This window comes from Salinivibrio sp. IB868 (genome assembly GCF_001995655.1).
Classification (GTDB): domain Bacteria; phylum Pseudomonadota; class Gammaproteobacteria; order Enterobacterales; family Vibrionaceae; genus Salinivibrio; species Salinivibrio siamensis.
Genome location: NZ_MUEW01000013.1, coordinates 1 through 83,657 on the forward strand (window position 1 = coordinate 1; position 83,657 = coordinate 83,657).

Sequence of the window (83,657 nt, forward strand, 5' to 3'; positions counted from 1 at the left end):
ATGCGGTATTAGCCGTCGTTTCCAACGGTTATCCCCCTCGTCAGGGCAGGTTCCCAGCCTTTACTCACCCGTCCGCCGCTCGACGTCCAGTAAATCCACCGAAGCTTCAATACTGCCGTTTCCGCTCGACTTGCATGTGTTAGGCCTGCCGCCAGCGTTCAATCTGAGCCATGATCAAACTCTTCAATTAAAGTTTTTCGAAACCGAAGTTTCAGCTCAATGAATACTGATTACTGTTTCTCTCCGAAGAGAAAAACGAATTGACTGTGCCGAACAACTATAAAAGTTGTCGTTTGGTCACTCAGTTCATCGAATAAATCTTTTTGTCTATTCTCAACGAGTGCCCACACAGATTGCATAGGTCAAATTGTTAAAGAGCGTTGACTTGCGAAGCGTTGCTTCGCTCGGTCAGGGCTGCGTATATTACGCGCCTTGCCGATGAAGTCAAGAAGAAATTTTATCTTTTTGTTGATGCCAACCGACGAAAACAAAACCTCTTTTTGACTCCCCTAACGCGTTGTCGGCGTTAAGTAGGTGGGCTATCTTAATCATTCAAAAACTGACGTCAAGCGTTTATTTTTATTTGATTTTTTGCCCCGACATGGCCGCTGAGCGCTTGCCCTGTGTGCCGTGTCGATGGAGGCGCATTATAGGGAAGCTGATCAGATTGGCAACCCCTTTTTAGGTGTTTTTTAGAAAAAAACTGTCACTCGCTGTTTTTTTGCTCGCTAGGGTGTAAAACTGGTACCAAAGTCAGCGTTATCTGACATTGTATAGCGATATAAAGAGGGATTTGTGATGGCAAAACAGCTGCGCGCTTATAAAGGCATGACGCCTCAGCTGGGCGAACGCGTCTATATTGATGAATCCAGTGTATTGGCTGGCGATATTACGCTAGGCGATGATGTGAGTATTTGGCCGCTGGTGGCGGCACGTGGTGACGTGAACCATATCCAGATTGGCGCACGGACCAATGTGCAAGATGGCTCAGTCCTTCATGTCACCCATAAAAATGCCGAAAACCCACAAGGTTACCCGCTGATCATCGGTGAAGAAGTGACAATCGGCCACAAAGTCATGTTACACGGCTGCCGGATTGGCAACCGAGTTCTAGTGGGAATGGGGACGATTATTCTTGATGACGCTGTGATTGAAGATGAAGTGCTAATTGGCGCTGGCAGTTTAGTCCCGCCCGGAAAACGCTTAGAGAGCGGCTACCTGTATGTTGGCTCACCGGTCAAACAGGTTCGCCCCCTCACTGACAAAGAGCGTGCCTATTTTGCACGCTCAGCGCAAAACTATGTCGACACTAAAGACATCTACCGCTGCGAGCACTAGATCACCAAGCTGCCATCGGGTTCAAACGCTTCTGATTCGATGGCTGCTTCCATTTGCTCTTCTATATCAAACCAGACTTGTTCGACGATCGCCTGCGCATTATCCGAGTCTACCGCACAACCGGCGAGCGCAGATAAGGTGGTAAAGCGGACAGCGCATGTTAACAACGCACCATTAAGTTGGCCGTAGAAACAAACACGCGCCTTTGCCGTGTCGACCTGCGCTTCGTCCGCAGCCAGAATAAGGGATTGATTCATCGACTGAGTGCCTCTCTTAACTGCTCGCGCACACGTTCGGTTTGTGGCCGACAGCCACGCCATATAGCAAAGCTTTCCGCCGCTTGTTCCACCAGCATGCCCAAGCCGTCTAAACATCGCCCTGCTCCTTGGCGTTGCGCCCATTGGTTGCTGGTTGTACAGCCAGCTTGATACACCATGTCATAGACAGTGGTCGCTGGACCAATCGCTCCTTGCGGGAGAGGGGGATGGCTTTGATGTAAGCTTGCCGAGGTCGCATTAATGATCACATCCACGGGCGCCGCCATGGGTTCATCCACGGCATGACTGGCGATCGGTCCGGCCTCACCAAATGCAGCGGCTAATTGCTGGGCTTTTTGCTCGGTGCGATTCACTATCATCAGCAATGCTGGCTCTTGCTCCAGTAAAGGAAGCAACACACCCCTTGCTGCACCGCCTGCTCCCACAACCATAATGCGCTTATCGCGCAGTGCCACATGGTGGTAGTGTAAGTCAGTTACCAAACCTGCCCCGTCCGTATTATCACCCAGTAGGGAACCATCGCTTTGCTTAACCAGCGTATTCACGGCACCGGCGCGGCGGGCACGCTCTGTCAGTGTATCAGCCCATTCATACGCTTGCTGTTTAAAAGGCACGGTCACATTGGCGCCGCGCCCTCCTTGCGCAAAAAACGCCTGCATACTGGACACAAAGCCTTCGAGCGGCGCCTCAATGGCTTGATAGTCGATGTATTGTTGGGTTTGCGTCGCAAATGCGGCGTGGATCTGCGGCGACTTACTGTGGCCAATCGGGTGGCCGACCACACAATAACGATCGGTCATCTGTTACCACTCCCTCGGTTTAAGGTAGTCGCGATAAAGTCTCGCTTCCGGTGCATCTTCATCAGGTGACCAATTATATTCCCAACGTGCCATCGGCGGCATCGACATCAGGATAGATTCGGTACGCCCACCACTTTGTAAGCCAAATAGCGTTCCTCTGTCATACACCAAGTTAAACTCGACATAGCGTCCGCGGCGATAAAGCTGAAAATCGCGTTCTCGCTCACCATAAGGCGTGGCTTTGCGGCGCTGTACTATCGGCAGGTAGGCATCGATAAAGCCTTTTCCAACCGCTTGGGTATAGGCAAAGCACTGTTCGAATGGCCATTGGTTCAAATCATCAAAGAAAAGCCCACCGACGCCACGGGTTTCATCGCGATGGGGCAGATAAAAATAGCGATCGCACCACGCCTTGTGATCAGCGTACACGCTATCACCAAAAGGCGCGCATAAGGCTTTGGCGGTCTGATGCCAATGCTGGCAGTCTTCCTCGAACGGATAGAAAGGTGTGAGGTCAAAGCCTCCGCCAAACCACCATACAGGATCTGTACCTTCTTTTTCGGCAATGAAAAACCGCACGTTTGCGTGCGAGGTCGGCACGTACGGGTTATTAGGATGGATCACTAACGACACCCCCATGGCCTCAAAACAGCGCCCGGCAAGCTCTGGACGGTGCGCGGTCGCCGAGGCAGGCATTTGATCGCCAAATACGTGCGAGAAGTTCACTCCCGCTTGCTCAAACACTTGGCCCTGACGCAGGACGCGACTGCGGCCACCGCCCCCTTTCTCACGCTCCCACGCATCTTCAATAAAATGCGCTTGACCATCTTCTTGCGCAAGCTGTTGGCAAATATCATCTTGAAGCTGGAGGAAAAAAGCCTTCACGGCTTGCTTATCAATTGTCGATTGACCGTGTGCCACGCTCACATCCTTTGTTACTGAGACTATATGCGTACTTTACCTGATCCACGCAGTGGGATCTTGACGGAATTTCATCCCCCACCGCCGACGCAAACGTTTTCCTTGCGGTGAAATCTGGGTATAATTCGCGCCACGCTCAGCTTATCTTATTCACGCTTGTCATCAAGAAGGACGTATTATGACTGTCGGTATCATCATGGGCTCGCAATCCGATTGGCCTACCATGACACATGCAGCGGCTATGTTGGATCATTTTGCCATCCCTTACGAAACCCGTATTGTCTCCGCCCATCGCACACCACAGTTACTTGCCGACTACGCCCAACAAGCGGCCGAGCGCGGGATTAAAGTGATTATTGCCGGCGCTGGGGGGGCCGCCCATTTGCCTGGGATGACCGCCGCACACACCAGCCTGCCGGTGCTCGGCGTGCCGGTCCAGTCAAAAGCGTTAAAGGGCATGGACTCATTGCTTTCTATTGCTCAAATGCCCAAAGGCGTGGCAGTGGGCACACTCGCCATTGGAGACGCAGGCGCCGCGAATGCAGGCCTCCTTGCCGCACAAATTCTCGCAACGGCCGACCCTGATTTGATGGCAAAAGTGGATGCGTTTCGCCAAGCGCAAACTGAAGCCGTTCTCGCTCAACCCAACCCACAAGGGTAAGGCCATGAATATTCTGGTGTTAGGCGCGGGACAACTGGCCCGGATGATGGCCTTGGCCGGCGCGCCGCTCAACCTTATCGTCAGCGCCTATGATGTGCGTAGTGGCGACATTGTTCACCCACTGACGCTGCAACCACTGGGGCACGGCCTCAATACGGCCATCGCCGGCGCAGATATTATTACCGCGGAATTTGAGCATATCCCCGCTGATATCTTGCACCAATGCGAGCAAAGCGGGAAGTTACGCCCCAGTGCTCAGGCGATTCTAACCGGTGGCGACCGCCAAATTGAAAAAGCCCTGCTGATGCAAGCAGGCGTCGCCAATGCGCCATACCGAGTGGTGTATACACAGGCTGATTTAGAAAAGGCGGTCGACGCACTGGGAGCACCCTTGGTCCTCAAAAGCACCTTGGATGGTTATGACGGCAAAGGACAGTGGCGCTATCGTGACGGCGATGATCTTCACGCATTATGGGCCGAGCTCGACGCCTTTCTTAGCGCGCCAGAGCAACGCGATGGCCAAGCCATCATTGCCGAAACCATGATCCCTTTTGACCGAGAAGTGTCACTGATTGGTGTGCGTGGCGCGAATGGTGAATTTGCCAGCTATAGCCTGACCCAAAACCACCACCATGATGGGATACTAACCTTGTCTGTGGTGCGCCCGGATGAACATGCCTTGCAAACACAGGCGGCGGACATGTTGGAAAAGATTGCCAGCGCGCTTAACTATGTGGGGGTACTCGCGGTGGAATTCTTTGATGTGGACGGCAGCTTGCTAGTTAACGAGATAGCGCCTCGGGTGCACAACTCCGGTCACTGGACACAGCAAGGTAGCGCGTGTTGCCAATTTGAAAACCACCTGCGCGCGGTCAGCGGCTTACCCCTCGGCCCAACCGATTTAATCCAGCCAACGGCGATGATTAATATCTTAGGCCAAGGCAGTGTCCCGCTTGCGACCTATCGTGATGCCCATGTGCATTGGTACAACAAAACGCCTCGTCCGGGGCGTAAAGTGGGTCATATTAATGTCACGGCCACATCGAACGCGGCGCTTGCCACCAAGTTAGCCAGCCTCGCCAGCTACCTCCCCGACGATGCTTTTCACGGTTTAAAATCGGCTGCCTTGGCTCTCGCCGCGCAAACCGATTAGCCTTCGCTCTCCGATTCTGCAGCCGATTCACCTTGAATCGCGCTGCAGGACTTATCGGCACATTGGTGCACCGTCTTGCCGCCTTTCTTACGCTCCACCAGCAGCGCAAAGCCACATTGCTCGCAGGTGCCGGCTATCGGTTGTGCGTTTACCGCAAAATGACACTTAGGGTATTGGTCACAGGCAAAAAAGCGCTTGCCGTAACGCGAGGTGCGCTCCACCAGCTCACCTTTGTGGCAGGCAGGGCAAGTGAGGGTAGTATGATCCGGTTCATCCGGTTTTTCGATATGCGTACATTGCGGGAACTGATCACAGCCAATAAACATACCGAATCGACCTTGGCGTAACACCAATTCTCCCTGATGACACGCCGGGCAAGCCACGCCAAGCGCTTTTACTACATGGCCATCACCATGATGTAACGCTTTGGTATAGTGGCAGTCTGGATAGGCGGTACAGGCCAGAAACGGGCCTCGTTTGCCCGATTTAAACGCAAGAGCGCTGCCACATTCCGGGCAGCGCTCATGGGTATTCGGGGTGTTATCTTTACTCATTCACACCTTTTACTGTCATTGATAAGCGTTAGTGCACGTATCCCTCTTGTGCGTCGTACAGCATTTCTTCCATCTGTGTATACGCACGTTCGTTACCGGGCACGTTAAACAGCACCATCAAAATAACCCATTTTAGATCATCAAGACCAAATTCTTGGGTCTCGAGCTCCATCACCCGATCGATGACCATTTCACGCGTTTCCGGTGAAAGCACCCCAGCCTGCTCTAAGAATAAAAGGAAGCCTCGGCTTTCTTGGTCGATAAAGCGCGTTTCTTGCTCGGTATAGATTCGGATCGAGCTTTGGGCACTGCCTGATAGGTAAGGCTGTTTATCCGCATTTTGCAACTGTGCCAGCTTTTCAAGCCAGTTCAGGGCTTTATATATATCGTCTTGATGAAAACCCGCGCGGGACAATTCATCTGCTAACTCGTCCTGATCGATCATCACTTCCACATCGCTGTGGATGTAGGTTTCGAACAGGTACATAAGAATGTCCATCATGGCTAGCCCCTCCTCGTTCTGACATAGCCACCGGGTACTGCTGCTACAAGCCCCTGGAGTTCTAAGTCTAACAACTGCATCATGATTTCGTGAACCGGTTGGTTGCAGCGCTCAGCCAGTACGTCGACACACGTCGCGTTAGCCCCTACGTTAGCCAACAGCGCAGAAAATGGCAATCCTTCGTGCGTATCTAACTTGGGTGCATCACTAAATAATTCGTTTTGCTGACTCACAGCAAACTGAACCAAGCTATCCACATCACTTATAATATCATCAACACAATCGACTAACACGGCGCCTTGTTTTATCAATTGGTGGCAACCTCGCGATTGGACTTGGTCTATGGGACCGGGAATCGCAAACACACTCCGGTTTTGCTCTAGCGCATAACGTGCCGTGATCAGTGACCCACTTTGCGGTGCGGCCTCTACCACTAATACGCCTGCCGACAACCCACTGATCAACCGGTTGCGGCGCGGAAAGTGTTCGGCTCTTGGCGGGGCGTCCGGCCAAAACTCTGAAACAAGCGCCCCCTGCGCTTCAATCCGCTTGGCCAATGCGCGATGCCGGGCGGGATACACATTGGCCAGTCCGCTTCCCAGCACCGCCAAGGTTTTTCCGCCACCCTCGAGTGCGCCTTTGTGTGCCCGGCCATCGATACCTAGCGCAAGCCCACTGGTGATCGCAACGCCATGCTCAACCAGTTGTTTGGCAAATTGAAACGCCGTTTCTAGCCCTTGCGGTGTCGCGTGTCGACTGCCCACCATCGCCAATTGAGGCATCGCCAAGCAAGTCAGATCGCCTTGCACATACAAGACCAAAGGCGGCCGTGCGATTTCTCGGAGTAGTGCAGGATAAGCTGGATGGTCAAAGCCAATCAGGTGGCAATTCTCTTGCCTCGCCCACTCAAGGCTACGCTCAATCATGGCATGATTGGGGTGCATGATGGCCTGACATTGCTCAGCGGTTAAGCCAACCGCGGCAAGCTCATGATGGGTTTGGTCACACAATGCGTCGATGGGCATTTTAGCTAACAGCGCGCGCCGCTGCGGGACGCGCAACCGCGGCACTTGAGTCAGCGTCAACCATCCTCGCAGCGATTTATCGTGCATAGGCCGGTTGAGAAGATGGCGGTACCGCATGCATGCCGGCTTTGATCGGCTGACGCGCTTGGGTGATCACCGCCAAGCTAACCCAAGGGTAAGCCCGAACGACCATGGTTTGTCCCACCGTCACATCAGGCATGGGTGTGATGGATTGTGTCGTGCTTTCGTTCGCGTTTTGATAGCGATACTCACCAGGGCCATTTAATACGTTGGCACCAGCTTCAGTGACAGTAAACATTTGTCCGGTCGTCACGCCATCATTGGCACCTTTATCGAGCACCACCAGCTGACCATTCGCGACATACTCACTGCCATAAAGATGCCCTAATAACCTCGCGTCGGTTTGAGCCGCTTGGGGCCAAAAGCGCGCATGCGTGTTCTCGGGCAAAGGTAACAAGACATCATTGGGCCGTACTTCCTGCACCACGCGTGTCAGTGTCATCACACTGCGCCCTTCACTTCGCGCACGGATACGTCCGTCAGCCACATGTTTTAAGCTCACCATAGCGATCGGTTCGGCGCTAGCCTCTGACGTCGCAGGGCGTAAAAAGGTTTTCTCAACCCGAAAAACCTGCCAATTTTTGGCACCCAACGACGCATCCACATACAGGGTATCGTGCACTGACAGATATTGACGCCCATCTGTAGAGCCAAGAACACGAGGCAGCGCCACCAAACGCGCCTTTTCGACCAGCATATCCTGTTGTAAATAGGGCAGCAGCATAGGATCGACACTGCTAAGCGCTGACGTCTTGGGTGCATCTCCCTTTGCTGCAATCGCGCGCCTAGGCTTGTAGCTGACGGCCGGTTTCCCCGCTTGCCATGTGAGGGTGAGCACATCGCCAGGATAAATAAGATTGGGATCCTTTATAGCCGGATTTGCGTACCATACGTCACGCCATTGCCAAGGATTATCGAAAAAGGTGGCGGCGATATCCCACAGGGTATCCCCCCGCTCAACCACGTATCGCTGACTCTCGGCAGGGCCGGCTGCCAGCACTGGTAGCGCGATAGCCAATAGCCCAGCGGCGGCGAGATTGAATAGCTTTCTTGTCATCAATGTCTTCCTCACCCGACGAATGATGCTGATGCTGTCAATTGGCTGGCAAAATGTCTAGAATTAACCCAATTACCCCGTGCCGCTTTCGGCACAGTTCAATTTTTATGAGACGTTATGGCTTTACTGAACGTATTAACATTCCCAGATGAGCGCCTTCGCACCGTGGCCAAGCCGGTGGACGCTGTCACACCTGAGATCCAGAAAATGGCTGATGACATGATTGAAACCATGTACGCCCAAGATGGTATTGGTCTCGCGGCCACTCAGGTTGATTTTCACCAACGCATGGTGGTGATTGATGTCTCCGAAACCCGCGATCAGCCCATGGTGCTTATCAATCCAGAAATCATCGAAAAGCGCGGTGAAGATGGCATTGAAGAAGGATGCTTATCTGTGCCCAGTGCACGCGCATTGGTTCCCCGTGCGGCAGAAGTGACCGTAAAAGCGCTGGATCGCGACGGCAACGCTATCCAGTTTGATGCCGACGACCTGCTAGCGATTTGTATTCAGCATGAGCTTGACCATTTAGAAGGTAAGCTGTTTGTGGACTACCTATCGCCGCTGAAACGTCAGCGCATCAAGCAAAAGATGGAAAAAATCAAACGCGCTAACCAGAAAGCAAGCTGAGGTCACTTTGAGCACACCGCTGCGTATAGTATTTGCGGGCACGCCGGATTTTGCCGCGCGCCATTTACAAGCCCTGCTCGATAGTGAGCATGAGGTGATTGCGGTTTATAGCCGTGAAGATAAACCCGCTGGCCGAGGCAAGAAGCTCACGGCAAGCCCCGTTAAACAGCTTGCGCTTGAGCACGACTTACCCGTGTACCAGCCTCGCACGTTGCGTGATGAACAAGCACAAGCGGAGCTGGCTGCCTTGAACGCCGACGTGATGGTCGTGGTCGCTTACGGGCTGATTCTGCCCAAGCCCGTATTGGACACCCCCAAGTTAGGGTGTATTAATGTGCATGGCTCCATTCTGCCACGTTGGCGTGGCGCCGCTCCTATCGAACGAGCAGTATGGGCTGGTGACAATGAGACGGGAGTCACCATCATGCAGATGGATGAAGGGCTCGACACAGGCGATATGCTTAAAATTGCGACCTTGCCCATTGATGAGAAAGAAACCAGTGGTAGCCTATATTTGCGCCTTGCGGAGCTGGGTCCGCAGGCATTGATTGATTGTCTTAATGACATGGCTAACGGCATTATTCTTGCGGAGCCACAAAACGATGCCAAAGCCAACTATGCCGAAAAGCTCAGTAAGCAAGAAGCGCAGATCGATTGGCATCAAGACGCCGCGTTTATCGAACGTTGTGTACGGGCATTTAACCCGCGCCCGGTCAGCTACTTCACCTTAGGTGAGCAAAACATCAAGGTGTGGGGCGCTAACGCACTAGATATCGACGTGGACGCGGCGCCAGGCACAGTGATCAACACTGACAAACATGGCATTCAGGTCGCGACCGGAAAAGGCGTGATCCAGCTGACCCAACTACAACCCCCGGGCAAAAAAGCCATGCAAGCGCATGAACTACTGAATGCACGTCGTGAATGGTTTGAAACAGGCACCCAACTGTAGCGTGCCACCGATACGTGAGAAGAAGGCCAGTACGCTGGCCTTTTTTAATCTGACCCACACTATCGTCTGATGCCAATTTGGCCTTTGAATAGGTAAACATATGAATGTAAGAGCCGCGGCCGCCCGCGTTCTGTATCAAGTAGTTGATCAGGGCCAGTCATTGTCCCAGCAGCTCCCCCTCGCTCAACAGAAGGTCGCCCCGCGTGATGCTGCTTTGTTGCAAGAGATTTGCTATGGCACCTTGCGCTGGTTACCGCGATTAGAGCATATCGTGCAAGCCCTGATGGATAAGCCACTGAAAGGCAAACAACGAGTCTTTCATCACCTCATTCTGGTCGGGTTGTATCAATTAGGCTATATGCGCATCCCGGCCCATGCCGCCGTGGCTGAAACCGTGAATGCCACCAAGCCATTGAAGCGCCCACAATTACGTGGATTGATTAACGCCATTTTGCGCAATTATCAACGCGATCAAGATGCGCTAGACCAAGCCAGCCAAGCGAATGATGCTGGTCATTACTGCCATCCCGGCTGGTTGCTCAAACGCCTTCAGGCCGCCTATCCATCAAATTGGCAAGACATTGTGGCGGCAAATCATCAAAAGGCGCCGATGTGGCTGCGCGTCAACCGCCAGCACCATTCTCGAGACAGTTATCAAACGCAGCTGCAACAGGCCGGTATTGGTGCCAGTGTCCATCCAGATGCCATGGACGCTCTGAAACTCGACGCGCCGTGTGATGTGTCTCGCCTCCCCGGCTTTGACCAGGGCTGGGTGTCGGTACAAGATGCCGCCGCGCAGCTGGCTGTCGATTACCTCCAACCCGCGTCTGCAGAACATATTCTCGACTGCTGTGCCGCGCCAGGAGGGAAAACGTGTCATATCCTTGAGCACCAGCCTGGTGCCATCGTGACGGCCATTGATGCCGATGAAAACCGCTTATCCCGGATCAAAGAGAACCTGTCACGGTTAGGGCTGAATGCTGATGTGAAACACGCGGATGCCCGTGAGCCGAGCGCTTGGCATCAAGGGCCCGCGTTTGATCGTATATTATTGGATGCCCCTTGTTCAGCCACAGGCGTGATCCGGCGTCATCCCGACATTAAGTGGCTACGCCGTGATAGTGACATTCACGCTCTGGTCACGTTACAGGCAGAGATTTTAGACACAATGTGGCAGCAATTGGCGCCAGGCGGTACGCTGGTTTACGCCACCTGCTCAGTGTTACCGGATGAGAACCGCGAGCAAATCCGTGCCTTTTTAGCCCGTGAACCTTCCGCGATACTGCGCACCGGCTCGCAAGCGCAGCCTGGTCGCCAGATTTTGCCAGGCGAAGACGACATGGACGGTTTCTATTATGCATGCCTAGAGAAGCCTTTGTGCGACTAGGCAGGGAGTGACAGTAGCATGAAAATCATCATCTTGGGTGCAGGACAAGTCGGCGGCACCCTAGCAGAAAACCTGGTAGGGGAAAACAATGATATCACCATTGTTGACCGCGCCCCCGAACGACTGCGTGAGCTACAAGATAAGTATGACTTACGCGTGGTACAGGGGTTTGCCAGTCACCCAACCACGCTGCAAGAAGCCGGCGCTCAAGATGCAGATATGCTGGTCGCGGTGACCAACTCAGACGAAACCAATATGATCGCCTGTCAGGTCGCGTATACACGTTTTAATACACCAAACCGCGTCGCTCGGATCCGCAGCCCTGAATACTTGGCGGTGAAAGAGCAACTGTTTAACAGCGACGCCTGTCCGGTTGACCATCTTATCGCCCCTGAAGAGCTGGTCACTCGTTATATTCGTCGTCTAATTGAATACCCAGGCGCCTTACAGGTGGTCAGCTTTGCCGATAAAAAGGTCGGTCTGGTTGCGGTTAAGGCGTATTACGGCGGTCCTTTGGTCGGTAAAGCCTTGTCCGCCTTGCGTGAGCATATGCCGCATGTCGATACCCGTGTCGCCGCTATTTTCCGTCGTGACCGGCCCATTCGTCCACAAGGTACCACCATCATCGAAGCCGATGATGAAGTCTTTTTCGTCGCCGCGAGTAACCATATTCGCTCGGTGATGAGTGAATTACAGCGCCTTGAAAAGCCCTACAAACGCATCATGATTGTTGGTGGTGGCAACATTGGTGCCGGCCTCGCGATGGCGTTGGAGCGTCAATACAGCGTGAAGTTGATTGAGCGTAACCCCTCCCGTGCGGAACACCTTTCTGAGTTACTTGAAGAAACCACGGTGTTTTGTGGCGATGCCTCTGATCAAGAACTGCTCAGTGAAGAGCACATTGATCAGATTGATGTGTTTATCGCGGTCACCAACGAAGACGAAGCCAATATTATGTCGGCCATGTTGGCGAAACGCCTTGGCGCGAAAAAAGTCATGGTGCTTATCCAGCGCGGCGCCTATGTGGACTTAGTGCAAGGCGGGGTGATTGATATTGCCATCTCCCCTCAACAGGCGACGATATCTGCGCTACTCACCCATGTGCGCCGCGCAGACATTGTTAATGTCTCGTCACTACGACGCGGCGCCGCTGAGGCGATTGAAGCCATCGCCCATGGGGATGCGTCGACATCCAAAGTGGTCGGGCGCGCCATCGGCGAGATAAAACTGCCCCCCGGTACCACCATCGGTGCCGTGGTGCGCGGCGATGAAGTGTTAATTGCGCACGATAAAACCGTGATCCAGCAAGATGACCATGTGGTCTTGTTCTTGGTGAACAAAAAATATATTCCTGACGTTGAACGCCTGTTCCAGCCCAGTCCCTTCTTCCTATGATCCTCGCCTGCAGGCGTTGTTGCCTGCAGGCTCACGCTTTTTCGCTGTCTACTGCCGTTCCAATCACTTTGGGTATACACTAATAAAAGTTCTCTCGGTATCGATGACACACAAAGGAACGCCATGTCGGACGATAAGTTTCAGCAATCTACCAGCTTCCTCAAAAAAGCTGTGCCTTTGATGATGAAATACAAGGTGCCCACCACGCCCACCAACTATGCCCTGTGGTACACCTATGTCGCCAATACCGACGCCAAACTCAATGCGGATGTCGATGCCACCGTCGATGAGCACGGTACCTGTAGTCCGCTGCAAAGCGACATGCTTTACCAAAAACACATGGCCGATAAGCATAGCCGAGACATCAATGCGTTAAAGCAAAGCTTAGAATCGATGATGACCGAGATGAGCCACTCAATGTCAGATACTATCCAGGATACTGACGCTTTCCATTCGGTTCTCGATAACACCTTTGAACAGCTGTCACGGGTCGAAAATGAAGGGTTATCCATTGATGAGACCATTGCCGTGGTTCGCAACGTGGTCAAAGATTCGCAAGCGCTTACTCAGTCGACCCGCTACTTTAAACACCAGCTGAATGACGCGCAGCAAGAGATTGCGCAATTAAAGCAAAATTTGGCTGAGATGACCGAACAAGCCACTCATGATGGCCTAACCGGTTTGCTTAACCGGGCTGCCTTCGAGCGCGAACTCGCCGCCTACATTGATAGCCCACAAACCTGGCCGTTCTGCTTGGTACTCATCGATCTCGACCACTTCAAACACCTCAATGATACCTACGGCCATGTGCTCGGTGACATTGCCTTAAAGCAAGTTTCTAAACGGATCCTCGACTACTGTCGCGATGGCGTACAAGCCTTTCGCTACGGGGGCGAAGAATTTGCCTTGCTGGTGCCGCAAAAACGCCTCAGCACGGCCAAGCGCACCGCTGAAACATTGCGGGCGGCGATTGACCGCATGGTGATCAAAGACCGGCGTCGTGGCCGCACTCTAGACAGCATTACTGTATCGATAGGCGTCGCCGAGTATGACGAATATAAAGGTGAGAGCGGCGCAGATCTGATTTACCGTGCCGATCAGCACCTGTATCAAGCTAAAAACCTAGGCCGTAATCGCGTGATGCCGATTAATTAATCACCACCTGAGCGGAAATTGATCCTGGCTAAGTTTCATCTCAGTGTGGTCGGGCACAATGGCATTTTTTACGTGCCACACTGAGGACGCCCATATGCAATGCCACCGTATCAATGAGCTGCTCGACCTACTCAATCAATCTTGGCAAAAAACCCCTGACTGTTCTCTGATGCAAATGCTCATCCAGATCGCTGATGAAGCCGGTCATGGTCAGGATATCACCACACTGTCAGACGATACCTTGATCTATCAGCTTAAGATGCGACTAGAAGATACTGATGCCCCCATTCCTGGGCTAGCCAAAGATTGTGAAGACGATTTTAAAGCCGCGATTTTGCGCGCACGCGGGATCCCGCCTCAGCAATCGTCGTGAAAGCAGTCTGGCTAATCGTCTGTTATAGCTAGATTTCATTGAGTTTGTGGCTATGTTGCAAACTATGACTCTGGTAGCGTATTCAAGGAGTTCGCTGCGCTACAATCACAGGCAACAATGATAATCAGGGCCTGGCAACGCACCATGGACCCGTACCCCAAGGAAAGCCAATGTCATGAGCGATAAAAAAATCAACGTCAAAGACGTGACTGCAAAAGAGTACAACCCCAAAACTCACAAAGGGGCTGACGACCGTTTCAACCCAAGCAATCGTATTTATGTGCGTGCGGTAAAAGGCTATTACCAGCGTATGCGACGCTATATGGGCTGGTTTTTCATGCTGGTGTTCCTCGCCATTCCATGGCTCCCATACCAAGGACGCCAAGCCATCTTACTCGACATCGGTAATCAGAAATTTACCTTTTTTGGCACCACACTCTGGCCACAAGACCTTACCTTGCTGGCTGCACTATTGATGCTCGCGGCATTTGGCCTTTTCTTTATCACCACCTTTCTTGGCCGCGTGTGGTGTGGGTATTTATGCCCGCAAACCGTGTGGACCTTCTTATTTATTTGGTTTGAAGAAAAACTCGAAGGCGCCGCCAACAAGCGCCGCAAGCAAGACTCGTTAAAACTGACGCCTGAGCTAGCCGCGCGCAAAACCGCTAAACACGCGGCATGGTGGGCGATCTCCTTGATTACCGGGATGACCTTCGTTGGCTACTTTGTGCCAATGCGCGAGTTAGCTATCGATTTAGTCACCTTTGATACCAGCTTCTGGGTCGGTTTTTGGGTGATCTTCTTTGCCGCTTGTACTTATGGCAATGCAGGCTGGATGCGCTCGATTATGTGTATTCATATGTGCCCTTACGCACGCTTCCAGTCGGCGATGTTCGACAAAGACACCTTTATTGTCGGATATGATGCTAAGCGCGGCGAAAAACGCGGCCCTCGTCCTCGCAAAAAAGATCCGAAAGAGTTGGGACTCGGTGACTGCATTGACTGTAATTTGTGTGTGCAGGTCTGCCCAACAGGCATCGATATCCGTGACGGCTTGCAATACGAATGTATCAACTGTGGTGCCTGTATCGATGCTTGCGATGAAACCATGGATAGGATGGGCTATGAGCGTGGACTGATTAGCTACACCACCGAGCACAAACTAGAAGGCAAGAAAACCGCCGTGATGCGACCTAAGCTCCTTGGCTACGGGGTCGTCATGACCATCGTCACCGCGATGTTCATCTACTTAGCGATGTCAGTGATGCCCATGGAGCTGGATGTGATTCGAGACCGAAACCAGCTTTATCGCATCAATAACCAAGGGTTGGTGGAAAACACTTATACCTTAAAAATCCTCAATAAAACCCAATCGGATGAGACGTACCAACTGTCGGTGAATGGGCTGAACGATGTGGAATGGCATGGCCCGCAAACGGTCAATGTCCAAGCAGGGGAAGTGTTCTCATTACCCATCAGCCTCGCCGTTGATACCTATGAGATGGAACAGCGTATCGCTGATATCACTTTTGTGATGGAACGTGAGTCGGGTGAGGAGCAAAAAGTGGTCACGGCAGAGAGTCGGTTTATCACGGATCTCTAATCGTCATTTTAATCCACAATGAAAGGGCGCAGGCAGCGCCCTTTTTATTTGTTACCATGGCGTTTTGCCACACAAACGGAATGCTCATGACTGACCATGGCTTTGACTTTCATACACTAACGCCAGATGTTCAGTTAAATGCGATTGAGTCGGTGGGGATCTATCCTCAATCAGGCTTGCTTGCGCTGAACAGCTATGAAAACCGTGTTGCCCAATTTGTCGCTGATGATGGCCAGCGCTATGTGGTGAAGTTTTACCGTCCTGGGCGATGGTCTAACGCGCAAATTATCGAAGAGCACGCATTCTGTCATGAGCTCGCCCAGGCCGATATTCCCGTGGTAGCCCCAATCTACCGCGACGGTACAAGCCTTTTTACCGCCGAGGGGTTTCGCTTTGCGTTATTTCCCAGTGTCGGCGGCCGGGGTTTTGAAGTGGATAATTGGGATCAACTTGAGGCGGTCGGCCGTTACCTCGGCCGCCTACACCAAGTGGGCGCGGCGACCCCCTTCCAACAACGGGCAAAGTTTGATCTCGACAGTCATCTTTATCAACCTCGTCAGGTGTTAAATGAGGCAAATCTGATCCCAGAAGGCATTCAGGCAACCTTTTTCTCTGATCTTGACCGCTTAATTGACGCCATTGCCGCTCGCTGGCATACAAATTGGCCGGCGATCCGCTTGCACGGCGACTGCCACCCCAGCAACATTCTGTGGCGCGACGGTCCACTGTTTGTGGATTTTGACGACACGCGTAACGGCCCTGCGATTCAAGACTTGTGGCTGTTTTTAAACGGCAGTCGTGCCGATCAGCTCGCCCAACTCGATACCTTGGCAGAAGGTTATCGCGAATTTCGTGAATTTCCCGCCGATCAATTGCAACTGATCGAGCCGTTGCGTGGTCTGAGAATGGTGCACTATATGGCGTGGCTAGCAAAACGCTGGCAAGACCCGGCATTTCCACGTGCATTCCCTTGGTTTGCTGATGCAAAATACTGGGAAGGTCAGGTACTTGCATTTAAAGAACAACTTGCCACCTTAGAAGCGCCACCGCTTACGCTGTACCCGTAAGCGCTCAATCGATAACGGAGAGTCATTCAATCATGTTAAAGAAACTGTTTCCTGTGCTACTCATACTCGGCTTAACCGCCTGCTCTGAGCCTGAGAGCGTGACACAAACGTCATCACAAACCACGCAAACGGCAGAGTCTACCCAAACGCAGTCTGAATCCACCGCGCCTATGGAAGTGGCTGACGCTAAGCCGGGACGCTTTAAGGCAGGGGAAGACTACCAAGTGCTGGACACGCCAGCGACGGATACGCCCACAGTCACTGAGTTTTTCTCCTTCTACTGTCCTCACTGCTATCAATTTGAGCCACTGGTTCAACAGCTCAAACAGCAGGTGCCTGACAACGCCAAAGTGGTGAAAAATCACGTCTCCTTTATGGGCGGGGATATGGGCAGTGTCCTAACCCGTGCATACGCAACCGCCGTGGTACTGAATGCACAAGACACCATTATTCCAGTGATGTTCGATCGCATTCACGTGGCGCAAAACCCACCCAAATCATTGGCCGAGGTGCGCCAACTGTTCGTTGATAACGGCATTGATGGCCAAGAGTTTGATGGTGCTTACAACAGCTTTGCGGCCAACTCAATGGCGAAGCGCTTTGACCAATCGTTCGAAAAAGCGGGCCTGCGCGGCGTGCCTGCCGTGGTCGTGAACGGCAAGTATCATGTCACACCGAAAACCGTGGAAACCCCCGAAGAATACTTTCAGTTGATCAACTTCTTGCTTACCCAAAAGTAATTAGCTGACTTGGGCGTTGAGGTGGCGTAATAAGCCATCCATCGCCCGATACCCCAGCGCCTCAGCAAGGTGAGGACGCTGGATGGTGTCAACATCGGCCAAATCGGCAATGGTTCTCGCCACTTTAATGATCCTATGGTATGCCCGCACAGACAGTCCCAAACGATGCAGGGCTTGTTCTAAAAAAGCGGCATCGGTTTGAGCCAGTTGGCAATGTTGTTCCATTTCTCGATTGCTCAGCAACGCATTAACCTTACCTTGACGCGCCAACATCCTGGCTCGCGCCGCTTCAACTCGGGCTTTTACCACGACCGTTGACTCACCGCGCTCACCACCACTGGAGAGGCTCCCTCTTGGCAGTGCCGGAATATCAATCGACATATCAAACCTGTCCAATAATGGCCCAGACAAACGGGCTAGATAGCGCAAGATTTGCTGTGGGTTTGAGCGCGCGAGCTCTCCTTCATGATGGCCTGTGGGGCTGGGGTTTAATGCGCCTATCAGCTGAAAGCGTGCGGGAAAGCGGGTTTTGCCATTGGCGCGGGAGATAATAATCTCCCCCGACTCTAGCGGCTCACGCAGGGCATCAAGCACCCGGCGCTCGAACTCTGGCATCTCATCGAGAAACAGCACCCCATGGTGAGACAAAGAGATCTCTCCCGGGCGCGGAACGGTGCCACCCCCAACCAATGCCGCCATCGAGCTTGAGTGGTGTGGACTACGAAACGGGCGCCGACGCCAGTTTCCTTCATGCAAAGGTTGCTGGGTCAACGACGTGACCGCGGCTGACGCTAATGCCTCTTCATCATTCATAGGCGGGAGCAAATCACACAACCGCGAGGCTAGCATGGTTTTTCCGGTTCCGGGCGGGCCAACAAAAAGCAGATTATGTGAACCACTGGCGGCGATCTCTAGCGCGCGTTTTCCTTGTTGTTGGCCAATAATGTCACGCAAACACCGTGTTGAGGGAGGTTCGGGGGCTTCTACCTGTGTCGCATTCAAACCGAGATTTTGTTGACCAATGAGGTGCTGCGCCACCGCAATCAGATCAGGCGCTGACACATGGCGCTCATTATCCACCAATGCCACCTGGCTGGCGTTATCATCTGGCACCACCAGTGCGCGCTGCGCTTTTTGACAGGCAAGCGCGGCGGGCAAGGCCCCTTTAACCGGCCGTAGCTGTCCGGACAAAGCCAACTCCCCCAAAAACTCGAATTCGTTGAGCCGCTTTTCCGGCAGCTGCCCAGATGCAACCAAGATCCCGAGCGCTATCGGCAAATCAAACCGTCCACCTTCTTTGGGTAAGTCAGCCGGTGCAAGGTTAACGGTGATCCGGCGTGATGGGAACTCAAAGTTCGACGTCACAATTGCACTTCTCACCCTGTCCCGCGCTTCTTTCACCGTGGTTTCAGGCAGCCCCACCAGCGCAAACCCAGGTAAACCGTTAGATATGTGTACTTCTACAGTCACATTCGGTGCTTGCACGCCCACACAGGCTCGACTGTGCACTATCGCTAATGCCATTTTCTCTCCGCGTTACCCTTGTTAACCACTATGAAACCCGACTCTTATAGTGCAGAGCCAATTTATGATTAAGAGTATTTTTTTCTTGTCATGCGAGTGAGGTCTGTGATACCACTACAAATGCACAACAATTAAACACGAGACTCGGCGACAGATCGGGTTCGTGACTGACCTGTAACAAGCAGGCGTAAACAAAAACACAATTAACAAAAAGCCCATAAAATGGGCTAACGACAAGAAAAGACAGACAAATGCTTAACTTCGCTATCGTCCTAATTATTCGCCTCATCGTGGTCATTATTCCGCGAGGGGTTTAGGTACGCGAAATACAGCAGCAACATCGCAACCAAGCCCCCGCAACCAACAGGTTCGGGGGCTTTTTTCATTCATGTGGCGACGCCACGCGACAACGGAAGCAACAATGATGGAGAGCGCAGAGACAGATCATTCGCCCGCCTGCCCTCCCCGTTCATACGGGGAGGGACAAGGATGACAGGTGCACAATGGGTTGTGGAAGCCTTACGTAAGCAAGGCGTTGAAACCGTATTTGGGTATCCAGGCGGCGCCATCATGCCTGTGTATGATGCCCTCTATGATGGTGGGGTTGAACATATTTTATGTCGCCACGAACAAGGGGCAGCGATGGCCGCCATCGGGTATGCCCGCGCCAGTGGCCGTCCTGGCGTCTGCCTGGCGACATCGGGACCGGGCGCCACTAACTTAGTCACCGGACTTGCCGATGCGATGATGGACTCGGTGCCCGTAGTCGCGATCACCGGCCAGGTCGCCAGCCCACTAATAGGGACGGATGCGTTCCAAGAGATTGATGTCCTCGGCTTATCTCTCGCCTGCACCAAACACAGTTTTCTGGTCACCGATCCGGCCGAGCTTACGACGACTTTAGCGCAGGCATTCGAAATAGCACAATCAGGCCGTCCTGGCCCGGTATTGGTGGATATCGCTAAAGATGTGCAACAAGCACTGATCCCAAACACTGAGGCTCAGGTTCATGTTTCACATACTGCCCCTGTCGATAGCCAAGCACTCGAAAAGGCCAATGCGCTTATTCGTACCAGTGAGCGCCCTATGGTTTACCTCGGTGGCGGTGTGGTATTGGGTAAAGCCACCGAGGCGTTACGCGATTACTTGGCACGCAGTCAGCTCCCAGTGGTCAGCACACTAAAAGGCTTGGGCACGGTTGAATCAAACTATCCGCATTACCTTGGGATGCTCGGTATGCATGGCACCAAAGCGGCGAACCTCGCGGTGCAGGCGTCCGACTTACTGATTGTGGTTGGCGCACGTTTCGATGACCGGGTGACCGGCAAGCTCGATACCTTCGCCCCTCATGCCAACGTGGTGCACCTTGATATTGATGCGGCCGAAATCAACAAACTGCGCCGCGCGCAAGCACCGGTTTGCGCCCCACTCAATCAAGTACTCCCTGCACTCGCATGCCCTGACACGTCACCGGCATGGCGGGAACAAATTACCGAATGGCAGACCTCGCACGCGTGGCGCTACGACCACCCTGGCGAGGCCATCTATGCACCCGCCTTGCTCAAAAGCTTGTCCGATAGCATGCCCGCAAGCACAGTCGTTGCCACCGATGTGGGCCAACATCAAATGTGGGTCGCGCAACATGTTCGTCCCTCTCAACCCGAGAATCTGCTGACCTCGGCGGGGCTAGGCACCATGGGATTTGGCTTGCCTGCCGCAATGGGCGCCAAAGTAGCTCGTCCCGAGGATGAAGTGGTACTGGTGTCCGGAGATGGCTCATTCATGATGAACGTCCAAGAGCTCGGTACGCTCAAGCGTCGCGGCATCGGGGTAAAGATCATCCTGCTGGATAACCAGCGTTTGGGCATGGTGCGTCAATGGCAACAATTGTTTTTCGAGCAACGTTACAGTGAAACCGACCTGTCTGATAACCCGGATTTTCTCACCCTGGCGCGCGCCTTTGATATTCCTGGGCACAGTATCCAGCGTAAAGATGAGGTCGAGGACGCACTCAACACCTTGATGACACATCAAGGTCCTTATTTGCTGCATGTTGCCATTGATGAAATGGAAAATGTATGGCCGCTGGTACCACCCGGCGCGGCAAACCAACAAATGATGGAGCAAGACTTATGATGCAACACCAGTTTTCTATTCATGCGACCCACAGCCCTGAACTGCTCGAGCGTGTTTTGCGTGTGATCCGTCATCGCGGTTTTACGGTTTGCCAGTTCAACATGTCTTTGCCCGCGGACAACGGCCACGTCATTTTTGATGTCACCGTCGAAAGCCAAAGAGCGATCGAGACCTTGCGACCACAACTGACTAAGCTATGGGATGTGGCTGAGGTCATGATGTCCTCATCCCAGCAACAATCCCTACGCGCATAACCAAAAAGGAAGAAAAGAATGTCGACAAATACCGCTGATTACATTTGGTCTAACGGTGAAATGATCGCTTGGCAGGATGCCACCGTGCACGTACTCACGCACGCCATGCACTACGGCACCTCAGTGTTTGAAGGGATCCGCTGCTATGACACACCGAACGGCCCAGTGGTGTTTCGCCATCGCGAGCACATGCAGCGCTTAAAAGATTCTGCCAAAATTTACCGTTTTCCGATCCCCTACAGCGTCGATGCACTCATGGAAGCGTGCCGTGAAACTTTGCGCGTCAATCAGCTACGCTCTGCCTACATTCGCCCGCTTGGCTTTGTGGGCAATGTAGGCTTAGGGGTCTGCCCGCCACCTGATACACAAATGGATATCATCATCGCCGCCTTTAGCTGGGGGAGCTACTTAGGGGAAGAAGCGCTCGCCCAAGGGGTGGATGCCATGGTGTCGAGCTGGAACCGAGCGGCACCCAATACCATTCCGACTGCGGCCAAAGCCGGCGGGAACTACTTATCTTCTCTGTTGGTAGGTGGTGAAGCCCGTCGTCATGGCTATGCCGAAGGCATTGCCTTGGATGTCCGCGGCTACCTGTCCGAAGGGGCCGGTGAAAACCTCTTTATTATTAAAAACGGCGTGATTAGCACCCCCCCGGCTACCAGCGCCATTTTACCGGGGCTCACGCGTGACGCCATCATCACGCTGGCGAAAGAGAAAGGACTCACCATTTGCGAAGAGCCGATTGCGCGTGAAGCACTGTACCTGGCCGATGAAGTCTTTATGACCGGTACCGCGGCAGAAATTGTGCCTGTGCGTAGCGTCGATCAGATCACCGTCGGTGAAGGTCAACGTGGCCCGATCACCGCCTCACTACAGCAAGCCTTCTTTGGCTTGTTTGATGGTACCACCGAAGACAAATGGGGCTGGCTTGACCCGGTTTACCCAGACCAGAGCGCATAAGGCAAAGGAGTCGTAATATGCCAACCTATCGTTCCAAAACTACTACCCACGGTCGCAACATGGCTGGCGCGCGTGCATTGTGGCGCGCTACCGGCGTAAAAGATGATGATTTCGGCAAACCGATTATCGCCGTCGTCAACTCATTTACCCAGTTTGTGCCAGGCCATGTCCATCTCAAAGACATGGGTCAGCTGGTCGCCAAGGAAATCGAAAAAGCAGGCGGCATCGCCAAAGAGTTCAATACCATCGCTGTCGATGATGGTATCGCCATGGGTCATGGCGGCATGCTGTACTCACTGCCTTCCCGTGAGATTATCGCAGACTCGGTCGAGTATATGGTCAATGCCCATTGTGCCGATGCCATGGTCTGTATTTCTAACTGTGACAAAATCACCCCGGGCATGTTGATGGCCTCGATGCGCCTCAATGTCCCGGTGATTTTTGTCTCCGGTGGCCCAATGGAGGCCGGCAAAACCAAGCTGTCCGATCAGATCCTAAAACTCGATCTGGTCGATGCCATGATGCAAGGTGCCAACCCAGATGTGTCCGATGAACAAAGCGAGCAAATTGAGCGCTCCGCGTGTCCCACTTGTGGTTCGTGCTCTGGCATGTTTACCGCCAACTCGATGAACTGTCTCACCGAAGCGCTGGGGCTGAGTCAGCCAGGTAATGGGTCGATGCTCGCCACCCATGCTGACCGTGAGCAGCTATTCATCAACGCCGGCAAACGGATTGTCGGGCTGACCAAGCGCTATTATGAGCAAGACGATGACAGCATCCTGCCGCGTAATATCGCCAACCGCGCCTCGTTTGAAAACGCGATGGCGCTGGATATTGCCATGGGTGGTTCTACCAATACAGTCTTGCACCTACTGGCGGCTGCGCAAGAAGGCGACGTCCATTTCGATATGGATGATATTGATCGGATGTCACGCCAAGTGCCTCACCTTTGCAAAGTGGCGCCATCGACGCAGCAATATCACATGGAAGATGTGCACCGTGCTGGCGGGGTGATGGGGATCCTCGGTGAGCTTCAGCGCGCTAACCTGCTCAACGTCGAGCAACAAACCGTACTGGGCGTGAGCCTCAAAGAGCAACTGGCGCAATATGACATTGTACAAACCGATGATGAAGCGATTAAAGCCTTCTATCGCGCCGGGCCAGCGGGCATTCGTACCACCCAAGCCTTCTCGCAAAACTGTCGCTGGGACACCCTGGATGATGATCGCCAATCAGGCTGTATCCGCGCCCATGAACATGCCTTTAGCCAAGATGGTGGCTTAGCCGTGCTACAAGGCAACATCGCGCTCAATGGCTGTATCGTCAAAACCGCTGGGGTCGATGAGAGTATTCTGACCTTCGAGGGGCCCGCTGTGGTGTTTGAAAGTCAAGACCACGCGGTGGAAGCCATCCTCGGTGGTGAAGTCAAAGCCGGTGATGTGGTGGTGATCCGTTACGAAGGGCCGAAAGGGGGACCAGGCATGCAAGAAATGCTCTATCCCACCACCTACTTAAAATCGATGGGATTGGGCAAATCCTGCGCGCTGCTCACCGATGGGCGCTTCTCTGGCGGTACCTCTGGGCTATCCATTGGTCATGTGTCTCCCGAGGCAGCGAACGGCGGCACCATCGCGTTAGTGGAAAACGGCGATCGTATTCGTATTGATATCCCCACCCGCGAAATCAGTCTGCTGGTGGACGAAGCGACACTGGCCACCCGCCGCGCAGAAGTGAACGCTCGCGGTTGGAAACCCAAAGACCGTCAACGTCAGGTGTCTTACGCGTTAAAAGCCTATGCCAGCCTCGCCACCAGCGCCGATAAAGGTGCGGTGCGCGATCGCAGTAAATTGGAGGAATAAGCATGCAACAGGCGCAACCCTCAACTGCACAACCGATGGACGGTGCTGATTACCTTAGGGATATCTTGCGCGCGCCTGTTTATGAAGTGGCGATTACCTCGCCTCTTCAAACCATGAAGCGCTTATCTGAGCGCTTCAATAATCAGGTACAGCTCAAGCGTGAAGATCGCCAACCCGTCCACTCGTTTAAATTACGCGGCGCGCATAACATGATGGCACAGCTCACCGAGGCGCAAAAAAAAGCCGGTGTGATTGCGGCATCGGCGGGTAACCATGCACAAGGCGTTGCCTTATCAGGTAGCCGTCTTGGGGTGAAGGCGACCATCGTCATGCCCCGTACAACGCCAGCCATCAAGGTCGACGCGGTACGCGGCTTTGGCGGCCATGTGGTACTGCACGGCAATAATTTCGATGAAGCCAAAGGCATGGCACAACAGCTCGCCGACGAACATGGCTACACCTTTGTGCCACCTTTTGATCATCCCCAAGTGATTGCCGGACAAGGCACTATTGGCTTGGAGCTTGTGCAACAAAATGGTCACCTCGATTATATTTTTCTGCCCGTTGGAGGCGGGGGCATCGCTGCGGGTGTGGCCGTCCTTATCAAACAACTGATGCCCAACATTAAAGTTATCGGGGTAGAAGCGGAGGACTCCGCCTGTTTGCGTGCGGCGTTAGATGCTGGCTTCCCCGTGACCCTTGATCGCGTGGGCACCTTTGCCGACGGTGTAGCAGTGAAACGTATCGGCGATGAGTCTTTCCGGCTTTGTCAGCAGTACTTAGATGACAGCATCACCGTATCGAGTGATGCTATCTGTGCCGCGGTGCAAGACATCTTTGAGGACACGCGGGCTATCTCCGAGCCCTCCGGCGCCTTGGCATTAGCCGGCCTGAAGCAATACGTGGAAAAACACCAACTCAAAGATAAACAGCTTGCGACCGTGTTGTCTGGTGCCAATACCAATTTCCATTCGCTGCGCTACGTCTCTGAGCGCGCGGAACTGGGTGAGAAACGTGAAGGCTTACTGGCTGTCACCATCCCAGAGCAAACCGGCGCCTTTTTCAATTTTTGTCAGATATTGGGCGATCGCGCCGTCACCGAATTCAATTATCGGTATGGCGATGATCATCTCGCCAATATCTTCGTCGGTGTCAGGTTACTTGGCGGGCAAGAAGAGTTGGACAATATCTTGCGCGATTTGCGCCAAGCCGGCTATCCGGTCGAAGATTTGTCCGATGATGAAATGGCTAAGGTGCATGTGCGCTATATGATTGGTGGTCGACCATTGGCCAACCTCAGTGAACGGCTTTACAGTTTTGAGTTTCCTGAATACCCGGGAGCATTGCTGCACTTTTTACAAACCTTGGGCACCCATTGGAACATTAGCCTGTTCAATTATCGTAACCATGGGTCTGACTACGGTCGCGTACTGTGCGGCTTTGAAATTGGCGACAAAGACTTGCTCGCCTTTACTGCCCATTTGCGTGAGCTCGGGTATGGCTGGAAAGATGAGACATCGAACCCGGCTTACCGTTTTTTCCTGTCAAAAACCACCGATTAACCCATAACAAAAAGCCCGACATTAATGTCGGGCTTGGTTTATTCGTCTGGCGGCTCTGGGGCCAATGTGACCACATATTCGGCGATCGATAGGGCGTTATCCATCACCGTCTGTCGTGCCATTTGCGGGAGCTGACTCAGCAAGCTCGTCAATGCGGCTAAATCATCACGGTGAGAGAACGCAATGTCTCGCTCGTCCGTTTCGCCATGTACGAACCAATTAAAGGGACGGCCGGTAATATCGGCAATCATGACCAGCGCGAGGATTTTCGGATCCGTCTTCCCCGACTCCATATCCAAATAGGTCTGGCGCGCGACATTCAAACGCTTCGCCATGTCTACTTGGGTTATTTTACTAAATTCCCGTGCTTCACGGATCCGTTGCGCCATGCGCGCGGTCGAAATCACCATGGTTCATGCCTCATTTCTGCTACCCGAGCTGTATTAAACACAGCCCGTCACAACACCAACCCTGCATTATGCATGGCTCGGCAGGCGTATCATGGTGGCGCACACCGATAGTGTGACACTACGCTTTTGATGCCTACCTCAGTAAGCAAGCACTTACCCGCATATCTAGTCGAGCAGGCAGTACTTTTATGCGCGCTGGGCCGCTTTAGAATAGTTCACCAAGAACGAAGCCATGTTCACGCTTTGGTTTAAGATCGCAGTACGGGCTTCGTGCGGTAAGCGAGAGAAATGCTCAAGCAGGCGATTCACGTCTTGCTTATACTGAACATCGTGCATTTCGACATCTTCATCACCGTAGACAAACCATACCAATGGGCGCTCAGTCAGCTCAGCAATGTTAGACAGCATACGAACACGCGGCTCTGTCTTGCCATTTTCGATATCCAAGTAGGTTTGGCGGGCCACATTAAGCAACTTAGCCATTTTTACTTGGGTGATGCCTTTCCACTCACGCGCTTCTTTGATGCGTTTTGCTACTTGGGTTTTAGAGTCAATCATTGCTTCCTCTCTATAACTGGTCGATGTTAGTCGTTATACCCTGAGTATGCACAATGTAGGCCAAGTTATTAGGCACTTATAAAGATCAAAAATATCAATCAGTTAAAACACAGAATGACGTTCTGTTTAATTTTCCAGACGCCATGCCTGAGATTAAATGCAAAATGATTTGCATTTTGCAACAAAACCTATGCAGATCGCATTTTTGTAGAAAGAGGACAGTAATTGATAAAAGATCAACCACGCTCCTGGTCAGAGCTGTTGGTGAACAATAAAGTTGTTAACAAAACCTCGAAGTTCCAACTCAATAGCAAATCTATGCCTAGCTGCGAAGGAATGCTGCGTCGTATTCCTTTACAAACCGGTTAGTGACCTATATTACTTCTACGCTAGATAACCACCCATATCAAAGCCGAACTCACTGTTTATAGCCCTTGGGATATCTTGTTCATTCAATTGCTTTTCCGAATAGCCATCGGAGGAATATCTTTCTAAACGATTGCCTCTTAGGAATCGAAACTCGTTGCCGACGATCATCGAGAATCGAAGGCTTTTTGAAAATGGATACTCAATACCTGATGTGTACCGAGATTTAATTTGATCCCGAATCGCAGCCTCACACTTTTGGGTCACATCGATTTCCATCTGCAAACATTCCTTGCCTTGTTTTTGATGGTATATACGAACCCAATTATCTGATACTTCAGAGCGATATCTCATTCCAAAACTTTCAAAGGAGATACTCCTCTCTGCTGGAATCAGTTTCAATGCTGGCCAACCGTTGCCGACATCTGCAAAGAATACTCGCTGATCAACAATAACCCGGACCAAGCGATGAATCTCTTTTCCACCTATGTATGCGCTGTGTAGATAAGCGTCAGCTCCAAGTTCATGGACATCATGCAGAAATGCAAGAGTTTTATCTGAACAGGTTCCTCCAGGAACTGGAGCGCGAGAAGGCTGACCATAAAGCAGATTTAGATTATGGAATGGTATTTTCTCGAAATGCTCAAGCATCAATCCTTCAATCTCACCAATCATCGATGTACTTCGCCTCTTACATCGATTGCTTTATCGAAGACCGGATAAGAGTGGAAATAACTATTTGCTGGGTCGAACTTAAAATGTTGCTTCCAGATGTCCTGTAGTTCATCTCTTTCACTTCGACCATTACGTTTAAGATATTTAACCACCATCCCTCTTATGCCCGAACCCACATCGCAAGACTTCTTTTTTCGAAGTAGGATTTCCGATGGTAAAAACCCTTCAAATGCTTCCCGGAGGGCAACTTTGTTCATCCCGTTACTGTACAAATCTTCATAGTGCAAGCGGTCACTTTGAGCCTTAACGTCTCTGTCTAAGAACGGGCAGCGGGGTTCAACACTATTGGCCATGCACGCCATATCGAGCCTCCGTAACTCTGTGAATGTCATATCACTTATTAACTGGTCACGAGTTTCTTTCCATGGTTCATTTTCTGAGAAGCTATGGTATCCCCCAAAAAGTTCATCTGCCCCTTCGCCAGTCAGAACAACTTTTACACCGACTTCGTTTGCAGCTCTTGCCAAAAGATAGGTCGCAAGTCCATTACTAATCACTGATGGGTTGTAGCTTTCAGTGAAGTAAACAATCTTGCTGATCAATTCAGGTAGCTCACCACGTTCTGGGAGAGGCACCTCGATAACATTCTTCAACTCTAAGAATTTAGACACGGCGTGGGCCGCGACTGAATCCGGAGTGCCGCTGCCTCCTAGCGTAAAATATAAAGTATCTTCCCTAAGCTTCGATGCAATGCTGGCGACTAATGAGCTATCCAGTCCACCACTCAAAAATACGGCAACTGGTTGATCATCCTTAGGCAGACGCTTACGTACGCTCTCTATCAGAGACTGCTTGATGCCTACGGAATTACATACAGAACCAAAGCTTTTAACTTGAATTACTTCACCAGTGATCAAATCAACTCTAGAAACACCCTTGGGCAATAGCTCAAACCAATCAATTGAATCGAAAGCCTTCAATTCACTGGATATAAAGACTTCACCCTCGGACTTTCCTACAAATAACGGCTTTTTACCCATCGAATCGCGAAGGCAAATAGCATGACGCCTATCGGGCTCAACTAACACCGCTGAATAGAAGCCATCCAGCTCTTCAATCACGTTCTCTTTAAGACGCATATAGAGCGGTAAAATAACGCTCGTATCACATTCATAACTACCGAGTTGGTATCGTCTTGCTAACTCACAAAAGTTGTATATTTCGCCATTTACCGCACTTAGCCAACCGTTAATTTCAGTGGGTTGATGCCCCTCTTCTGCCCTTCCGTTAATGGCTAATCGCTGAAAGCCAATTGCCAACTCTTTTTCTGAATAAATAACTTTTTCATCAGGTCCACGGTGCTGAACTCGCGCTAAGTATGTGGGAATCAAATGCTCGGCTTGCGAGCCTGCTAAAACGACTAGTCCGCACATCTATTTTTCTTCAGTTTGGACTGATGATTTACTGCATTGGCTCTCTATTACAGCTCTTTCTGCTCTAACTTGCATCAAAAGCTGCCCTAACCGATTTTGACCAGAACCATCACCTGGATCACCCCAGTATTCATCATTCTTAGTCAACTCAACTAACAAACGCGCACCTGTATTTCGCAACTTGTCTGCCAAATCAGGATGCTGTGAGAATTTCGTCCGTAAAGCGGTGAGCATAAAGCTGTCTCGCACCTTTACCCAATCGGTACGACCGAACTGTTCCAATAACTGATGGGCAATTGATTTCGCCAACATTGGGCTAGCCGCACAGCGAATCTGCTCTCTGTGTTTTTTCGACTGGAATTTCTGCGCTTGATAATAATGTTCTGTTGTCGGCCAAATCACACCGTCGATGAAGACAGGGTGTCTAGAAAAGTTAGAGAACTCTCCCCATGGCTGGTCAGAATGATAAAAGTGAATTGGCTTCTTGCTATCCCGCTCGGAAGCGAGTGGTAAATTGTGACCTAGCTTTTTATTCTTTGTATGCAAATACTCTCTGTTTTCTGGACGGATATTTGGGTGGGTATTTACAACTTGTGTTTTGATATCATGATCATTCAAGAATTTTCGCTTTCTTGGATTGTTAGAGACTAAACGTACTTCTTTGATATTGAGCTGTTTTAAAACAGACACTGCTTCAGCGTATGTACGTATGTCTTGCTCAAGCCCAAGATGCTCAAAAGCTTCCGCCGTATCAACTTGCTCTTCTTCCATCATACGAACAGCATTTATTTTTAGCGACAAGCCGTGCCCTCTGCCTTCCTGCTGCTGGTAAACGATCAAACCTCGACCTTCTGAGGCTATGTTTTTCATTGTTTCAATCAATTGATCTGCGCAGTCACAATCTAATGCGCCAAACACTTCCGACGCACGGCAAGATGAGTGCACTCTAAACAGTGGCTGGTCCCCTTGATGTGCTATATCTCCCATACAAATCACACTGTAATTATCACTGCTGGTATCGTACATACGAAACTCGCCCATCGGAGTAGGCAAGTTGCACCAATTATCAGTCTGTAATTTCACTTTGTATCTCCACTACTGCAACCTCTTCACAGGTGTTGGGTATTCGACTTTCACTTGCCCCACTGGAATAAGCATCGCTAGACTTGGTCATCCGCTCTAAAAAGCGGGTTACTTCATTCTTACTCAAATTACGAATTTCAGACTTAATGCCCTCAAAGGCTTTGAGAGAAAATTCTTGCTCGAGACAATCCGACAACACTTTCAACTCTTTATAAAAAGGGCCTTTTTCGATCGCTTGAGTCAACCCTGAAATGCGATAAAAATTTTGTTCTAAGAGCCGAATTCTGTTGTCCATGTGAAACATTGACGCTTTATAGATGCTCTCAATTTCATCGTTCGAGAAATTCAATCGATGCTCAGATTTATCACTTAAAAATTCGGTCAATCCTGCATAAAGGGCAGAGCCGACAATTTCACCTTGAACCTTTACTGGATTTACCGTCGGTTTCGCATAACTTCTTCCGACATGGTGGACAGGGAAAGCAACCGATTTTAGTGTCATCCTTTGATAATGCTTATTGATGATGGCCCAAATCATGTCAGAACGACGAGCCTCTTTCCCATTGAGCTTTGGTATCACGTTAGGGGTTCGCAACAAAGCCTCAGGATTGAGAATAAACGTGCAACCCCCTCGGTTCACAGAGTCTTTGGCTTCGTTTAATGGATTTCGGCATTGAGGTGCAGTTATTGAACGGGTTAATGGCGCACCATTCAAAATACCCAACGCACCTGCGAATAAACGAGCACGTGCTTCCTTAACAGTTTCAAATGGATAGCTAGGCTCAAGCCATAGTGGTGTTTCTAAATGAGCGGTGTGCTTGCGAGATAGATCATAGTAGTAGTCTGGGTACTTACTTCGTATAGCATCATTGTCTCTAGTTCGGTCTGGTAATACAGAATATTCCGGCAACTCTGCTAACCAAGCCGCATTGTGAACTAAGTCCATGAGTTGAACACGTAGACCGTTTAATGGCGGGTTGGGGGATGAACCTTCATATGCACCGAAAAGCACATCGACATTCTGCTCTCGAAACGCAGGCAACCAACCAATATAGTCTCGAGCCCGTTCATCAATACGCATATCATCATCAAGTAACCAGCCAATTGAATTTGGCGATTTAGCAAGTTCACTACCTAGGTAGCGTTGCAGCATGGTTCGCGCTAGCGCAATGCCTACTTGGCCTGCAGGCCGGTTTTGGATTTCTAATCCAAAGTACCTAGATTTAGCATCTGCGATCTGAGCCTCTTCTGAAATTAAGCGGACTTCTAGCCAACTTCCTATTGCATCAGTCTTCAGTTTCACAAACTGTGCTACATCACAACCGTTACATAGAACAATTACGGAAAGCGATGTAAGACTTGGGTGGTCACGCAAAACACTAAGACTATTCAACAGGGGCATGAGCATAATTGGGTCGGCAGAAATGATACCTACAACGAGCTTAAAGGGGTGGTGCTGAGGCCCCGCTTCGAGCGCAAATTCAGCGTGCTTAAGTATGTTGACGGGGTAGTCTAGCTTCGCACGAAAAACCTCGAAACCAACTAACTCTGGCATGTTGGGTTCAGTAAGCGATCTGCGCATCAGATTTTTTAAATCTTCACGATGGCTATAGTGACAAGATAAGTACGCACGCCTTGCCATATGCTCAAACCCCAGAGCATTCCAAGGGCGAATATCCGAGCCATAATCAATTAGCTTAGCTTCTGATTCTGTGACAATCAGGTTTTTGGGGTGAACATTGTTGCAGACAATCCCTGCTCGGGTACATCCATTGACGAGATCAATAATGCGCTGTTCATGTCCACCGTCATAAATTGAGCTCTTTTCATATGGGTAGGTAATAAGAACCCATGCGCCATCTCTGATGACCTGCTTCAGAGGGTATATCCCTGGTATACTTACCCAGTTTGGTCCGTGATCTTGTAAGAATTCGAACTGCGCTTTTGGTGTTCGTGTTTTCCAGTAGTCGATGCACTTATAAACAGTCGTACCATCTGTAAATACAATGGCTTCGGAACCCGAACCTAACAGCCTCAAACCTTTTGTCTGGAAAAGAAGGTTCACTCGATGTTCGGCAGAAACCACACGCTGATGGTATACATCATCTTTGATCGCGGATGAATTGCCTTGCAGCAGACCTACTTTTTGAAAGTCTGTGTTCTCAGAAACTTTTGCCCCGCAATGAACTAAGTATGATTCTGTATCATTGAATGTGTCTAAGTGTACTTCAGAAAATTTGTCTATTAACCATATGGTGCTTCCTGGCCGAAATGCTGACACTTGGCAAGCGTAGTCATCCAAAACTTCGACCTGCCTTATTGGAAAGCAGCCAACCCCTAGGTTTCTCAGAGCATCTACAAACATTTCATGTACTGAACTTTCTGGCTCAGACTGAAAAACAACATCTAAGCCAACAAGATCAATCTTTCGAAAATTCTGAAAAAACGCGACCAGCCTGTTCAACAGATTCAGGCTTAACTCGGCGTAAATTCCGAGGACAATAGCTTTATTAGTCGCCTGAGGCTCAGCCGTAACACCCTCAATCAAAGGCGCTTTCCAACCAAACAATTCGTAAGCACGCTGCTTGAATCTTTGGGCCTCTAAAGTATTCATCCGAGTGTGGTATTTGTTCCAGAAAGCAGACAGGCCACTTAGCTTTGCATCACTCCCGAAAGTGCTTAATCGGGGTCTATTGGATTCGGCATAGTGATTAACTAAAAACTGTGAAAGAGATTGGTAACGTACGGATCCCATTTCAGCTAAGCGAATACACAGGTCGCGATCTGTCGAGCTGGTCAGGGATTCATCAAAGCCGCCTGCTTTTAGAAACGTGCTTAACCGCAGAAACAGATTTGAACCTTGAATACCTGGGTTACCCGTTAGGAACAATGAGCATTTTAGAACATCAGGTGCTGGGTTCTGAAAAGCAACATTCGACTGGCTTTCAATGCGATTGATTCCACAAGCTACCATATCTAAAGAATGCGCTCGCAACGAGCCCATGCATTGTTCAAGGTAACTTGGCTGCCAAGAGTCGTCATCGTCCAAAAACGCCAACACCACATCTTCTACATGTTCGACTTGTGAAGCTAAGTAATGCACTGCGCTATTCCAACAACCACTGGCTCCAAGGGTGTGGTTGCTTTCTATGTAGGAAATACTGCAGTTCGGGATCTCAATATTGTGAGTGACGTTTCGGTTTAACCCGCGAATCGAACAGTCTGAATCGTCACAGATAACTAAAAAGTCGGGGTTCTTAGATTGTTCTTGAATCGAAGGTAACGATCGTTCAGCCAATAGCTGATAACGATTTTTTGTGGCCACGATTACTGCTAACTTCAAAAGTGATGCCAACTTGCCCTGTTCCTATATTATTGCTTATGCTGGTATTGCGGCACTCAGGTTAAGCATCTATTTAACATTGCTAACTGCCAACCAAATAAATTCCTATAGATCCACTGAAAATTAAGTGTTGTAAAAGGGCGAAGGCAATTCTGGATAAGCCCGATATATGTGAAGAAACACTTTTTCTGTGATATCTGAAATCTCATCCTCTTGATATTGCTCAACAGGTAACCCTGTTCTTTCATCGTAAAGAAAATCAAATATCTGCTGCTTCACCGCGTCGCGCGTCGATTCTTTCTGCTGCCAGTTCGCAACTTTCAGCCGCTCTGCCGAGGGTGTTCAATATTCTGTGTCAGCCAATTTTCATAGGTCTATGTGATCATCCAGTCGGCCATTCGAAATGAATGGTCAGCTGCGATAGCGTCAGGTTCCAGTTCTGCACTGGGTGAGACCAACGGTCAGACGCCTTTAACATACCTGCGTAGAGTAGCTTGAGCAAGCTGTTCTCATTGGCAAAACCGCCTTTGGTTTTAGTCAATTTGCGGAACTGGCGGTGCACGGCCTCAACGGCGTTCGTCGTATAGATGGCGGTACGCACGTATTCCGGGTATTTGAAGTAAGCAAAGAGCGTGGGCCATTTATTGCGCCAGGACTTAATCACGATGGGGTATTTGTCACCCCACTTGGCTTCTAAGTCATCTAGCGCACTCTCTGCGGCAGATAACGTCACGGCTTTGTACACGCACTTCAAGTCGGCCATAAAGGCTTTTTGGTGCTTACTAGCCACGTATTTCATTGAGTGGCGAATTTGATGAATAATGCAGTGTTGTACTTCCGTCTTCGGATAGATACTTTCAATCGCTTCAGGGAAGCCCTTAAGGCCATCAACGCATGCAATAAGGATATCTTGTACACCACGGTTGTGCAGGTCGGTCAGCACGCTGAGCCAGTGATGGTCACCTTCAGACTCTGACAGGTAAAGGCCCAGCAGCTCTTTTTTCCCCTCAACGTTGAGGCCGAGAATGGTGTACACCGCCTTAGTGATAAAGCGGCCGTTCTCTTTGATTTTATAGTGAATGGCATCGAGCCAGACAATCGGATAGACCGCGTCTAATCGCCGCTCACGCCAAGCCTGAAGCTCAGGCAATAGCTTATCCGTTACGGCATTGATGGTACCGTTAGAGACATGAATACCGTACAAGTCTTCGATGTGCATACGGATATCTTGGTAACTGGTACCCAGCGAAAACAGCGCAAGGATTTTACGCTCCAACTCATCGGTTAAATGCGTTTGATGCTTTTTCACTAATTGCGGCTCGAACGAGCCTGCTCGGTCGCGTGGTGTACTGAGTTCAAAGCTGCCAGCCGGGCTCTTAACGGACTTTGATTTAGAGCCGTTCTTACGGTTAGGCTGCTTTTCATCAGCGAGATGTTCATCAAGCTCAGCTTGCATGGCTGTTTCAGTGAGCTGCTTGATGAGGGGTGTCAAATACCATCTTTGCCGGTGAGGTCTTTACCTTCACGCAAAGCTTGCAAGGCGGCATCCATATCGAATGTTGGTTTAGTCATGTGTCATCTCTTTTTGATACAGTCTAACGAAATGACACAGAATTCTGAACACTACCGTCAGGCCAGCACCTTGGCCGCGGCCTTCTTTAATCCAGCGCTTATTCTTTGCTTCGGAATTCCAGTATTGCTTCCTGCTCATACTAGATTGCCACCTGAACTGACTTACAATGTAAGGTAGCTCAGATGGCAAAAGTTAACAACTTTATTGTTCACTGACAAGAGCGTGGTGATTATTGGGCAGGATTACTCAACCGTCACCGCTTTGGCGAGGTTTCGGGGCTGGTCAACGTCAGTGCCCTTAATTAAGGCTACATGATAAGACAATTGCTGCATCGGCACCGTGTAGAACACGGGGGCGATAATCTCATCAGCATGCGGCATCGCGATAATATTCATTCCCTCCTCGGGTGTGAACCCCGCATCTTGGTCGGCAAACACATAGAGCTGGCCACCGCGGGCACGCACTTCTTCAATGTTTGATTTCAGCTTTTCCAGCAGCTCGTTATTGGGGGCAATCACAATCACTGGCATATCCGCATCAATCAGCGCCAATGGGCCATGTTTAAGCTCACCCGCCGCATAGGCTTCCGCATGAATATACGAGATCTCTTTTAGCTTGAGCGCGGCTTCAACGGCAATCGGGTAATATTCACCACGCCCAAGGAAGAGCGCATGATGTTTGTCCGCGAAATCCTGAGCAAGCTGTTCGATTGCTTTATCAAACGTCAGGGCTTGCTCAATGCTAGAAGGCAGATGGTGTAAGGCATCAACAATCTCACGTTCTTTATCACGATGAATCGACCCTTGCATTTTGCCCAGCGCGGTGACCAGCATCAGCAGCGCAGACAGCTGGGTGGTAAAGGCCTTGGTCGATGCCACGCCTATTTCTGTCCCTGCTCGGGTCATAAAGGCGAGATCCGACTCTCGTACCAATGAGGAGCCCGCAACGTTACAAATCGCCATAGTCGCCATATAACCACGCTCCTTGGCTAAGCGCAGCGCCGCCAGCGTATCGGCCGTTTCGCCAGACTGTGACAAGGTGATCAGCACGCTATTTGGGCGAGTGACGAACTGGCGATAGCGAAACTCCGAGGCAATCTCCACATCACAACTGACCCCTGCCAGCGACTCAAACCAATAACGCGCCACCATGCCCGCATTATACGAGGTGCCACAAGCGATAATTTGAATGTGCTGCGCTTTGGCGAGGATATCACTAGCCCCATTGCCAATTGCCTCGACAATCACATGATCGCTGCCCAAGCGGCCTTCCATGGTATTGGTGAGTGCCGTTGGCTGCTCATAAATCTCTTTTTGCATATAGTGGCGATATTGGCCTTTGTCCGCCGCATCGTATTGAGCACTGGCTTCATGCACCTCACGTTCCACCGGTGTGCCTTCTTGATTATAAATGGTCACTTCGCGGCGAGAGATATCGGCCACATCGCCTTCTTCGAGATAGATGAAACGACGCGTGACATTGAGCAGCGCCAACTGATCAGAGGCGAGAAAGTTTTCGCCAATCCCCAAACCAATCACTAGTGGGCTTCCCGAACGCGCAGCAATCAAGCGCTCAGGCTGAGTTTTATCCATCACCACAGTACCGTAAGCGCCCTCGAGCTGGGTGACTGTACGTTGGAATGCTTCGAGCAAATCAGAGGTTTGCTTAAGCTCCCAATCAACCAAATGCGCAATCACTTCAGTATCGGTTTGTGAGTGGAATTGATAGCCTCGCGCTTGCAGCTGTTCACGCAGCATTTGGTGGTTTTCAATAATGCCATTGTGTACCACTGCAATCGTCTCGCCAGACATATGTGGGTGGGCATTCACTTCACTGGGCTCGCCATGGGTGGCCCAACGTGTGTGTGCGATACCGGTACCACCGGTAGGATTCGTCTCGGTCACCGCATCTGACAACGCGGCCACTTTACCAAGACGACGCACACGTGTGAGCTGCCCGGTTGCCGAATCAGTGATCGCGACCCCGGCCGAGTCATAACCGCGATACTCAAGGCGACGCAGCCCCTCTACTAAAATCTCGGCGACATCACGCTGCGCGACCGCCCCTACAATTCCACACATAGTCTTTCCTTACTGGTCTTATTACTGGTCAGCACAGATCACATCTGTGCCGGTTTGTTCTATGGCGTGTTTAAGATCATCGTCAAGCGAACTGTCGGTGATCAGGGTATCGATGCTTGACCACGCAAGCTCTAGATTGGGGATCCGACGGCCAATTTTTTCCGACTCAATCATCACCACCACTTCTCGTGCGACCTCCGCCATCACCCGCGTCAGGCCCGTCATTTCGTTAAAGGTCGTGGTACCCCGTGCCACATCAATGCCATCGGCACCGACAAAAAGCTGATCAAAGTCGTACGCTCGCAAGGTTTGTTCGGCCACTTGGCCTTGAAACGATTCAGAATGGGTGTCCCAGGTACCCCCAGTCATCAATAGCGTTGGCTCATGTTCCAGTTCACGTATCGCGTTGGCGACCTGTAGCGAGTTGGTCATTACCACAAGACCACGCTTCTTATTCAGTAAAGGGATCAAAGCGGCCGTGGTGGTACCACTGTCGACCACAATCCGGTTATGGTCACGAATGCGCGCAGCGGCCGCATCGGCAATACTTTGCTTTTGTTTCGATACCTTGACCGCCTGCTCCGACACCATTTCTTGTGGCACGGGGACTGCACCGCCATAACGGCGCAGTAACAAGCCATTCTTCTCAAGCTCCGCCAAGTCTTTACGGATCGTCACTTCTGAGGTTTCAAAGCGTTGCGAGAGTGCATCAACACTCACTTGGCCTTGCTCGGTCAATAAACTGACGATGGTATGGCGACGTTGTTGGGTATTTCGTTTCGACATATAACAACCAAAGTTTCGATTCGAAACTTATGGTAGAGCAAACAAAACAAAGATCAAGATAACGCGGCTAAAAGTGTGGCAAAACAAAGAAGAGGAGGGTTCAGCGTAGGGCAATAACGAAAAAAGCCCACCAGCAAATGCTGATGGGCTTGATATGGTGCGGAAGGAGAGACTTGAACTCTCACACCTTGCGGCGCCAGAACCTAAATCTGGTGCGTCTACCAATTCCGCCACTTCCGCAAATTTGTATGATAGATCGGCGGGCGGGCGGGCCGAGTATCAATTGTCTTGGTGCGGGGGGAGGGACTTGAACCCTCACGTCCTTTCGGACACTAGCACCTGAAGCTAGCGCGTCTACCAATTCCGCCACCGCCGCAAATCGGTGCGATTTACTGCGTTAGCAACAAATCGGAATAATGGTGGCTACGACGGGATTCGAACCTGTGACCCCATCATTATGAGTGATGTGCTCTAACCAACTGAGCTACGTAGCCAACCTAAAGTGGCTGGGGTACCAGGATTCGAACCTGGGAATGACGAGATCAAAACCCGTTGCCTTACCGCTTGGCGATACCCCAATTTTCATGCCGCTAAATGCCACATGTTTAAATAATGGTGCGGAAGGAGAGACTTGAACTCTCACACCTTGCGGCGCCAGAACCTAAATCTGGTGCGTCTACCAATTCCGCCACTTCCGCATTCCAAGTTGTTCATCTGACTTCATGGTAGCTGAAGAAAGATGGCGCGTCCGGGAGGATTCGAACCTCCGACCGCCTGGTTCGTAGCCAGGTACTCTATCCAGCTGAGCTACGGACGCGTTGGCTGGGGTACCAGGATTCGAACCTGGGAATGACGAGATCAAAACCCGTTGCCTTACCGCTTGGCGATACCCCAACTGAGGCGCGCATAATAGGCTGGTTTTTATCGGGAGTCAATACCTGATTTTACCAACCGCACAACTTTTCGCCTTTCAAGCTAAAAAGCCGCCTGTGCGCGCTCAACCATAAGTATTCTACTTTTTTTTCGGCCGTTGCCAAGCCTCAATTGTCCTTGGTTTAGCACGAGTGATGATAAGTTGACCATCGGCGACATCTTTGCTGATGGTGCTGCCAGCCCCAACGGTCACCCCTTCGCCGATCACCACAGGTGCCACCAGCTGAGAGTCCGAACCAATAAAGGCGTTATCTTTAATCACGGTTTTATGTTTATTGGCACCATCGTAATTACAGGTGATCACGCCGGCACCAATGTTCACGCCGCGGCCAACCTCGGTATCACCCAGGTAAGTCAGATGATTGGCTTTCGAGCCTTCGCCTAAGCGAGACTTTTTCATCTCGACAAAGTTGCCCACGTGGGCATCGCGCGCCATCTCGGCGCCCGGACGCAGCCGTGTGAACGGACCAACGGTACAATCCTCACCGACGCTAGCCCCTTCTATCACGCTATACGGACGTACCAATGTATTATCATCAACCTCACAATCAATCAGTACGCTCCCGGCCCCGATGGTCACGTTATCCCCTAAGGTGACATTGCCTTCTATGATCACGTTAGCGTCGATGGTGACATCCTGCCCGCATTGCAGCTGGCCACGCAAGTCAAAACGCGCAGGGTCTATGAGCATCACACCACTGAGTAATAGCTGTTCAGCCTGCATTTTTTGGTATTCGCGCTCAAGGCGTGAAAGCTGCAGGCGGTTATTCACCCCTTCCACTTCCACCGCACTCACAGGATGGACGGCTTGAATCGAGCGGCCTTGTTGATGTGCCAGCGCAATCACATCGGTGAGATAAAACTCGCCTTGCGCGTTGTGGTTATCAAGTTGCGATAACCAATGCCGCAAGTCACGTCCGGTGGCCACCAGCACACCGGTATTAATTTCAGTGATGGCAAGCTGGCTGTCAGTCGCGTCTTTTTGCTCAACAATCGCCACCACTTCCCCGTTTTCACGGACAATACGGCCGTAGCCAGTCGGATCGTCCTGATGCACAGTTAATAGACCAATCCCACCTTCAGGCTGCCCTTCGAGCAAACGCGAGAGGGTTTGCTCTGAAATCAAAGGGACATCGCCGTAGAGCACCAATACTTGCTCATCATCCGCGAAGTGCGGCGCCGCTTGTTGCACGGCATGGCCGGTGCCCAATTGATCCGCTTGCAAGCACCAGTTCACCGGTGAGTGCGCTAAAACGCGCTGCATAGTGTCGCCACCATGGCCATAAACCAAATGGATTTGCGAAGCGCCGAGGCCGTGGCAAGTGTCAATAACGTGCTCAACCATAGGCTTACCCGCCAAGGTATGAAGCACCTTAGGGGTTTGTGAATACATGCGCGTGCCCTTACCGGCCGCGAGAATAACTGCACTGTATTGCATAGTTTTTCCGTGATAAAAGAGAAGTTTGTCTATTAAGTTGCCCTTAGTGTAACGCGTTTTAGGTGTCGCGCGAATCGCAGACTACAAGGTGGTCTTTGCAGGCAATAAAAAAGCGACGCCGAAGCGTCGCTTTTATTCTCACCGTAAGTGCCTGATTAACGCTTGTGCTTGGTCAGCTCGATCACTCGAAGCTTCGCAATCGCCTTAGCCAGGTCACTGGCCGCTTGAGCAAAGTCGACGTCTTTATGCTGATTGTGGATTTTATCCTCAGCGCGGCGCTTCGCTTCTTCCGCCTTAGCTTGGTCCAGTTCTTCACCACGAATTGCGGTGTCAGCCAGCACAGTCACTGTGCCAGGCTGCACTTCAAGCGTGCCACCAGAAAGATAAATAATCTCTTCGCTACCGCCTTGTTTGACGATGCGAACCATGCCAGGCGTGATAGCGGTCAGCAGCGGTGTGTGTCCTGCGTGAATACCCAGTTCACCTTCGCTACCGGTCACCTGAATATGCTCAGCACGACCAGAGAACAATTGTCGCTCTGCACTGACCACATCCAGATGGAAGGTTATCGCTGCCATATCGCCTCCTACTCAAGCCTTACAGGTTTTTCGCTTTTTCGAGCACTTCTTCGATGCTACCGCAGTACAGGAATGCCTGCTCTGGGATGTCATCGTACTCACCACTGAGCAGGCCTTTGAAGCTTGCAATGGTATCTTTTAGCGAAACATAAACACCTGGCTGGCCGGTGAAGACTTCGGCGACGTGGTAAGGCTGCGTCAAGAAACGCTCAATCTTACGTGCACGTGCAACCGTCAGCTTATCTTCTTCAGACAGCTCATCCATACCTAGGATAGCAATGATGTCTTTCAGCTCTTTATAGCGCTGAAGGACAGACTGCACGCCACGAGCCACGTCATAATGGTCTTGACCAACCACCAATGGGTCCAACATACGTGAGGTTGAATCCAGTGGGTCAATCGCCGGGTACATACCCATCGACGCGATGTTACGCGACAATACAACCGTTGCATCCAAGTGGGCAAAGGTGGTGGCGGGTGACGGGTCAGTCAAGTCATCCGCAGGAACGTAAACCGCCTGTACCGAGGTGATAGAACCGGTACGGGTTGAGGTAATACGCTCTTGCAGCACACCCATCTCTTCAGCCAGTGTTGGCTGGTAACCTACTGCCGATGGCATACGACCCAACAGGGCAGATACTTCGGTACCGGCAAGGGTGTAACGATAGATGTTATCGATGAACAGCAGTACATCACGGCCATCATCACGGAATTTTTCCGCCATGGTTAGGCCAGTCAGTGCGACACGCAGGCGGTTACCTGGTGGCTCGTTCATCTGACCATAGACCATGGCCACTTTTGACTCTTCGGGATTCTCAATGTTTACAACACCGGCTTCCTGCATTTCGTAGTAGAAGTCGTTACCCTCACGAGTACGCTCACCGACACCAGCGAATACAGACAGACCTGAGTGTTGCAGTGCGATGTTGTTGATAAGCTCCATCATGTTAACGGTCTTACCGACACCCGCACCGCCAAACAGACCGATTTTACCGCCTTTGGCAAACGGACAGATAAGGTCGATAACCTTAACGCCGGTTTCCAAAAGCTCGGTCGCGCTCGACTGATCTTCATAGCTTGGCGCTTCACGGTGGATAGAGTAACGCTCTTTCTCACCGAGATCGCCACGCTCATCAATCGCGTCACCCAAGACGTTGACGATACGCCCCAGCGTGGCTTCACCCACAGGGACTTCGATTGCTTTACCTGTATTTTCTACTTCGATTCCACGACGCAGACCATCAGATGAGCCCATTGCGATGGCACGGATAACGCCACCACCAAGCTGCTGCTGAACTTCCAGCACCAGACGCTCGCCTTCACGTTTCACATTCAACGCATCGTATACCTTAGGTACGGCGTCTTGTGGAAACTCTACGTCGACTACCGCACCGATGATCTGAACGATCTTACCTGTAGCCATCGTTATTCCTCTAAACTAGTTCGTTAACCCTTGCCTTTACACCGCGCTTGCGCCAGAAACAATTTCTGACAACTCTTGGGTGATTGCAGCCTGACGGGCTTTGTTGTAAACCAATTGCAGATCATCAATCAGATTCCCCGCATTATCGGTCGCAGCTTTCATTGCCACCATACGTGCCGCTTGCTCACTGGCGAGGTTCTCTACCACACCTTGATACACTTGCGATTCGGCATAGCGAACCAACAAGGTATCGAGCAACGGCTTCGGCTCAGGTTCATAGATATAATCCCAAGCGTGGCTGCGCTGCATCTCCTCGTCGTCTGACTTTGGCAAAGGCAGCAATTGATCGATCACTGGGGTCTGCACCATGGTGTTTTCAAACTTATTGAAAACCAGGTACAAGCGGTCCAGCTCACCTTCATCATATTTTTTCAGCATCACCCCAACAGTACCGATGAGGTCTTCCAGTACTGGGGTGTCACCCAGGCCAGAAGTTTGTGCCACTACATTGCCGCCGTAGCTGTTAAAGAAAGCGGTGGCTTTCGCCCCAACCAGTGCCATGTCGATTTCGGCACCTTTTTGGCTCCAGCTTTCCATATCGTTGATGACACTTTTGAACAAGTTAATGTTCAGGCCACCACACAGTCCGCGGTCAGTAGAAATGATGATGTAACCAACGCGCTTGGCTTCCCGCTCTTCCAAATAGGGATGGCGGTACTCCAAGTTACCCAGTGCAAGATGACCGATCACTTTGCGCATAGTGACAGCGTATGGACGTGACGACTCCATGGCTTCTTGCGTTTTACGCATTTTGGAGGCTGCCACCATTTCCATCGCTTTAGTGATCTTCTGTGTGTTTTTCACACTTCCGATCTTATTACGAATCTCTTTTGCGCCGGCCATAGTTACTCTCCATTAGTGGGCGACCACCGAAGTGGTCACCTACGTGTTACCAAGTCTGGGTCGCTTTGAAGTCATCCAACAGCTTTTTCAGCTGTGCTTCAACGTCATCGTTGTAAGCACCAGACTCTTCAATTTGAGCAGCCAGGTCAGCGTACTGGCTCTTCGCAAAGGCCAGTAGGGAACGTTCAAAGTCACCGATCTTGTTCAGCTCAACATCTTCCAAGTAGCCTTTCTCAGCCGCAAAGATCACCAACGCCTGCTCAAACACAGACATAGGAGCATATTGCATCTGCTTCATCAGCTCGGTCACTTTCTGACCGTGATCCAATTGCTTCTTGGTCGCGTCATCCAGATCAGAAGAGAATTGCGCAAAGGCCGCCAGTTCACGATATTGTGCAAGGGCTGTACGAATACCGCCTGACAATTTCTTCATGATCTTGGTTTGTGCAGAACCACCCACACGCGACACCGAAATGCCTGGGTCAACCGCTGGGCGAATACCCGCGTTAAACAGCTCGGTTTGTAGGAAGATCTGACCGTCGGTGATCGAGATAACGTTAGTCGGTACGAACGCCGATACGTCACCGGCTTGGGTTTCAATGATAGGCAGCGCCGTCAATGAACCGGTTTTGCCTTTCACTTCACCTTTAGTGAACTCTTCCACATAGTGGGCGTTAACACGTGCCGCACGCTCAAGAAGACGTGAGTGCAAGTAGAAAACATCACCCGGGAAAGCTTCACGACCCGGTGGACGGCGTAGCAATAGTGAGATCTGACGGTATGCAACAGCCTGTTTAGACAGGTCATCGTAGACAATCAGCGCATCTTCACCGCGGTCACGGAAGTACTCACCCATTGCACAACCCGCGTAAGGCGCGAGGTACTGCAATGCTGCGGCTTCAGACGCTGATGCCACCACCACAATGGTGTTTTTCAGTGCATCATGTTCTTCCAGCTTGCGCACCACGTTAGCAATGGTCGAGGCTTTCTGACCAATCGCCACATAGATGGAGTAGATACCCGAGTTTTTCTGGTTAATGATCGCATCGATCGCCAACGCCGTTTTACCGGTTTGGCGGTCACCGATGATCAGCTCACGCTGGCCTCGGCCGATAGGGATCATCGAGTCAACCGCTTTGTAGCCGGTTTGCACTGGCTGATCAACGGATTGACGTGCGATAACACCTGGGGCGATCACTTCGACTGGCGACGTGGTTTTTGCCTCAATAGGGCCTTTACCATCAATCGGCTCACCCAGGGTGTTTACCACGCGGCCCAATAGTTCAGGACCTGTTGGTACTTCAAGGATACGGCCTGTGCCGGTCACCTTCATGCCTTCTTGGAGGTCCGAGTAAGGACCCATCACAACCGCACCCACTGAGTCACGCTCAAGGTTCAATGCAAGTGCATAGCGGTTGCCAGGCAGTTCAATCATTTCACCTTGCATCGCATCAGCAAGGCCGTGAATGCGAATGATACCGTCGCTGACTGACACGATGGTACCTTCGTTGCGCGCTTCACTCACAACGTCGAATTTCTCGATGCGTTGTTTGATCAAATCGCTAATTTCCGTGGAATTAAGTTGCATGCTCCAATTCCCCAAATCAAGACTGCAATGCATCGCTCAGGCGGCGCATACGGCCACTTACTGAGTTATCGATGACCAAGTCTCCAGCTCGAATAATAACCCCGGCAACCAGGGTTTCGTCTACACTACAGTTCAGCTTTACTTTGCGCTCAAGACGCGCGGCGAGCTTGTCACTGATGGCTTGTTGTTGCTCTTCGGAAAGAGCCGTCGCTGAAATCACTTGAACTTCAACTTCTTTTTCCAGTTCCAGACGCATCGCTAGGAACTGCTCACAAACCTCAGGAAGAGCTTTTAAGCGCTTGTTTTCGGCCATCACCTTAATCAGGTTTTGACCAAAATCATTGAGCTGATCACCGCCAACTGTGATGAACATCTCTGCCAATGTGTCAGCAGAGAAAGAGGCATCCAACATATGTTGAACACGTTCATCACGGGCAATCTCAGCAGTAAAGGCGAGCATTTCAGCCCATTGAGCTAACTCGCCTTTTTCTACCGCAAAATCAAAGGCTGCTTTCGCGTAGGGGCGAGCGAGTGTTGTCAGTTCAGACATTGCTGCCCCTCCTTGTTACAGTTCTGCAGTGATTTTATCGAGAAGATCTTTATGAGCATTCTCGTCAATAGAGCGCTCAATAATTTTCTCGGCACCAATAACAGCGAGCGATGCAACTTGCTTACGCAGCTCATCGCGAGCACGGTTACGCTCGGCTTCTAGCTCGGCTTTACCCTGATTGAGGATATTGTCGCGCTCAGCAGCCGCTTCTGCACGTGCCTCATCGAGGATTTGTGCTTTGCGCTTATTGGCCTGCTCGATAATGTCAGTTGCGTTGCGCTTCGCTTCTTTCAATTGATCAGAAGCATTCGCCTGGGCCAAATCCAGGTCTTTGGCGGCGCGATCAGCCGCCGCGAGACCGTCAGCGATTTTTTTCTGACGTTCCTCAATCGCTTGCATCAATGGTGGCCATACATATTTCATGCAGAACCACACAAAGATAGTGAACGCGATTGCCTGGCCTAGCAGAGTTGCGTTGATATTCACAACGGCGCCTCCTTAATCATAAGCTAAAGGGTCTGTTCAGCTATTAGCCAGTTTACAGTTGACCTACGAATGGGTTCGCGAACGTGAACAGCAGTGCGATTACGATACCGATCATTGGAACCGCATCAAGAAGACCCGCGATGATGAACATCTTAACTTGCAGCATAGGAGCCATCTCAGGTTGACGTGCTGCACCTTCAAGGAATTTACCACCCAGCAGGGCGAAACCAATCGCAGTACCAAGGGAAGCAAGACCTACAATGATGCCCACGGCAATTGCAGAAAAGCTCAATAAAGTTTCCATCACTATCTCCAGTTTTCGTTGTCGGCTTTGAGCCAATAATGACTAACAAATTGCTTTCTAAAAAATGTCATCAATGATCTGAGTCTTCGTGTGCCTGCGAGAGATACACGATGGTCAACATCATAAAGACAAAGGCTTGAATCGTAATGACTAGAATGTGGAATATTGCCCACGGCACAGAGCCCAGCCATTGCGCCCACCACGGCAACAACGCCGCGATAAGAATAAATACCACCTCACCGGCAAACATGTTACCGAACAGACGCATCCCGAGTGAAATAGGCTTCGCCAGCAGCGAAACTATCTCCAACAGGAGGTTGAACGGAATCATGATAGGGTGATTGAACGGGTGTAGCGCCAGCTCTTTGGCAAAGCCACTCACACCTTTAATCTTGATGCTGTAGAAAATCATCAAGAAGAACACGCCCAGCGCCATCGCAAGGGTGATATTTACGTCTGCAGTTGGCACCACTTTCAAGTAAGGAATGCCTAACCAGTGTTCCGCCGGATACGGTAGAAAATCGATAGGGATTAAGTCCATCGTATTCATCAAGAATATCCAGACGAAGATAGTCAGGGCCAAAGGTGCGATCAGTGGATTTCGTCCATGGAAGGTTTCGCGGACGTTGTCATCAACGAACTCAACCAAGATCTCAACGAAGCACTGAAACTTACCCGGGACACCTGTCGATGCTTTCTTTGCCACCGATCGGAAAAGGCCTAGGAAGACAATACCGATGAGGACAGAGAAAAACAGGCTATCAATGTGAACCGCCCAAAACCCCTCACCGCTTGACAAGTGTGTCAGGTGGTGAGTGATATAGCCAGACGGTGTAAGCGCATCACCTGACGCAGCCATAACTCATCCTATTTGTTGTTGTTAATGAATAAAACTGGCGCGAGGATATTAACCCCTAATGCCAGCAAATAGGCCAGTTTGAGGGGAAGCAATTCCACCTCGACATACAGGTAAGCAAGGACAAACAAGACGACAGTCAGTGAAATTTTCAACACTTCACCGCTAAAGAAGGACGCAACTACGAATTTCGCAGCTCTTGCCCCACTAAAAAGGAAAGCACACGCCGCAAAGGCAGCATTGGCAACCACAAAGATGCCCCCACCGATCAGCGCGGATTTTCCCCAGTCGACATTGATAGCAAGCGCCATCACGATTGCCGTTGCTAATACGACGCCAGCTTGCAAAAGCACCAATTTTGTCGCGATTTCACGACCCGGCCGCGCGAGCGTCGATACCATGTATTTGTTCCTCGATTCCGTTCCACTTAGCACTGTTGCCGTGCTGGGAAAACAGCAAAAATTATACGTTTCGCCCCAACTAATGCAATCGCATCGATGTAAAAAAGCGGGGAAAATTTTACAACAGAGTAACCTGATCACAGTAAGCGCTTTTATGTAACAAAAAGCGAATGGCATAGGTCACATTTCTTCGTCGAAAATTGCAAGAATTTGCGCTAATTTTTCAGATTCTTCAAAATTAATCACCAATTTCCCACTACCGTTTTTCTGTTGTGTTAACGCGACACTGGCTCCTAGCTTATCGCCAAGTCGTTGCTGGAGCGCTTCGACTTCAGGTGATAATTTAGGCTTTTCCGTTTCAACAGGAGGCGAAAGCATCTTTTTTACTAGTTTTTCTATCTGGCGAACCGTCATCTTTTTATTGACGGCGGTCAGCGCCGCATCGATTTGTGCGTCGCCTTCGAGCGCCAGCAGGGCACGTGCGTGACCCATCTCGAGTTGTTTGTTAAGCAGCAATTGCCGCACACCGGACTCCAATCCATTTAACCTAAGTAGATTACTAATGGTGGCCCGAGATTTACCGAGTGACTCCGCCAACTGTTGGTGAGTCAGTTCAAATTCGTCAACTAAGCGCGCGAGTGCCTGGGCTTCTTCCATCGCATTCAGGTTCTCGCGCTGGATATTCTCAATCAAGGCGACCGCACTGGCGACCTTATCGCTCATCTCGCGCACCAAGCAGGGGACATTGTTAAGCCCTGCTTGCTTAGCGGCACGCCAGCGACGCTCACCGGCAATGATTTCATAGCGCCCGGCTGCCACTTGACGGACAACCAAAGGCTGAATAATACCTTGCGCGCGGATGGACTCGGTTAACTCTTCCAGTGCCTCCTCAGCCATATCTTGACGTGGCTGATACTGACCTGGCTCCAACGCAGTAACGGGCAACTGCTGTAATTCGCTGTTACTCGTATTGGTGGACTCAGGGGAAGCTTGGGTGGATGACTGTGCATGTGCACTGGTCGCCAACAAGGCATCCAGGCCCTTTCCAAGACCGCGTTTCGCTGAATTCATTGTTTTCCTCAGGCATTGACAGCGTCTGGCGAGGAGCGTGCTTGCTCTTCGCGACGCAGGATTTCACCCGCAAGGGCGAGGTAGGCTTTGGCACCGCTCGATAATTTGTCGTAGTACATGGCGGGTCGGCCATGACTTGGCGCTTCCGCAAGCCGCACGTTGCGAGGAATCACGGTACGATACACCTTATCACCGAAGTGTTTTTTGATCTGATCCGATACTTCGGTCGCTAATCGGTTACGCGGATCGTACATGGTGCGCAGCACCCCTTCCACGTGAAGCTCAGCATTGACCACACTGGCAAGCTTGCTGATGGTATCCATCAATGCCGTTAATCCCTCCAGGGCAAAGTACTCACACTGCATGGGAACCAACACAGAGTTGGCAGCGGTCATTGCGTTAATAGTCAGCAAGTTGAGCGAAGGTGGGCAATCAATAAAAATATAATCATAGCGATCCACCACCGGCTCAAGCATGGTGCGCAGGCGAACTTCGCGAGCGAATACTTCCATCAGCTTAATTTCAGCGGCGGTCACGTCGCCATTGGCGGCAATCAGGTGATAGCTGCCTGCCGTGTCTTCCACCACGACTTGCTCAAACGGTGTGTCTTCAATTAAGAGGTCGTAGGCAGTGGCATGCACATCGTATTTATCCACCCCACTGGCCATGGTCGCGTTGCCCTGTGGGTCTAAATCAATCAGTAGCACTTTGCGATTGGTGGCAGCCAGTGACGCTGCAAGGTTGACACTGGTGGTGGTTTTCCCCACGCCGCCTTTCTGGTTTGCTACCGCGATAACTTTACCCACGTGCTCTCGACCTCTATTCGTTACTCTTTGCTCTCAAGATTACTAGATGACGCGCCCCTTCCAATCCCGGTACCTTCAAAGCTTTGATATCGGTCACAGAACAAGCAGCAGGCAAGGCATCCAGCTCCTGCTGGTCCACTTGCCCTTTCAGCGCGTAAAATTGTCCCTCAGCATGAGGAAGATGTTGGCACCAGCTCACCATGTCGTTCATGGAAGCAAACGCCCGGCTCAAGACGCCATCAAAGCCATTATCGGGGATAAAGTCCTCGACGCGGCTTTGTACCGGCGTGACATTGTCTATTTCTAGTTCGTGCAACACTTGGCGAATGAAGCGGATCCGTTTCCCTAAACTGTCTAGTAAGGTGAAGTGTTTATCCGGATTCGCAATAGCCAGAGGAATACCTGGTAATCCTGGACCTGTCCCCACATCGATAAAATGATCGCCGTCAAGATGGGGGGAAACAACCAAACTATCAAGAATATGTTTCACCACCATGTCTTCGGGACGACGGACAGATGTCAGGTTGTACGCCTTGTTCCATTTATCCAACAGGCGCACATAGGCAAGGAGCTGAGCCTGTTGTTGTGCAGACAAAACCAGGCCTGCTTTGGCAAGCCCTTGTTGTAGTTGTGATTCCATTTATGCCCCTTTCTTCAACATGCCTTGTTTTTTCAAGTGCACAAGCAAAATGGAGATGGCAGCGGGTGTCACACCAGAAATGCGAGACGCTTTGCCCACGGTTTCCGGGCGTGCATCGGCAAGCTTCCCTTTCACCTCATTGGACAAGCCTTTGATTTGCTCATAATCGAGGTCTGTTGGCAGTGTCGTATGTTCATGACGCTGCGACTTGGCGATTTCATCCTGCTGACGGTCGATGTAACCGGCATATTTCACTTGGATCTCCACTTGCTCACTGGCTTGCGTGTCTTGATGGGCCGGCCCAAAGGTCGGTAACGCCACAATATCTTGATAACGCAGCTCGGGACGACGCAGCAAATCTTCGCCATTGGCTTCACGTGCTAAGGGGGTTTTCAGCATAGCGTTAAGCGCAGTAACATCGTCCGAATGTGGATGGATCCAAGTCCCACGCAGGCGCTGACGCTCTTGCTCCATGTTTTCCATTTTCTGATTAAAACGCGCCCAGCGAGCATCGTCGACCAAACCAAGCTCGCGCCCTTTTTCGGTTAAGCGCATATCAGCATTGTCTTCGCGCAATAGTAATCGATACTCGGCACGAGAGGTAAACATGCGGTAAGGCTCTTGGGTGCCCATGGTGGAGAGATCGTCGATCAACACGCCCATATAGGCTTGATCGCGACGTGGGCTCCAGCCTTCTTTGCCTTGAGCTTGTAATGCCGCGTTACACCCAGCGAGCAAACCTTGCGCCCCGGCTTCTTCATAACCGGTGGTACCGTTAATTTGTCCCGCAAAAAATAACCCGTCGATAAATTTGGTCTCTAGCGTTTGTTTGAGATCGCGAGGATCAAAGAAATCATACTCGATCGCATAGCCAGGGCGGATCACTTTGGCGTTTTCAAACCCTTTGATCGACTGGATAATGCCCATTTGCACATCAAACGGCAAGCTGGTGGAGATGCCATTCGGATACAACTCATTGCTGGTCAATCCTTCTGGTTCCACAAAGATTTGATGTTTGTCTTTGTCGGCAAACCGCATCACCTTGTCTTCAATCGACGGACAATAACGCGGCCCAATACCTTCAATCACGCCAGAATACATCGGACTACGAGAAAGGTTTTCGCGGATGACGTCGTGCGTTCTTTCATTGGTGTAGGTGATATAGCACGGGATTTGTTGCGGATGCTGCTGGACATTTCCCATGAATGAAAATACCGGGCAAGGGGTATCACCATGTTGGGTTTGCATCACTGAAAAATCGACCGAGCGTGCGTCAATGCGCGGAGGTGTGCCGGTTTTCAGTCGATCAACGCGAAACGGTAATGCACGTAAGCGATCCGCAAGTTTGTTTGACGGCGGATCACCGGCACGTCCACCGGCGTAATTATCCATACCGATATGGATTTTCCCACCCAAAAAGGTTCCGACCGTTAGCACAACCGTGGTCGCGCTGAACTTCAGCCCCATTTCTGTTTCTACGCCTGTAACACGATCCTGCTCGACGATCAGGTCGACCACCGCTTGTTGAAACAAAGAAAGGTTTGGCGTGTTCTCCAAGGTATGACGGATCGCCGCTTTGTAAAGTGCGCGATCAGCTTGAGCTCGTGTCGCGCGTACCGCCGGTCCTTTAGATGCATTCAGCGTTCTAAATTGGATCCCGCCTTTGTCGGTGGCTTGCGCCATGGCACCACCCAGGGCATCAATTTCTTTTACCAGGTGTCCTTTCCCGATCCCACCAATCGCGGGGTTACACGACATCTGTCCCAAGGTGTCGATATTATGGGTCAACAACAGTGTTCTTTGATTCATCCGGGCAGCAGCCAGTGCCGCTTCGGTACCAGCATGGCCACCACCCACAACGATGACGTCAAAGTGATCCTGGTAAAACATGATTAAAGCCTCAACCTGGTTAAGTGTTTGCGCATGAACTAAGCAAAAGGGGCGACATTCTAGCGCTTTTTCTGCCAACAGGGAACCAAACCTTGATCCGGATCGTTAGAGCGCATTGGCTTTATATATATAAGATCTTTATATAGATCCTTTGTTAGATCTACTATTAGGGAAAGGGATCTTAGTGGATAACTAAAAAAAGATCATAGAGATCAAGGATCTTGAAACGATCACTTTCTGTGGGTGGCCTTGGATCCGATCCTGTATCACCTGGGATCAAAATGGGTGGTTATCCACATAGGGGGCAGGGGATGAAAAGTATTAAATGGATAACTAAAGGAAGATCACTGGGTTATTCCTTAGTTATCCACAGTTAGGTTGGTTGTTTTTTGTTCACTTGAGCGCGTGAAGTTGTGGTTCCCAGTCTGTTAACCAGCGTTCGGCTTCATCTTCAGGGACCGGATGCGCTTGAATATCGATATCAATGCGCTCACCGACTTTGATTGCGCCCAAGTCTTGTAATAACGCATCTGCTTTCATGCCTGCTTCGCAAAACGTGTCGTAGCTCGAGTCCCCAATCCCGACCACGCCATAGTGAACGTCGCGTAGCATCGGGCGCTCGGTGATCAGTTGTTCCATTAAGGGAGCGATGCTGTCTGGAAAGTCCCCTGCGCCATGGGTTGACGTGACGATCAATAGGGTAGAGGCACCGAGCACATCATCAATGAGCCCCTCGTTGACCACTTGAGGGTGATGGCCTTTTGCTTGCAAGAGATCTGCGAGATGATCGCCGACATACTCAGCGCCACCTAGGGTACTGCCGGTAATAATAGTGATAGTTGCCATGCTTTCCTCATCGTTAAGGTATTCATCCCTAGTATTTCGACCTTACCTCAAGGAGTCAATCTCCGCTTAAACCGCTTGGCTAGCCGTCATCTGGCTAAGTTGACAGACACATTGGTTGCCGCCCGCTTGTTTCGCCTCCGTCATGGCTTGGCAGGCTTGGTCAATTAACTCGATCGCTTGACCGTTTCCGGAAAAGTGCTGAACGATGCCTATCGAGGCGGTGAATGCATGGGCGCCGCCATGAAAGGTAAAGGGGGTCTCTGCGATGGCGTGATAACATTTAACCGCCCATTTTGGGGCATCGGCGCAATCATTTTCTTTGAGCATGACTAAAAACTGATCGGCGTGAGTGCGGCTAAGTAGGGCATCGCGTGGTAGATGACGATGAAGTAAGCCGGCTAGGAACTGTAAGCTTTGATCACCAATAGAGTGGCCATGTTGCGTATTAAAATGCTGAAAATGATCAATATTAATGCAAAGGATTGCGATCGGCTTGTCGGTCGATGATTGGCACTCCGTGCTCAGTCGGCGATAAAACTGGGTTGCATTCCATGTTTGCGCTAGGGGCTCGCGCTGAATGTACTGCCGTGCCTGCCGGTTGAGGGTGTAGAGATCATGGAGATAGAAGTCCATTAAAATCACTGATAAGGCAATAAATATCAGGACAACGCTAAGGTAAATGGTTTTGCTGTTTAGGGTGGAAAGGTTTACCAAGGGGTCGGGCGTGGGTAATACCTGGATGGAAAACATTAAGCCGATGGCTGTCAGTGATAGCCCGTAACGCGCCAGACGCTCATTGGGGTCAAACAGCAATAAGACGATAGTGGGCGAGACCAGTAACAAGAGTTCGTTCTGGCTTTGTGCCGCAAACACCCAGTAAGACATGATGAACTGCTGGGCAAAAAACATGAAAAAAAGGTAGTACCGAGCGATATACCAGCGTCCTGACCACATCAACAGCCAGGTTGCCGCGTACAAAAAGGCGTAACTGACGTTGTGCCAAGCCGCGATCGGGGTTTGGAAAGCAAGCCAGTACATGGTGGAGAAAATGATCGTGCCAACCACGCAGATCACCGTGAGTAGATTGGTCATGCGGATCTGATGCCGCATCAGTTGATTATGTTCACTCAGGCCTATTGATAAGATCGGGTTAAAACTTGCCAGCATAGTACCTCCATCCACACCTCGTTAAAGCGTAGCTGATCATGGTGAAAACTACGTGGATAACTTACGATCGAATAATGAGGATAAAGGGGATCAGGCGAGGTATTACAAGGGATCCTTAGTAGAAGGATCCCGTGATCAGGTTGGGGATAATTACTTCCCGATGCAGAATGAAGAGAAAATTTTCCCCAGCAAATCATCGGCACTGAACTCACCGGTGATGGTATTGAGGTGTTGCTGAGTGAGGCGTAATTCTTCTGCTAAAATCTCGCCGGCCATATAACCTTCTAGCTGCGCCTGACCGATGTCCAAGTGATGTGCGGCATTAGCAAGCGCGTCGAGGTGACGGCGACGCGCCATAAATCCGCCTTCACTGCCGCCGGCGTAGCCCATACAGGCTTTGAGGTGCTGACGTAATGCGTCCATGCCTTCGCCCGTTTTGGCACTTAAGCGGATGAGTGCGGGATCATGGTTACTATCGTGTCCCATTGGCTCGCCGGTCATATCGACTTTGTTGCGGATGACTGTCATGCCCATCGCTTTAGGTAAACGTGAAACAAAGTCTGGCCAAATTTCCGCAGGATGAGTGGCGTCGGTAGTGGTGCCATCGACCATAAATAAAACGCGATCGGCTTGCTCAATTTCATCCCATGCCCGCTCGACACCAATACGTTCGACCTCATCAGCGGTATCGCGTAGCCCTGCCGTATCAATAATGTGCAAAGGCATACCGTCAATATGAATGTGCTCACGCAAGACATCCCGAGTCGTACCGGCGATATCCGTGACAATCGCGCTATCTTTCCCTGATAAGGCATTCAATAAGCTTGATTTTCCGGCGTTGGGGCGGCCTGCGATCACCACTTTCATTCCCTCACGCATAATCGCCCCTTGGTTGGCTTCTTTGCGCAATGTGGCGAGGTGCTCGATAATCTGCGAGAGATCGCTGGCGACTTTGCCATCAGAGAGAAAGTCGATTTCTTCATCGGGAAAGTCAATTGCGGCTTCAACGTAAATACGCAGGTGAATCACTTTTTCCACCAGCGCATTCACCTGACTAGAGAAGGCCCCTTGCAGCGATTGCAAGGCCGAGCGGGCGGCCTGCTCGGAGCTGGCATCAATCAAGTCGGCAATGGCTTCAGCTTGGGCTAAATCCAGTTTGTCGTTTAAAAACGCGCGTTCGGAGAACTCTCCGGGTCGTGCGGCACGCACCCCAGAAAACGCACTGATACGCTGAATAAGCATGTCCATGATCACTGGGCCACCATGGCCTTGCAGTTCAAGTACATCCTCGCCTGTGAACGAATGAGGGCCTTTAAAGAATAAAGCAATGCCCTGATCGATAGGTTGACCCTCTTGGTCGAGAAAGGGCAAATAATCTGCACGACGAGGCGCCAGATCACGTCCCGTCATTTTTGTACCAATCTCATGGGCGAGCGGGCCAGACACGCGGACAATCCCTACGCCGCCGCGGCCAGTTGCAGTGGCTTGTGCCACGATAGTGTCGGTTTGAGCCATAGTGCACACTCTTTATTTGAATTACAGGCCTTTAGGCCATAAACGACAAAAAAAGGCGACCGCCGGGTCGCCTTTTTATTATTACGTGACGCGGCCTGAGTTACGAGCGTGAATGCAGGCCTTTTTTCTCCAACGACTTGTAAATCAGTGTCTGTTGGATAAGCGTGACCACGTTCGATACCAGCCAGTATAGAACCAGACCGGATGGGAAGAACAAGAAGAAGAACGTAAAGACCACAGGCATAAAGGTCATGATCTTCTGCTGCATCGGATCGGTGACCGTGGTGGGGCTCATCTTCTGAATCAAGAACATGGATGCACCCATCAACAGCGGCAGCACATAGTATGGGTCTTGTGCCGACAAGTCTTGAATCCAGCCAAAGAATGGCGCATGGCGCAATTCTACCGACTCCATCAGTGCCCAGTACAAGGCAATAAAGATCGGCATTTGCAGAACCAATGGCAGGCAGCCGCCAAGCGGATTGACCTTCTCACGCTTATAGAGTTCCATCATCTCTTGGCTCATGCGCTGACGATCGTCACCGATACGCTCTTTCATTTCTTGCAGTTTAGGCTGCAGCATGCGCATTTTCGCCATCGAGGTGTACTGCGCTTTAGTGAGCGGGTACATGGCGCCACGCACGATGAAGGTTAGCATGATGATGGCCAGACCCCAGTTCCCCACAAAGGTTTGAATGGTGGAGAGCAACCAGTGCAGCGGTTTAGCGATAAACCATAGCCAGCCGTAGTCGACCACCAAATCCAGGCTTGGTGCCACCGCGGCCATTTGCTCTTGCAGTTTCGGACCAACCCACAAAGTTGCGGTGAGCGTCTTGCTGGTGCCAGCGGCAATGGTATCGCGGGTCTTGGTTTGGATATAACCGTATTGAGCCGTGGTACGGGTGCTCAGCACATTATTGTCCGCCCGTGGGATCCACGCGGTAGCAAAGTAGTGCTGGATCATCGCGGCCCAACCTTGGTCAAACGTCACGTTCAGGTTTTTGCTTTGCATATCATCAAAGCTGTACTTTTCGTAACGCTTGTCGTCGGTGGAGTAGGCGCCACCGCGATAAGTCGGCATGGTCAAACTGCCGCCATCGTCCAGCAAGTTTTGCTTAAGCTGGGTGTACATGGTCACACTGGCATTGTTGTCAGTTTGGTTGTTGATAGTGTGTTCAACATCCACCGCATAGCTACCACGCTCAAACACGAAGGTTTTGGTGTAGGTAATGCCATCTTTCTCAACCGTCATTGGCACCCGTAGGGTGTCTTGATCGTCCGAGAGCGAGAAGTTGTTTTGCGTCACCTGGTATTGTGCGCGTCCCTCTGCCGTATCGATGCCGTTGGCACCAATTAAGCCGCTTTGTGCCACAAAGGTATGATCAGGTTTGCTGTGCAACAGCGTGAAGGCGTTGTCAGAATCCAACTCCGCATCATATTGCGGGAGCTCGGCATGGACAACATCACCGCCTTGCGTATCAATTTTCAGTGTTAAAACGTCAGTGTTGATGGTGACAAGCTTGTCAGAGACAGGCTGTGCATCAAGAGACGTGGTATCACCGTCATTGCTGCTTGGCACGTCACTGTGAGTGGTTTGCTGCTGCTCAACGCCCTGTCCCTGCGGTTGCGGGGAGTCTGGTTTGTTCCATTCCATGTAAAGCATGAAAGAAACGAACAATAGGGCAATCAACAGGATATTGCGTTGGGAATCCATTGTTAATTGTCTCTGTTATGGTGGTCGCAAGGCGGCACAGGATCGTAACCGCCATCATTCAAAGGGTGGCATTTTAATAGACGTTTGCCTGCCAACCAACACCCTTTTATCACACCATGGGATTGAATCGCCATGATGGCGTAGTGAGAGCAGGTTGGTGTAAACCGGCATCGTGGTCCAATAAGTGGACTTATAACCAGTTGGTATCCCCGAATCAGCGCGATGAGCGCTTTTTGCGCGGCGGTCGCGACAAACGTTGCCATAACTTGTCCAATTCGTCTCGCAGCGCTTGATTGCTTAGGTTGTTAGCACTTTTTTTCGCGATCACCACAAAGTCTTTCGCCGGCAGTTGATGTTGACGTAAACGAAAGCTTTCGCGGACCACACGTTTAAAGCGGTTGCGATCAACAGCAAGTTTGATTTGCTTTTTCGGTACAGCTTGACCGAGACGTGGATGGCCGAGTGGGTTGTTTCTGGCGAGTATAGTTAAGTGCGGCGAACCGGCGCGATGCGGTTGCTGGAAGACGGCACTGAAATGTTCGGGAGTTAGCAGACGTAACTCCCGAGGATAAGCGAGCTTATTCACAAATCACTGCGGATTATTTAGAAAGCTGCTTGCGGCCTTTCGCACGGCGAGCGGCAATGACCTTACGGCCGTTCTTAGTCGCCATGCGCGCACGGAAACCGTGAGTGCGCTTACGCTTTAGAACTGAAGGTTGAAAAGTGCGTTTCATGGTTTCTACCTTTATTACTGATCAGTGTTAGGTTTGTTAACCCGACGTGGGAGGGTAGCACTAGGCTTGACTCCGACGCCTCTCAACAAAGAGGGCGGATTGTAGCCATTGACTAACGATTAGTCAATCACTAACCGACGCCACTCCGGGCGGTGAATTATAAGCACTTGGGCACAGATCGCAAGGATCGATCCCCAAGCGATCGTTGACTAGGGGATGATCCCGACTTGATTCAAAAACTTATGCAAACGGGGATCGTCGCATTGGTTAAATAACCAATCCGGTGTCCCTTGGGCAATAATATGGCCGTCGTTCATAAATACCACCCGATCCGCCACATCGCGAGCGAACTGCATTTCATGGGTGACCACCAGCATGGTTTGGTGGCGAGTGGCGAGCTTTTTCATCAACGCCAACACTTCGCCAACCCACTCTGGATCGAGGGCTGACGTGGGCTCATCAAACAGCAGCAGCTCAGCCTCCAGCGCCATCGCCCGGCCGATGCCAACCCGTTGCTGTTGTCCACCCGATAAAGAGGCCGGGTAATGATCCCCTTTATCGCCAAGCCCAATATCATCGAGAATTTGCTGGGCACGCTCATGGGCTTTGTCTTTCGCCCATCCCTTAACGGTGCGCAGCCCTTCGGCAATGTTGTCACGGGCATTGAGGTGAGCAAATAACGCATAATTTTGGAAAACAAAGCCAGTTTGACGCCGCAACGCCAGAATATCCTGCTTACGGGTGGCCATATTGCCGCTATCAACGCGTTGCTCCCCGATTTCGATGATCCCTTGCTCGGCACGCTCGAGAAAATTAATGCAACGCAATAAGGTCGATTTACCGGTGCCGCTAGGACCAATAATGCAAACTATTTCGCCTCGGTCGATAGTGAGGTCGATGCCGTCGAGCACCGCAACGCCTTGATAGATTTTTTTTAGCTTTTCTATCTTTATCATCGTTGATACGCCTTATTAAGGTGTGCCTCTGCCCAATACTGAACACGCGTTAATGCCACAACCACGGCCCAATAGATGAGTGCCACCGCTAAGTAGGCTTCAAAGAACTTGAAGCTGGATGACGCTTCCATTTGCGCTTGTGCCATGATTTCCGCGACCCCGAGCGTAAAGGCGAGTGACGTGGCTTTAATCATATCAATGAAGTAGTTCATCAACGATGGCAGGGCAATACGCACCGCTTGCGGCAAGATGATGCGTTGCATCGCTTGGCGGGTGGTCATGCCCACCGCCAGACTGGCTTCCATCTGGCTGCGATCCACCCCGGTAATGGCGGCGCGGATTGACTCGGCCATGTACGCAGAAAAATGCAGACTAATTCCGATCACTGCGGCGGTAAAAGCTTCCATTCCCACTAAGGCGGGGATGACCTGAGGGAGACCGTAATAAAGTAGAAACAGTTGCACCAATAGCGGGGTGCCACGGAAGAAGCTAATAAAGATCTGTGCAATACCATTGAGCCCAGGGATGCGAAACACGCGAATCAAGGCTATCGCCACTGCCAAGGCGAGGGCGAAGATGAGGCCCAGTACAGCCATCTCCATGGTGATCCCCAAATAACGCAGCAGCAGGGGAAACAAGGAGGCCATGTAATCAAAATCGAACGCCATGATTGACCTTTAAACAAAAAAGCCCGCCTGCGCGGGCTTATTAAATGAAAGTAAACACTTACTTTTTAGTGATATCGCCACCGAACCATTTGGTTGAGATATCCGCCAAGGTGCCGTCCTCACGCATCGCGTTTAGCGCAGCATTGACTTCATCACGTAAGCGTTGACCACGCTCTGAGTCGACAAACGGCCATGCATTAGCAATGGTTTCAAAAGGTTGTCCAGCTAATTGTAGGGGCAGACCGGACTCTTTGATCAATTGTAGCGCGGAGAGGCGATCCATAATAAAGGCATCAGCACGACCCAAGGCCACATCGTGTTCAATCCCGGTTTCGTAGGTTTTGATGTTGATATCATCAGCGGCTGGGTGTTCACGCAACAGTTGTTCAAAGTTCGAGCCTAAGTTAACGGCCACGGTTTTACCCTTCAGATCGGCGACCGAGTTAATGGCATCATTGCCTTTACGAACCGTGATTTGTGCGCCGTCCACCACATACGGGTCAGTGAATAGATATTTCGCTTGGCGCTCATCGGTGATGGTGATTTGGTTTGAAATGGTGTCGATACGGCCGGTTTGTAACAGACCAAACAGTCCTGAGAAGTTAGCGGTGACATACTCCACATCGTAGTCGTTGCGCTCGCCAATCTCATCCCACAAATCGACTTCGAAACCTTGTAGCTGGTCTTGTTTAACAAACGTAAACGGAAAGTAGCGGCCAGACATGCCCACTTTTACTGTTTCAGAAGCAAAGGCGGGGGCAGTGAGAATCATGCTCACGCTGAGCAGGGCGTTGATGAACCATTTAGTCATGAAAAGCTCCGTAGTAACCACATCGATATTGATAAGGTGCGTAATATAGAGGGTGGCAGTGGCAGGCGAGAAATACCTTCTTGTTATGAGTAATAACTTATTCACCGAAGTTGTCGTGTAATTCCTGGGATAAACCCCACATTGATCAAAATTATGCACAAGGAAAGAACAGGATCATTGGCCAATCTGATCCTATTCTTGTGAGTAAAACATGGGTTTGCTGTGGCGATCTCACGTATTTCTGTGGGATCTATGTGAATAACTCGGATCTTATTCACTGATTTCGGGATCTTGTGGGTAGCGATCTGGGCGCGACAGGAGTACCATTGTGGCCTTTCTCTTTTCGGTACAACTGCGTGGAGTCAAACGTGTCATCATCGCTTTGGTTGCAGTGTCTTGAACGTCTTCAAGATGATTTACCTGCGACAGAATTCAGTATGTGGGTACGGCCACTTCAAGCCGAGCTCAATGACAATACGTTGACCCTCTTTGCCCCAAACCGTTTTGTGCTTGATTGGGTGCGAGATAAGTATCTGCATCAAATTAATCAATTACTGAACGAGTTTTGTGGTGTCGACGTACCCATGCTGCGCTTTGAGGTGGGGAGCAAACCGGTTGCCGCAACGCCACAAGCTGCCCCTGCCGGGCCTGCTGCTGCGCCCGCTCCGCAACAAGCGGCGCCAGCGCCGCCGCAAGGACGAGTGTGGGAGCCTGCTCCCTCACCGGTGCAATCGGATGTTAATCATCGCTCCAACGTCAACCCCAAACACAAGTTCAATAACTTTGTTGAGGGTAAATCGAACCAGTTAGCCTTGGCAGCCGCGCGTCAGGTGTCGGATAACCCGGGGGCGGCCTATAATCCCCTTTTTCTTTATGGCGGAACGGGCTTAGGTAAAACGCACTTGTTGCATGCGGTGGGTAATGCCATTTCTGATCGCAAAGCGGATGCGCGCGTGGTGTACATGCACTCAGAGCGCTTTGTGCAAGATATGGTGAAAGCGCTGCAAAATAATGCTATCGAAGAGTTTAAGCGTTATTACCGCAGTGTCGATGCGCTATTGATTGATGATATCCAATTCTTTGCCAACAAAGAGCGCTCGCAAGAAGAATTCTTCCATACCTTTAATGCGTTGCTTGAGGGTAACCAGCAAATCATTCTCACCTCCGACCGCTATCCCAAAGAGATAAACGGGGTCGAGGACCGCTTAAAATCGCGGTTTGGTTGGGGGCTGACAGTCGCGATTGAGCCGCCAGAGCTGGAAACCCGGGTGGCGATTTTAATGAAAAAAGCGGAAGACCATGCCATTCGTTTACCTGATGAAGTGGCCTTTTTTATTGCGAAAAGACTGCGTTCTAACGTGCGTGAACTTGAAGGGGCGCTTAACCGCGTGATCGCCAATGCCAACTTTACCGGCCGTGCGATCACCATAGATTTCGTCCGAGAAGCGTTGCGGGATTTGCTCGCCTTGCAAGAAAAGTTGGTCACCATTGATAATATCCAGAAAACCGTGGCTGAATATTATAAAATCAAGATGGCAGACTTGTTGTCTAAGCGTCGGTCTCGCTCAGTGGCGCGACCCCGCCAGATGGCGATGGCGCTAGCAAAAGAGCTGACCAACCACAGCTTACCGGAAATTGGTGATGCATTTGGCGGTCGTGACCATACCACCGTATTGCATGCTTGTCGTAAGATTGAGCAGCTGCGTGAAGAAAGTCACGATATTAAAGAAGACTACTCTAACCTGATTCGAACGTTGTCGTCCTAATTATGAAATTTACTCTTACGCGTGAGCAATTACTTCAACCGCTTCAGCAAGTTTCTGGGGCACTAGGCGGGCGTAGTACCTTGCCGATTTTAAGTAACCTATTGATTGAAGTGGCGGAGCAGCAACTCAAGCTGACGGCGACCGATATGGAGGTCGAGCTCAATGCCACCGCACCGCTGGACGGTGAGCATCTTGATGGGGCGATCACTGTGCCTTCGCGTAAGTTTATGGATATCATCAAAGGTTTACATAGCGAAGCTCGTATCACTGTGGCGCAAGAAGGTGACCGCGTGGTGGTGCGAGCGGGACGAAGCCGCTTTACATTATCGACCTTACCGGCTTCAGATTATCCCAACATCGAAGACTGGCATGCCGAAGTGAGCTTACAAGTACCGCAAAGCAAGCTGGGTCATCTGATTGACGCCACGCAGTTTTCGATGGCGAACCAAGATGTACGCTATTATCTCAATGGACTCTTATTCGAAACCGATGGGCATACGCTGCGCACCGTTGGGACGGACGGCCACCGGATGGCGGTGTGTCATTTATCCATGGAAGAGGCGTTGCCCGCACAACAAGTGATTGTGCCACGTAAAGGCGTCAGTGAGTTGGCGCGTTTGCTCGATGATAGCGAGCACCCGGTGAATATCCAAATTGGCGCGTCTAATATTCGTGCGGTGGTGGGCAATGTGACCTTTACCTCTAAATTGGTTGATGGACGCTTTCCTGATTATCGGCGTGTGTTGCCACAATCCACTTCCCGAACGCTTGAGGTCGACTGTGCTGAGCTCAAGCAAGCATTGTCATTAGCCGCGGTATTATCGAACGAGAAATTTCGCGGCGTGCGAATGAATATTGAAGGTAGCGAGCTGCGTATCTCCGCCAACAACCCTGAGCAAGAAGAAGCGGAAGAGTTTTTGGAAGTCGACTATCAAGGTGAGCCAATCGAAATCGGTTTTAATGTCAGTTACGTGCTCGATGTGCTCAATGTTTTACGTTGTGACAAGGTGCGTTTTTCGATGACAGACGCGGTGGGCAGTACCTTGATTGAGGACTGCGATCGCGAAGACGCCATGTATGTTGTGATGCCAATTCGCCTCTAGGTTATGGCGCTATCACGACTGGTCGTCCACGACTTTCGAAATATTGAAGCCTGCGATATTGAGTTGTCGTCAGGCTTTAACTTTTTAATTGGCCCCAATGGCAGTGGTAAAACCAGTGTATTGGAAGCCATCCACTTTCTCGGTCATGGGCGCTCCTTTCGTAGCGCGCTTAACAGCCGAGTGATTCGTCATCAGCAACCCAATCTTACGGTACATGGTCGTGTAAAAACGCAAGATGGGATCTTGCTTCCGGTCGGCATTCAAAAGCGCCGAGACGGCAGTGCAGATGTTAAAATTGGTCAAGAAAAAGGGCAAAAGCTGGTGGCCCTGGCCAAAGTGCTGCCATTGCAATTGATCACCCCTGAAGGTTTTGAGTTATTAACCGATGGGCCCAAGTTTCGTCGTGCGTTTATCGATTGGGGGGTGTTTCATTCTGAGCCAGGGTTTTTTGAAGCTTGGACACGAGTGAAGCGCCTAACGAAGCAACGCAACGCCGCGTTGAAAACAGCGCGCCACTATGGCGATATTCAAGTATGGGATACGGAACTAGCACGCCTTGCCGAACAAATCAGCGCATGGCGTCAGGCTTACGTTGATGCGGTTTCCGCGCGAGCGACGGCATTATGCCAAGCATTTCTTCCCGAGTTTTCCATCCAGTTTCGTTTTTACCAAGGATGGGAGCGAGGCGCAGACTATCAGGCATTGTTGGCGGCGAACTTTGAGCGCGACCAGCAAATGGGATACACGGTATCAGGGCCGCATAAAGCCGATTTGCGCATCAAGGTGGCAGGTACGCCAGTCGATGATGTGCTATCGCGCGGACAGTTAAAGTTAATGGTGTGTGCACTTCGGCTTGCACAAGGCCAGTTGTATAGCGAGGAGCAAGGTATCGCTTGTATCTACTTAATCGATGACTTTGCCTCCGAATTAGACAGTCGCCGGCGAGCACTATTGGCCAGTGAGTTGACCCGCATTGGGGCTCAGGTTTTTGTTAGCGCCATTAGTGCCGATCAAGTCGCGGAAATTTGCGACGAAAATAGTAAGATGTTTCATGTGGAACATGGCAAAATTAACGCAGGATAAATAAGCGAGAGTAACTCAATGTCCAACGAATACGATTCATCGAGTATCAAGGTACTGAAGGGCTTGGATGCCGTGCGTAAGCGTCCGGGAATGTATATCGGCGATACCGACGATGGTACCGGCCTGCACCACATGGTGTTTGAGGTGGTCGATAACTCGATCGATGAAGCACTGGCCGGACATTGTAATGATATCGTGGCGACCATCCACGAGGATGGCTCGGTATCGGTTCGCGACGATGGTCGTGGTATCCCGGTCGATATTCATGAGGAAGAAGGTGTATCGGCCGCACAAGTGATCATGACCGTCCTCCACGCCGGCGGTAAGTTTGATGACAACTCTTATAAAGTCTCTGGCGGCCTTCACGGGGTGGGGGTGTCGGTGGTCAACGCCTTGTCAGAAAAACTCGAGTTGACTATTTGGCGTAATGGCCATGTTCACCAGCTTAATTTTGCGCACGGTGAGCCTCTAGGACCGCTGGCTGAAATGGGTGAGACCGACCAAACCGGTACCCGTATTCGTTTCTGGCCAAGTGAAGAGACTTTCTCTGATATCAACTTCAACTATGACGTGCTTGCCAAGCGCTTGCGTGAGTTGTCTTTCCTTAATTCGGGTGTCTCCATCAAGTTGATTGACGAGCGCGAAGAAGACAAAGCGGACCACTTTAAATACGAAGGGGGCATCCGCGCGTTTGTCGAACACCTCAACAACAAGAAGACCTCCATCCACCCATCCGTTTTCCACTTTGAGCATACTCGGGAAGACGGGGTTAGCGTTGAAGTGGCGATGCAGTGGAACGATGGCTATCAAGAAAACATCTACTGCTTTACCAACAATATTCCGCAGCGCGATGGTGGTACTCACCTTGCGGGTTTTCGTGGCGCATTGACACGTACGCTCAATAGCTTCATGGACAAAGAAGGTTATTCCAAAAAAGCCAAAGCCGCGACGTCTGGCGATGATGCCCGTGAAGGCTTGACCGCGGTGGTCTCGGTGAAAGTACCGGATCCCAAGTTCTCCAGCCAGACCAAAGACAAACTGGTGTCATCGGAAGTGAAATCGGCGGTTGAATCCGCCATGAGCAGCCACTTATCAGACTTTCTTATTGAGCACCCTGCCGATGCGAAAGTAGTGTGTACCAAGATCATTGACGCTGCCCGTGCGCGTGATGCGGCACGTAAAGCACGTGAAATGACGCGTCGTAAAGGCGCGTTGGATTTAGCTGGCCTTCCCGGCAAGCTTGCCGATTGCCAGGAAAAAGATCCGGCGCTATCTGAACTCTACATTGTGGAGGGTGACTCTGCAGGCGGCTCAGCCAAGCAGGGGCGCAACCGTAAGAACCAAGCGATTTTGCCGCTCAAAGGTAAGATCCTCAACGTCGAGAAAGCCCGTTTTGATAAGATGTTGTCCTCGCAAGAAGTGGCGACACTGATCACTGCAATGGGGTGCGGGATTGGCCGGGAAGAGTACGATCCGGACAAGCTACGTTATCACAGCATCATCATCATGACCGATGCGGATGTCGACGGCTCGCATATTCGTACCTTGCTGCTGACCTTCTTCTATCGCCAAATGCCAGAGCTAATTGAGCGAGGCTATATTTATATTGCTCAACCACCGCTTTATAAAGTGAAAAAGGGCAAGCAAGAGCAATACATCAAAGATGACGAGGCGATGGAGCAGTATCAGGTGGCATTGGCGTTGGAGAATGCGTCATTGTTCGTGAACCCAGATGCGCCAGCGATGCACGGCGAGTCACTTGAGAAGTTGGTGAAAGAGTACAATGGTGTGCTCAAGCTGATTCAGCGTATGAAGCGTCGCTATCCCGCCGCGCTACTCAATGAGCTACTTTATCAACCGCGTTTGTCAGTCGATGATCTGCGCGACGAGTGGGCGGCTAAGCAATGGGTAGAAAACATTGTTGGGATTTTGAATCGTAAGTCGACGGGTGAAAGCCAGTATCAGGCATCATGCCGACTCGATGAAGAGCATCAGGTATGGGTGCCAGAGCTGGTGGTGCGCACCCATGGTGTCGATTATAAATACTTAGTGAGCTATGACTTCCTGAACTCGAAAGAGTACGGTCGAATCGCAAGCCTATCGGAAACCTTAAATGATCTCCTGGATGAAGGGGCGTATGTTAAGCGCGGTGAACGTACGCAATCGGTAGAGAGCTTTGAGCAAGCTCTCAACTGGTTAATCAAAGAGTCAACCCGTGGTGTGTCTCGTCAGCGCTATAAAGGTTTGGGAGAGATGAACCCAGAGCAGCTTTGGGAAACCACTATGGATCCTGAAGGTCGTCGTATGATGCAGGTGACGATTCAGGATGCGGTTGCCGCGGATGAGTTGTTTACCACCTTGATGGGTGATCAAGTTGAGCCACGTCGTGCGTTTATCGAAAATAATGCGCTGAAAGTAGAAAACCTCGATGTATAAGTGATAAATCAACTGTTTATCAACAATTAAGGCCAGCATTGCTGGCCTTTTTCATGCCTGTTTGGGAGGCAAATCGCAACATGTAACTGTTTTTATATACAGTATTTTTGGCGTGAGTACACTTATCATTCCCTTAACGACAAAATGATAGGAATCCTGATGTCTATAAAAACGCGCGCTAATCTCCAATTGGTTTATGTTTCTGATATTGACCGTTCTGTGGGTTTCTATCAGCAACTGTTTCAATGTGATCCTGTCTTTACCAGTCCCAGGTATGTGGCGTTTTCTGCCTCTGAGCAGGGAGATGCCTTATTCGCGTTGTGGACAGGCGGCGAGCAGCCCTCACCCTCGATGACACGACTGAGTGAAATTGGCATTATGGTGCCTACCAATGATGACGTTGATGCCGTTTTTGACCAATGGTCGAACAACCTAACCATCAATGTTGTGCAAGCTCCTTACGATGATGTGTTTGGTCGAACATTCGTGATTCAAGACCCTGATGGGCATCTCGTGCGCGTTGCGCCGCTTGATTAAGCATATCGCTATTCCAATAAGGAGCAATTATGATTGACCATCTAAGTACCTACGCAACGAACTTCTCGGCAACTAAAGAGTTCTATCGTTCGGTGTTTGAACCGCTTGGCTATGCGATCCAAATGGAGTTTGTTGCAGAATGGAATACTGATTTTCCGACCCAGCGAATGTGTGCTTTTGGACCAAGCGATCGGCCCATCTTTTGGGTGATAGAAACCCAGACTCCCTATACCCCTCGTCATATAGCATTTTCATCACCAACAAGAGGGACAGTGGAGGCGTTTTACGATGCTGGAATGGAGGCTGGGGGAATCGATAATGGTAAGCCAGGTCTGAGGCCTATGTATCACAACCATTACTTTGGGGCATTTCTTATTGACCCAGACGGCAATAACATTGAAGCGGTATGTCATCATCCAGAGCCGTAGTTTATTAAAGCGGTCAGAGGTATTTGAACGTACCCGTATGGGTAGATAAAACGGTAACACGTCTGGCGATGATAAAAATCGTTCGATGAGGCTTGAAATCAAATTACCCAACCCTATATACAGTAATGAGGCGATGCCATTGGGTCGCCGGGGGCTTGTCCAGGTTGGAAAGCCGTAGATAACATTTTATTGCTTCATAGGAAGGATAAGATTATGCGTAACTTTGATTTCTCTCCACTCTATCGTACCGCGATTGGCTTTGACCGTTTGTTTGATTTGGTTGAAAACACGAATGCGTCAAATGCAGGTGGTTTTCCTCCTTACAATATTGAGCAAGGCAAAGAGAACCAATACCGAATCACAATGGCGGTAGCAGGCTTTAGCCAAGACGAAGTAGACATTACCCAACAAAAGAACAGCCTAACGGTTGCGGGTAAAAAAGCCAGCCGTAATCAAGATACGAAGTTCTTGTATCAGGGCATTGCTGAGCGTGACTTCGAACGCAAGTTCCACCTCGACGATCATATTAAAGTGACGGGGGCGGAAATGGAAAACGGTATGCTTCATATTGATTTGGTGCGTGAGGTGCCTGAAGAGGAGAAACCTCGTCGTATCGAAATCGGTAGCCGTTTACTCGAAAACGTTGAGTAAGTGTCGGCCATAACGATACGAAAAAGGAGAGGGCAGCACCGCTGCCCTTTTTTGTGGCTAGCGAATCGTGGTGTTCAGATTCACTAGCTGGCTTCAATTCTTCGTATTAAAGACACGTTCTTTCACTCGCCGCTGTTGGTGAATAGCCCTTGCGAATGAAGGTGAACGTTGAACCCACGATTGTAGCCTGGCCGAAAAGATTCTCCGTAGATTCGTGGACTTGAATAAGATTCGCACAGATTGGAGTCGATAGGTTTCACGTGAAACATTTGGATTGTCTTAATAGAACGATCTAATACTATTTGCCAAGCCAAGCCAAGCCAAGCCAAGCCAAGCCAAGCCAAGCCAAGCCAAGCCAAGCCAAGCCAAGCCAAGCCAAGCCAAGCCAAGCCAAACCAAATGATTGTTCACACTGCGCCGTATTACCCCTTTTGGAAATATGGGGTGCAGAATGGTTCGATAGTTAGATCAAGCGACCGGTGATTAAGGCTTAAGCTGACGAAAGGAGAAAGTAGTCCGTCAGCAGAAGAAGGTAGGTTAGGAAGGTAGGTTAGATAGAGGCCAATTAGGAAAATGTTATGGCGCATTTTCTCGTTGCCAGAGGTCTAATGAAAGGTTTCACGTGGAACATGTATGTATCTGTGTTCCACGTGAAACCAAAACTTATCCTTCGTCGTAGGCGCGCGCGACTTCTTCAGCAATCACTTTTATACCTTGTTGCATAGCATCATCCTCTTGGACATAGTTCATGCGTATGCATTGCTTAGCATGATCCCAGCCTTCGTGATCGACACCAATAAAGAAATACTCTCCGGGGACAACCAGTACACCGCGGGCTTTTAAGCGTTTATATAACTCTTGGGTAGAGATTGGGAGCTCGTTAAACCAGAGCCACAGGAAGATAGCTCCTTCTGGCTTATGAACACGAACTCGCTCATCATTAATGGTCTCAAGCACCATCTTTAATGTGCGCTGTGACTTTTGCTGGTAGAAAGGACGAACGACGTCTTTGCTTAAGCGTAAAAGATCACCGCGTTCTATCATTGCTAGTGCCATTGCTGGCCCCACACTGTTTGGCGACAGGCTGACGATACCATTGATGTTGGACATCGCATTGATCACCGTTTCATTGGCAATCACAATCCCGCAACGCACACCAGGCAAACCTAGCTTACTGAGGCTCGAGCAGAGTATGGTGTTGTCATTCCAGAACGGTGCAACGTCTTCAAAAATAATATCCGGGAAGGGCGTGCCATAAGCGTTATCGATGATCAGAGGAATATTGTTGTCGCGTGCGAGTTGGTCCAGTTGTTGGATTTCGCTATCGGTTAGCACATTCCCGGTCGGGTTAGTCGGGCGGGAAGCACAGATGGCGCCAATGCTTTCATCAATCGTTAGGCGGCTAAAGTCGACGTGGTATTTGAATTGGCGGTTATCCAATAATTCAATGTCAGGTTGGTAGCTAACAAAGATATCGTCGTTGATACCGGCGTCACCATAGCCGATATACTCGGGGGCGAGGGGCAACAAGATTTTTTTGTGGCTGCCATCGGCGTAGCGTCCCGCTAATAGGTTAAACAGATAAAAGAATGCACTTTGGCTGCCATTGGTCAGCATGATGTTTTTGCTTGACAGCTGCCAGCCATAAGTCTTATTCAGCAGCTCGGCGAGGGCATTGAGTAATGCCGATTTTCCTTGTGGACCATCGTAGTTTGCCATGGCGTGAACGAGACTACCGTCGTCGAGCATTGATTGGCTTAGCGTCTTAAAGTAGTCGAGCATTTCCGGGATCGCCGCGGGGTTGCCGCCCCCCAACATAATGGCGTCTGGATTACGTAAGCCGTCATTAAGATCGTCCATTAATTGTGTGATGCCCGAGTGATTGGCGAACTTCTCGCCAAAGTGAGTGACTTCCATGATTACTGCCTTTAAATATCTGTATCGATGTTGTGGTTAAGCTGCAATCAACATACAACAATCTATTGTGTAAAAGAAAGCATGGTAAGTTTGTTATCGTCTCGTCATTAAAGGGTATGGTTGACGGGGTTGTTACGTTATCGGTACACACTAGGGCGAAAGTCGCTTAGAGGGGTAGAAATCCAAGTGTTCCACGTGAAACCAACTCGGCTTGGCTCGACAAACAGGGTGATTAGCGTCATTAAATTGGGTAGCCAACGAGGCTGAGAGCTGGTAGCAAGGTAGATGAGAATTGGTAGCGAAGAGGGGCGTCCGCGTATCAACACCCAAAAAAAGCCCCGCGTCATAGCGGGGCTGAATCGTGTGTTGCTGATAATTACTTCTGTAGAACAGAAATATCTGCCACGTTGAGGAACTGCTCACGGATAAGGTGAAGCATCGCCAAACGGTTGGCTTTCAGTGCAGGATCATCTGCCATAACCATCACGTTATCAAAGAAGGTATCAACCGGTGTACGCAATTGCGCCAGCTCCGTCAACGCGCCTTGATAATCGCTGTCAGCAAATAAAGGTTTAACCGCAGCGACTTTCTCAGCGACCACGTCCGCCAATGCTTTTTCAGCGTCTTCTTGTAGCAAGCTAGTATCGACGCTGCTAGGGAGCTCGCCGTCATACTTGGCCAAGATATTGCCTACACGCTTGTTGGCCGCGGCAAGTGCTTCGGCTTCTTCAAGACTGCGGAAGTGCGACACCGCTTTAACGCGGCTGTCAAAATCAGCAGGCTTGGTTGGACGACGTGCCAACACGGCTTGGATGATATCAACGCTATAGCCCATATCTTGGTACCAAGCGCGGAAACGACCTAGCATAAAGTCGAGGACATCCGCCTCTACCTCTTTGTGAGTCAGACGGTCATCGTACTGAGCTTTGGCATCACGGATGAGGTCGACAAGCTCAAGCTGATAGCCGTTCTCGACGATAATACGTAGAACGCCTAACGCGGCCCGACGCAGGGCGAAGGGGTCGCTCCCTTTCGGTGCTTGACCAATACCAAAGATGCCCACGATGGTATCCATTTTGTCAGCCATCGCGAGTGCTGAAGAGACCGGCGTGGTAGGTAGCTTATCACCGGCAAAGCGCGGCCAGTATTGCTCATTCAGTGCCAGCGCTACGGCTTCGGGCTCGCCATCATGACGCGCATAGTGCATGCCCATCACGCCTTGGGTTTCGGTGAACTCAAACACCATCGAGGTCATGAGATCGCACTTAGCCAGTTGGCCCGCGCGCTCAGTGTGTGACTTGTCGGCGCCGATACGCTCTGCAATCTGTCCTGCGAGTGCAGTAATGCGATCGGTTTTATCTTTGATGGTACCTAATTGCTTTTGGAATACCGCGCTATCAAGCTCTGGCAGGCGATCAATCAATGGGCGCTTGCGGTCAGTATCAAAGAAGAACTCCGCATCCGCGAGGCGAGGACGCACGACTTTTTCATTCCCTGAGATAACCTGCGCCGGATCTTTCGATTCAATGTTCGACACGAAGATGAACTTGGGCAGTAGCTCGCCGTTAGCGTCATAAACCGGGAAGTACTTTTGGTCGCCTTTCATGGTGTACACCAGCGCTTCTGATGGCACCTTAAGGAACTTGTCCTCGAAAGAGGCCGTCAGTACCACTGGCCATTCTACCAGTGAGGTGACTTCTTCAACCAAGTCTTCATCAAGCTCAGCAATCCCGCCAACTGCGTCAGCCGCTGCTTTGGCATCTTTAATAATCAACGCCTTACGCTTTTCATAATCGGCCATGACTTTACCTTCACGCTCAAGACGCTCTGGGTATTGGTCAGCATGATCCAGCGTTAGGCTCGATACACCCATAAAGCGGTGACCTCGAATCACGCGATCAGACGCCACGCCTAGGATAGTGCCTTCAATCAAGGTGTCCCCATACAGCATCACCAAGGTTTTCACTGGGCGGATAAACTGGGTGTCTTTGTCACCCCAGCGCATGGGTTTAGGAATAGGCAGCTTGCCTAGGGCGTTATCGGCCAGTACCGGCAATAAGGTGTCGATGGCTTGACCGGGTACGTGTTGACGATACAGCAACCATTCACCTTTATCGGTTTTTAGGCGCTCGGCCTCGCTCACGTCAATCCCGTTACCGCGCGCCCAACCCATGGCCGCTTTGGTGGGGTTGCCATCTGCGTCAAAGGCGGCACTGACCGCAGGACCGCGCTTCTCAACCACTTTATCTGGCTGGCGATCGCTCAACGCCGCCACTTTAAGTGCTAAGCGACGTGGGGAGGCGTACCAAGTAATGCCTTGGTGGCTCAGATCAGCGTCTTTCAATTGTGCGTCGAATTGGCTGGCAAAAGCTTCAGCCAAGGTGCGCAAGGCTGTGGGTGGTAGCTCTTCAGTGCCGAGCTCAATCAGGAAATTTTGCGTTGCCATGATGCTCCCTTATTTGGTGTGTCGGCACATCGGGAAGCCCAGCGCTTCGCGAGATGCGTAGTAGGCTTCGGCGACACGTTTAGTCAGTGTGCGAATGCGCAGAATATAGCGTTGACGTTCAGTCACTGAGATGGCTTTACGCGCATCCAGCAGGTTGAACGCATGACCGGCTTTTAGGATCTGTTCGTAAGCAGGCAAAGGGAGCGGCTGCTCGAGATCCAGAAGCTTGGTACTTTCGGCTTCGCACTGATCAAAGTAGCGGAACAGAAAATCAACATCAGCGTGTTCAAAGTTATAGGTCGATTGCTCCACTTCGTTTTGGTGGAAAATATCGCCGTAGGTGACTTTGCCAAATGGGCCATCGGTCCAAACCAGATCATACACAGAATCGACTTCTTGAATGTACATCGCCAGACGTTCGATACCGTAGGTAATCTCACCGGTGACCGGTTTACATTCCAATCCGCCGACTTGCTGGAAGTAGGTAAACTGGGTGATCTCCATCCCGTTCAGCCAGACTTCCCAGCCGAGGCCCCAAGCGCCAAGCGTTGGGTTTTCCCAGTTATCTTCCACAAAGCGAATGTCGTGGACTTCTGGGTCAATTCCCAGCACTCGCAGCGAGCCTAAATACAGCTCTTGAATGTTATCGGGTGACGGCTTCAGGATGGTTTGAAACTGGTAGTAGTGCTGCAGACGGTTCGGGTTCTCGCCATAACGCCCATCGGTAGGACGACGAGAAGGTTGAACGTAAGCCGCTGCAATGGGCTCTGGACCAAGTGCACGCAAGCATGTCATTGGGTGGGAGGTACCTGCACCCACTTCCATGTCTAGCGGCTGAACAATAGTACAGCCTTGCTGGGCCCAATAATCCTGCAGCGCGAGGATCATACCCTGAAAGGTTTTGATATCGAATTTATGCATTGTCAGGTTCGCGCGAGTTGATGAATGGAGAAAATAGCTGGCAATTATAACTCGCAGCGCGCTCAAGCAGTAGGGGGCTGGCGGATTTTTGTGCGCCTTTGAGGCGCTTATTTTCTCCGTGCAGGGGCAAGAGGAATAGAAGTTGCCAAGCGATTGTTCAAATCGTACACTAGCGCCGTCTTGGGGAGTAGTCGACCACTGCACAGTCAGTGGGGCAATCATCAACATAGTTGAAGCAAAATCTTCATGGTGATTGCAAGCCTGCCATTAGGTGCTCTGGGCTTGACGAGACCAACGACAATCGCACGAACCGGGGTGGGGCGTGTGTTGTCGTGGTTGAATCATAATAAGCCCTGCCCCAGATGAGCAATGTCATGAGCGTTCTTGCCATTTCTATCTCTACCGTCACCTTGGCGGAAATCGGGGATAAAACCCAACTACTATCGCTGGCGTTAGCGACACGTTTTCGTAAACCTGCGGTGATTATCAGTGCCATTTTATTGGCGACGTTAGTCAATCACGCCATTGCTGCTTGGCTCGGCGTGGTTGCGGCCGATATTCTGACCGATACCGTATTGCATATTATTTTGATCATCAGTTTTGGCGTGATGGCGGTATGGATGCTGATCCCGGATAAGCTTGAGGATGAAGGTATTCAGGGCAAAAGCGCGTTTTGGGCGAGCTTCAGTGCGTTCTTTGTCGCAGAAATTGGCGATAAAACCCAGCTCGCCACGACCGCATTGGGCGCACAGTTTAATGAAGCGTTGTGGGTGGTAGTGATTGGATCAACCATTGGTATGTTGCTAGCCAATGTCCCTGTGGTGCTGGCGGGTGATAAAATTCAGCGCCATGTCCCGCTTGCTGTCGTGCGGGTGCTCGCGGCGGCGATGTTTGCCGCATTGGCTGTGCTCGATACTTGGTATCTACTGAGCTAACGCAGGACAATGATGAATGAGTAAGGGTTGGCGTTATGCCAGCCCTTTTTTGATCAAAAACTGAAACGGCACGCTCTCTGTTTGGGCTGCGATAAGGGTGTGATCCATAAAACGACAAAAGCTGGGAATATCACGCGTGGTTGAGGGATCATCGGCGGTAATCAGCAAGGTTTGTCCCTCGTCCATATGACGGATACGTTTACGTACCATCATTACAGGCTCCGGGCAGCGCAGGCCTAAGGCATCAAGTTGAAGATCGGCGTGGTCAAAAGCGAGTGTCATTATTTTTACCTCAAAAAGTGTCGACCTGATCATACTTATGGCGACAAATTATTCAAACAGGGTTGCGCTTGTAAATGAGTTGTGTAAATTATTTAACAAGTCGTTAACGAAAGGCGGGATCATGAGAAAAGCACAAACGAGCACATTGAGCTTGGCTTATGGACACCGTATCGCTGCTTACACAGGGCTTAGCGGACTCGCTTTTTGGGGATTAACGCACAGTCATGAGCACACTCTCTTGGCAACACTAGCAATCTGCGCCGCAGCCTTGGGGTTATTGGTAGAAGCCTTATCGACCTCAACGCCACGCTCGCAGCCTGACTAGGCTAACTCACTCAACAGCTACACTCACTCCCAGTTTTCTTGGGCTTCCCCGCTCTTCGAGCGGGATTTTTTTTGTCTGCACGTCGCCAATAAAGGCCAACCCGTAATAAAGATTGGCCTTTTTGCGCGGATTAGTCTTGGTGAGCGATCTCGATAACGACGCGGCCTTTCACCTCGCCCTGAATAATTTTATCCGCATACTCTGGGGTTTGCGCCAGTGCGATGGTGTGGCACGCCTGTTCAAAGTAACTGGCGGGCAATAGCTTGGTCAGTGACTGCCACGCAGCTTGACGTTGCGCTTTCGGGCAAGAGACTGAATCGACACCTTGCAATCGCACATTGCGCAAAATAAACGGCATCACAGTGGCGGGTAAATCGAAACCGCCGGCAAGGCCGCATGCGGCAACTGTGCCACCGTACTGGATTTGTGAAAGGACATTGGCGAGCATTTGACTGCCCACGGTATCAATTGCGCCTGCCCACTGTTGCTTGTCCAGCGGGCGACCTGGTGCGCTAAAGGACTCACGCGGTTGCACTTCGTCAGCGCCTAGTTGCTTAAGCCACGCTTGGTTGGCTTCAAGTCGGCCTGTGACGGCACTGACGCGATAGCCCAACGCATGCAATAAGGTGACCGCGACAGAGCCAACGCCGCCACTGGCACCGGTGACTAACACTGGGCCATCTTCAGGTTTGACGCCACCATCGATTAAGGCTTGCACACATAACATCGCGGTAAACCCCGCGGTGCCTACCATCATTGCTTGTTGCGCAGTGAGCCCCTCAGGAAGGGGAACGAGCCAGTCGCCATTAACACGCGCTTTCTCTGCCATGCCTCCCCAGTGTGCTTCACCGACGCCCCAACCAGTGAGCACCACTTTATCTCCGGGTTGATAGTCGGGGTGTTGGCTATCGGCAACTGTGCCGGCAAAGTCGATCCCTGGCACCATGGGGAATTGGCGAACAATCTTACCTTTGCCGGTAATGGCTAAGCCGTCTTTATAATTGAGGGAGCTGAAATCAACATTGACGGTGACATTGCCTTCTGGAAGAAGGTCATCATCGAGTGAGGTGATTTTGGCGAGGGTTTGCTTTTCGTGTTGTTCAAGGACAAGCGCGTTAAACATGGCATTCTCCCGGTTGAAGTCAGTGAGTGGCCATACTAGGCCAGATGATGTTACCACCACATGCGTTACATCAATCACTATGCGATTGCGTGCGGGATGACGCAAGCCAAAAAAAGAGCGGACGTAGCCGCTCTTTATTGATGAAAGTGCGCATTGTGGTTAGACGCGTTCGAACACTGTCGCAATCCCCTGACCGAGACCAATGCACATGGTCGCTAAGCCTAAGGTAGCATCTTGGCGCTCCATTTGATGTAGTAAGGTGGTCGAGATGCGTGCGCCGGAACAGCCTAGCGGGTGACCCAGTGCAATTGCACCACCGTTGAGGTTAACTTTGTCATCCACTTTATCCATCAGGCCAAGATCTTTGACACAAGGCAGAGACTGGGCGGCAAATGCCTCATTCAGTTCGACCAAGTCAATGTCATCGATGCTTAGGCCCGCACGTTTGAGCGCTTTTTTGGTCGCTGGGACCGGACCATATCCCATAATGGATGGGTCACAGCCGGCGACGCCCATGGCACGGATACGTGCACGGATAGGCAGCCCCAAGGCTTTGGCCTTTTCTTCACTCATCACCAACATTGCAGAGGCACCATCCGATAGTGCCGACGACGAGCCAGCGGTTACTGTGCCATTGGCAGGGTCAAAGGCGGGGCGTAAACCAGCGAGGCTCTCTACGGTGGTTTCTGGACGAATCACTTCATCGTCTTCCACCAAAGTGAGTAAGCCATCGGCATCATGGCCCTCAATAGGCGCAATCTCATCTCTAAAACGGCCTTCCACGGTGGCGGCATGCGCACGGGCATGAGAACGAGCGGCAAACTGGTCTTGCATTTCACGACTGATGCCATGCATGCGACCGAGCATTTCTGCGGTAAGTCCCATCATGCCAGCGGCTTTAGCGACTGACTTAGATAAGCCAGGGTGGAAGTCGACACCATGGTTCATTGGCACGTGGCCCATGTGTTCGACACCACCAATCAAGAAGGTGTCGCCATCACCGACCATGATTGCGCGAGCCGCATCGTGCAGTGCCTGCATCGACGAGCCACACAGGCGGTTGACCGTGGTGGCACCCACGCTATGTGGAATGCCAGCAAGGAGCGCCGCATTACGGGCAATGTTGAAACCTTGCTCGAGCGTTTGTTGTACACAGCCCCAGTAGATGTCTTCAATACTGGTGCTGTCTACCCCAGGGTTACGTACCAATAGAGACTTCATTAGGTGCGCGGATAGATCTTCAGCACGAACGTGGCGAAACACACCGCCTTTCGAACGGCCCATGGGGGTACGGATACAGTCAACGATCACTACATTGTTCATTGTTCTCTCCTTAAACTTAGGCTGATTGCGGTGCGTTGACCGGTGTGACATCAAAGTAAGCCTGTTTATCGCTGGCACGACGTTTCATATCCGTAGGAACATGATACAAAGCGCCGAGCTCAGAGAATTTGTCAGCCATGGCGACGTAGTTATCAACACCCAAAGTATCGACATAACGGAAGGCACCGCCTCGGAATGGCGGGAAGCCGATACCGTAAACCAAAGCAATGTCTGCTTCTGCCGGAGAGGCAATGATGTTTTCTTCCAAACAGCGGGCGACTTCGTTGATCATCGGCACCATCATGCGAGCGATAATATCCTCGTCACTGATCTCTGCTTGACCCCCTTCAATTACGGGTGCGAGCAAAGCAGGGACGGCTTCATCGGCTTCTTTTTTCGGCTTGCCTTTTTTGTCTGTGGTGTAGCGGTAGAAGCCTTTGCCATTCTTCTGACCAAAGCGCTCGGCCTCAAACATCACATCAATGGCATCGCGGCCAGACTTACTCATGCGGTCTGGGAAGCCTTCTGCCATCACTGCCTGCGCATGATGTGCGGTATCAATACCGACCACGTCAAGCAGATACGCCGGACCCATCGGCCAGCCAAATTGTTTTTCCATGATTTTATCAATGCGCTGGAAGTCCACCCCGTCACGAAGTAGCAAGCTAAAGGCATGGAAGTAGGGGAACAATACACGGTTGACGAAAAAGCCGGGGCAGTCGTTGACGACCACGGGCGACTTACCCATCTTGGCGGCGTAAGCCACCACGCGTGCGATGGTTTCATCAGAGGTTTTCTCGCCACGAATCACTTCCACTAATGGCATGCGATGAACCGGGTTAAAGAAGTGCATGCCACAGAAGTTTTCTGGACGGGCCAATGACTTCGCCAGTGTATTGATAGGAATGGTAGAGGTGTTGGACGCAATGACCGTGTCGTCACTGACTAGCGCTTCGACTTCTTTGAGGACGCTGGTTTTCACTTTCGGGTTCTCGACCACGGCCTCGACGATCACGTCACTTTGCTCAATGCCCGCATAGTGAAGACTTGGGGTGATTGACGACAATACTTGGCCCATTTTAAAACCATCGACACGACCACGCTCTAGCTGCTTATTCAGCAGCTTGGTTGCTTCTTTCATACCGAGGTCGAGTGAGGCTTGGGCGATGTCTTTCATCATCACCGGCACGCCTTTCAGTGCCGATTGATAGGCAATGCCGCCGCCCATGATGCCTGCGCCTAATACCGCACCACGTTGTGTATCTTTACCTTGTTTGGCAGCTTTTTTCGCGTTGCCTTTGATGACCTGGTCATTGAGGAAAATGCCCACCAAGGCTTGTGCGACATCGGTTTTGGCTAGCTTGACGAAATAGCGGTTTTCAACCTCAAGTGCCTCATCGCGTGTCATCCCTGCGGCTTCTTCAATGGCCGTCACTGCCGTCATTGGAGCCGGATAATGTTTCCCTGCAACTTGTGCCACCATGCCTTTGGCCATGGTAAAGCTCATCGCTGCCTCGGTGCGGTTAAGCTTCAGTGGTTGTTTTTTCTGTTGGCGACGGCTTTGCCAGTCAATTTTTTCGTCGATCGCTTGGCCTAGCATTCGAATCGCCGCGTCACGCAGGTGCGCGTTATCGACAACGGCATCCACTACGCCTTCTTTTAATGCCGCGGACGCGCGTTTTTCTTTCCCAGCAGTGATGATTTCCATCGCGGTATCGGCGCCGATAAGTCGAGGCAAGCGCACGGTACCACCGAAGCCGGGCATAATACCGAGCTTGGTTTCAGGAAGACCGATACGCGCGTCCTGACCTGCTACACGTAAATCGGTCGCGAGTATGCACTCACAGCCACCGCCGAGTGCATGGCCATTGACGGCACTAAGGGTGGGATAGGGTAAATCTTCTAAACGATTGAAAATGGCATTGGCGCGAGATACCCAATCAGACAGTTCTTGGTCGGGTTTGGCAAACAATCCGAGAAATTCGGTAATGTCTGCGCCGACAATAAAGGCTGATTTAGCAGAGGTCAGCAGCAGTCCTTTAATATCATCGCGACCCGACAAGGCATCGAGGGCTTGGTCTAAGCTTTCTAGCGTTGCCAGATCCAATTTGTTGACAGAACCTTGGCTGTCTAGGGTCAGTTCTGCAATGCCGTTATCCAAAGCACGAACTGATAGGTTATCTCCTTGGTAGATCATGGTTGTTCTCCACGTTGGCAGTACCATCCTGGTTGAATAGTGTTCTGGTTAGACCAGATGCGACCTAGTGTGGATCATTGTTATAAGAAATGACAACCAAAAGTTAAACAAATGTTTAAAATATGTGGTGTGGGTTGTTTTTACTGTGGTCGAGTCCCTGTCGTGCTTGAGGGAATATGATACAGTGCATCGCTGAGACATAAAGGTTGTACCATGATGCCTATCACCCCATACGCAGTGCCTGCTGACACCGTGAGGCACGAGCTTGAAATCAAAAAAAGCCGGTTTATTACGTATCTTGCTCATACGCCCGGAGAACAAGAGGCAAAGCAATTTATTCAATCGTTGCGAGAAGCGTATCCTGATGCACGGCATCACTGCTGGGCATTTGTCGCAGGCCGGCCTGAATCTTCCGTGCAATGGGGGTGTGGCGATGATGGTGAGCCAGCGGGAACGGCAGGCAAGCCGATGCTTGCGCAGTTATCTGGTGCGAACGTCGGTGAGATTTGTGCCGTGGTAGTACGCTATTTTGGCGGGATTAAACTGGGTACTGGGGGCTTGGTCAAAGCGTATGGCAGTAGTGTGCAGCAAGCCCTGGGCCTTTTGACCACGCGAGAAGTGGCAGTGACAGTCCCTTACACGATAAGCTGTGAATATGCTCACATTGATACGATAGAATCGCTACTCAAGCAGTACGATGGCGTTCAGCTCGATGCAGAATTCAGCCATAATGTGCGATTGAGTGTGCGTATCGATGCGCGCTATATCGATGTGTTTCTTGAAGCACTTAAAAATCAAACCCGCGGACAAGCAAGCGCGCACCCGTTAGAACATAAGACAACGTCAGGCACTTAGCCTGCTTTACGTGTAACGACGAGACGGTAGAAAGTCGCTACCGCCGATAAGAGGGCCACGTCAGGCTATGCAATTTCGTTCCATTACCCGCATTGTCGGACTCCTGCTGGCCCTGTTCAGCATCACCATGTTAGCGCCTGCATTGGTTGCGTTTATCTATCGTGATGGTGCGGGCTATCCTTTTGTTTTGACGTTTTTTCTACTACTCGCGGGTGGCGGGTTACTTTGGTTCCCCAATCGAAATTATCGGCATGAACTCAAAGCACGTGATGGCTTTTTGATTGTTGTATTATTCTGGACGGTGATCGGCAGTGCAGGGGCAGTTCCGTTGATGCTGTCTGAACAGCCCGATCTTTCCGTGAGCGAGGCGTTTTTTGAGTCCTTTTCTGGTTTAACCACGACGGGCGCAACCGTCATTGTGGGGCTAGATGAGTTACCTAAAGCGATTTTGTTCTATCGGCAGTTGCTACAGTGGTTTGGTGGTATGGGGATCATTGTCCTGGCGGTGGCCATCTTACCGGTACTCGGCATCGGGGGGATGCAGCTTTATCGCGCCGAGATCCCTGGCCCCGTGAAAGATACCAAGATGACACCTCGGATCGCTGAGACTGCCAAGGTGCTCTGGTACATTTATCTGACTTTAACCGTAAGTTGTGCCTTGGCCTACTGGCTGGCGGGCATGTCTGCCTTTGATGCCATTGGGCACAGCTTTTCGACCGTTGCCATCGGCGGGTTCTCAACCCATGATGCCAGCATTGGTCACTTTGATAGCACTGCGGTTAATCTCATCACTGTGGTGTTTCTGTTGATCTCTGCGTGTAACTTTTCTCTCCATTTCGCCGCCTTTGCCAATAATGGGCTCAATCTAAAGTTTTACTTGCGTGATCCAGAATTTCGCGCGTTTTTGGTGATTCAGTTCCTACTATGGCTGGTGGTGTTTACCATGCTGAGCGGGCATCAGGTTTATGAGAGCGCCACAGAAACCTTCACCCAGGCGCTATTTCAGTCGGTATCAATATCAACCACCGCGGGGTATACCACCACAACCTTTGCCCATTGGCCGTTGTTCCTCCCCGTTTTACTCTTGTTCTCGTCATTTATTGGTGGGTGTGCAGGCTCGACCGGTGGCGGGATGAAGGTCATTCGTATCTTGCTGTTGTCACTCCAAGGAACGCGAGAATTGAAACGCTTGGTGCACCCTCGCGCGGTATACACCATCAAAGTGGGTAATAAGGCGCTACGGCAGCAAGTGGTTGATGCCGTATGGGGGTTCTTCTCCGCCTACGCGCTGGTATTTGTCATTTGTATGTTGGCCTTGATAGCCACTGGCATTGAAGAGCTAACGGCGTTTTCAGCCGTTGCAGCGACCCTCAATAACCTAGGCCCAGGGCTAGGCGAAGTGGCTGCTCACTTTGGCGATATTAATGACACGGCGAAGTGGGTATTGATCCTTGCCATGCTATTCGGTCGTTTAGAAATATTCACATTATTGGTTTTATTTACTCCCACATTCTGGCGGAGCTAGCCGTATGGGGAAGGAGAGGACATGAGCGAGCAAAGCAACGCAACGCAAAAAGTCTTACTGCTACATTCCAGCCGAGAAGGGCAGACCAAGAAAATCCTGCATTTTATCGAGCAACAGCTGGGGGTTTCGGCGCAGTGTGAGGTGAAAGATATTCATCAGCGGCCAGACATTGATCTCAGCCAATACGATCGGATACTGATTGGTGCGTCTATTCGCTATGGCCATTTTAATAAAAAGCTATATCAATTCATTGATGCGCATGCAGATCAGCTTAAAACCGTGAAAGCAGCATTTTTTAGTGTCAATCTCACCGCGCGTAAACCGGGGAAAGATACGCCAGAAACCAGCGCTTATAGCCGTAAGTTTATCGAAAAGTCACCCTGGACCCCCGAACTGCATGGTGTCTTTGCCGGCGCACTCTACTATCCACGTTATAAATGGTTTGATCGAGTGATGATTCGCTTCATCATGCATATCACGGGTGGGGAGACGGATACGACCAAAGAGGTTGAATACACGGATTGGCGAAAAGTGGCGGAATTTAGCGAGCAATTTGCCCGCTTTTAGGCCATAACGCTGATTGTTTGACCGAACGGCGACTTTTTCTAAAAAAAGTCGCTTTTTAGTCTTGCGAAGGTGAGTGGTTTCTCTATAATGCGCCTCCATCGACACGGCACGCAGGGCAAGCGTTCAGCGGCCATGTCGGGGCAAAAAATCAAATAAAAATAAACGCTTGACGTGAGTTTTTAAAAGATTAAGATGGCCGGCCTACTTAACGCCAAGCGTTAGGGGAGTCAAAAAGAGGTTTTATTTCACCCGGCGGGTTGAAAATAAAAGATAAAATTTCTTCTTGACTTTAACGGCAAGGCGCGTAAGATACGCAGCCCTGACCAAGCGAAGCGCAGCTTCGCAACGTCAACGCTCTTTAACAATTTGACCTATGCAATCTGTGTGGGCACTCGTTGAGAATAGACAAAGAGATTTATTCGATGAACTGAGTGACCAAACGACAACTTTTACAGTTGTTCGGCACAGTCAATTCGTTTGTCTCGCAAGAGACGAACAAAACAGTATTTATCGAGCCGTTTGTCTTTCCTTTTGGGAAAGCAAACACCAAAACTTAAATTGAAGAGTTTGATCATGGCTCAGATTGAACGCTGGCGGCAGGCCTAACACATGCAAGTCGAGCGGAAACGGCAGTATTGAAGCTTCGGTGGATTTACTGGACGTCGAGCGGCGGACGGGTGAGTA

76 protein-coding genes, 7 tRNA genes, 2 rRNA genes and 1 pseudogene are annotated in these 83,657 nt (G+C 50.8%); 30 read left to right on the top strand and 56 right to left on the bottom strand.

Annotated features, from left to right (window positions below; all coding sequences use genetic code 11):
* Positions 1-190: ribosomal RNA gene (locus BZG20_RS13600) — 16S ribosomal RNA — on the bottom strand; the annotation flags it as partial.
* Positions 191-798: 608 nt separating this feature from the next.
* Between BZG20_RS13600 and BZG20_RS13605 the strand changes: the two genes are divergently transcribed.
* A complete protein-coding gene (locus BZG20_RS13605) occupies positions 799-1,338 on the top strand; it encodes a gamma carbonic anhydrase family protein (protein WP_021022715.1) in 540 nt (179 codons plus the stop codon).
* Here BZG20_RS13605 and BZG20_RS13610 read toward each other — a convergent pair.
* Genes BZG20_RS13610 through hemF form a run of 3 tightly spaced genes read right to left on the bottom strand, consistent with a single transcriptional unit; the run spans position 1,335 to position 3,337 of the window.
* Positions 1,335-1,595, bottom strand: coding sequence for a DUF1488 domain-containing protein (locus BZG20_RS13610; RefSeq protein ID WP_158010045.1), 261 nt, complete (start codon positions 1,593-1,595; stop codon positions 1,335-1,337). The two genes, BZG20_RS13605 and BZG20_RS13610, sit on opposite strands and share 4 nt — an antisense overlap.
* A complete protein-coding gene (gene aroE, locus BZG20_RS13615; RefSeq protein ID WP_077579371.1) occupies positions 1,592-2,416 on the bottom strand; it encodes a shikimate dehydrogenase in 825 nt (274 codons plus the stop codon). The genes BZG20_RS13610 and aroE overlap by 4 nt, the downstream gene beginning before the upstream one ends.
* Before the next feature lie 3 nt (positions 2,417-2,419).
* Positions 2,420-3,337, bottom strand: a complete 918-nt coding sequence (hemF, locus tag BZG20_RS13620) for an oxygen-dependent coproporphyrinogen oxidase (RefSeq protein ID WP_077579372.1) — start codon at positions 3,335-3,337, stop codon at positions 2,420-2,422.
* A 178-nt stretch (positions 3,338-3,515) separates the two neighbouring features.
* Between hemF and purE the strand changes: the two genes are divergently transcribed.
* Positions 3,516-3,998, top strand: a complete 483-nt coding sequence (gene purE, locus BZG20_RS13625) for a 5-(carboxyamino)imidazole ribonucleotide mutase (RefSeq protein ID WP_069362358.1) — start codon at positions 3,516-3,518, stop codon at positions 3,996-3,998.
* A 4-nt stretch (positions 3,999-4,002) separates the two neighbouring features.
* Positions 4,003-5,151, top strand: coding sequence for a 5-(carboxyamino)imidazole ribonucleotide synthase (locus tag BZG20_RS13630; RefSeq protein WP_077579373.1), 1,149 nt, complete (start codon positions 4,003-4,005; stop codon positions 5,149-5,151).
* On the opposite strand, the gene BZG20_RS13635 is transcribed toward BZG20_RS13630, so the two are convergent.
* The 4 genes from BZG20_RS13635 to BZG20_RS13650 are packed head-to-tail and all read right to left on the bottom strand — an operon-like array spanning position 5,148 to position 8,370.
* Positions 5,148-5,705 (bottom strand): type I DNA topoisomerase, encoded by a 558-nt coding sequence (locus BZG20_RS13635; RefSeq protein WP_077579374.1) that lies wholly within the window; start codon positions 5,703-5,705, stop codon positions 5,148-5,150. The two genes, BZG20_RS13630 and BZG20_RS13635, sit on opposite strands and share 4 nt — an antisense overlap.
* Positions 5,706-5,733: 28 nt before the next feature.
* A complete protein-coding gene (locus BZG20_RS13640; protein WP_046074885.1) occupies positions 5,734-6,207 on the bottom strand; it encodes a DUF494 family protein in 474 nt (157 codons plus the stop codon).
* Between the two features lie 2 nt (positions 6,208-6,209).
* Positions 6,210-7,349 carry a DNA-processing protein DprA gene (gene dprA / locus BZG20_RS13645; RefSeq protein ID WP_241828728.1) on the bottom strand — a complete coding sequence of 380 codons (1,140 nt, stop codon included), beginning with the start codon at positions 7,347-7,349 and terminating at the stop codon, positions 6,210-6,212.
* Complete coding sequence (locus BZG20_RS13650; RefSeq protein ID WP_077579376.1) at positions 7,309-8,370, bottom strand: LysM peptidoglycan-binding domain-containing protein; 1,062 nt, start codon at positions 8,368-8,370, stop codon at positions 7,309-7,311. The genes dprA and BZG20_RS13650 overlap by 41 nt, the downstream gene beginning before the upstream one ends.
* A 117-nt stretch (positions 8,371-8,487) precedes the next feature.
* Here BZG20_RS13650 and def point away from each other — a divergent pair, with 117 nt between their 5' ends.
* The 9 genes from def to BZG20_RS13695 all read left to right on the top strand — a co-directional run bounded on the left by def (position 8,488) and on the right by BZG20_RS13695 (position 17,672).
* On the top strand, positions 8,488-9,000 hold the full coding sequence (gene def / locus BZG20_RS13655) for a peptide deformylase (RefSeq protein ID WP_046074882.1): 513 nt from the start codon (positions 8,488-8,490) through the stop codon (positions 8,998-9,000).
* Positions 9,001-9,007: 7 nt separating this feature from the next.
* Positions 9,008-9,952, top strand: a complete 945-nt coding sequence (gene fmt / locus BZG20_RS13660) for a methionyl-tRNA formyltransferase (RefSeq protein WP_077579377.1) — start codon at positions 9,008-9,010, stop codon at positions 9,950-9,952.
* Between the two features lie 100 nt (positions 9,953-10,052).
* Positions 10,053-11,339, top strand: coding sequence for a 16S rRNA (cytosine(967)-C(5))-methyltransferase RsmB (gene rsmB, locus BZG20_RS13665; RefSeq protein ID WP_077579378.1), 1,287 nt, complete (start codon positions 10,053-10,055; stop codon positions 11,337-11,339).
* Between the two features lie 18 nt (positions 11,340-11,357).
* The gene (gene trkA / locus BZG20_RS13670; RefSeq protein WP_046074879.1) at positions 11,358-12,734 is read left to right on the top strand and encodes a Trk system potassium transporter TrkA; all 1,377 of its coding nucleotides are present in this window, start codon (positions 11,358-11,360) and stop codon (positions 12,732-12,734) included.
* Between the two features lie 123 nt (positions 12,735-12,857).
* The gene (locus tag BZG20_RS13675; protein ID WP_046074878.1) at positions 12,858-13,889 is read left to right on the top strand and encodes a GGDEF domain-containing protein; all 1,032 of its coding nucleotides are present in this window, start codon (positions 12,858-12,860) and stop codon (positions 13,887-13,889) included.
* 94 nt (positions 13,890-13,983) lie between these two features.
* Positions 13,984-14,262, top strand: a complete 279-nt coding sequence (locus BZG20_RS13680; protein WP_046074877.1) for a YihD family protein — start codon at positions 13,984-13,986, stop codon at positions 14,260-14,262.
* Positions 14,263-14,437: 175 nt separating this feature from the next.
* Positions 14,438-15,865, top strand: coding sequence for a cytochrome c oxidase accessory protein CcoG (gene ccoG / locus BZG20_RS13685; RefSeq protein WP_046074876.1), 1,428 nt, complete (start codon positions 14,438-14,440; stop codon positions 15,863-15,865).
* 86 nt (positions 15,866-15,951) lie between these two features.
* A complete protein-coding gene (locus tag BZG20_RS13690) occupies positions 15,952-16,932 on the top strand; it encodes a serine/threonine protein kinase (RefSeq protein WP_046074875.1) in 981 nt (326 codons plus the stop codon).
* A 170-nt stretch (positions 16,933-17,102) separates the two neighbouring features.
* On the top strand, positions 17,103-17,672 hold the full coding sequence (locus BZG20_RS13695; RefSeq protein WP_046074896.1) for a thiol:disulfide interchange protein DsbA/DsbL: 570 nt from the start codon (positions 17,103-17,105) through the stop codon (positions 17,670-17,672).
* Here BZG20_RS13695 and BZG20_RS13700 read toward each other — a convergent pair whose 3' ends face one another.
* Complete coding sequence (locus BZG20_RS13700) at positions 17,673-19,196, bottom strand: YifB family Mg chelatase-like AAA ATPase (RefSeq protein WP_046074874.1); 1,524 nt, start codon at positions 19,194-19,196, stop codon at positions 17,673-17,675.
* Between the two features lie 489 nt (positions 19,197-19,685).
* On the opposite strand from BZG20_RS13700, the gene ilvG reads away from it, so the two are divergent.
* The 5 genes from ilvG to ilvA are packed head-to-tail and all read left to right on the top strand — an operon-like array spanning position 19,686 to position 25,967.
* On the top strand, positions 19,686-21,332 hold the full coding sequence (ilvG, locus tag BZG20_RS13705; RefSeq protein WP_077579379.1) for an acetolactate synthase 2 catalytic subunit: 1,647 nt from the start codon (positions 19,686-19,688) through the stop codon (positions 21,330-21,332).
* Positions 21,329-21,586, top strand: a complete 258-nt coding sequence (gene ilvM, locus BZG20_RS13710) for an acetolactate synthase 2 small subunit (protein WP_046074872.1) — start codon at positions 21,329-21,331, stop codon at positions 21,584-21,586. Before ilvG ends, ilvM begins: the two co-directional genes overlap by 4 nt.
* 18 nt (positions 21,587-21,604) lie before the next feature.
* Positions 21,605-22,546 carry a branched-chain-amino-acid transaminase gene (ilvE, locus tag BZG20_RS13715; protein WP_077579380.1) on the top strand — a complete coding sequence of 314 codons (942 nt, stop codon included), beginning with the start codon at positions 21,605-21,607 and terminating at the stop codon, positions 22,544-22,546.
* A 17-nt stretch (positions 22,547-22,563) separates the two neighbouring features.
* On the top strand, positions 22,564-24,405 hold the full coding sequence (ilvD, locus tag BZG20_RS13720; RefSeq protein WP_077579381.1) for a dihydroxy-acid dehydratase: 1,842 nt from the start codon (positions 22,564-22,566) through the stop codon (positions 24,403-24,405).
* A gap of 2 nt (positions 24,406-24,407) precedes the next feature.
* Positions 24,408-25,967 carry a threonine ammonia-lyase, biosynthetic gene (gene ilvA, locus BZG20_RS13725; protein WP_077579382.1) on the top strand — a complete coding sequence of 520 codons (1,560 nt, stop codon included), beginning with the start codon at positions 24,408-24,410 and terminating at the stop codon, positions 25,965-25,967.
* Positions 25,968-26,005: 38 nt separating this feature from the next.
* On the opposite strand, the gene BZG20_RS13730 is transcribed toward ilvA, so the two are convergent.
* The 40 genes and pseudogenes from BZG20_RS13730 to BZG20_RS13930 all read right to left on the bottom strand — a co-directional run bounded on the left by BZG20_RS13730 (position 26,006) and on the right by BZG20_RS13930 (position 60,514).
* Positions 26,006-26,377 carry a helix-turn-helix transcriptional regulator gene (locus tag BZG20_RS13730; RefSeq protein ID WP_046074868.1) on the bottom strand — a complete coding sequence of 124 codons (372 nt, stop codon included), beginning with the start codon at positions 26,375-26,377 and terminating at the stop codon, positions 26,006-26,008.
* 186 nt (positions 26,378-26,563) lie between these two features.
* The gene (locus BZG20_RS13735; RefSeq protein ID WP_021022741.1) at positions 26,564-26,935 is read right to left on the bottom strand and encodes a helix-turn-helix transcriptional regulator; all 372 of its coding nucleotides are present in this window, start codon (positions 26,933-26,935) and stop codon (positions 26,564-26,566) included.
* A 384-nt stretch (positions 26,936-27,319) separates the two neighbouring features.
* A complete protein-coding gene (locus BZG20_RS13740) occupies positions 27,320-27,976 on the bottom strand; it encodes an arylamine N-acetyltransferase (protein ID WP_077579383.1) in 657 nt (218 codons plus the stop codon).
* The gene (locus tag BZG20_RS13745; RefSeq protein ID WP_077579384.1) at positions 27,973-29,409 is read right to left on the bottom strand and encodes an asparagine synthase-related protein; all 1,437 of its coding nucleotides are present in this window, start codon (positions 29,407-29,409) and stop codon (positions 27,973-27,975) included. Before BZG20_RS13745 ends, BZG20_RS13740 begins: the two co-directional genes overlap by 4 nt.
* Positions 29,410-30,492 carry a GTP cyclohydrolase II RibA gene (gene ribA, locus BZG20_RS13750; protein ID WP_077579385.1) on the bottom strand — a complete coding sequence of 361 codons (1,083 nt, stop codon included), beginning with the start codon at positions 30,490-30,492 and terminating at the stop codon, positions 29,410-29,412.
* Positions 30,476-33,847 (bottom strand): glycosyltransferase family A protein, encoded by a 3,372-nt coding sequence (locus BZG20_RS13755; RefSeq protein ID WP_077579386.1) that lies wholly within the window; start codon positions 33,845-33,847, stop codon positions 30,476-30,478. Before BZG20_RS13755 ends, ribA begins: the two co-directional genes overlap by 17 nt.
* 354 nt (positions 33,848-34,201) lie before the next feature.
* Positions 34,202-35,407 (bottom strand): annotated as a pseudogene (locus BZG20_RS13765) (IS256 family transposase).
* 243 nt (positions 35,408-35,650) lie between these two features.
* Complete coding sequence (gene glmS / locus BZG20_RS13770; protein WP_077579387.1) at positions 35,651-37,489, bottom strand: glutamine--fructose-6-phosphate transaminase (isomerizing); 1,839 nt, start codon at positions 37,487-37,489, stop codon at positions 35,651-35,653.
* Between the two features lie 21 nt (positions 37,490-37,510).
* Complete coding sequence (locus tag BZG20_RS13775) at positions 37,511-38,275, bottom strand: DeoR family transcriptional regulator (RefSeq protein ID WP_077579388.1); 765 nt, start codon at positions 38,273-38,275, stop codon at positions 37,511-37,513.
* 155 nt (positions 38,276-38,430) lie between these two features.
* Positions 38,431-38,515: transfer RNA gene (locus BZG20_RS13780), tRNA-Leu, on the bottom strand.
* Between the two features lie 49 nt (positions 38,516-38,564).
* Positions 38,565-38,651, bottom strand: a tRNA-Leu gene (locus BZG20_RS13785).
* A 41-nt stretch (positions 38,652-38,692) separates the two neighbouring features.
* A tRNA-Met gene (locus tag BZG20_RS13790) sits at positions 38,693-38,769 on the bottom strand.
* 9 nt (positions 38,770-38,778) lie between these two features.
* A tRNA-Gln gene (locus BZG20_RS13795) sits at positions 38,779-38,853 on the bottom strand.
* 35 nt (positions 38,854-38,888) lie between these two features.
* Positions 38,889-38,973 (bottom strand) — tRNA-Leu (locus BZG20_RS13800).
* 42 nt (positions 38,974-39,015) lie between these two features.
* Positions 39,016-39,092, bottom strand: a tRNA-Arg gene (locus BZG20_RS13805).
* 2 nt (positions 39,093-39,094) lie between these two features.
* Positions 39,095-39,169 (bottom strand) — tRNA-Gln (locus tag BZG20_RS13810).
* Between the two features lie 118 nt (positions 39,170-39,287).
* Entirely contained in the window at positions 39,288-40,646 is a 1,359-nt protein-coding gene (gene glmU, locus BZG20_RS13815) for a bifunctional UDP-N-acetylglucosamine diphosphorylase/glucosamine-1-phosphate N-acetyltransferase GlmU (RefSeq protein ID WP_077579389.1), read from the bottom strand.
* A gap of 155 nt (positions 40,647-40,801) precedes the next feature.
* On the bottom strand, positions 40,802-41,224 hold the full coding sequence (locus tag BZG20_RS13820; RefSeq protein WP_046074864.1) for a F0F1 ATP synthase subunit epsilon: 423 nt from the start codon (positions 41,222-41,224) through the stop codon (positions 40,802-40,804).
* A 19-nt stretch (positions 41,225-41,243) separates the two neighbouring features.
* Positions 41,244-42,647, bottom strand: a complete 1,404-nt coding sequence (atpD, locus tag BZG20_RS13825; RefSeq protein ID WP_046074863.1) for a F0F1 ATP synthase subunit beta — start codon at positions 42,645-42,647, stop codon at positions 41,244-41,246.
* A gap of 36 nt (positions 42,648-42,683) precedes the next feature.
* A complete protein-coding gene (atpG, locus tag BZG20_RS13830) occupies positions 42,684-43,550 on the bottom strand; it encodes a F0F1 ATP synthase subunit gamma (protein ID WP_046074862.1) in 867 nt (288 codons plus the stop codon).
* 46 nt (positions 43,551-43,596) lie between these two features.
* A complete protein-coding gene (atpA, locus tag BZG20_RS13835) occupies positions 43,597-45,138 on the bottom strand; it encodes a F0F1 ATP synthase subunit alpha (protein WP_077579390.1) in 1,542 nt (513 codons plus the stop codon).
* 16 nt (positions 45,139-45,154) lie between these two features.
* Complete coding sequence (atpH, locus tag BZG20_RS13840; protein ID WP_046074860.1) at positions 45,155-45,688, bottom strand: F0F1 ATP synthase subunit delta; 534 nt, start codon at positions 45,686-45,688, stop codon at positions 45,155-45,157.
* Positions 45,689-45,703: 15 nt separating this feature from the next.
* On the bottom strand, positions 45,704-46,174 hold the full coding sequence (atpF, locus tag BZG20_RS13845; RefSeq protein ID WP_046074859.1) for a F0F1 ATP synthase subunit B: 471 nt from the start codon (positions 46,172-46,174) through the stop codon (positions 45,704-45,706).
* A 52-nt stretch (positions 46,175-46,226) separates the two neighbouring features.
* Positions 46,227-46,478 carry a F0F1 ATP synthase subunit C gene (gene atpE, locus BZG20_RS13850; protein ID WP_025672872.1) on the bottom strand — a complete coding sequence of 84 codons (252 nt, stop codon included), beginning with the start codon at positions 46,476-46,478 and terminating at the stop codon, positions 46,227-46,229.
* A gap of 70 nt (positions 46,479-46,548) precedes the next feature.
* Entirely contained in the window at positions 46,549-47,337 is a 789-nt protein-coding gene (gene atpB, locus BZG20_RS13855; protein WP_046074858.1) for a F0F1 ATP synthase subunit A, read from the bottom strand.
* A gap of 8 nt (positions 47,338-47,345) precedes the next feature.
* Complete coding sequence (locus tag BZG20_RS13860; protein ID WP_046074857.1) at positions 47,346-47,735, bottom strand: F0F1 ATP synthase subunit I; 390 nt, start codon at positions 47,733-47,735, stop codon at positions 47,346-47,348.
* A 180-nt stretch (positions 47,736-47,915) separates the two neighbouring features.
* Positions 47,916-48,806: a ParB/RepB/Spo0J family partition protein gene (locus tag BZG20_RS13865; protein ID WP_046074856.1), complete on the bottom strand. Its 891-nt coding sequence runs from the start codon at positions 48,804-48,806 to the stop codon at positions 47,916-47,918.
* A gap of 8 nt (positions 48,807-48,814) precedes the next feature.
* Complete coding sequence (locus BZG20_RS13870) at positions 48,815-49,612, bottom strand: ParA family protein (protein WP_046074855.1); 798 nt, start codon at positions 49,610-49,612, stop codon at positions 48,815-48,817.
* Positions 49,613-49,625: 13 nt separating this feature from the next.
* Positions 49,626-50,252 (bottom strand): 16S rRNA (guanine(527)-N(7))-methyltransferase RsmG, encoded by a 627-nt coding sequence (gene rsmG, locus BZG20_RS13875; protein WP_077579391.1) that lies wholly within the window; start codon positions 50,250-50,252, stop codon positions 49,626-49,628.
* Positions 50,253-52,142: a tRNA uridine-5-carboxymethylaminomethyl(34) synthesis enzyme MnmG gene (gene mnmG, locus BZG20_RS13880; RefSeq protein ID WP_046074895.1), complete on the bottom strand. Its 1,890-nt coding sequence runs from the start codon at positions 52,140-52,142 to the stop codon at positions 50,253-50,255. It abuts the gene before it with no gap.
* 393 nt (positions 52,143-52,535) lie between these two features.
* Entirely contained in the window at positions 52,536-52,988 is a 453-nt protein-coding gene (mioC, locus tag BZG20_RS13885; RefSeq protein WP_046074853.1) for an FMN-binding protein MioC, read from the bottom strand.
* Positions 52,989-53,054: 66 nt separating this feature from the next.
* Complete coding sequence (locus BZG20_RS13890) at positions 53,055-54,155, bottom strand: GGDEF domain-containing protein (RefSeq protein WP_052708062.1); 1,101 nt, start codon at positions 54,153-54,155, stop codon at positions 53,055-53,057.
* Between the two features lie 150 nt (positions 54,156-54,305).
* Positions 54,306-55,670, bottom strand: a complete 1,365-nt coding sequence (gene mnmE / locus BZG20_RS13895; RefSeq protein WP_077579392.1) for a tRNA uridine-5-carboxymethylaminomethyl(34) synthesis GTPase MnmE — start codon at positions 55,668-55,670, stop codon at positions 54,306-54,308.
* A 100-nt stretch (positions 55,671-55,770) separates the two neighbouring features.
* On the bottom strand, positions 55,771-57,384 hold the full coding sequence (yidC, locus tag BZG20_RS13900) for a membrane protein insertase YidC (RefSeq protein WP_046074851.1): 1,614 nt from the start codon (positions 57,382-57,384) through the stop codon (positions 55,771-55,773).
* A gap of 2 nt (positions 57,385-57,386) precedes the next feature.
* On the bottom strand, positions 57,387-57,647 hold the full coding sequence (yidD, locus tag BZG20_RS13905) for a membrane protein insertion efficiency factor YidD (protein WP_077456636.1): 261 nt from the start codon (positions 57,645-57,647) through the stop codon (positions 57,387-57,389).
* The gene (gene rnpA / locus BZG20_RS13910) at positions 57,599-57,970 is read right to left on the bottom strand and encodes a ribonuclease P protein component (RefSeq protein WP_046074850.1); all 372 of its coding nucleotides are present in this window, start codon (positions 57,968-57,970) and stop codon (positions 57,599-57,601) included. The genes yidD and rnpA overlap by 49 nt, the downstream gene beginning before the upstream one ends.
* 13 nt (positions 57,971-57,983) lie before the next feature.
* Positions 57,984-58,118, bottom strand: coding sequence for a 50S ribosomal protein L34 (gene rpmH / locus BZG20_RS13915; protein ID WP_025672864.1), 135 nt, complete (start codon positions 58,116-58,118; stop codon positions 57,984-57,986).
* Between the two features lie 209 nt (positions 58,119-58,327).
* Positions 58,328-59,074, bottom strand: coding sequence for an amino acid ABC transporter ATP-binding protein (locus BZG20_RS13920; protein WP_077579393.1), 747 nt, complete (start codon positions 59,072-59,074; stop codon positions 58,328-58,330).
* Positions 59,071-59,742, bottom strand: coding sequence for an amino acid ABC transporter permease (locus tag BZG20_RS13925; protein ID WP_046074848.1), 672 nt, complete (start codon positions 59,740-59,742; stop codon positions 59,071-59,073). The genes BZG20_RS13920 and BZG20_RS13925 overlap by 4 nt, the downstream gene beginning before the upstream one ends.
* 58 nt (positions 59,743-59,800) lie before the next feature.
* Positions 59,801-60,514, bottom strand: coding sequence for an amino acid ABC transporter substrate-binding protein (locus BZG20_RS13930; protein WP_158075291.1), 714 nt, complete (start codon positions 60,512-60,514; stop codon positions 59,801-59,803).
* A 407-nt stretch (positions 60,515-60,921) separates the two neighbouring features.
* Here BZG20_RS13930 and dnaA point away from each other — a divergent pair, with 407 nt between their 5' ends.
* From dnaA to BZG20_RS13965, 7 genes are all read left to right on the top strand, one after another.
* On the top strand, positions 60,922-62,319 hold the full coding sequence (gene dnaA / locus BZG20_RS13935; protein ID WP_046074846.1) for a chromosomal replication initiator protein DnaA: 1,398 nt from the start codon (positions 60,922-60,924) through the stop codon (positions 62,317-62,319).
* 2 nt (positions 62,320-62,321) lie between these two features.
* Positions 62,322-63,422: a DNA polymerase III subunit beta gene (dnaN, locus tag BZG20_RS13940; RefSeq protein ID WP_077579394.1), complete on the top strand. Its 1,101-nt coding sequence runs from the start codon at positions 62,322-62,324 to the stop codon at positions 63,420-63,422.
* Between the two features lie 3 nt (positions 63,423-63,425).
* On the top strand, positions 63,426-64,505 hold the full coding sequence (gene recF, locus BZG20_RS13945) for a DNA replication/repair protein RecF (protein ID WP_077579395.1): 1,080 nt from the start codon (positions 63,426-63,428) through the stop codon (positions 64,503-64,505).
* Between the two features lie 18 nt (positions 64,506-64,523).
* A complete protein-coding gene (gene gyrB, locus BZG20_RS13950; RefSeq protein ID WP_077579396.1) occupies positions 64,524-66,941 on the top strand; it encodes a DNA topoisomerase (ATP-hydrolyzing) subunit B in 2,418 nt (805 codons plus the stop codon).
* Between the two features lie 159 nt (positions 66,942-67,100).
* Positions 67,101-67,478: a VOC family protein gene (locus BZG20_RS13955; RefSeq protein ID WP_046074842.1), complete on the top strand. Its 378-nt coding sequence runs from the start codon at positions 67,101-67,103 to the stop codon at positions 67,476-67,478.
* A gap of 29 nt (positions 67,479-67,507) precedes the next feature.
* On the top strand, positions 67,508-67,906 hold the full coding sequence (locus BZG20_RS13960; RefSeq protein WP_077579397.1) for a VOC family protein: 399 nt from the start codon (positions 67,508-67,510) through the stop codon (positions 67,904-67,906).
* A 213-nt stretch (positions 67,907-68,119) separates the two neighbouring features.
* Complete coding sequence (locus BZG20_RS13965) at positions 68,120-68,557, top strand: Hsp20 family protein (protein ID WP_046074840.1); 438 nt, start codon at positions 68,120-68,122, stop codon at positions 68,555-68,557.
* A gap of 663 nt (positions 68,558-69,220) precedes the next feature.
* On the opposite strand, the gene BZG20_RS13970 is transcribed toward BZG20_RS13965, so the two are convergent.
* The 3 genes from BZG20_RS13970 to glyQ all read right to left on the bottom strand — a co-directional run bounded on the left by BZG20_RS13970 (position 69,221) and on the right by glyQ (position 73,841).
* Positions 69,221-70,474, bottom strand: coding sequence for a valine--pyruvate transaminase (locus BZG20_RS13970; RefSeq protein ID WP_077579398.1), 1,254 nt, complete (start codon positions 70,472-70,474; stop codon positions 69,221-69,223).
* Positions 70,475-70,850: 376 nt separating this feature from the next.
* Positions 70,851-72,920: a glycine--tRNA ligase subunit beta gene (glyS, locus tag BZG20_RS13975; RefSeq protein ID WP_077579399.1), complete on the bottom strand. Its 2,070-nt coding sequence runs from the start codon at positions 72,918-72,920 to the stop codon at positions 70,851-70,853.
* 9 nt (positions 72,921-72,929) lie between these two features.
* On the bottom strand, positions 72,930-73,841 hold the full coding sequence (gene glyQ, locus BZG20_RS13980; RefSeq protein ID WP_046074837.1) for a glycine--tRNA ligase subunit alpha: 912 nt from the start codon (positions 73,839-73,841) through the stop codon (positions 72,930-72,932).
* A gap of 374 nt (positions 73,842-74,215) precedes the next feature.
* Between glyQ and BZG20_RS13985 the strand changes: the two genes are divergently transcribed.
* Positions 74,216-74,776 (top strand): TMEM165/GDT1 family protein, encoded by a 561-nt coding sequence (locus tag BZG20_RS13985; protein WP_046074836.1) that lies wholly within the window; start codon positions 74,216-74,218, stop codon positions 74,774-74,776.
* 33 nt (positions 74,777-74,809) lie between these two features.
* Here BZG20_RS13985 and tusA read toward each other — a convergent pair whose 3' ends face one another.
* On the bottom strand, positions 74,810-75,058 hold the full coding sequence (tusA, locus tag BZG20_RS13990) for a sulfurtransferase TusA (RefSeq protein ID WP_046074835.1): 249 nt from the start codon (positions 75,056-75,058) through the stop codon (positions 74,810-74,812).
* A 121-nt stretch (positions 75,059-75,179) separates the two neighbouring features.
* On the opposite strand from tusA, the gene BZG20_RS15965 reads away from it, so the two are divergent.
* Positions 75,180-75,383 carry a hypothetical protein gene (locus BZG20_RS15965; RefSeq protein ID WP_077607307.1) on the top strand — a complete coding sequence of 68 codons (204 nt, stop codon included), beginning with the start codon at positions 75,180-75,182 and terminating at the stop codon, positions 75,381-75,383.
* A 130-nt stretch (positions 75,384-75,513) separates the two neighbouring features.
* Here the strand turns inward: BZG20_RS15965 and BZG20_RS13995 are convergent, their stop codons facing one another.
* The 3 genes from BZG20_RS13995 to fadB all read right to left on the bottom strand — a co-directional run bounded on the left by BZG20_RS13995 (position 75,514) and on the right by fadB (position 80,026).
* Positions 75,514-76,506: an MDR family oxidoreductase gene (locus tag BZG20_RS13995; RefSeq protein WP_077579400.1), complete on the bottom strand. Its 993-nt coding sequence runs from the start codon at positions 76,504-76,506 to the stop codon at positions 75,514-75,516.
* A 159-nt stretch (positions 76,507-76,665) separates the two neighbouring features.
* Positions 76,666-77,829 carry an acetyl-CoA C-acyltransferase FadA gene (gene fadA / locus BZG20_RS14000; RefSeq protein ID WP_046074832.1) on the bottom strand — a complete coding sequence of 388 codons (1,164 nt, stop codon included), beginning with the start codon at positions 77,827-77,829 and terminating at the stop codon, positions 76,666-76,668.
* A gap of 16 nt (positions 77,830-77,845) precedes the next feature.
* Positions 77,846-80,026 carry a fatty acid oxidation complex subunit alpha FadB gene (gene fadB, locus BZG20_RS14005; protein ID WP_046074831.1) on the bottom strand — a complete coding sequence of 727 codons (2,181 nt, stop codon included), beginning with the start codon at positions 80,024-80,026 and terminating at the stop codon, positions 77,846-77,848.
* 216 nt (positions 80,027-80,242) lie between these two features.
* On the opposite strand from fadB, the gene BZG20_RS14010 reads away from it, so the two are divergent.
* From BZG20_RS14010 to BZG20_RS14025, 4 genes are all read left to right on the top strand, one after another.
* A complete protein-coding gene (locus BZG20_RS14010) occupies positions 80,243-80,881 on the top strand; it encodes a YigZ family protein (RefSeq protein ID WP_046074893.1) in 639 nt (212 codons plus the stop codon).
* A gap of 67 nt (positions 80,882-80,948) precedes the next feature.
* A complete protein-coding gene (locus tag BZG20_RS14015; RefSeq protein WP_046074830.1) occupies positions 80,949-82,406 on the top strand; it encodes a TrkH family potassium uptake protein in 1,458 nt (485 codons plus the stop codon).
* Positions 82,407-82,427: 21 nt separating this feature from the next.
* On the top strand, positions 82,428-82,973 hold the full coding sequence (hemG, locus tag BZG20_RS14020) for a menaquinone-dependent protoporphyrinogen IX dehydrogenase (protein ID WP_077579401.1): 546 nt from the start codon (positions 82,428-82,430) through the stop codon (positions 82,971-82,973).
* Between the two features lie 555 nt (positions 82,974-83,528).
* Positions 83,529-83,657: ribosomal RNA gene (locus tag BZG20_RS14025) — 16S ribosomal RNA — on the top strand; the annotation flags it as partial.

Bases quoted from the DNA above. Each gene is read 5' to 3' on its own strand.
- BZG20_RS13740 (WP_077579383.1), bottom strand. From the start codon at position 27,976: ATGATTGGTGAGATTGAAGGATTGATGCTTGAGCATTTCGAGAAAATA.
- BZG20_RS13675 (WP_046074878.1), top strand. From the start codon at position 12,858: ATGTCGGACGATAAGTTTCAGCAATCTACCAGCTTCCTCAAAAAAGCT.
- mioC (WP_046074853.1), bottom strand. From the start codon at position 52,988: ATGGCAACTATCACTATTATTACCGGCAGTACCCTAGGTGGCGCTGAG.
- BZG20_RS13930 (WP_158075291.1), bottom strand. From the start codon at position 60,514: ATGATTCTCACTGCCCCCGCCTTTGCTTCTGAAACAGTAAAAGTGGGC.
- BZG20_RS13920 (WP_077579393.1), bottom strand. From the start codon at position 59,074: ATGATAAAGATAGAAAAGCTAAAAAAAATCTATCAAGGCGTTGCGGTG.
- ilvM (WP_046074872.1), top strand. From the start codon at position 21,329: ATGATGCAACACCAGTTTTCTATTCATGCGACCCACAGCCCTGAACTG.
- BZG20_RS13985 (WP_046074836.1), top strand. From the start codon at position 74,216: ATGAGCGTTCTTGCCATTTCTATCTCTACCGTCACCTTGGCGGAAATC.
- BZG20_RS13690 (WP_046074875.1), top strand. From the start codon at position 15,952: ATGACTGACCATGGCTTTGACTTTCATACACTAACGCCAGATGTTCAG.
- BZG20_RS13965 (WP_046074840.1), top strand. From the start codon at position 68,120: ATGCGTAACTTTGATTTCTCTCCACTCTATCGTACCGCGATTGGCTTT.
- BZG20_RS13640 (WP_046074885.1), bottom strand. From the start codon at position 6,207: ATGATGGACATTCTTATGTACCTGTTCGAAACCTACATCCACAGCGAT.
- dprA (WP_241828728.1), bottom strand. From the start codon at position 7,349: ATGCGGTACCGCCATCTTCTCAACCGGCCTATGCACGATAAATCGCTG.
- rpmH (WP_025672864.1), bottom strand. From the start codon at position 58,118: ATGAAACGCACTTTTCAACCTTCAGTTCTAAAGCGTAAGCGCACTCAC.
- ilvA (WP_077579382.1), top strand. From the start codon at position 24,408: ATGCAACAGGCGCAACCCTCAACTGCACAACCGATGGACGGTGCTGAT.
- BZG20_RS13820 (WP_046074864.1), bottom strand. From the start codon at position 41,224: ATGGCAGCGATAACCTTCCATCTGGATGTGGTCAGTGCAGAGCGACAA.
- BZG20_RS13630 (WP_077579373.1), top strand. From the start codon at position 4,003: ATGAATATTCTGGTGTTAGGCGCGGGACAACTGGCCCGGATGATGGCC.
- trkA (WP_046074879.1), top strand. From the start codon at position 11,358: ATGAAAATCATCATCTTGGGTGCAGGACAAGTCGGCGGCACCCTAGCA.
- BZG20_RS13730 (WP_046074868.1), bottom strand. From the start codon at position 26,377: ATGGTGATTTCGACCGCGCGCATGGCGCAACGGATCCGTGAAGCACGG.
- atpG (WP_046074862.1), bottom strand. From the start codon at position 43,550: ATGGCCGGCGCAAAAGAGATTCGTAATAAGATCGGAAGTGTGAAAAAC.
- glyQ (WP_046074837.1), bottom strand. From the start codon at position 73,841: ATGCATAAATTCGATATCAAAACCTTTCAGGGTATGATCCTCGCGCTG.
- BZG20_RS13680 (WP_046074877.1), top strand. From the start codon at position 13,984: ATGCAATGCCACCGTATCAATGAGCTGCTCGACCTACTCAATCAATCT.
- atpD (WP_046074863.1), bottom strand. From the start codon at position 42,647: ATGGCTACAGGTAAGATCGTTCAGATCATCGGTGCGGTAGTCGACGTA.
- BZG20_RS14010 (WP_046074893.1), top strand. From the start codon at position 80,243: ATGCCTATCACCCCATACGCAGTGCCTGCTGACACCGTGAGGCACGAG.
- atpB (WP_046074858.1), bottom strand. From the start codon at position 47,337: ATGGCTGCGTCAGGTGATGCGCTTACACCGTCTGGCTATATCACTCAC.
- BZG20_RS13745 (WP_077579384.1), bottom strand. From the start codon at position 29,409: ATGTGCGGACTAGTCGTTTTAGCAGGCTCGCAAGCCGAGCATTTGATT.
- BZG20_RS13650 (WP_077579376.1), bottom strand. From the start codon at position 8,370: ATGACAAGAAAGCTATTCAATCTCGCCGCCGCTGGGCTATTGGCTATC.
- def (WP_046074882.1), top strand. From the start codon at position 8,488: ATGGCTTTACTGAACGTATTAACATTCCCAGATGAGCGCCTTCGCACC.
- ilvG (WP_077579379.1), top strand. From the start codon at position 19,686: ATGACAGGTGCACAATGGGTTGTGGAAGCCTTACGTAAGCAAGGCGTT.
- BZG20_RS13700 (WP_046074874.1), bottom strand. From the start codon at position 19,196: ATGGCATTAGCGATAGTGCACAGTCGAGCCTGTGTGGGCGTGCAAGCA.
- glmS (WP_077579387.1), bottom strand. From the start codon at position 37,489: ATGTGTGGAATTGTAGGGGCGGTCGCGCAGCGTGATGTCGCCGAGATT.
- yidC (WP_046074851.1), bottom strand. From the start codon at position 57,384: ATGGATTCCCAACGCAATATCCTGTTGATTGCCCTATTGTTCGTTTCT.
- glyS (WP_077579399.1), bottom strand. From the start codon at position 72,920: ATGGCAACGCAAAATTTCCTGATTGAGCTCGGCACTGAAGAGCTACCA.
- BZG20_RS13775 (WP_077579388.1), bottom strand. From the start codon at position 38,275: ATGTCGAAACGAAATACCCAACAACGTCGCCATACCATCGTCAGTTTA.
- BZG20_RS15965 (WP_077607307.1), top strand. From the start codon at position 75,180: ATGAGAAAAGCACAAACGAGCACATTGAGCTTGGCTTATGGACACCGT.
- rsmG (WP_077579391.1), bottom strand. From the start codon at position 50,252: ATGGAATCACAACTACAACAAGGGCTTGCCAAAGCAGGCCTGGTTTTG.
- hemG (WP_077579401.1), top strand. From the start codon at position 82,428: ATGAGCGAGCAAAGCAACGCAACGCAAAAAGTCTTACTGCTACATTCC.
- ccoG (WP_046074876.1), top strand. From the start codon at position 14,438: ATGAGCGATAAAAAAATCAACGTCAAAGACGTGACTGCAAAAGAGTAC.
- BZG20_RS13865 (WP_046074856.1), bottom strand. From the start codon at position 48,806: ATGAATTCAGCGAAACGCGGTCTTGGAAAGGGCCTGGATGCCTTGTTG.
- fadA (WP_046074832.1), bottom strand. From the start codon at position 77,829: ATGAACAATGTAGTGATCGTTGACTGTATCCGTACCCCCATGGGCCGT.
- BZG20_RS13735 (WP_021022741.1), bottom strand. From the start codon at position 26,935: ATGATTGACTCTAAAACCCAAGTAGCAAAACGCATCAAAGAAGCGCGT.
- ilvD (WP_077579381.1), top strand. From the start codon at position 22,564: ATGCCAACCTATCGTTCCAAAACTACTACCCACGGTCGCAACATGGCT.
- BZG20_RS13610 (WP_158010045.1), bottom strand. From the start codon at position 1,595: ATGAATCAATCCCTTATTCTGGCTGCGGACGAAGCGCAGGTCGACACG.
- fadB (WP_046074831.1), bottom strand. From the start codon at position 80,026: ATGATCTACCAAGGAGATAACCTATCAGTTCGTGCTTTGGATAACGGC.
- purE (WP_069362358.1), top strand. From the start codon at position 3,516: ATGACTGTCGGTATCATCATGGGCTCGCAATCCGATTGGCCTACCATG.
- yidD (WP_077456636.1), bottom strand. From the start codon at position 57,647: ATGGCAACGTTTGTCGCGACCGCCGCGCAAAAAGCGCTCATCGCGCTG.
- aroE (WP_077579371.1), bottom strand. From the start codon at position 2,416: ATGACCGATCGTTATTGTGTGGTCGGCCACCCGATTGGCCACAGTAAG.
- BZG20_RS13960 (WP_077579397.1), top strand. From the start codon at position 67,508: ATGATTGACCATCTAAGTACCTACGCAACGAACTTCTCGGCAACTAAA.
- atpE (WP_025672872.1), bottom strand. From the start codon at position 46,478: ATGGAAACTTTATTGAGCTTTTCTGCAATTGCCGTGGGCATCATTGTA.
- BZG20_RS13890 (WP_052708062.1), bottom strand. From the start codon at position 54,155: ATGCTGGCAAGTTTTAACCCGATCTTATCAATAGGCCTGAGTGAACAT.
- BZG20_RS13605 (WP_021022715.1), top strand. From the start codon at position 799: ATGGCAAAACAGCTGCGCGCTTATAAAGGCATGACGCCTCAGCTGGGC.
- BZG20_RS13970 (WP_077579398.1), bottom strand. From the start codon at position 70,474: ATGGAAGTCACTCACTTTGGCGAGAAGTTCGCCAATCACTCGGGCATC.
- BZG20_RS13955 (WP_046074842.1), top strand. From the start codon at position 67,101: ATGTCTATAAAAACGCGCGCTAATCTCCAATTGGTTTATGTTTCTGAT.
- BZG20_RS13995 (WP_077579400.1), bottom strand. From the start codon at position 76,506: ATGTTTAACGCGCTTGTCCTTGAACAACACGAAAAGCAAACCCTCGCC.
- dnaN (WP_077579394.1), top strand. From the start codon at position 62,322: ATGAAATTTACTCTTACGCGTGAGCAATTACTTCAACCGCTTCAGCAA.
- BZG20_RS13925 (WP_046074848.1), bottom strand. From the start codon at position 59,742: ATGGCGTTCGATTTTGATTACATGGCCTCCTTGTTTCCCCTGCTGCTG.
- mnmG (WP_046074895.1), bottom strand. From the start codon at position 52,142: ATGTTTTACCAGGATCACTTTGACGTCATCGTTGTGGGTGGTGGCCAT.
- BZG20_RS13695 (WP_046074896.1), top strand. From the start codon at position 17,103: ATGGAAGTGGCTGACGCTAAGCCGGGACGCTTTAAGGCAGGGGAAGAC.
- BZG20_RS13635 (WP_077579374.1), bottom strand. From the start codon at position 5,705: ATGAGTAAAGATAACACCCCGAATACCCATGAGCGCTGCCCGGAATGT.
- atpA (WP_077579390.1), bottom strand. From the start codon at position 45,138: ATGCAACTTAATTCCACGGAAATTAGCGATTTGATCAAACAACGCATC.
- recF (WP_077579395.1), top strand. From the start codon at position 63,426: ATGGCGCTATCACGACTGGTCGTCCACGACTTTCGAAATATTGAAGCC.
- BZG20_RS14015 (WP_046074830.1), top strand. From the start codon at position 80,949: ATGCAATTTCGTTCCATTACCCGCATTGTCGGACTCCTGCTGGCCCTG.
- glmU (WP_077579389.1), bottom strand. From the start codon at position 40,646: ATGCAATACAGTGCAGTTATTCTCGCGGCCGGTAAGGGCACGCGCATG.
- rsmB (WP_077579378.1), top strand. From the start codon at position 10,053: ATGAATGTAAGAGCCGCGGCCGCCCGCGTTCTGTATCAAGTAGTTGAT.
- ilvE (WP_077579380.1), top strand. From the start codon at position 21,605: ATGTCGACAAATACCGCTGATTACATTTGGTCTAACGGTGAAATGATC.
- BZG20_RS13860 (WP_046074857.1), bottom strand. From the start codon at position 47,735: ATGGTATCGACGCTCGCGCGGCCGGGTCGTGAAATCGCGACAAAATTG.
- tusA (WP_046074835.1), bottom strand. From the start codon at position 75,058: ATGACACTCGCTTTTGACCACGCCGATCTTCAACTTGATGCCTTAGGC.
- gyrB (WP_077579396.1), top strand. From the start codon at position 64,524: ATGTCCAACGAATACGATTCATCGAGTATCAAGGTACTGAAGGGCTTG.
- mnmE (WP_077579392.1), bottom strand. From the start codon at position 55,670: ATGGCTCAAACCGACACTATCGTGGCACAAGCCACTGCAACTGGCCGC.
- atpH (WP_046074860.1), bottom strand. From the start codon at position 45,688: ATGTCTGAACTGACAACACTCGCTCGCCCCTACGCGAAAGCAGCCTTT.